We start from the raw sequence: 93,993 nt of genomic DNA, 5'->3' as shown, positions 1-93,993 counted from the left end.
GTAATGCCCCGGCTTGCCAGGGCATAGAGCGCGCATTGCGCAAGCGCAATGAGGATTCCCGCGTAAACGCGGGAATGAATTCCGTAAACGGAATTATAGAGCGAGCCTCTTCGCGCAAGCGTGAAGAGGCGGTATTCCCGCAAGCGGGAATCCGGGCGTCCGCTGCATTCCCGCCCTACCGGCCCCGCCGGGCAACAAGGAGTGAGGGTGCATCAGGTCGTAGCTGTGTAGTGCCTGGGATCCTGGCCCACCACCCCCGGCCGGGGCTGAACCACGCCCAGACTGTGCGCTCCCCTCCCGGGCAATCCCACAACACGCCCCGCCATCCCCCCTGACAGCCTTTCACACACCATGGCACGAGATCCAGAAACCACCAGAGAATACCGGCAACAGGTGGTTCAGCATGCATCGTTGACGGAACGCGGCACGCCCTCAGAGTTCGCGCATCATGCGTCTACATCACTTGATGCTCTGTGTAGAGTCTGGAATTATGCCCCACTACCCTGTGTCCCGCTCCTTTTCAGGACGGGGCGCAGCCCGGCTTACGCGGCAATCGGTGCTTCGAGCGCCTTCCGGGGCTATAAGAGCGAGGTCGGTTCCGCCGTTGTGCGCAGTCTCAATCAGGACCCGAGCCGCCACTGTCAGAGTTCTGTGTCCTGAAAATCAAATTCGAGCTGATCATTCGATATTGGGCCATAACGACCACTCAATGTTGCAGGCCGGAAAGGGTGCAGCGGATTGCAACGTGCAGTCGGCGTGCAGTCGGTTGCAGCAACGGTGGTCATGGCCGTCCGGCGGTGTGCACCGGGCAGAGGCTCTGGTTGACTGCCCGTCAGTCGGGTAGGGAGGGGCGGCACATGGACTGGTTCCGGCGCGGGAAACGGTACGAACGGGCCCAAGCTGCCGCAGCGGCCGCCCGGGCGGCGGAGTGGGGCGGCGGCCCGGAGGGGGAGGCGCTGGCCGACCTCCACATTTTCCGGGACGAGGTCCTGGCGCTCACCGCCCTCCCCCCGGACGTCGAAATCCTGCTGTCGGACCTGGCCGTCGGCTGGGAGGACGTCACGCCGGAGCGCCCCGCCCTGACCGTCCTGCCGATGATGGAAAGCCGGGGACTCGTCGCCCTGCCCCGGGGCGGCGACGGACTGCGGCGGATCACGTTCCCCGGGCGGCTGCACGCCCTCATCTCCTCCCACCGCACCCCGGAGGAGATCCGCGCCGGGCACCGCCGCGTCCTTGCCCGGGCTGTCACCCTGCCGCCGGAGGGCGGCCACTGGTGGCAGCTGCCGGTCGCCGAGACCTACCTCTGGCACCACCTGCCCTGGCACATCGCCGCCCACGACCGCGCCGCCGCCGGACGACTGGTCCAAAACCCCCGCTGGCTGGCCGCGAAGGTCAGGGTCTGCGGCGTGGCCGCACTCCGCGCGGACCTGGCGATGTTCGACACCCCCGAGATCGACGCGGCCCGCCGGGCCGTGGACCGCGTCGCCCACCGCCTGGAGCGCCGCGCCTGCCCGGACCCGGTTCTCCGGGCCGGGCTGCTGCTCGACGCCCTGGCCGGCGAGGCCGTCCTGCGGGCGGGGGCCGACCACCTCCGGCAGGAGTTGCGGGAGGAGGCCCCGGGTCGCGTCGCCACCGACCTGACGTCAGCCCTGGTGGGCGTGCTGCCGTCCCCGTCGTACGTCAAGGACGTCGCCCTGGCGGCGGACGGCAGCTGGCTGGTGACGGCCTCGGGCCACAAGGCCAGCCGGATCCACGACGTCGCCGACCGGAGCGTGCGGCACGTCCTGGGCCCGACCGAGGGGATCCACGAGGTGTGCGCGATCACGCCGGACGGCAGCCGGGTCATCACCGGGGACTACGACGCCGCCCGCTGGTGGGACGCCGCCACCGGCCAGCACCTGCGGTCGGTCGACGGCTGGACCACCCAACTCGCCCTCGACCCAGGCGGTGCCTGGGTCGCCACCGACACCTCGCCCCGCCCCGCGGTCATCGACAGCACGACTTACGCGATCAGACGGCTCGGAAAGAAGTCGGACCCCCGCACCTCCATCAGCGCCATGGCCTGCTCCCCGGACGGCCGGACCGTCGCCGTCAGCGACCTGAACGGGCGGATCCGGCTGTGGGACCCCGTCTCCGGCAAACTGCGGGCCGAACTCCCCACGTCACCGGGGGCCGTCTACCGCCTGGCCTTCGCCCCCGACGGCAGCTGGCTGGCCACCGCCACCCCGGACGGGGTCCGGATCCTGGGTCTGCCCGGCGGCCGGGAGCGCCTGCACATCCCGGGCTCGCACCGGTTCGCCGTCGGCGACGGCGGCCGCTGGCTCGCCGTCCCGGGGGACACCGTCCGCATCCACCGGACCGACACCGGCGAACTGCTCGGCGAGTTCACCCCGGACCGCCGCGGCAGGGACCACCACGTGCGGACCTCGCCCGACGGCCGTTACCTGGCCACCTGGCACCTGGGCAGCGCCTCCATCCTCGTCTGGGACGCCCGACGGCTCGTCCGCTGACACACCCCAATAGTGGTTAGTACAGATAGCGGTCCTGTGCAGGTAGTAGATCCCTCCCCCCTGAGAGCGGAGCTCGCTCCGGGGCAACCATGAACCGCAGCGAGACGCCGGCGGCGAGACGATCGCGGAGCCACTCCAAGGGATCAGCGGCGCCTTCGGTCCTTGGAGGCGCTGTACGGCGCTGTGAGCGCCTCTGGCCGCCTTGACCGCCGCTCAGAGGGAGCCCGGAGGGCGTCAAGACGCCGCAGGCGGCCGTACGGGGCCGGGAAGGATCATGTGCGCCGGATACCGGCGGTCCGTCGTCACAGGCGAGGGCAGATGATCGGTTCCCGCTGCGAGCTCTGCTCTCAGGGGGAAGGAAGAACGACCCGCAGGTAGGTACTACAAGTACCTACCTACATTGGGGTGCAACGGCCGTCCTCGGGCCGGGCCCGGCGGGAGCCAGTGGCGCAGCACCAGCCGCGGCCCGGAGGCGGCAGCCGGCTGATGGGTGCAAGACCGGAGCGGACGTGCGGCGTGGCCGCGGTTACAGGCGCTGGGCGAGGGTCTCGCAGTAGGCCAGGGGAACGGTCGCTTGGTACAGCTTGCCCTCGGCTGCGTTCCGGGAGGCCATCGCGAGCATCATCGCGAGGCTGTGCAGCGTCTCGTCTCCGTCGGCGGTGTCTTCGCCCAGGCGGGCGCGCAGGACGCGGTCGGCCTGGTCCAGGACGTCAGGCCAGACTCCGGCGTACGTCTTCGGGTCCACCCCGGTCAGGGGCGTCAGCCACAGGTCGGCGTGCGACTGGAGCAGCTGCTCGGCCGACCGGTAGTCCAGGACGGATCCGCAGGACAGGCTCAGCCCGGTGTCGGCGGCGGTGCCTGGCCACCCGGGCAGGGCCTCGGAGTGTGCGGTGCACAGGAGCGCGAGCCAGTCCGGCGCCTCCCCCGGCGCGGCGGGGCCCTGGCGGAGCACGGTCGCCGTGGCGGGGCAGTCCAGCACCTGGCGGAGCCCGGTGACCTATCGGCCGGCGGTGAGCTGGTTGATGTCGGACGGCACCTTGGGCTCCTTCGGCGGCTAGACCTCGATGTACGCCACGACCACGACGGTGCGCAGGGCGGTGACGAAGTACAGGACCCGGACGGCTTCGACTTCGTCGGCGTACTGGCGCACTTGGGGGCCGGCGGTGTCGCCGGGGATCGGCTCGCCAACGTCCGGGTCGACGGAGATGACGACCAGGGCGCGGTCCAGGGCGTGAATCTCCGCCTCGCTGGTGATGTTCTCCAGCTGCTTGGCGGCGGAGTCGGAGAAGGCGATACGGGCGCGGCGAGGCCCGTGTGCCGACGGCATCAGGCGACGGCCGGGCGCTGCTTGGCGAGCCGGGCGAGGTGGGCCTCGCGCAGGTCCTCCCACGGCGTGCAGTCCTCCACCGAGGGCAGCCCGTTGGCCGCGATGTCCTCCAGGACCGCGGCGAACTGGTCGGCGTTCTCACGGGTCCTGGCCGCGTACGCGCGCACGGCGTCGGCAGCCGCGGGCTCCAGCTGCTGCCGGGCGTGGTCGGCGGGGGCCGGCTGTTCGCTCATCGAGGGCTCCAGAGGGCGGAACTGGCGTCGACTTCAACGGTATCGGCCGCCGCGGCCCGTGGGGACCACTCCGGACGAACCCGTCCGTACGAGGGTGCGGGACCCAGGGACCCAGGCGGACCCAGCAGCGGTTGCGTTCGTATCCATTAGGGAAAACACCGGTGTGGGGACCCAAGGCCCCAGGTTGTGGGGCGGTTGCAGGATCCACCTGGGTCCGTGTCCTGCCTCATCAAAGTTCGACCAGCACCGAAGTTTGACCGGCTATTAAGAGGTCACTCGACCGCGACTTGCAGTGGCGTAGAGGCCAGTACAGTGACAGCCGTCCGTCCGCTCAGGTTTCGGCAAGTTTGTCATCTGTTGTTGCCGGCTGCGCCTCCGTGGCGAGCACCGGGAACCTGGGCCAGGTGATGTGATTGAGCAGCCAGGCCGGGAGAGACCAGATGCCGTGGCGTTCGTGGAGGTCATTGCCGTACACGGCCACGGGGTAGGCATCGGGCCCCTGAAAGCCGTCCCGGCTGCCGCCCCACCAGGTATCCGCGTTGTACTCGCACTCCATGCCGATCGTGCCGACAAGCTCCTCCTCGTCGTCGTCGCCGTGCCAAAGGTTGATCTCCGCGGTCCAGTCCTCGCCGTCGCGGCTCACGTCGATGTCGACGTAAGCGCTCGTTCCCGGGATGTCGAACCGCTGTCGCTCCTCGAGAGCTCCCTCCTCCAAGGCGATGCCGGGAACCGTGTTCAGGGCGTCGACGAGATCAATTTCCGCTTCGTGGCTCTCGTCGAAGGCCCGCTCAAGGAGCATGGCGGTGGCGTCGGTGTCGGCCGACATGGAGGTGATGACCCCGTCAGCGAACTGGAAGGTGAGGTTGGCGCGCACCAGGACGTTGCTGATCGGAACGACTGCTACCTCGGGGTCGCCGCCGTGAAGCAGTCCCTGGATGGTTGCCTCGCCGGTCGCCAGGAAGAAGACCATCGCGTCGGCGGTCTCCCGATTCGCCGTGCCGGGGTCGGTGGGGCTGCGCCTCCGGTCGGATGGCACCTGCTCTGCACTCTGGCCCGCTTCTACGCGGACGACCCCGATGCCGGCCAGCGCGACGATGCCGGTTACGGAGGCACCGTAGCTGCTGAGGCTGCTGAGGCCGGTGTCGTCCTCTTCCAGCTTGCGGGTGAAGGCCGCCTCCAGCCCCACGATGCGGCCGATGTCGAGGGCATCCTCGTCCTGCTGATCGGCGGGAAGACGGGCGGCCAGGTAGCGGATGATTGCGGAGCGCGCGTGCCCATCGTCCACGCTGAGGTCGAAAAGCGTCGGACGCAGCTCGGCCAAGGTCCGCAGATTCGGTACGGGCTTCTTCCACGCCTCAAACGCTGCGCGGACGTCACCGTCGCTGGTGACGATAAGGATCTCTTCTGGGGCAGCGAGTTCGAGGACGTCGCGGAGCCAAGCGCTATCGCTCGCGCCTGTCTTAGTGGCCTTGGCGGGGTCTTCCGCCCCCTTGTGCTTCGCTGGGGGGCGGAGGAGAACCTGGTCCTTCAACCCCTCGATCGCACTGCGGCCGGTGAGCTTGATGACCTTCACGTTAGGGATTTTGGCGAGGTTTTCCAACACCGCCGCGATCACGTCGTCGCGAGTGACGTACCCGGCTGGCGCTGGTACATCGAGGCCCGCGCTCTGCAGCCGCTTTCTTTCGCTGCTGGCTGCCCCCTTCAGGACCTGCCAGTCGCGAGCGAGGTGCTCCGCCCACTCCCAGGCGACGGGTTCTGGCACCCAAGTCTCGATTTCCATCCCGGCGAGGCGCTGAGCCCAGCGGCTGAGTTGGTCGAGGTCGGGCCGCGCGTGGCCGTAGGCGTTCGCGTCGAGCACCACGGCCTTGAGCCTCTCGAGACTTCGAGGGGTGAGGCGGACCTGCGCTTCGTCCGCCGGGCGCGGTCGGGGGGTGCGTGCCATGCCGACATCCTTCCAGGGCAACCTGGCTGTGCAGTCCAATCAGTCAAGATCACCTAACACTGTCTCTCCCGCAGCCTCCGCAATCGCGACGCCGAGCTGGCTGTGTCACGCTCACATTCCGTCAGCGTGACATCGCCCGAGCCCGGTCTCAAAGCGGCGGACACTGCCCCCAGCGCCGCAGCTCCCGCGACAGCTCCTGGTGCCACGCCGTATATGGCGTTCGGGGCCGCGGCGGCGAGCACTCGCACCTGAGGTCGGCGGCAGCGGATCAGTCGGTTCCGGGCGCCTTGCGGATTCAGCCCGCTCCTCCTGGCCCCGTGGCGCGGCCCCTACGACGCTGCGGCCCTTACGGTGTTCGCTGGACCAGGCCGGCAGCGAACCACTGCACGAGGGTGGCAGCCAGGTTCACCGCCATCTCGGCCTCGCGCTGGCTCTCGAACCGGGTCGGGTTCTGCGAGCCGTGCCGGGCGGTCTGACCCTTCCATAGCCGCTGCATCATGACGGACACGAGCTCAACGTCGTTCTCTCCACTGGGTGCAGGGATCGCCGTGGAGAACCGCTGCGGCGAATTCCTGATCACTCCCAGCATCGACCCGAGTGTCGCCTTGTCGTTGTTCGGTTCGATGACAGACTGGGAAGCCGACTCCACCGCCTTGAACGCTTCGCTGTACGCCTTCGTCGGATCCGGGTCGCGCCCGTACGCGCACTTCCAGGCGGTTGCCAGGTGGTCGGCCGCCGATCCGCTCTGAGGGGCGCGAGCTGCTGCCAGAGTACTGACGACAGCCCGCTGTGCCGTGGCGTCGACCCGAAGCTCCAGCCCGGTGCGAGCGTCGTCGACGCGGTACGCGGATCCCGCGAGCGTCAGCATGTCCTCTAGCTCCGCGATGGCCAGTTCGCGGGCGCTGTTCCCATGAGTGCCCAGGTATTGCCGCCGACCGCTCCACGTGCCCGGGTTGGGATAGTACGTCTGCGAAGTCGACGGCATGCTCAAGTGCAGCATCGCGTTCACGACATCGAGCAGCTGCTCCTTGGTGGTACCTGCGGCAAGGAACTTCGCCGGCGAATACTCCCGGGGGCCGGTGTCGACGCGCAACTTCAGGTGCAGGGCGATCCTCTGTGCGTTGGCTTCATCGTCTTGGAGAAGGCCCATTACCCATTGGCGCAGAGGAACTTCCATGTAGTTCGGGACGCCCTCAGCAGGCGGCGCGTCTACCGGTCCTCGTAGATCCGCCGCCTGCGGATCACGCCGCTTGCGGCTGCGCATGAACATGAACAAACGGTAGCGCCGCCCACTGAGCGTTTTCAGTGTGGCCACTGATCGGGTGACGGGGGCGGTGCGAGGTCGGGGTGCGCAACGGACAGGGCTCCCGTGCCGTTGAGGGAGGTGTTCGACGTCTCAACTCAGCAGCACAGGAGCCCTGTTGGTTCCCTATCCTGCCGCACTCGACCTGCCCCACGCCTTGGTCGAGTGGGTCACGATGCTCATCGTCACCCGTGAGGGTGACCGGCGGTGCAAACTCCCGCCGCACCGCCGTGCGCTGGTCGCACTCGTGTACCTGCGCCGCCATGACACCCTCGCCCGTATCGCCAGAGCCTTCGGGATATCCGTCGGCACCGCACACGCCTATGTCACCGCGGTCACTGGTCTGCTCGCCGAGCAGGCCCCCGGCCTGCTGAAGACGCTGCGCGTGCACGACCCGGACTTCGTCCTCCTGGACGGCACGCTCGCCGAGTGCGACCGCGTCGGCGACGGCAGGGCCGACTACTCCTCGAAACACAAGCGGCACGGGGTGAACGTGCAGGTCGTCACTGACCCGGCCGGTGAGATTCTGTGGCTGTCGCCGGCACTGCCGGGCCGGACCCACGATCTGACGGCCGCCCGCACCCACAAGATCCTCCGGATCTGTGCGCGCCAGGGCGTCCCGATCCTCGCCGACATGGCCTACACCGGTGCAGGCGACTGGGTCACCACCGCCAAGCGCCGCCCGCCAGGCGGTGAACTCACCCTCACCGAGCGGACCGAGAACCGGGCCCTGTCCGTGGCCCGGGCACCTGTCGAACGAGGCATGGCACGGCTGAAGTCCTGGCAGATCTTCCGCAGATCCCGCATCAGCCCCAACCGCATGAGCGTCATCACCAAGGCCGTCCTCACCCTGGAGAAGCAACGCTGAAAACGCTCACTGACACGCGCCGAAGATTTCCCCGCCTGCCGATCTTGAGCGCCGGGTGAGGCTAAAACGAGCAGGTTCCCGTGACCAACAGGCCCGGTGGTCGGGTAGCCGGATTACAGCTGCAGGGCCTCGAAGAGGCGCGCCGCGTCCTGCGGAGGCAGGGCGACGGTCAGGTGCCGGATGCGTCCTGATCCGTCGACCCGCTTGGCGCGGTGTAACCGAGGTGGGCGCGGGTGTCGATGACGATGCCGCCGGTCGTCGTCGCCTTCTCGCCGGCCTTGGCGCGAAGCTGCGCTGCCACCGGGTCTTCACCCGACGCTCCAGGCGCGCGGCGAGGTCCGGACGCGGCTTCTCTCCTGTGCCGCAGACGTAGCTGATCGCGGAGGGCGGGTCCTCCCCGCCGTCGCGAGGGTGCTCCGTCGACGCGGGCGCGGGAAAGGGCGGTCGGAGAGTGCCACATCGACTTTGCAAGATAAGGCCGGCCATAGCGAGGACCGCGCCAGACCGATGCGTGAGGCGCAGGTGTAGTTCAGCAAGACGACCAAGTGCTGGTTGACAGTCAGGTCAGTGATGCCCTGCACCGCTACGCACCCCTGCTTCATTCTGGTGCCGGACCTGCCAGGATGAGCCGATGAGGACCACCCGCCGCCCTCTGGGCACCGGTCCTCAGCAGCTCCCCGCCGTGCCCGTCACCGCCACCGTGCGGCCGGGAACTGCCGCAGAGCGAGCCGCTGCCCAGCAACCGCCCGCCGCCGCCGAAACCGCGGAGCCGGCCACGCAGCGGCGTCTGCTCGGTCCCGGCCCGGACCGGCCGGCCTGACCTCACGACAGCAGCCCGAAGTCGATGTAGTCGATGTCGGTGAACTCGACGTTGAGTCCGCCGGCGCGGCGGCCGCCGTCCTTGAAGTAGATCTCCTGCAGTCCTTCCGCCGTGATCGACGACAGTTCGCTCTCGGTCGCGCCCTGTTCGCGGGCGGAGAAGAGCCTGCCCGCGTACTCGCCGGGCAGGGACTGGGTCAGGCGGCGCATGCGTCCGTCGTCGGTGGTGCCGGGGGCGGCGGTGAATCCGAAGCGTGCGCGCGTCTCGACGACGATCCCCCGCGCGGCCGCCGCTTTGCGTGCGCGGGAGCGGACCACCGGCTGCCAGCGGGCGCGCACGGCGTCGGCCAGCCGCTCGGCCAGCTCGGCACGCGGGTGCTTGAACTGGTCCTTCACATAGCGTTCCACGGTGCGCTGGGAGACACCGAGCAGGTCGGCCACCGGGCGGGTGCCGTCCAGCTGCCTGACGAGGTACCGCATCTGCGCGCCCGCGGTCTTGGGGATGGGCCGGGTGAACGCCTGCTGCACGGCCCGGTCCAGGCCGTCACCGATGAGACCCATCGGAGCCCCTTCCTTGATCGTCTGTATGGCACCGTGAGGGCCGGTCTCCGCGCTACTCGCGCCGGTCGGAAACCTGGGGGCGCTCGTCCGGGCGCGTTCCTGGACTTGCGAGCTGGAACAGGGCGATCCAGGCTACGCGCGTCTGTGGGGCGAGCGGTACGGGCGCGCTGTTCGCCTGTCAGGAGTCCATGGGGTTCAGTGGGCTGACGCCGGTTCCCGCGTACAGGTCCGGGTCGAGGGAGAGCAGGGTGGCGTCGTCGCCGTTCTGGCGGGCCACGATGATCGCGGAGGCGGGGTGCAGGATCCGCCAGTCGGCCTGCCTCCACGTTCCGGCCACCAGGGCGTGCGCATGGGTGAAGTCGGCGATGGTGGTGAACCGCCGGCCCAGGACATCCGCACCGGAGCCGGGCCTGTGCCGGTCGGCGACCGTGGCCGACAACGCCGGGATCACGATCTCGGCATAGCCGTAACTCGCCTCGACATAAAGGCCGTTGAGGAACTGGTCGCCCTCGGCGAGGGCTTGGACGCAGGTGTGGTCGAACAGGACACGGATCACGCGGCGTGGTGCTCCTGCCCGAGGTGCTGCAGGAACGCGCGGGCGCGGGCGCGGGCGTCGTCGGAGACCGTCACGCCGGTCGCCCGACGGATCTCCTCCAGCGCCTGTTGCACACGCTGCTGCTTCTCCTCCTCTGTCAGCTCACGCGCCACGAGCTGCGCCAGCAGGTCGTTCATCGTGGTGCCCCGCTCCCCCGCCAGCGTCCTCAACCGGTCGCGCACTTCACGGGTGGTCTTGATGCTGGTGTCCTGGTCTCCCATCCCCTCATTCTACCAGCGGTAGAATGAGGGCGCGGATCATCCTCAAGGCGGACGGGGACCCGTCCTGGGCCGGCCCCGGCGCGGTGGCCGTGCTCGCCGATCGAATCGAAACGAGGCACCTGCGGTCTGCGACGTTCGCCGCCGGCCCTCCGGGGCTCAGGAACGGGGCGCGAGCATCTCCAGGGCGCCGGTTTCGGTGTCGTAGCTGCGCAGGGTGGTGAGCCGGGCCGACAGCGGCGGTGGCGGCAGCAGCTCGGGGACCCTGCGGTCGGCGAAGGCACCGGCTCGCCGGGTCCGGCCGAGGGTGACGTGCGGGCTCCAGCGTCCCGGTTCGTGGAAGGGGCTGAGGGTCTCGGGCGGACTGTCCGATACGACCGCCTCCCACACCCGGCGGTGCAGTCCGGCCAGCGCGGAGTCGAGGTCCAGCGCCCAGGCCAGCACCGAGGTGGGCCGCTCGAAGCGGACCACGCCGGTGAAACGCACCGGCAGCGGCAGCGCGGCGGCCACCTCCGCGAGCTCCCAGCGGATCGGGGCGGTCAGCTCCCCGCAGGCGGCCAGGGTGAGGTGCGGGCTGTTGGTCGGTGAACGGTGTCGCGCCTGACTGGGCAGCCCCGCATCCGCCAGCCGCCGCCAGGCCTCCCGGACGACCAGGTCCGCCGCCTCGTCCAGCAAGAGTTCGACCGTACGCACCGCCGCAGCCTAGCGGCGAGATCGTCGGTCCGCCCCTGCCCAGATGCGCAACGCCGCAATCGGACGTTCCAAGCGCCACCGGGACGGCACCGAGCTTCTCGTCGTCCACATCGAGGACAAGCGAGATCCGCGGCCCCACGTAAGTAGCCGCGCGTCATCGCTGCTGGTCGCCTGGGGCGTATCGGCTCCAGGTCCCGCCGGCTTCGTTGACCAGACGGGTGGCGGTCTTGTCGTGATAGTCGAGGGCCTTCGCGATGACGGGGGCCGGGGCTTGGAGGACGAGCCGGCGGACGGCGGAGGTCCTGCCGCGCTGCGGAGGGACGCCGATCTCACGCAGGTGGACTTGCAGGCTGACGGGGTGACGGCGGCCGGGGCCTGCCCTACGGCGCCGACCGCCGTACGGCCAGAGCTCGGGCCCGCTTCGCCGAGTTCTTCGGACGCGACGTCGACGTCCTGCCCGTCTCCACCCGGTCCGCGGCCAACGCCCTGAGCCTGGCCGCCTTCCGGTGCCCCGGGTCGGCGGACGCCCCAGCGTCGCTACCGAGGAAGTCATCAAAGCCGCCCGCGACCTGCTGCCCAACCCGGCCGCTCCCCGGCCGGGCAGCGCCACGGGCAGGCCGGGGTCAGCCGCCGCCCGAGCCGGCCGAGGCCGAACCGCCGGAGGTCCAACTGGAGTTGCGCTGCGGCCGATCGCGCGTGCTGCGCTCGGTGCGCAGCTCCACGACGACCCCAGCTGGGCCGAGCAGGGTCTCCAGCGCGTCGGTGAGCCGCTGCGGGTCGCCGCCGAACGGGAGCGTGAGCCGCTCCCGGACGCCCTGGAGGGCGAGTTCCAGCGTGAGCGTGGAGGCGGCCGGCTTGTAGTCCCCCTGGTACGGCTCCACCACCTTGTGCGTCAGCCGTACCTCGCGCAGGGTCTTGACGGGCAGCCAGTCGTCCGGCCCGGCGGCCCGGACCAGCCGCAGGGACGCGGGCACCCCGGCCGGCGCGAACTCCACCCGCAGGATGTCCCGGGCCCGGGAGAAGGCCAGCGCCGGCCAGCCGATCAGGTACTCCATCCCGGCGATCACCCCCACCACCACGAACACGGTCGACGCCCGCGCCCCGGCCAGCGCCATCCAGAAGGCGACGAGCAGCGTCGGCACGCCCAGGACGAGCGGAGTGAACAGCGCCGGCCCCGCCGAGGTCAGCACGTTCCACGCCGGCCCGGCCGGGGCGGCGCGCAGGACCAGATCCGTCGAGTCGGGGCCTTGTCTCAGCAAGGGATCGGTGGCCATGCCTCCAGCGTAGGACCGGTCCACAAGAGCGCCTCGACCATATCCGGACCGTGGGGCACGACTTCTGACGGCCCGTAACCCGCAGTCGGCGGGCGCGGCGGGCTCCCAAGGCTCGAACCACGCGTCGGGCCACTGCTCGGCGGCCGCCATCAGTGGATGGAGGGCAGAGCCGTTCGGGCTCTCACGGATGATGTCGACGCGGCCGCCGTGGCGTGCGGTCTCCTCGACCAGGTGCAGCAGCCCCACCGCACCGACCACTCCGAGCAATGCGGCGCCACCGGGAACGGCTCGGCCCATACCTGGTTGGCAACCGGGGAACCGGCGACGCGTGGGGCACGGCACGGCACCACTGTGGGCGTGCCTCGGAGTGCGAGGTCGCGGGCTACAGGGGCAGCGTTATGCCGAGTTCCTGCATGGCTCTGGAGGGGGGACCGCCTTCGGAGCGTTCGGTCTTGTACCCCTTGACGCAGGGTCCCAGAGTGCGGGGATCGACCGCTTCGGCGGGCGCGCTCTTGGCGTACAGGCCGTCGGGCTGGCTGTCCCGGTCGTGGGGCAGGAGCCAGAAGACGCGACGGCGGAAGGTGCCGGAGGCCCGGGAGGCTTTGGCGTCGGGGCCGAGGAGGGCGTAGCCGACCATACGGCCGTCGCGGTGGTAGGCGGGCTTGCCTTTGCGTGTGGGCAGCCGGTCCAGGCTCTGGCGGACGTAGTCGAGGTGTTGGATGTCTTCCAGCCACACGATGTCGGCTTCGCGGCTGATCTCGTCCTCGGAAATCAGGGAGCTCATGTGCGTTCCCTCTCCTGGTCGGTGAGCAGTCCGATGCCGGGGTAGTGCTTGCGCTGGTTGGACAGGATCATTTCCTTGGGTGAGGCCAGCCCGACGAGTTCCCGGGTGCGGGTGGCGAACGCCCGTGAGGACATGGCCGGTGCGCCTTCATTCTGGCACCAGGCCCGGTAGGCGGCGTAGAGGGCGGTCTGCTCGGCGCGCAGATCGGGGCCGAGGGTGCAGCACTCGTCGTAGAAGCGGCCGGTGTGGTCCTCGGTTTCGGCGTACGCGCTGGTGGCGATACGGACGCGTTCGGGGCCGGTGAGGTCGCGGTCGCCGGCGAGGTAGCGGCGGGCTCCGTCGACGAGCCATGTGAGGATGCCGGGGCCTTCCTCGGTGACGAGGATGTCGGCCAGGTTGTCGATCTTGCGGTGGTCGGGCACGACCCGCTCGAAGGGGATCAGTCGCATACGGCGCCAGAACGCGAAGCCGCCGGTTCCGACCTCGGGGCGGTGGTTGCCCAGCAGCCACAGTTTGTGGGTCGGGTTGAACCCGAAGAAGTCCTGCCGCATGCGGCGGGCTTTGATGCGGTCGCCGCCGGTGAGCAGCTTGACGCGGCCTTCGTCGAATTTGTCGCCTGGCTTGACCTCGGAGCAGACGATGACGCGCCGGCCGTGCAGTTCCGCCAGGTCCGTGGGATGGCCTTCGTAGGGGCGGGCCATCAGGAAGCCGGGCGGGGCGGCGTCCGCGTAGTCGCCCAGGAGTTTCATGAGGACGTCCAGGAGGACGGACTTGCCGTTCTTGCCGGAGCCGAAGAGGAAGGGCAGGACCTGGCCGCCGACGTCGCCGGTGACGGAGTAGCCCAGGAGCAGTTGCAGGTAGCCGATCATCTGGCGGTCTTCGGTGTCGGCGCCGAAAGTGTCGGTCAGGAAGCGTTCCCAGCGGGGGGTGGGCACGGACCGGGGGCCGACGGTGGTGGAGCGGGAGTGGAAGTCCTTGTTGGGGTCGGGTGTCTTGAGCAGGCCGGTGCGTAGGTCGACGATGCCGTCGGGGGTGCACAGGGCGTAGGGGTCGGCGTCCAGCAGGGCGGCGTTGAGGACCATGCCGGGCGCGGACTTGGCCTGGGTGAGCATGGCGTTCATGCCGGTGGTGGACAGCGCACGGCGCCGGTGTGATTGCAGCGCCTGGGTGGTGAACAGGCCGCGAGGGTCGTGGGTGGCGATGGCTTCGGCGAGGTCACCGGCCGCCCACAGCACGGTGTCGTCCTCGTCGATCTGCCAGCGGGTGGTGTCCCACCGGTACCAGCCCATGCCGGGGACGTGCCGGTAGTCGTTGGCGTACAGCTTGACGAAGAGCTTGGCGTTGCCTCGGTCGGTCAGCGTGTCGGGCAGGAGGCCGTCAGCGGTGGCTTCTCCGACGGCAACCCGGGCGGCGTCCGCCTGGGCGGGCAGGGCGACAGTGGCGGTCGTGGTGGAGCGGGCCTGGTCGCGGATCTGGGCGGCGACGGCTTCGGGGTCGAAGTCGAAGAGTGCCTCGGTCTCGTTACCGGGTTTGGTCATCGCGGGCCCCGTCGCGTGTGGAGGGGGTGTTGACGGCCTGCGGCCATGCCGCTGCGAATGATCTGAGCAGCACGGCGCTCCTGACCCGGGCGGACGGCCGCGGCGGCCTGGGTGAGCGCGAGTTCGGCTTCTTCCTCGGTGAGACGACCGGCCGCGACGAGACCACCGAGGGTGTAGGCGGCACGGTTGAGGATGTCGGAGAATCCTGCGCCTTCGGCCAGTTGGCCGCAGGCCTCGATGGTCGCCAGGACGGAAGCCAGCATGCGCTGGGTGCGGTCCCGGCCCCCGCCCGCGGCGAGCACGGCCTGTTGGGCGCGCGGCGGCACCGGCCGGGGGGCGGGGATGCTCGCGGCGGGCAGATGGCCCGTGCGCTCGAGTTCCTGAGCGAGCCAGGTGGGCAGGGCCGCCGGCTCTCGGACGCTGCCGACCGGCGTGTAGGTGCCGTCGCGGGTGGTCGTGCCCGGAGCGATGATGTAGCCGCCGTGGGCACGGACGTCCACCTGCCAGGCCAGCGCGGCACCTTGGCTGGAGCCGGACGAGCAGCGCCAGCGCCGGTTGTCCGCGGCCCGGTACCAGACGTGCAGGCCCCCTGAGGGTGTACGGACGCGCAGCGTGGTGTCGTCTTCCGCGGGGCTGCGACGGCCGCGCAGGGCGGCCAGGACGGCGAGGGTGTGGAACCCGTTGGCCAGGCCGGTGAGGTCGACGTGGTCGCCGATCGCGATACCGGGCAGGATCCGGTCCCGGGTGGGGGGCTGGGTGCGGTGGGCGTCGATGTCGATGACGACCAGGCCGGCCGGGCCGCAGGCGATACCGACGCCGAACTCCGGGTGGTCTCCCCACCACTGGGTGATGCGGCGCTGGTCGAGGGTGGCGGCGTGGAAGCCGTGGCACCACCGTCCCGCGGGCAGGCACGGGCATTCGCTGGGCGCGTGGGAGTTCGTGCGGCAGTGCGTGCAGTTGGCGGCCGGGACCTTACGGCCTGCGGCGAGGGGGTGCACCGGCCAGCCGCGGCGCGCGCACCAGCTGGCGCTCGCTAGGGAGACAGCGACTGAAGGCTCGGGGGCGGGTTTCCGTGAGTTGTTGCCGGAAAGGCGCAGCTCAGCAGGCATTCGCACCCCCTATCAGCGACTGAAGCGACTCAACGACGGACACAGCCTAGCGAACGTGGCTCGTCAGGTCATGGAGCACATGCGAAGGAACCCTGATGCCGTGTCGACGATGCGGGCCTGAAGGGACCGGCAGCGACTCAACCGAAAACGCAGCGACTGAACGCGCTTCGGTCGCTCTGGACGGGCCCGAAGAAAACCCCAGGTCACATGCCATCCGACTACCAAAACAGCGACTGAAGCGACTGAAGGCTCCTATATATCACGCACACGCGCACACACTAAGTCCTTCATATACCCCTACCTTGAGTCGCTTCGGTCGCTGTCTGTGTCTCGTCAACCTCCTGACCTGCAGGTTCATACGACTCAAGCGCAGCGACTGAAGAGTCGCTGAGTAGCTGCGCTTGAGTCGCTGCCTCCGAGAGCCCTTCAGCGACCCAGCGACTGAAGCGACCGAAGCGACCGAAGCGACCGACCGACGGACCACCACCTCGTGACAGTCGTCTGTGACGGGACTCCGACGATGAGTCGCTTCGGTCGCTGACGGCCCGGGGACGGACACGCCCGAATCGCTCTGTGCCGTTTGTGAGAAGTCGCGGTCTGAGAGCCGTGCCCGAACCGCCACCCGTTCCTCCTCCCCCGCGGGCCCGGTAACCCCGCTGAACGCTTCTGTAGTCGCCTTTCGGGGCCCGGCGGTGAAGACCCTCGTCGGATGGACCGGCAGGCCCTCAGAGGGCCACACAGGCGATCAACGAGTCGGAGGCGGGGACGGCTGACCGGGCCTGCCGGTTCACTCGCTGCTCGACCGGTCTCAGCGCATCCCGGGCAGGCGACCCAACTCGGCGACCTTCATCAGCCGGGCGAGAAGGACGTACCCCAGAGTCGTGGCGAGCGTTCCGACAGCCAGTGCGACGGCTGTGGGCCAGGTTCCACTTCCCAGGCCCCCGCACGCACGCGCTGCGGCCCAGCCCAGCGCCCCAGCCGGGCCCGCGGCGCAGAACAGCTTCACGTAAGTGCGGCGCAGGCCGTCGTCGTCGTCGATACGGCCCCCGAGCCGCTTGCGCAGCAGACAGGCGGTGAGGGCGAGACCGGCCATGTAGGAGAGGGTGTAGGCGCCGGCCATGCCCACCACCGCCCAACGGGCGGGCAACAGCACATGGCACGCGGTGGCCAGAGCCATGTTCACCCCCGCGATCCAAGCCGCCATGAAAAAGGGAGTGCGGGTGTCCTCGAAGGCGTAGAAGCCCCGCAGGAGCAGGTACTGGGCGGAGAACGGGATGAGCCCGAGCCCGAACGCCTGCAACATGTACCCCAGCGGGCGAACCGACGCGGCGTCCGCCGTTCCGTGGGCGAACAGCAGCGAGGAGAACTGAGGTCCGAGGGCGAGGAAGAGGAAGGCGGCGGGCACGATGACCATCCCGCTGATCCGCAGCGCCCGGGACAGATCCGCGCGCAGATCCTGGATGCGCCCCTCGGCGACGGCCCGGCTCATGCGCGGCAGCAGCGCCGTCACCAGCGACACCGTCACGATCGACTGCGGCAGCATCCAGATCGTCTGCGCGTAGGTGTAGGCCGAGTAGCCCGCGCCGGCATGCGGCAGCTCCTGGTCGACGGCGTTGGCGTAGTTCGTGATCACCGTCAGGGCGACCTGGTTGGCCAGGACGAACAGCAGCGTCCACTTCGCCGCGTGGACGCTCTTCCCCAAGCCGGTGCCCCGCCAATCGAACCGCGGCCGGAACCGGAAGCCTGCCGCCCGCGCGAACGGGATCAGCGCCAGGGCCTGCACGGCGATGCCCGCCGTCGTCCCGATCCCCAGCAACCGCACCTGATCGGCGCCGATGTCCTCCACCCGGTCGGGCAGCGTCATCAGCCCCAGATAGGCGGCGAACATGCCGACCAGCACGACGTTGTTGAGCACCGGCGTCCACATCATCGCGCCGAACTTCTCGCGCGCGTTCAACACCTGGCCGTAGATGCTGAACAGCCCGTAGAAGAAGATCTGCGGGAGCAGGAACCGTGCGAACGTCACCGTCAGCTCGAACGCTTCGTGGCCGTCCGGGGTGTCCCGCATGTACAGGCCGACGATCTGCGGAGCCGCCCACACCGCCAGCGCCGTCCCCAGGCCCAGTACGCACACCACCAGCGTGACCAGACGCTGTTCATAGGCCCGCCCGCCATCGGGCTGCGTCGTCCTCGCCCTGACCAACTGCGGCACCAGCACGGCGTTGAGCGCGCCACCGATCAACAGCGTGTACAGGCTTGTCGGCACGGTGTTCGCCGTGTTGTAGGTACTGGCCAGCAGGCCCGTGCCCAGCGCCGCGGCCTGCAACACCTGACGGATCAGCCCCGTCGCCCGCGACACCACCGTGCCTACGGCCATCAGCAAGGACGAGCGAGCCAGCCCGCCCCTGTCCTTCGTCTGCCGGGCGGTGTGCCGCCCCCTCGTCTGCTGCTCCTGCGGCATGGTCTGCGCCGCGGAGCTCTCCCCCTCCACCATGCCGTCAACCTATGCCCCAAGCTTTCCCATTCCCCCATTCGGTTGTCTCGCAGCGGAGTTCAGCGAAGGTTCTCCGGCCGTGACCGTCGACGCCGTCTCCGCTCTCGGCATGCACCGCAGCGATGTCACGCGGGACGGCGGCGGCCCACAGCTCGCCCGCCGGCTTCACGCCCTGAACACCGCGGAACAGCCGACCTGGGCCCGGCCCCTGTTCGGCGGGGAAGGCCAATGGCGTCGCATCGCACGCGAGGTGACCGCCGACCGGGGCTGGTTCCGGACCTGAGACCTCCCCTGCCGTCGCGAGCCCGGTTCGTCCATATGGAGGAAGCGATGGTCGTTACGGGCCACCAAAAAGGCCTGTGCGGGCCCCTGACGGCCTTTCGTGTGCTTCAACGACCAATCACCCCGGCCCTCCTGAGACAGCCCCCTCAGGGCCCCGTTCTGGAGGTCGCATTTGGTCGCTTTGGCGGTTAAGTGGCATGCGACTGTCAAGCGTGCCCCCCGGCGCCGTACCCACTCCCCCGGGCAGGGTCCGGCGCGGCATCCTCGTCCCTCCTGGCACGGTCGGTCTCGAGGCGGGAAAACATCGGTGAGAAGCGAGAGCGGCGGTGCCAGCAGGCCGCGCTGGGCCGACTCCGGCAAGCCCGCTAATCCCGCCGCGCGTTCCGATGCCGGGCGCCCGCCTGTTCCAAAACGGCCTCGTAGGCGTGCAGGGCGGTGATGACCGTGGCGCGATCCGAAGGTTCCCAGGCGGAGGCGCTGCCGGAAAGCCATTCGCCGATCGGTGCGGCGTAGGCGGGGGCGATGGCGGCGATCCGGCGGCGGCGGTCGGCTGGATCGGCGGTGCGTTGCAGGACGCCCGGCCGTGACAGCTCGCTGACCATGAGGCTGACGGTCGTCGGGCCACCTCCAGTCGAGCGGCCAGCTCGTTGATGCTGGCCCGCGATCTTGGCGCGGTGGCGGCATCGTTTCTCGAGGGAAGAGCGCCTCGTAGTCCCCGGGCTCCTGTGGAAGGCGACGAACTTGGGGGTGGAGGCGGAGAAGCGCCGCTCAACCCATTGGGTCAGAAAACCCTTGCAACCCTTGGGGGCGTAGCCGAGAGATCGGGCCGTGTGATCCGCCGCAGTGATTACGGCGTAATCACTGCGGCTGTCGCGGTGGTCGAAGGTGGGGCGTCACGACGGCGTTCAGTCGCGGCATGCGGAGGTCGGTCTCCAAGGTCTCCCCCGGGGGCCGATCCTGTTGCTTGTGCGGCGGCCGAGGGGTGGCACGGAGCGAGGGTTGTCCGGACTGTCCTGTGCGGCAGTCAGATGCCGTGGAGCTGGGGGTGATTACGGCGTAATCACGCGGGGGTGTGCAGCAGCTTGGTCTAACTAACGTGTCGATGGTGCTATCGATCATGGACGTTAGTATGGTGTCCTACATGAGTTCGCCAGCCACCTCCAGTGACCGCGAGAAGGTCGTTTCCAAACTGCCGGGATGGCTCCGGCAGAACCTCAAAATCAGAAGTGCCCAGCACGGCATCGAGATCCAGACCGCCGTGGAACAGGGCATCAGCGACTGGTGCGGCCTCGCCTCCGCCACCGCGTCCGTCGACACCGCCGGGGCCGATTCCTTCTCCACTTTCCTGCCTCCCGGACAGTGGGAAGGCTTCCGTCAGGTCGCCGCCGACCGAGGCGTCTCCCTCATTCAGGGACTCGCGCAGTCCGTCCAGCTCTGGCTCGACACCAACCCGGCGCCCGACATCGAACGCCCCACGGTCACCCGACGTGTCATCGTCTGCAACCAGAAGGGCGGCGTCGGCAAAACGGCGATCACCGCCGGTCTCGGGGAGGCCCTCGCCGAGGACTCCAACGTGCTGCACTCCGTTCGAGTCGCCAAGGCCCTCGCCAAGGCCCTGCGGGCGAGCGACGCGCACCCCGACGCCGAGCCGGCGGGCGACCCGCTCGACATCGAGAACCTGCCCGGACTCGGACTGCGTGTCCTGCTCGTCGACTTCGACCCGCAGTGCCACCTCAGCAACCAGCTCGGCGCCGCTCCCCTGCCGATGAACGGCGACAGCCTCACCAACCACATGGCAGGCGACGCCAAGGGCGACCTCCGCGACCTCATCGTCTCCATCGACGACGACACTTTCGGCGGCCGTCTGCACCTCCTGCCCGCCTGCAACGACGCCTTCCTCCTGGACGTGCGGCTGTCCGCCGTGCGTGCACGCGAAGCCGCGCTGGAGCGCGCGCTTGCCCCGCTCGAAGCCGACTACGACGTGATCCTCGTCGACTGTCCGCCCAGCCTCGGACTCAGCATGGACGCCGCCGTCTACTACGGTCGCCGCCGCGACGGCGAGAAGCCGGGCCAGTCAGGGGCCCTCATCGTGGTGCAGGCCGAAGACAGCTCCGCCGACGCCTACGAGCTGCTCACCACACAGATCGACGACCTCCGCGGCGACCTGCAGGTCGACATCGACTACCTCGGCATCGTCGTCAACCTCTACGACTCCCGCCGCGGCTACATCGCCACGTCCTCACTTCAGGGGTGGGTCGACATAAAGGATCCACGGGTCGTCGGCCTCATCGGCGACCTCAAGGAGCAGAAGGAAGCAGTCCGTATGAAGCAGCCCCTGCTGTCGTACGCCCCCAAATCGCAGCAGGCGATCGGCATGCGCGCACTGGCCAGGGAGATCGCATGAGCAAGGCCGACCAGTTGGGCGCCGGCCGCTTCGGAGGGGCGGTACGCCCGGTCAGCGCGCGCCGGCAGGCCGTCGCCGCCGCCACCGGCGTTCCCACCGAGGGCATCGCCCCGCCCACCCAGCTCTCGCCGCACCGCATCAGCCTCAACCCCGACAACCCGCGATCCAAGCTCGGTGACCTCACCGATCTGGCCGGCAGCCTTGTGACGCACGGCCAGAAGCAGGCCATCACGGTCATGAACCGCGACGCCTACGTCAAGGTCAACCCGGAGCGCGAGGCCGATCTCGAAGCGGATGTCACCCACGTCGTCATCGACGGCAGCAGTCGCCTCGCCGCCGCCCGCGAAGCCGGACTCGCGACGGTCAAGGTCATGGTCAGTGACGACGAGGGCACCACCTCCGAAGAACTTCTCGAGTCCGCCCTCGTCGCCAACATCCACCGCCAGGACCTCGAGGAGCTGGACGAAGCCCGCGCCCTGCAACGGCTCCTGGTCATTCACGGCAGCCAGAGGGCCCTTGCCAAGCGTCTGCACCGTTCCCAGGGCTGGGTGTCCCAGCGTCTCGCGCTGCTGAACCTGACCCCCGCACTGCAGGCCCGCATCGGCGAGGAACCCATCGACCTGCTGCGCGCCGTCGGCAACAAGCCTGCCGACCAGCAGGAGACAGCGCTGAAGGAGCTGAAGGCGGAGCGTGCTCGCAAGGAGGACGAGAGCCGCGCACGCAGGCTTACGGACGAGCGACCCGCAGCGAAGATTGTGGACGCCGGTGACAGTGGCCGCATGGGTGATTACGGCGTAATCACCCACGCCCCGGACGGTGCCCCCCCTGCCGGGGAGACGCCCGGGGATCCTGCCGGTGATTACGCCGTAATCACCCACGGGACGGAATCCCCTGTGACGGGCGAAGACTCGGGGACGCCTACGGCAGCGGAGGCGATTCCGGAGCCCCGGGCAGACTCCCCCGCCTCGGCAGTGACGGCCGGGGCCGTCCGGGAGGAGCGGGCGAACCGCAAGGTGCCCTACGACGAGCCCGGTTCCCTTGCCATGCTCCTGGACATGAAGATCCCCGGAGACGACGTCTTCTTCGACCTGCTTCGATTCCTGACGGTGAAGGGTCTGAAGCGCGATCCGGGTCGCCTGCACGAGCTGGTGCGGTCCTTCGCCGAACAGGCTGAGGCCCCGACCGACTGACGACCGACTGGTTGACCGACTGACTGCTGTGAACGGTCTCGTTTCCCGCCGCGTCGGCGCGAAGCGAGACCGTTTCGCGTGCCGGCCCCGGGTCCTGGACGGCGCAGGCGGGGGAGTGGACCTCGCCCCGCGGAATCCGACGGTGAAGTCAGCACTGCAGAAGTGGTGTGCGGGGACGCCGAATTCCTACGGTTCTGTCGACTGACGAGCGTTGTCACATCGGCCGATGCCCCAGGAGGAACGCACGTGGATCACGCGCCCGGAACGCATGGAATGCCAGGGATGCCTGGAATGGGAACCGCCGTGTCCACGGTGGACACTCTCGGTGCCGTCCTCTTCATCGGCTGGGCGGTGGCGATGTGGCTCGCGGTCGCGGTCCTCGCCTACGCGAACGGAAGATGGGTGCAGCCCTGGCTGTACAAGGCGGCGGTGGGGCTCATCGGCCTGGGCGTCGTCGGGCAGGTGGGTCATTTCCAGGAGCATGTCGCACAGGCCGGTTACTGGATCGCGCACCCCTACTCCCCGGCCTGGATGACTCCTTGGGCCAACAGCCTCTCCCGGGGTATGGGGCAGATCGACATGACCAAGCCCTCGCTCGGCATGGAGATCCTGCACCTGACCGGAAACTTCATCTTCCTCGCCGGTCTGGTCGGCATCGCCCAGATCACCAGGCGGGTCGGTGGCGAGCTGAAGAGCCGCAAGTGGGCCAGGATGGGCGTGTGGATGCAGGGCTTCCACGGCGTGGAGCACATCGTCCTGACCGTGTCCGTCGCGCTGGGGGCCAGCCGGGCCATCGGCTTGTCCACCTGGTTCGGGGCGATCGAACCCGGGCCCGCGCTGGTGACCTACCGGATCTGGTGGCACTTCGTCTTCAACCTCGTCGGGACGATCATTCTGATGCTCTCCGTCTTCCACCTGTGGCGGGAGCGGCGTGAGGTGAGGGCCGCCTACGGCCGGCACGAGGACGCCCCGGTCGCCGTCGCGTCCCACGCCGAGAAGGCGCCGGACGCCGTTCGGGAGCCCGCGCTCGTCGGGGAGGAGTAGGCGGGTGCGCCGCCCTCGTCCGGGGGCGGCGCCACCTCCTCCACCCGACATCGCCAGCACAGGCCATGGGGAGCCATCCGGGCACAGGCTCCGGCTCGTCCCCGGCAGGGGCTGATCACCACCCGCTCCGGCGCAGACGGTGCCTCCTGCGGGGAGCCGCTGTGGCCGGGGTCGGCGTGGGGGAGGGCGTCGCCGGTGGCCCGGGGGAGCCGCCGACGAGCCGGGGGAGACTGCCGTTCGGGTTCGCCGCCTGCCGCCACCGGCGTCGGGAGGCTCCGGGCCGCGGCGGTCGCGCGCCGGTCGGCGATCGCCTCCTGGCAGGTCCGGCAGGGCGCGCCCGTCGACCACAGCATCCCCCTTTCGCAGTCCGGGTCGGCACAGCCCCAGCGGGGGAGGGCCACCCCGACCAGCCAGCGGCCCACGTCGCGGATGTCGGTGAGGAACACCGCGGCCAGTCGCCGGGTGAGCCGGCCGCGCAGGCGGTCGATCGCCGTGCCCCTGTCGAGTTGCCGCGAGACCTCCCGGCCGATGAGGCGGAGCACGTAGGGCTTCAGCCCGTCCAGCAGGAAGCGCACGGGCTCCAGCACGGTGTGGACCCGCTTGCTGAAGGTCAGCGGGGGCCCCGTGTAGGGGGGTTTCGCAGAGCGGTCGGTCGCCTGCGGGACCGGTTCGGGAGTCTCCCCTCCGCCGTTCGAGCCGGACGTCGGGCAGGGTGTCGAAGCGCCGCCTTCGGCCTCGACCAAGGGTTTCTCGCCTACGGCGGGTGGGGAAGGACGCAGTTCGTTCTCGGGTCGGTCAGTACAGAGGTCTTCCTCATACACGAGCGATTCCTCATGAACACGGGTACCTGATCGGTCATCAAGACCGGTGGTGGGGACGAGTTCCCGTGGTGCCGGAACCGGCGGTGTGCGGCCGTCGTGAACCAGGAACAGATGACGTCCGCGCTCCCCGGCCCGGCGGTGAACCGTGATCCAACCGGACGCGGCCAGCTGATCGATGACGCGCCCGGCCGCCTCCGCGGCGATGGGCAGGCCCGCGCGTCGTCCCGAGTGGTGGCGCAGGAGATCCGCGAGCAGCCCCACCGTCAAGGGGTGCCGTTGCGCCACGGCGTAGGAGATCACCGCGTAGGCGCGCAGCAGGCGTGGCCGCAGGCATTCGCTGGTGATCACGGGGACCCAGATGAAGCGCTCCGTCGAGGTCATCGGCCTGACGCGCCGCTGAGCCGTCGTACCGCGGCCGCCGGGGAGCGATCTGCGCCGGCTGTCGGGCAGTTCCACGATGCCGTCGGGCCCGGGGGAGCGGAGTTGGGCCAGGCCGCGCTGCACGGTCGACTGGGACAGGCCCAGGTACGACGCGAGGGTGGCGATGCCCGCCGTACACCCCTCAGGGCGCTGGGCCAGGGCTTTGACCTTGATGTAGACGCTGAGGGCCGCGTCGGAATAGTGGGCGGAATCCACCAGCCGCATGGGCACCTTCACCCGCTGGCGCACCCAGTCCGGCCCGGTCCGCGCGGGCGCCGGGAGCGTCGTCGTCCCCATGGGGCCGGAGTCCGGGGGTAATTGGCGAAGAAGGGTCTTGCTTGATACCGCGGACTGCAGGGGCTGGCGGATTTCGAGGCTTTGCTTCATGATGTGGGCAAGTCCTAGATGGTCGGGCTATCTCTTGTGCTGACGCGAGTCGAAACAGGTATGAGAGCGCTTCCTCCGTCGTGGGACTCCTCCCGTTCGGGAGGCCTCCTGGTGAGGACCGCCTTTCGCCCCGGCTTCGTCGGGGCGTGGCAGGGGCAGTGCTTTCCTGCTGGGCCGGGCTTGGCCCAGATGAGGTATTGAAGCCGCGTACGCGGCTTCGTGGTTCGGGCAGAACCGGATCGACGCCCGTGCGGGGTGGCACCCGAAACGGGTCGATGCCCGTCGAGTTGGCAGCTCGACGGGCGGTATGACAGCGGGCCGCGAACCCAGTGGTGGCACACTGGGTCCGGCTGCGGCACGTTTCTCACCCGCGCAGGAGATTCACCACATCGAGCGATGTCTCCCGTGCTTCTAGAGCGGGGTGGCGTCCGCCATCTCGGTGGTGGCGGTGAACACGAAGTCGTCGCCCTGGAGCGCGTTGACGCGCACCGTGCGACTGCCGTCCCGGGCCGACGCGGTCTCGGCGACCGGCTTGGCCTCGATCCAGCATGGTTCGTCGAACTCGACGTAGCGGTTGAAGGCGACGTCCATCGATGCCGGCATCATCCCGATCGAGGACGGTTGCATGGCCTGGCCCGCCTGTCGCACCGACTCCAGCAGCAGCATCCCGGGCACGTGATCGACGGCGTGGTCGAACAGCACCGGATGCCCGGTGTCCACGCGCAGCTGCCAGCGTCGCGGCTGCGGCGTCGGCGCGAGGACGATGTCCTGCAACCGGTGGCGGTTGACCTCGGTCCGCGCGACGGGCCGGGGCGGCTTGGGCGCGTCCGCGAACACGGCGGCTACGCCCGCACGCCCCGCGCGCAGGCGCCGGTACACGGCGGGGGAGTGGCAGCCGAAGCGCGTGCTGACCACGGCGAGGAGCGCACCGTCACGGACCACCTCGATGTGCATGGACATCGAGGCGGGCAACGACCGGGAGAAGCGTATGTCCGAACAGGTGACGTGCAGTTCGATCTCGGCAGGTCTGAACTCCACCCCCATCGCCTCGAAGTTGACCGCGTACTGGAAGCGCGACCAGCTCAACTGGTGGCCGAACGGCACGTCGTAGGCGACGTGGATGAGCAGAGGAAACGTTTGACGCACGGTCTCGCAGAGCAGCAGTGGGTCGTACAGACCGTTCTCGCAGCTGTAGAAGCTGTGGCTGCGGGGCCACTGGGCGTTCACCTTGAACGCATCGGGGCCGACCTTCGCCCAGCTCGTGAGGAACACCTCCGCGAGAGCGGCTCGGTGCACGTACTCCTTGGCTACGGTCGTGGTCAGGTTCGGTCTGTCGGCAAGAGCACTTTCTGTGGTGACGAGCATGCCGGTCCCCCCGGGGCGTGCGTGGTGGAAGCCCCCTGCCTACCGGCCGAAGGCGTTGGTCTGTAAAATAAGGGTGTTCGTTTTTTTTGTCGAGAGCGATCGAGGCGAGTAATGGGTGAGCCGAAGCAGGAACGGGCGGTGAAGACGCGGGAAGCGATCCTGCATGCGGCCGCACAGATCTTCGACGAGTGCGGATACAGCGGAGCCAGCATCAGCAAGATCATGGCTCGGGCGAACGTGACGCAAGGCGGGATGTACTTCCACTTCAAGTCCAAGAAGGGCCTGGCCCAGGCCGTGCTGGCGCACCAGCAGGACTTCGTGCACTTCTCCACGGAATCGGCCGGACTGCAGAAGCTGATCGACCTCTCGTTCGGCCTCGCGTACGAGCTGCAGAGCAACGTGCTGTTCCGGGCCAGCGTCCGGCTCGCCGTCGAGCAGGGCGAGTTCGGCCTGCGCGACGACACGGCCTACCAGGAGTGGGTCAACGAGTTCTACGGGCTGCTGTGCGAGGCGCGCGGACGGGGCGAGCTCCTGCCCGAGGTCGACGAACGCGAGTTCGCCAACGTTCTCGTGGGCGCCTACAGCGGTACGCAGATCTTCTCCAACGTCTCGAGCGGACGCGCCGACCTGCCCGAACGCCTCGTGTCGATGTGGCGCTACTTCCTGCCCGGTGTCGCCACCCCGCAGGCCAGGGCACGGTTCAGGCTGCCGACGAACGTGCAGCGGCTCGCCGCGTGAGACCGGTGCGGGTGGTGCTGACGGGCGCCACCGGTTTCATCGGCTCGGCGGTGTTGCGCGAACTTCTGCGCCGGGGCGACGGGTCCGACGCCCCGGACGTCGTTCGTGCGACCGTGCGGGTACTGGGCCGTCGTCCGCCGGACACGGCCGACGGCGGGGCCTTCGAGTGGGTGCGCGCCGACCTGGCGCGTCCCGAGACGCTGTCCGGTGTCTGCGAAGGCGCCGACGTGCTGCTGCACATGGCCGCCGCGATCGGATCCGACGCCGCCGAGTGCGCCGCGGTCAACCGGTTCGGCACGGCCGCGCTGATGGAGGAGGCCACCCGGGCCGCGGTGGGCCGCATCGTGCACCTGTCGACAGCCGCCGTCTACGGCCCCGGCCCCCACCGGGGGATCGGCGTCGACGAGGTGTCCCCGGCGCCCGTCTCGGTGGTGAGCCGGACCCGGCTGGCGGGCGAGGCGCACGCCCTGGCCGCGGGGGCGACGGTACTGCGCCCCGGGTTGGTGCTCGGCGCGGGGGACCGCTGGGTCGTCCCGCTGCTCGGCGACTGCCTGCGCGCCGTGCCCGCCGTATGGGACGGCGGACGGGGGAGGGTGTCGGCGGTGGCCGTGGAGGACCTCGCACGGCTCGTCACCCGCCTCGGTCTCGCTCCCGGCCGGGCCGGCGGCCGCCGGATCTGGCACGCCAGTCACCCCGAACCGGTGCGCGTCGGCGATCTGCTGACCACGCTCGCCCACCACGGGGTGCTGCCGCCGGTGTCCGCGAACGTGCCCTGGCAGGAGTGCCTGGCCATGCTCCGCGCGGCCGAGACCTCCGTACGCGAGCGCCAGTTCGCCCTCGTCGCCACGGATCACTGGTACGACAGCCGTGACGTCTGGGAAGCCGCGGGGTGCGCCGCGGGCCCCACACCACTGGCGCGGCTGGCGGGAGCCGCCGCCTGGTACCGGTCGGCTCTCGCTGCCCGGCCGGCCGCCTGACACCGTGTCATGCGGTGGTCTCGGGTTCCGGGGACGGAGCCGGCCTCGCCGCCTCCGCCGTGCTCCCCAGCACGATCAGCGGGTCCTCGGCCGGGTGCGCGGCCTCCGGCGCCGGGGCGGCGGACACCCCCGCGAGGGCCAGGTTCCACACGCGCTTGAGACGCTCGATCGTGCTGCCGAACTCGGTCTCGGTCCCGATCTTGCTGCGGATGTACGCCTCCGCCCCGCTGGTCAGATGCTCGACCAGGGTCACCATGTCCGCGGGCGGCGCACTCTCCTTCAACTGCCCGGCGGCGTACGCCTGTTCCAGCAGGTCCCGCACGGCGGGCAGCCACGCCTCCGACCAGGATGCCGTGCCCGGACGTTCCCGGCCCAGGCGGACGGCGGAGCGCACCGAGGGCTCCTCCTCCATCAGCCGGGCCAGTTCCAGGGTGAGATCGACGACCTGACACAGCGCCGGCTGCGAGGTGGTGGCCCGGGCTTCGAGGGCGGCCAGCGTGACGGAGCGCCCTTCGAGCTGTACGGCGTCGGCCAGCTCCTGCTTGGTCGGGAAGTGGAACGTCACCGCTCCGATGGAGATGCCGGCCAGTTGGCTGATCTGTGACAGCGAGGTGCCGTCGTAACCGGCCCGGTCGAACTGGACGGCAGCCGCCTTGATGACGGCCGCCCGGGTCCGCAGGGCTCTTTCCTGTTTCACCATGTCGTCTCCCCGAGAGGGTTCGCCGTCGTCGAGGACCCGGTGGGCGCACCCGCGGCGATGGCGTGTTCCGGCCGCGAGGGCGGCCCTTGCGGTGCGCGGGCGGGCTCCCGGCCGCCGCCGGAGCGCAGGTGGGAGCGGCTCCGGACGGGCGGCCCCAGACCCGGGCCGCGAGGGGCCGGGCCGGCCGACTTGGCGAAGTACATACGGCAACTCCCCTGAGTCGCGAAAAAAAAGAGGGTGTTCGCTATTATTTTAGCGCGGACAGCAGCCGCAGGTCGATCAGGGAGGGGAACTTGCCATGGCTGGACGAGCGTTGGCGCACACGGGCACCTCGATACCGGTCTTCACCGAGCGGATCTTCGAGGGCCTGCCGCGAGCCGATCAGCGGCGATGGGCCCACGCCTACGTACAGGCTCTGCTGACCACCCCCGGCAAGAAGTCGGTCCGGCGGCTCGCCGAGACGATCTCCAGCTCGCCCGCCACCTCCCAGTCCCTGCACCAGTTCGTCAACGCCAGCCCCTGGGACTGGAACCCGGTCCGCACGGAGCTGGGCAGATGGGCGGAGCAGCAGGCGGCCCCGATGGCATGGGTGGTCGACCAGGCGGTGCTGCGCAAGCGAGGGGAACACTCCTGCGGCGTGCACCGCCGCTTTCTGCCCGCCACCGGCCGGTCGGTCACCTGCCAGGTGGGCATCGGCGCGTTCCTGGCCTCGACGGGACCGACCGTGCCGGTCGACTGGCGTCTGCTGCTGCCGGGTTCGTGGACCAGGGACCCCGAGCGCCGCCGGCGCGCCAGGATCCCCGCGGACGCGGCCCTGCGCACGGCGGAACAGCACGCCCTCGACCTGATCGACTCCCTCGCCCAGGGCGCCGGGACGGCGTCCCTTCCGGTCGTCTGCTGCCTGGACCCGGCCACCGGCTTCGGCGTACGGACGCTGCTGCACGGACTCGCCCTGCGCGGCCGCGATTTCGTCGCTCCCGTGCCCGGCAACCTCCAGGTGATGGTCGGCCGCCACCTGCGGCTGCAGCGCTCGCAGAGCGGCGACGGCCACGGCCTGGTCCTCACGGCGGGCGCCCTCCTCGGGGCGGGCGGGGGCATGTCGGCCCACACCGAGATGGTGGCCCCCCGGGACGGCGGCGGCCGGCACACGACGGTCGTCTCCAGCTTCGTACGCCTTCCCGGGCAGGGTCTGTCCGGGCCGCACGCCCAACGCACCTACCGGCTGCTGGCCTTCCGGCCCGAGGGCGAACGGCGTCCGGCGCAGTTCTGGCTGACGAGCCTCGTCCACGCCCGTACGGAGTCCGTGCTCGCACTCGCCCGGATGCTGCCCCGCGCGGGGGAGGCCGTACGGGACATGAAGGACGGCTTCGGCCTGCTCGACTTCGAGGGCCGCTCCTACCCGGGCTGGCACCACCACATGACGCTCGCCTCGGCCGCCTACGCCTACAGCCGCTTCCATCTGCCGGCCGGTGCCCCGGCCGAGCGCCCGCTGCTGGCGGCCGCGTGAACACCGCCGAACACCGCGCTGTTCACGGGCAGCCACCGCGAACGCCTCGAACCCGTCGGAAAGTTCACCGGAGCCCAGTGTGATCACATGCTGAGATATACGTACGAGGGGCAGGACTGCAACCTCGCCCGGACGCTCGAGGTCATCGGCGAACGCTGGACGCTGCTGATCATCCGCAGCGCGCTGCTCGGCACCAGCCGCTTCGAAGGCTTCCTGGAGAGCCTGGACATCGCCAGGAACGTGCTGGCCGCCCGGCTGACCCGGCTGGTCGACCAGGGTGTCCTGGAGCGGGTTCCCTACCAGGACAAACCGGTCCGCCACGAGTACCGGCTCACCCCGGCCGGCAGGGACCTCACCTGTGCCGTCCTCGCCCTGATGCAGTGGGGCGACCGCAACCTGCCGCAGGAACTGGGCCCGCCCCGGCGCGCGGACCACATCGGCTGCGAGAGCCCCGTGCACGCGGAACTGCGCTGCGCGCAGTGCGGACGGGCCGTGCACGACGAGGAGGTCCAGGTGCGCCCGGTGCGCTGAACGCGCGGAGCGCACGGCCGAAGATGCCCCGCGTCGTCCGGCTCGCCCACGATGACTCGTCGGCCGCCGGTGGAGCGGCTCGTACGAGGAGGCACACATGCCCGTACTGGGAGCCCTGCGCAGGCAGCTGATGGCCCCGTCCCTGGAGGAAGTCAGTTTCTCCGGCCGAGGCTTCGCCGTGGAGGCCACCGGGAGCACCCGGAAGCTGGAAGCCGTACCGCAGGCGGTCGTCACCGGTTTCGAGTGGGGCATCGAGGACCGGGACCTCGCCACCACCGAACGGCGCCTCGCCCTGATCGACCCCGAGCAGCGCGGCTTCGCCTACGAGGGCGCCACCATGGCCTGCGCCATCCGAGACGCGATGGGACCGCGCCGCGACCGCACCCGGGGCCTGCTCACCGGCGGCGGCAAGCGGCACATCTTCCTGAACTACATCGGCATCGGCTTCGCCATGGCCAAACTGCCGCGCCCGCTGTGGAAGAAGCTCGTGCCCGACCTGTCCGGCGGCGAGTACTACCCGGAAATGAGCTGGCTCTGCGTCGACGGCTACGGCTTCGACCGCGCCTACTTCGACACCGACACCTGGGTGAACAAGCAGCGCCTGGACACCCCCTACGCCTGGGACGGCGACGCCTCCTACTGGCAGCGCGCCTTCGACCAGGGCGTCGGACGCGCCCTGTGGTTCATCCACGGCGGCCACGCGGAGCATGTCCGCGCGGCCGTGCACGCCTTCGCCGGGGAGCGGCAGCCCGATCTGTGGAGCGGTGTCGGCCTCGCGGCGACCTTCGCCGGCGGGAGCACCCCGGCCGATCTGGTCACGCTGCGCCAGGAGGCGCGCGACCACCGGGGGCACCTGGCGCAGGGGTCCGTCTTCGCGGCCAAGGCCCGCCACCACGCGGGACACGTGCCGGAGCACACCGCCGCCGCCGTCCAGGCCTTCGCCGGGCTGTCGGCCGAGGCGGCCGCCCGGCTCGCCGACGACTGCGCTCCGCTCGCGCCGGGGACGGCCACCGGACCCGCGTACGAGGTCTGGCGGCGAAATGTACGTGACCAAATCGCTTCGGACTCCTTTGTAGAGCACGTATGAAGTAGACGGGTCACCCGTCCCCCTGGCTCAATTTGATCCGCTGGCTCATTCATGGATCTGAGAGGGGCGGGTTACCGTCGTGGCCACAAGTTTTGGCGTTTTGCGGCGCCGGTTGTTCACACCTCCTATTTCGGAAACGACCATGGAGGTGCGAGGATTTCACGTAAAGAACGCGGAAGCGAAAGCGCGGCTCGAAAGAATCGGTGAGATCTTTCTCCAGGGCTACGCCTACGCGATGGAGGCGTCCTCGGCGGCCGAGAGCGAGGAGATGCTCGAGACGGTCCCGCGGGACATGCGGGGCTTCGCCTACGAGGGCGCCGGGATGGGCGCCGCGGTCCACGACTCGCTCCCGGGCCACAACGGCCGGCTGGCCGGCCTCCTGGCCGGCCGGGGACGGCACCACGACTACATGATCTACGTCGGCATCGGCTGGGCGATGGCACGGCTGCCCAAGCCGCTGTGGCCCGACATCCGCACCACCGACCCCCTGCTGCGCTGGCTCGCCCTGGACGGATACGGCTTTCACCAGGCGTACTTCAAGACCGACGCCTACGCCCGCACGCCCGAGGTGCAGCATCCCTTCCGCTGGCGCGGCGGTCACAACCACTACACGCCGAACGCCATCGACCAGGGCATCGGCCGCGCGCTGTGGTTCGTCGGCGGCACCGACCCCGACGTCGTCACCGACCTGATCCGGGCCTATCCCGAGCGCCGCCACGCCGACCTGTACGCGGGCGCCGGCCTCGCCTGCACCTACGCGGGCGGGGTGGACGAGGGCGAGCTGCAGCGCTTCGTGGACGGCGCCGGTGAGCATCGCTGGGCGCTTGCCCAGGGCTCCGCGTTCGCCGTCGAAGCACGCGTCAAGGCGGACACCGTCATCGAGCACACCCACCTCGCGGCCCGCGTCGTGTGCGGCACGACAGCGGAGCAGGCCTCGCGGGTCTGCCGGGAGCGCAGGCCGTCCGACGGCGGCCGGGGAGCCTCTCCCACCTACGAGACCTGGCGGCGTGACGTCGCCGCGGACCTCGCGTCCTTCTCCTCCCTCTCGCTCGCCCGGAAAGGTGCCGACCAGTGACGGTCACGAAGAACTGGGTACGCAGAAACTCTCCGGGAATTGTCGCCCTCGCGCTCATGGTGGGGACTTTCTACGCCGTGCAGCTTCCCCAGTCGTCGGCCGCCGAGGTCGATAAACTGGCGAAGAACTTCGCATTCGAGCCGCTCTCCATAGCGATGCCCGCCGGATTCGAGAAGCAAGAGGTCCGGAAGGTCAACAAGGCGTACAAGCACATCGAGGCGTGGATTTCCTCGGTCGGTGCCGGGATCGCCCTCAACGACCTCGACCAGGACGGACTGCCGAACGACCTGTGCGTCACCGACCCGCGCATCGACCAGGCGGTCGTCACTCCCGCGCCGACCCGAGGGAAGGCCTACGAGCCCTTCGCGCTCGACCCCGCCCCGCTCGGCACCAGCACGACGATGGCCCCGATGGGCTGTGTGCCCGGCGACTACGACGAGAACGGGTCCATGGACCTCCTCGTCTACTACTGGGGCCGCACCCCCGTCATCTACCTCAACGAAGGCGTGAAGGGCAGGCCGCTGACCGCGGACTCCTTCCGGCCCACCGAACTGTTGCCCGGAAAGCCCGGCGAGAAGTACACCGGACCGCTGTGGAACTCCAACACCGCCGCCGTCGCCGACTTCGACGGAGACGGCCACGAGGACATCTACGTCGGCAACTACTTCCCCGACAGCCCCGTCCTGGACCCCTCCAAGGACGGCGGCGTCACCATGAACGACTCCCTCTCGCACGCCCAGAACGGCGGCGGCGGCCACTTCTTCCGCTGGACGAAGGACGGTTACGAGAAGACCGACGACGCCATCCCGCAAGGCATCGACAAGGGCTGGTCACTGGCCATCTCGGCCGCCGACCTCGACGGCGACCGGCTGCCGGAGGTCTACCTCGCCCACGACTTCGGCACCTCGGCCCTGCTGCACAACGTCTCCACCCCGGGCCGCATCAAGTTCAGCGAGGTCAAGGCCGAGCACACCGGAACCGTCCCCAAGTCCAAGGAACTGGGCCGCAGTTCGTTCAAGGGCATGGGCGTCGACTTCGGGGACCTGAACCATGACGGCCTGTTCGACATGTTCGTCAGCAACATCACGACGTCGTTCGGCATCCAGGAGTCCAACTTCGCCTTCGTCAACCAGGCCGGCAGCAAGGCCGAACTGCAGGGCGACTTCCTGGACGGCGTGGCCCCCTACAAGGACGAGTCCTCCTCCCTCGGGCTCGCCTGGTCGGGCTGGGGCTGGGACGTGAAGATGGGCGACTTCGACAACGACGGGAACCTGGAGATCACCCAGGCCCTCGGCTTCGTCAAGGGCAAGAAGAACCGCTGGCCGCAACTGCAGGAACTCGCCACCGCCAACGACGCCCTGGTCCGCAATCCCGCGTGGTGGCCCAACGTCAAGCACGGCGACGACCTGGCGGGCAGCCAGCGGATGCGCTTCTTCGCCAAGGACGAGGAGACCGGCAGGTACGCCAACCTCTCCCAGGCACTCGGCATCGGTGAGCCCGTCCCGACCCGCGGCATCGCCACCGCGGACGTCGACGGCGACGGCCGCCTCGACATGGCGGTCGCCCGGCAGTGGGGCGAGCCCGTCTTCTACCGCAACACCAGCAAGAACGCCGGTTCCTCCGTGGACCTGACACTGACCCACCCCGACGGCGCACCCGTCGTCGGCGCCGAGGTCTGCGTCGAACTGCCCGACGGCACGATGCGCGTCGCCCGCGTCGACGGCGGCGGTGGGCACTCCGGCAAGCGCAGCACCGACGTGCACATCGGCCTGGGCAAGGGCGTTCAGGGTCCGCTGTCCGCACTGCTGACCTGGCGCGACCGCAACGGCGATGTCCACGAGCAGAAGCTGCGGATCGAGCCCGGCCGGCACGCCTTCGAGCTCGGCACCCAGGCCAAGGAGAAGTGATCATGCCCTCGTCCCAGACCGCCGCCCCACGCCACACCCTGAAGGTCGTCACCGCGCTGCGCAGATTCGCGATCTCGATCTCGGTGCTCAACGTCTTCGGCTACGCGGTCCTCGGCTTCGAACAGCCCTGGACCTGGCCGTTCATCGCCCTGGCCACCGCGTACTCGCTGGAGATCGCCCTGGAGGCGATCAGCGCGCACACCGACGGCCGTACCCCCCGCTTCCGGGGCAACGGCTTCAAGGGCCTGATGGAGTTCCTGCTGCCGGCCCACATCACCGGGCTCGCGGTGAACATGCTCTCCTACGTCAACGACGTCGTCTCGGTCATGATCTTCGGCGTCGTCGTCGCCGTCGGCGCCAAGTGGGTGTTCAGGGCCCCGGTCAAGGGGCGCATGCGGCACGTCATGAACCCCTCGAACTTCGGCATCGCCGTCATCCTGCTGCTCTTCCCCTGGGCCTCCATCGCCCCGCCGTACCAGTTCACCGAGTACCTCGACGGCGGCTTCGACTGGCTCGTCCCGGCCATCATCCTGAGCCTCGGCACGATGCTCAACGCCAAGCTCACCGAGCGCATGTGGCTCATCCTCGCCTGGGTCGGCGGCTATGCCCTCCAGGCCGTCGTGCGCGGCCTGCTGTTCGGCACGTCCATCCCGGCGGCCCTGGCGATGATGACCGGCGTGGCGTTCGTGCTCTTCACGAACTACATGATCACCGACCCCGGCACGACCCCGTCCTCGAAGTGGGGTCAGATCGCCTTCGGCGGCGGTGTCGCCACCGTGTACGGCGTCCTGACCGCCATGAGCATCGCCTACGGCCTCTTCTTCGCCACCGCACTCGTCTGCGCGATCCGTGGCGCCTTCCTGTGGACCGCGGACATCGTGGCCCGCAGGCGCGCCGAGGAGGCGCTGGCCCTGGCCGCCGTCGAGCACGCGATGAACCAGGACACGCCGGCCTGCGACTGCCCGGCCGGCGCCTGCGCCTGCGCGGCCGCGGCCGAGACCCGAAAGGTCCCGGTGACCGCATGACCAGAATCGCCGTCGTCGGGATGGCGTGCCGCTATCCCGACGCCACCTCACCGACCGAGCTGTGGGACAACGCCGTCGCCGGGCGACGCGCCTTCCGGCGGCTGCCCGACGTGCGGTTGAACCTGGACGACTACTGGGACGCCGACCCGGCCACCCCCGACACCTTCTACGCCCGCAACGCCGCCGTCATCGAGGGCTACGCGTTCGACCGGATCGCCCACCGGATCGCGGGCAGCACCTACCGTTCGACCGACCTGACGCACTGGCTCGCCCTCGACACCGCCGGGCGGGCCCTGGCCGACGCCGGCTTCCCCGGCGGCGAGGGCCTGCCGCGTGAACGCACCGGCGTGGTGGTCGGCAACACCCTCACCGGCGAGTTCTCCCGCGCCAACGTCATGCGGCTGCGCTGGCCGTACGTACGGCGGGTGATGGCCGCGGCCCTCGCCGGCCAGGACGGCTGGGACGACTCCCGTGTCGCCGGATTCCTCGACGACGTCGAGGACGCCTACAAGGAACCGTTCCCGGCCATCGACGAGGACTCGCTCGCCGGCGGACTCGCCAACACCATCGCGGGCCGCATCTGCAACCACTTCGACCTCAACGGCGGCGGGTACACCGTCGACGGCGCCTGCTCCTCGTCGCTGCTGTCGGTCACCACCGTCGCCACCGCGCTGCTCTCCGAGGACATCGACGTCGGCGTCGCCGGCGGCGTGGACCTCTCGATCGACCCCTTCGAGATCATCGGCTTCGCCAAGACGGGTGCGCTCGCCAAGCGGGAGATGAAGCTCTACGACCGCGACTCCAACGGCTTCTGGCCGGGCGAGGGCTGCGGAATGACCGTCCTGATGCGCGAGGAGGACGCACTCGCCGGCGGCCACCGCATCTACGCCACCATCGCGGGCTGGGGCGTCTCGTCGGACGGACAGGGCGGCATCACCCGCCCCGAGGTCAGCGGCTACCGGCTGGCCCTGCGCCGCGCCTACGAGAGAGCCGGCTTCGGCATCGAGACGGTCCGGCTGTTCGAAGGACACGGAACCGGAACCGCCGTCGGCGACGCCACCGAGCTCACCGCACTCACCGAGGAACGCGCCGCCGCCGACCCCGACGTCCCCGTCGCCGCCATCACCTCCGTCAAGGGCATGATCGGCCACACCAAGGCCGCCGCCGGGGTCGCGGGTCTGATCAAGGCCGTCATGGCCATCGACACCGAGACGCTCCCGCCCTCCATCGGCACCGTCGACGCGCACGAACTGCTCACCGGCGAGCGGGCCAACCTCAGGGCACTGCGCAAGGCGGAGCCCTGGCCCGAGGACGCGCCGCGCCGCGCGGGCATCACCGCCATGGGCTTCGGCGGCATCAACACCCACGTCGTCCTCGACGAACCCGCCCGCCGGCGCCGCCCGGCCGCCGATCGCCGGCCCGCCGAGCACGCGGCCTCCCCGCAGGACTGCGAACTGCTGCTCCTGGACGCCGACTCGCCCCGCGCCCTGCGCGCCCGGATCACCGAGGTCGCCGACTTCGTGGCCCGCGTCTCCTACGGGCAGGTCGCGGACCTGGCCGCCACCCTCCAGCACGAACTGCGCGGCAGAAAGCACCGCGCGGCGGTGGTCGCCTCCTCCCCGGAGGACGCCGAACGGCGCCTGCGCCACCTGGCCGGGCTGCTGGAGACCGACGAGGGCACGCGGCACACCGCCGCGGACTCGCGCAGCTTCCTCGGCACGGTCGCCGGACCGGGCCGCATCGGTTTCCTCTTCCCGGGGCAGGGCTCCGGGAAGGGCACGGGCGGCGGCGCGCTGCGCCGCCGTTTCGCGCAGGCCGCCGACGTGTTCGACCGGGCCGACCTGCCCACCGACGGCGACATGGTCGCCACCGACGTGGCCCAGCCGCGCATCGCCACCGGATCGGCCGCCGGCCTTCGCGTCCTGGACGCCCTGCGCCTGGAGGCGGTCGTCGCGGTCGGCCACAGCCTCGGTGAACTCTCCGCCCTGCACTGGGCGGGCGCCCTCGACGAGCGGACGCTCCTGGACGCGGCACGCGTACGGGGCCGGGCCATGGCCGAGCACAGCGCCTCGGGAGCGATGGCCTCCCTGTACACCTCCGCCGAGCGGACCCGCGAACTCATCGCCGGCCTCGACGTGGTGATCGCCGGGTACAACGGCCCCGAACAGACCGTGATCGCCGGCCCGCCCGAGGCGATCAGCGCGGTGGAGCGCATGGTCGGGGCGTCCGGCGTGGGCTGCACCCGGCTCGCGGTCTCGCACGCCTTCCACTCGCCGCTCGTCGCCCCGGCGGCGGAATCGTTCGGCGGCTGGCTCGCCGACGCGCCCCTCGGGCCCGTGAACGGCAGGGTCGTCTCCACCGTCACCGGCACCGAACTCGCCCCGGACACCGACCTGTGCGCGCTCCTGAGCCGGCAGATCACCGCCCCCGTCCGTTTCACCCAGGCGGTGCGCGAAGCGGCCCGGCACGTCGACCTGTTCGTCGAGGTCGGCCCGGGACGAGTGCTCAGCGGCCTCGCGCAGACGGCCACCGGTGTCCCCGCCGTCGCCCTCGACACCGACGACGAGTCGATGCGCGGCGTTCTCCAGGTGGCCGGCGCCGCCTTCGTCACCGGTGCGCCCGTCGCGCTCGAGCACCTGTTCAGAGGCCGGCTGATCCGGCCTCTGCGGCTCGGGCAGGAGTTCTCCTTCTTCGCCAGCCCCTGCGAGCAGGCGCCCCGGGAGGTGGCGCCCGCGCGCCGCGCGCCGCGCACCGCGGCCGTCCCGGCGGACCCGTCCCTCTCCCCGCCCCCGTCCGCGCAGACCGCGGCCGTCGCGGTGTCCGCCGTCTCCGTCTCCGCCGGCGTCCCGGGCGAGCCGCCCGCCGTCGCCGAGGACACGACCGCGGCGCAGGAGGCCGAGCGGGAACCGGCCCTGGACATGCTGCGGGCCCTGGTCGCGGACCGGGCCGAACTCCCGGTCGAGCTCGTGGACCCGGACAGCCGGCTCCTGGACGACCTGCACCTCAGCTCCATCACCGTCGGCCAGATCGTCAACCAGGCGGCCGCCCGGCTCGGCGTCGCCCCGACGCAGCTGTCCACCAACTTCGCCACCGCGAGTCTCGCCCAACTCGCCGAGGCCCTCGACACCCTGGTCGGCACCGGCGCCGCGGCGGCCCAGGGCGCGGCGGTCCCCGTGGTGGCGGGCGCCGCCCCGTGGGCCCGGGCGTTCGCCGTGGATCTGGAAGACGTGGCGGCACCCCGCCCGGGCGCCGCCGAGGACGACGGTGACTGGGAACTGTTCGGCTCCGGCGACGGAACGTTCCGCCAGGACCTCAGGGCGGCGCTGCGCGGCGCCGGCGCCGGTCGCGGCGTCCTCGCCGTCCTGTCCCGCGGCTGCTCCCTTCGCGAAGTGGACGACGTCCTCGCCGCGGCCAAGAGCGCCCTGGCCGGAGACCAGGAGCGGCGGTTCGTCCTGGTGCAGGAGGACCGCGGCGCGGCCGGCCTCGCCAAGACCCTGCACCAGGAGGCCCCGCACCTGCGCACCACGATCGTCCACACCGCGCTGACCGACGACGCCGTGGGCCGGGTCGTGGCCGAGGTCCGGGCGACCGACCGGTTCAGCGAGGTCCACTACGACGAGAGCGGGGTGCGGCGGGTGCCCACGCTGCGTGCTCTGCCGGTCGAACAGCAGAGCACCGATTTCCCGCTGGACGCCACGGACGTCCTGCTGGTCACCGGCGGCGGCAAGGGGATCTCCGCCGAGTGCGCCCTGGCCGTCGCCCTGAAGACCGGGGCGAAACTGGCCGTGCTCGGCCGCTCCGACCCCGCCGCCGACAGCGAACTCGCCGAGAACCTCGAGCGGATGGCCGGCAGCGGGGTGAGCGTGCACTACGCGCGCGCCGACGTCACCGCCGCCGGACAGACCGCGGCGGCCGTCGCCGAGCTGGAGCGGAACCTGGGCACGATCACGGCCGTCCTGCACGGCGCCGGCCGCAACGAGCCGGCCGCGCTGTCCGAGCTGGAGGCCGAGGACTTCCGCCGCACGTTCGCCCCCAAGGTCGACGGCCTGCGCACCGTCCTCGACGCGGTGTCCACCGACACACTGAAGCTGCTGGTCACCTTCGGAAGCATCATCGGCCGGGCGGGCCTGCGCGGCGAGGCCCACTACGCCACGGCCAACGAATGGCTGGCGGCCCTCACCGAGGACGTCGCCCGCGCCCACCCGCGGCTGCGCGCCCGGTGCATGGAGTGGTCGGTGTGGTCGGGCGTGGGCATGGGGGAGAAGCTCTCCGTCGTCGAGTCGCTCTCCCGCGAGGGCATCACGCCCATCTCGCCGGACCAGGGCGTCGCGATCCTGCTGCGCCTGATCTCCGACCCGGACGCGCCCGTCGTCACGGTCGTCAGCGGCCGCACCGAGGGCATCGAGACCGTCCGCCGCGACCTGCCGCCGCTGCCGCTGCTGCGGTTCACCGGCAACCCGCTGGTGCGCTACCACGGCGTCGAGCTGGTCACCGAGGCCGAACTGAACGCGGGCACCGACCCCTACCTCGCCGACCACCTGCTCGACGGCAATCTGCTCCTGCCCGCCGTCATGGGGATGGAGGCGATGACACAGGTGGCGACCGCGGCGACCGGCTGGAGCGGCACCCCGGTCATCGAGGGAGCGCAGTTCCTGCGTCCCATCGTGGTGCCGCCGGACGGCAGCCTGCGGATCCGTGTCGCCGCCACCGTCACCGGCCGCGACACCGTCCACGTCGCCGTGCACGCCGAGGACACCGGCTTCGTGGCCGAGCACTTCCGCGCCCGGCTCGTCTTCGACGGCAGCCGGGCTCCGGACGGGCCGCCCGACCAGGTCCCCGAGGGCACCTCGGTGGTCCCGCTCGACCCGGCCGCCGACCTCTACGGCGACCTGTTGTTCCAGGGCGCGCGCTTCCAGCGGCTGCGCCGCTTCCACCGCGCCGCCGCCCGCCACGTCGACGCCGACGTCGACGTGCAGCGCGAGCCCGCGGGCTGGTTCGCGGGCTACCTGCCGGGGCAGCTGCTGCTGGCCGACCCGGGGATGCGCGACGCCCTCATGCACGGCAACCAGGTCTGCGTGCCCGACGCCACGCTGCTGCCCTCCGGCGTCGAGCGGATCCACCCGCTCGGCTCCGGCGGCCACGTCCCCGAGCGGCTGCGGTACACCGCCGTGGAACGCAGCCGGGACGGCGACACGTATGTCTACGACATCGCCGTGCGCGACGAGAACGGCACCGTCGTCGAGCGCTGGGACGGGCTGACACTGCACGCCGTACGCAAGACCGACGGGTCCGGCCCCTGGGTCGCCCCCCTGCTCGGTCCCTATCTGGAGCGCACGCTCGAGGACGTCCTGGACGCCCGTATCGCGGTAGCCGTCGAACCGCACGGCGCGAAGCCCGCCGGATCGGTGACGCAACGCCGGGGCTTCACCGCGGACGCGGCGGCCCGTGCCCTGGGCACGCCCGTGACGGTCGGTCACCGACCCGACGGGCGCCCGGAGCTGGAGACGGACCGGCACCTGTCGATGTCCGCGGCGCACGGTCTCGGGGTGACGCTCAGCGCGGTGTCCCGTGCGCAGGTCGCCTGCGACATCGAGGCGGTCAGCATGCGCTCGGACGCCGAATGGCGGGGGCTCCTCGGCGACCACGCCCCTGTGGCCCGCCTGGTCGCCAAGGAGACGGGCGAGGCGCCCGACACCGCGGCCACCCGGGTCTGGAGCGCCGTCGAGTGCCTGCAGAAGGCCGGGATCATGGCGGGGGCGCCGCTGACCGTGCTGCCCCGGCGCAAGGAGGCGTGGGTGGAGTTCACCGCCGGCGGCATCCGCATCGCCACCTTCGTCACCGCGCTTCGCGACGCCCTGGAGCCCGCGGTCTTCGCCTTCCTCGTGCACGAAACCGACCGAACCGAAGGGCGGCCCTAGACCATGACGCGGGATTACTTCGAGTACCGGCACACCGTGGGTTTCGAGGAGACCAACCTCGTCGGCAATGTCTATTACGTCAACTACCTCCGATGGCAGGGGCGTTGCCGGGAACTCTTCCTGTATCACAAGGCGCCCGAGGTGCTGGCGGAGGTACAGGACGATCTCAAGCTGTTCACGCTGAAGGTGGACTGCGAGTTCTTCGCCGAGATCACCGCATTCGACGAGTTGTCCATTCGCATGCGGCTGTCCGAACTGGGCCAGACGCAGCTCGAGTTCACCTTCGACTACGTCAAGATCACGGGCGGCTCCGAGGTCCTGGTGGCCCGCGGCCGCCAGCGGATCGCCTGCATGCGCGGGCCGAACACCCACACGGTGCCCTCGCTCATACCCGAGGCCCTGGCCCGCGCGCTGGAGCCGTACCGGGCACGGGTCACGTCCCTGACGGGACAGAGCGCATGAGCGCCCTGGCCGCCGCGCCGCCGTGGGCCGCCTCGGCGGACGACACCACGCGGCTGCGGCGGGCCTTCGGGTCGTTCGCCACCGGGGTCACGGTGGTCACGGCCGGCGGCGCCTCCCCCCGGGGGATGACCGCCAACTCGTTCACCTCGGTCTCCCTCGATCCGGCGCTCGTGCTGTTCTGCGTCGGCAGGGAGGCCGCCATGTACCGCAGCCTCGCCGAGTCCGGCTCGTTCGCGGTGTCGGTGCTGGCCGCGGGGCAGGAGGACGTGGCCCGGTACTTCGCCGACCGCTCTCGTCCCGCGGGCGTCCGGCAGTTCGACGCCGTGGACTGGCTGCCGGGCCACAGCACCGACGCGCCCCTGATCGCGGGCGCGGCGGCTCACTTCGAATGCGCGAAGTGGCGCACGTACGACGGCGGCGACCACGTGGTCTTCCTGGGCCGGGTGCTCGCCCTGGACGAGGCACCCGAACGCGAGCCCCTGGTCTTCCACCAGGGCCGCTTCCGGCAGTTCGCCGACCGTACCCCCGAGGTGTGACATGGACGGGAGACGTGACATGAACGCTCATCCACCGGGCCCGCCGGTGTGGGCCCTGCCCGGCCTGCTGCGCAAACTGGCCGTCGACCGGCTCGGCATGATGCGGGACGCGGCTCGACTGTCGGACGCGGTCCGGGTCGCCATGGGACCCAAGAAGATGTACATCTTCAACCGGCCCGACTACGCCAAGCACGTCCTGGCCGACAACGCCGCCAACTACCACAAGGGCATCGGGCTGGTGGAGTCCCGCAAGGTGCTCGGAGACGGTCTGCTCACCAGCGAGGGCGCGCTGTGGCGCGCCCAGCGCGCCAACGTCCAGCCCGCCTTCAAGCCCCGGCGGGTCGCCGCCCAGGCGGGTGTCGTCGCCCAGGAGGCGGCCGCACTGGCCGCCCTGCTGCGCACCCGGGTGGGGCAGGGGCCCGTCGACGTGCTCACCGAGGTCACCGGACTGACCCTCGGGGTTCTGGGCCGCACACTGATGGACACCTCGCTGGAGGGCCACGGCGGTATCGCACACGCCTTCGAGGCCGTCCAGGACCAGGCGATGTTCGACATGGTCACGCAGGGGCTGGTGCCGAGCTGGGTGCCGTTGGGCACCCAGCGGCGGTTCCGCCGGGCCCGCGCGGACCTGACCCGGATCGTCGACGAACTGGTGGCCGACCGCGGCTCCCGGCTCGACGAGGCGAACCCCGGCGACGACGCGTTCGCGCGCATGATCCTCGCCGCGCGCCGGCACGAGGACCCCGCCCTCGGCCGCCGGCGTCTGCGGGAGGAACTCGTCACCCTGCTGCTGGCCGGACACGAGACGACGGCGAGCACACTGAGCTGGACCCTGCTGCTGCTCGCCCGCCACCCCCACGTCCGGGACCTGCTGCGCGACGAGGCCCGTGCCGTCCTGGCCGACGGCCGTCTCCCCGACGCCGAGGACCTGCACAAACTGACCTACACCACCCAGGTCGTCCAAGAGGCCATGCGCCTGTACCCGCCGGTGTGGATTCTGCCCCGCATCGCGCAACAGGCCGACGAGGTGGGCGGGTTCACCGTTCCCGCCAAGGCCGACGTCCTGGTCTGCCCCTACACGATGCACCGCCACCCCGACCTGTGGGAGGACCCCGAGAGGTTCGACCCGGGCCGTTTCGACGCGTCGCGGGCCGCCAACCGTCCCCGCTACGCCTACATCCCCTTCGGCGCAGGCCCCCGCTTCTGCGTCGGCAGCGGCCTCGGGATGATGGAGGCCGTCTTCGTCACCGCGCTCGTCACCCGGGACCTGGACCTGGACGTCGTGCCGGGCCATCGGGGCGTGCCGGAACCGATGATGTCCCTGCGCATGCGGGGCGGGCTGCCGATGACGGTTCGCCCGGCCTGAGCACGCAGTCGGAACGTGTGGAGGGGGCGGGCCCGCGGGCCCGCCCCCTCCACACGTCCCGGCCGCCGCCGGTCAGCCGACGGCGTGCTCCAGCGCGTTGGTGCGCAGGTCGAGCAGGGCCATCAGAACCGGCGGGTCCAGGGCGTCGACCGGACGCAGCACGATCTCGGCGGGCAGCAGCAGGGTGTCCGCGTGCGCGGTGACCGGCCCGTAGCGGCCGACGGAGACGGTGTCCTCGTCCCCCGTGCCCGACGGAAGGTGCTCGCTGCCGTAGGGAACCGAGTGGACGAGGACGTACCAGGTGCCCGCCGGGATGTCGTGCAGTTCGAACATGCCGGGACCGTCCAGGACGGCGCAGCACACGGGCTGCCCCTGGGGGACCGGCGTGGGGAAGAGACCGACGAAGCAGTGGCCGGGGGAGCGGTCGTAGGGCAGAGCGACCTGTCCGCGCAGGGTGCTGTTCGGGAATTCGGCGTCGACGGCCGCACCCGCCTCGATGGCCGGGGTGAATCCGCCCAACTCGCGGAACACGCTCGGGGAAACGCCCACGCACGCCTTGAATCGAGAACTGAACGTTCCTACGCTGCTGTATCCGACCTGGCTGCTGATATCGGCGACGCTGAATGTGGTATTGATCAGAAGGCGCTTCGCCTCCTGAAGTCGCAGTGCGGAAAGAAAGCGCCCGGGAGAGGTTCCCGTCACGTCCCGGAAAACACGCGTGAAATGGAACTTGCTGAACATCGCGGTACGTGCCATGTCGTCGATGGTGAGATCCTGGCCGAGATTGGCCTGCATATCGGCGATCACTCTGCTGACTGCGCGCTCGATGGTGGTGGAGGTCACCGTTTCTCCCTTTGGTCGAGAATGGCGATGCCGTTCCGGTCAGTTCCGAGACGCCGGCGCGGGCTGCACGGCGCCGGTGGGCCCCATGTCGGTCAGCCGACGGCTGGTCAGGTCTTCGGCGAACCGACGCCAGGTGTCCGAGCACTGCAGGGCCAGGTCGGCCACGGTGGCCGTGCAGTGCGGGGGGACGGCGCCCGCCTGGTGCCGCCATGCCTCGTCCACCACGAAGTGGGTGTGCAGCCAGCGCAGGAAGAGGCGGCCGGACTCGGACTGGCGCAGCGACGGGTCGCCGGCGAGGTTGCGCAAGGTCTCCAGAGGGGTGCGGCTGCGTCCGCCGGTGGCCGGCCGGCCGCCCGCGGCCCGCGTGGGTGCGGGCGGCGGGGACTCCCGGTCGGCGGGGGCGAGGGGGGCGCCGGCCGCCGCCGGCCTGCGTCCCGTCCCGTTGCCGCCGCGCCGGCCCACGGGCACCGGCGCCTCGCCGCGTTGCAGGCGTCTGCGCACGTCATGGGCGGTGCCCAGGGACAGGCCGGTCTGCTCGGCGACCGCCCGCAGCGGCAGGTCCGGTCGGCTGGCCATGAGTTCCGCGGCCTGAAGGCGCTCGCGGGTCCGGTCCAGGGGGTGGTCCTTGCCGTCGCTGCCCATGCGAGTGTTCGACTGCCGAGCCTCCACGGTTGAACTGCGCCGCACGGCCGCGACCGTCTTGGGGTCCAGTCCGGTGCAGGTGGCGATGGCGCGGTCGGAGAGGTCGGCGTGGGAGCGCAGAATGCGTTCGGAGGCGGCCTTGCGGTCCGCGACGGACAGCGGCAGGCCATGGGCGATGTTCGCGGACACCGAGCGCAGGAAGGTGTCCCGCTCGGGGCCGTCGAAGTAGTGCACCTCGACGGCGTCCTGCCCCTTCAGGACGGCGGCGGCCACCCGGTGCGAACCGTCGACGATCCGCATGGACGGCCGGTGGACCAGTATCGGCGGCAGCGAGTCCAGTGCGTCCGCGAGGCGCTGCACATGAGCCGTGTCGACCCCGTTCAACCGGGGTGAGTCGGCCGGGCGGAGCGCCTCGATGCGTACCCGCTGGGTGTAGTTCGTCGGCAGCGCCAGACCTCTGTCCGTGCTTTCCAACGTGACACCCCCTGGACCGGTACGAGTTGTTCCCGGTGTGCCTCCTCCGTCCTGCCCGCGGTCGAGACCGGTCGTCGGCGGAAGAGGAATACGACGGAAAGAACATTAAGCGATCGACCGGTTTTTTTGTCGGGTGGGCGAGGGCGATGCCCCGACTCCGCCTAGTCCTTTCATGCAACTCACTGTTCGGCGAACGCCCCGGCCGCCAGTTGTTTGAAAGGACTCGCCAGATCTACGTTTCTTCCACACCCCAGGTGATTCCCACCAAAGAGACCGGGAGGACGCGTTGCAGGCATTGGCAGAAATTTCCGAGCGCCGGGTCGAAATCGGCGCCGAGGCGACTCTCACCCTCGAGGCCTATGCGGACACCATCGTTCCCGGCGACAAGCGCGACCCCGGAGACCGGGCGATCGCCGGGGTCGGCACCGGAGGCGGAGCCGTCGCCGCCGGAGCCCTGGACCTCCTGCGCTGGGACGCCACCGGCATCTCCGACGGCCTGGAGGAGCTGGCCGGCCTCGTCGACGAGCACGCCAGGACGTATGCCGCCGGCGCCGGGCTGCTCCTGGACGACACGGTGCCGCCCTTCGTGGCCCTCGACTACGAGGACCGGGTGCGGCTGATCCAGACGCTGACCACCCCGGGACATCCGGAGAAGGACTTCTGGGTCCTGCTCTCCCTCTTCTGCAACATGGCTTTCGACTCGGCCGCCCACCTGCACACCGCGCAGGCCATCGCCGACGGCCACCCCGGCCTGGCGGCGATGGGCATCACCGCGCCCGACGCCGACGGACTGTGGCGCTTCGCGGACTTCGGCTACGGCCGCCGGCTGGCCGACCTCCACCCCGACACCACTGCGACCGGGAGCCCGGCATGAGCAACGCGATCGAGAAGACCGACGTCCTGGTCATCGGCAGCGGCTTCGGCGGAGCCATCGCCGCCTACCATCTCGCCGCCGGCGGGGCGAAGGTCACCGTCCTGGAGCGCGGCCCGTGGCTGCGCAGCACCGACTTCGAGCACGACTACAAGCTGGGCTCCTCCTACACGCGGGTCTTCGACTTCACCGTCGGCGACGGCATGAGCGTGCTGGGCGGCAACTGCGTCGGCGGCGGCAGCGTCGTCTACTTCGCGGCCATGCCCCGCGCCCCCCGCTTCGTCTTCGACCGCCACGGCAGCATCGGCCGGCGGATGTGGCCGGCCTCCGTCAGCCGCGAGACCCTCGACCCCTGGTACGACCGCATCGAGGAATCCCTCTCGGTGAGCCGGCAGGAATGGAGCGACGTCAGCTACGCCGGAGGGCTGTGGGCGGCGGCCTGTCACCACGCCGGCCGCACCGCCAACCCGCTCGCCGTCGCCATCGACAACTCCAAGTGCACCAACTGCAACTTCATGATGGCCGGCTGCAGGTTCGAGGCGAAGCAGTCGCTCACCGTCAACTACCTGCCGGGCGCCATCGCCCACGGAGCGCAGATCCGTCCGCTGCACGAGGTGCAGTACCTGACCCGGACCGCGGAAGGGGACTACCGGGTCCACTACAACATCGTCCACGAGGAGGACTACCGGCAGCAGAGCGGCTCCGGCGTGATCGAAGCCAAGATCGTCGTGATGGCGGCGGGCGCCGCCGCCACCCCCGTCATCCTCCAGCGCAGCGAGGCCCACCTCGGGTCGATGCCGCACGCGGTCGGCCGCTACTTCTCCGGCAACGGCGAACGGCTCAACACCGCCATCCTCGACGAGGACAAGGTCGCCGAACTCCTGGGCCTGTCCCGGGGCGACGGACTGCCGGCCTACGGCGCCAACGCGATCGGCAGAGGGCCGACCGTGGCCAGCTGGGACAAGCTGGACGGGTCCCTGCCCGAGTACTCCCGCTACTCGCTGGAGCAGCTCTACTTCCCGCCGGGCCTGGGAACCATCCTCGCCCAGGCGCCGGACGCCACCGGACCGACCTGGTTCGGCAGGGAGAAGAAGGAGATCCTCAAGAACTGGAAGTCCTGGCTGACCATCTTCTCCATGACCGAGGACGACAACGAGGGCGTCTTCGGACCGCCGCCGGCGACCGGCAACGCGCACCGCATCTCCCAGCAGATGCTCGGCCGCGGCACCCTCTCCTACCAGCCGACGAAGAACACCTGGCACGGATGGAACCAGTCCGACGCCGAGGTCAAGGAGATCCTGGAGAAGGACGGCCTCGCCAAGGTGATGCCGTGGACCAACGACCTGGTCGGCGCCTACACCGTGCACCCCCTCGCGTCCTGCCGCATGGGCGACGACCCCGGCACCTCCGCCCTCGACGACACCAGCGAACTGCGCGGCCACTCCGGCGTCTTCGTCACCGACGCGTCCGCGGTCCCCGGGGCGCTCACCGTCAACCCCGCGATGACCATCGCGGCGCTCGCCGAGCGCGCGGTCCCCCACATCGTGGCGGCCGCCCGGAGCAGGGGGGTCCAGGTCACCTACGGAGCCCCGGCCCCGACCGGCTACAAGAGCGGCCGCGACGCCGTCCTGCCGCTGCTGCGCCGCAACCCCCGGCTGCCCGCCGGCGTGTGACCCGCGGTCGCTCGTGACGACCGGTCAGTTGCTTCACAGGACTTTCCCTTCCCCAGTGGGTTGTCTCACGCAACCCGCTCGTGACACCCCAGGAGGCCGCGGTGCGACCGCTCGTGAGAACCATGCTGAGGGGCTCCCTCAAGCAGATCCGGCACGTCGCCCCCGTCGCGCCCCGCGAGGCCAGGGGTCTGGCGGCCGAGGTCTACGGCCAGGCCCGCCGGGAGTTCGGGGTCCTCGCGCCGCCGCTGGCGCTGCACTCCCCGGCGCCCGAGGTGCTCGCCGCCGCCTGGCTCCTGCTGCGCGAGACCCTCCTCGTCGAGGGCCGGGCCGGCCGGGCGGCCAAGGAGGCCGTCGCCACCGGCGTGTCGCAGGCCAACGAGTGCCCCTACTGCGTGGAGGTCCACCAGGCCAAGTTGCAGACCCTGGCCGGCCCGGACGACGACGGCCTCGCAGCACTCACCGACTGGGCCCGCACCCTCACCGCCGCGGACCGTCCGCGCACACCGGCGCCCTTCCCCGCCGGGCACACGCCGGAACTGCTCGGCACCGCCGTCGTCTTCCACTACCTCAACCGGATGGTCCGGCTGTTCCTGCCCGACTCGCCCGTCCCCGCAGCGGCCCCCAGGGCCGGACGCGGACCGGCGCTGCGGATGGTCGCCCGGGCCATGCGCCCGGACACCGGCGCAGCGGTCACCGCGGGAGCCGCTCTCGGTCTGCTGCCCGCCGCGCCGCTGCCCGCCGCCCTCGCCTGGGCCGAGCCCGAGCCGGCGGTCGCGGGGGCCCTGGCCCGCGCCGTCGCCTGCGTCGACGCGGCCGCGGAACGCTGGGTTCCCGAACCCGTGCGGGACGTACTGCACGCCGAACTCGCCGTCGCCGACGGCGTCCCGCCCGGCCCGAGCCGGGCCTGGCTCGGCCCTCTCACCGCCCCGCTCGCCCCCGGGCAGAGCTCCGCGGCCCGGCTGTCCCTGCTCATCGCGCTGGCCCCGCACCAGATCACCGACGCGGACGTGACCGCGTTCCGAGCGGACCAGCCGGGCGACCGCGAGCTCGTCGAACTCGCCGCCTGGGCGTCCCTCACCGCCGCCGTCCGTGCCGGAAGCCGCTTCACCCTCCCCGACCCCCGCCCCACCGCCGCTCCCACCACCGGCTGACGACCTCGCCCCCTGCCGACCACCGGACCGACCTGCCCACCACGACTTCCCGACCCGACCGATCTGCCCACCGACTCCCGACCCGACCGACCTGCCCCGACCGACCCGCCCACCGACTCCCGACCCGACCGACCCGCCCACCGACTCCCGACCCGACCGACCTGCCCACCGACTACCCGACCCGACCGACCATCCGACCCGACGACCCGCCCACCCGACGCACGTCCCGCCCACGACCCGACCCCGGCACACCGCCCACCCGCCCCGCACCCCGACCGCGAAGAAGCCCCCGCCCAGGAAGCCCGGCCGTGTGGCCGGCCTCCGCAGGCGGCCCCGCCGAGCAGAGCGACCGCACGACCACCGACCCGCCCGCGCACCAACCCCCGAAGGAGACCACCGACATGAGCACTCTCAACGACGTTCTGAAGGACCTGGCGACCGACATCGAGGAGACCGCCCGGCTGGTGGAGGGACTCGACGACGCCGCGTGGAACGCGCCGACCCCCGCGCCCGGCTGGAGCATCGCCGACCAGATCGCCCACCTGACCTTCATCTTCCACCTGGCCGGCACCGCCGCCTCCGACCCGGCGGGCTTCGCGCAGATCGCCGCCGGCGCCGCCGACGACTTCGAGGGTGCCGTCGACGCCGCCCGGCGCCAGTTCAACCAGTTCCCGCCCGCCCAACTGCTGGCCCGCTTCAGGGCGCTGGGCCGCCGCTCCGTCGAGGCGCTCGCCGCCGTCCCCGAGGGCGACGTCGTGCCGTGGCTGGTCAACCCCCTGCCGCCGGCCGTGCTCGCCTCCGCCGGGATCATGGAGGTCTTCGGCCACGGACAGGACATCGCCGACGCGCTCGGCGTGCGCCGCGAGCCGACCGGGCGTCTGCGCCACCTCGTCCTCTTCGCCTTCCTCACCCGGGACTTCGGATACCTCTCCCGCGGTCTGACGCCTCCGGCCGACCCCTTCCGCATCGAGGTGACCTCACCGACGGGCGAACTGTGGGCCTTCGGACCCGAGGACGCCACCGACCGCATCACCGGCCGGGCCGAGGACTTCTGCCTCCTGGTCACCCGCCGCCGGCACCGCGCCGACCTGGCCCTGACCGCCGTCGGCGAGGAAGCGGAGCGCTGGCTCGACCTGGCGCAGGCGTACCGCGGCCCGGCCGGTGAGGGCCGCAGGCCGGGCCAGTTCTCCGACCGGTCGGGTGAGCACTGAGTGGCGGTGCGGCCACCGCCGGCCGCACCGCCGCCGTGCCGCCCCGTGTCCGCTCCCCACCAGCCGTCCCGCCCCCAGCCGTCTTGCCGGCAGCCGTCACGCCACCAGCCGTCCAGGAGTTGTCATGCGACCCGCCTTCCTGCGCACCGCAGTCGTGATCGGATGCGGCGTCTCGGGCACCTCGATCGCCCTGGCCCTCACCGGCGCCGGGGTCGAGGTGACCCTCGCCGACCAGGACCCGCGTGCGGCCGCCGAGGCGCACCGGCTCGGCGCGGGCGAGGTGTGGACGCCCACCCGTGCGCCCGCCGACATCGTGGTCGTGGCCACCCCGCCGTCCGCCGTCGTCGACGTGCTGCACACCGCCCAGGCACGGGGCCTGGGCAACGTCTACACCGACGTCGCCGGCACCAAGGACATCGTCGCCGCCGAGGCCGAGCTGCGCGGCTGCGACCTCAAGGGCTACGTCCCCGGTCATCCGCTGCCGGCCCGCGGCGTCACGGGCCGCTCCGCCTCCCGGTTCGTCGGCCGGCCCTGGATCCTGTGCCCGTACGAGACCACTCCCCGATGGGCGCTGGCGACGGTCGCCGAACTGGTCACCCTGTGCGGGGCGGTCCGCCGCGACATGACCCCGCACGCACACGACCGGGCCATGGCCGCCGTGGGGCACCTGCCGTACGTCGTGGCGGCCGTCCTCGCCGGCGGGCTCCTCGACCTGGATCCCGAACTGCTGCCGCTCGCGGGGGAGGAGCTGGCCGCCGCCGTCCGGACCGTCGGCGCCGGCCCCCTCGTCGGCGGCGACCTGCTGGCGCACAACGCGGGTCCGGTCGCCGACCAGCTCGACAAGGCGGCCGCGGCGCTGGCGGCCGTCGCCCGGACGCTGCACCGCGGCGAGGACACCGTGCCCGTCGAACTCGGCCTGCTGCTCGAGCTGGGCGAGCGGGGCCGTGCCGCGCTGCGGGCGGCGGACGAGTACCGCACGGCCGAGGATGCCCGCCCCGGTGACCGGATGTGACGGTCGCCCTCGACCCGTCGCCGAACGAAAGCTGGTCGATCCGTGCCTCATCCCGCCTTCCTGCGCTCCTGCTACGAAGCCCTGACCGCCTTCGGCTGGCTGCTCATCGGCGTGGCCGCCCCGCCCGACGACCGGCCGCCGCTGATCGGGCCCGCCCCTCTGCACCCCGAACGGCTGTGCCCCGAGCGCCCCCTGACGGCCCTGGAGCGCGCCCTGGACCGGCAGCTGGCGGGCTGACCGCCAGGCCGACCGCCACCACGGGGCTGTGCCCGCATCCGTCGGCCCCGGCTCCGGCCGGCACCCTGTCCCGGCGCCCGGTTTCCCCTCCGCGGGAGGCCGGGCGCCGCCGTTCGACCTGGCTAAGTCGGATGAACGCGCAGGTCACGAACTCGGTGGCCGGGCGCAGCAATTGGGGAGATGACCCTGGCGGGGCACCGGCGAACGATGGGGAAGCGGTCGTGAGCCGTCCTACGAGAACGGAGTTCCGCATGACACACGGCGTGCCGAACAAGCGGTTGCTGATGGTGATGCCCTACAGCCAGTTCGTCCGCAAGGCCGCCCAAGCGGGCTTCGAGGTGTGGGCCGTCTGGGATCCGTCCCTGCGGGAGAAGTCCTATCTCGACTCCGTGGCCGAGCACGCCCGGGAGCTGCTGACGGTCGACTTCGGCGACGAGCGGGCCCTGCGCGCGCTGATCGCCTCCACCGTGCGCACCCACGACATCGGCACCGTGCTGCACCTGGGCGCGGAGAGCAGCATGGGCCCGGTCGTCGCCGAGGCGGAGCGGCTCGGACTGTCGCCCAATCCCGCGGCGGCGGTGCACCGGCTCAACGACAAGGCCGCCCTGCGCGCCCTGCTGGCCGAGCACGGGATCTCACCCGTGCGCAGCGAGCTCGCGCCCACCGTGGAGGCGGTCGCGGCCGCCGTCGGACGCCTGCCGCTGCCCGTCGTGGTCAAACCCACCCGCCTGTCCGGGAGCCGCGGCATCGCCCTGATCCGGGACGCCGACGACCTCGGCGAGTGGACGGAGCGGGTCGCCGCGGCGGGGCACGCCGGCCCGTATCTCGTGGAGGAGTACCTGCGGGGCCCGGAGTTCAGCGTCGAGACGCTGTCGGCGAAGGGGACGCACCATGTCGTCGGCGTGACCGCCAAGCGCACCACCGGCGCCCCGCTGTTCGTCGAGACCTCCCACATCCACCCGGCGCCGCTGGCGCCCGCCGACGACGAGGCCGTCCGCACCCTGGTCACCCGGCTGCTCGACGCCGCCGGTCTGGTCTTCGGTCCCGCACACACCGAGGTGATCCTCACCGGGCGCGGCCCGCGCATCGTGGAGTCGCAGACCCGGCTGGGCGGGGACCGCATTCCTCAGCTCATCGAGACCGCCACCGGTTACGACATCGAAGCGGAGATCTTCCGGGCCCTCGCGGGCGCCGACGTCGAGCCCGCCGCCGCCCTGCACACCGCGGCCGTCGGCTTCTTCCTGCTGCCGCCCGGCCGGCTGGAGTCGGTGCGCGGCCTCGACACCGTCCGGACCCTGCCCTACGTCCACACCCTGCACTTCCCGTTCGCTCCCGGGGACGAGCTGCCGCCCACGACCGACTCCGCCACCCGCCACGGCTATGTCGTCGTCGACGCCCAGTCCCCCGCCGAGGCCGACGAGCGCCTCGCCCGCGTGCGCTCCCTGCTCGTCGCCGACGTGCGCGAAGCCACCCTCTCGAAGGGAAACCCACGTTGAGCCCCGCCCCCACCGTGCTGCTGATCGGCGGCGTCGACGCCCACCTCGAACGCTTCGACGCGCTCGGCGTGCGAATCGTCCTGATCCAGCACCCCGACAAGATCACCCCCTACCAGACCCGCACCGCCCACGCGCTGGTCGTTGCGGACTACACCGACTGGGAGACCGTGCTGCCCTTCGCCGAGGCGGCCCGCGCGGTCTACGGCGTCGACGCGGTGGTCTCCCTGACCGAACCGGGCCTGATCCCGGCCGGCCGGCTGTCCGACGCGTTCGGGCTCGGCGACGGCAGGCGCTACGAGGTCAGCCGCCGGATGCGCGACAAGTACCTGATGCGCCGTCACCTGTCGGAGCTCGGGCTGCCCGTCCCCGAGCACGGTCTCGTCGAGGACCGGGAGTCCCTGGACGCCTTCGGCGCGAAGGCCGGCTACCCCTTCATCGTCAAGCCCGTCTCCACGACGGCCGGGTTCGGCCTGCTGCGTGTCGGGGGCCCGCAGGACACCGACGCCGTCTGGGCGCGGATCCGGCAGCTGCAGGGCGGGCGCACCGACCGCGGCTCCACCATGTTCACCGTGGAGGGCTTCCTGATGGAGGCCTACATCGACGGCCCCGAGTTCAGCGTCGAGTCCCTCAGCTTCGCCGGACGCCACGTCGTCGTCGCCGTCACCGAGAAACTCACCGACGACGCCCACTTCGCCGAGCTCGGCCACGCCGTGCCCGCCCGCCTGTCCGGGACCGACCGGACGCGTCTGTGCACCGCGGTCGAGGACTTCCTCACCGCGATGGGCGTCGTCGACGGACCGAGCCACACCGAGATCCGGCTCTCCTCCCGCGGCCCGATGATCATCGAGTCGCACAACCGGCTCGGCGGCGGCCACATCCCGGAACTGGTCCGCGCCGCCTACGGCATCGACCTGATCGCCTACGGGGCCGCCTGGCCGCTGGGACTGACCGAGCCGCTGGCCGCTCCGCCCGAGCCCACGGCCGCCGCCGTCACCCGTTTCGTGCTGCGCAGCCCCGGCACCGTCACCGCCGTCCACGGGGTCGAGGAGGTCGCGGCCCGGCCCGAGGTGCTGCTCGCCCAGGTCTCGGTCCGGCCCGGCGACACCGTCCGTCCGCTCCGCGACAACTGGGACCGCCTCGGCAGCGTCGCGGTGACGGCCGCCGACACCGACAGCGCGGTCCGGCTGTGCGAGCACCTGGTCCGCGAGGAGATCCGCATCGACGTGGCGCCCGCCGCCCCGGAAGAGCTCCGGGCGGCCTGAGCCGCCGCCGTGCCGACGACATACCAGGAGGAGTCGACCATCATGTCCGAACGACGAGGATTGCTGACCACCCTGCGCGAGGACCTCGGCGTCGTCGTCGAGCGGGACCCGTCCGTCGGCGGCCGCTGGGAGGCGCTGGGCCACACCGGGCTGTCCGCCGTGTGGGCCCACCGCATCGCGCACCGGCTCCACCGGGGCCGTACGCGCTGGGCCGCGCGGACCCTCGCCCGCGCCGCGCGCCGTCGCACCGGAGTCGAGATCCATCCCGGCGCGGTGCTGGGCCGCCGGGTCTTCATCGACCACGGCGCGTCCGTGGTGATCGGGCAGACGGCCGTGGTCGGCGACGACGTCACCATCTACCAGCAGGTCACGCTGGGGGCCGTCGGCTGGTGGGCCGACATCGCGCGCCGGCCCGGCGCCCGGCGCCACCCCGTGATCGGCGACCGGGTCGTCCTGGGCGCCAACGCCACCGTGCTCGGCCCCGTCACGGTCGCCGAGGACTGTCTCGTCGGGGCCATGGCCACGGTCACCGAGGACATCCCGCCCGGCACCCGCGTCTACGCCGCCCGCTCGATCGTCCGCCTCGCCCCCGGCGCGCCCCCGGCCGACCCCGGGCCGCCCGCCCTCGACGCCGTCCGCCTGCTCGCCACGGCGGGCTCGTGGTGACCGCCACCGGGACGCACGGCCCCGCCGCCCGCGCGGCCGGCCGGCGTGCCGCCGCAGCGCCCGTCCCGTTCGCCCCCTGGAGACTGCCGTGACCACCGCCGTCCGCCCCGCACACACCATCGCCGCCGGGCTCGAAGAGCTCATCGGCCACACCCCGCTGGTCCGTCTCGCCGTCGCGGGGGCCGTCCCCGGCGCCGAGGTGCTCGCCAAGCTGGAATCCGCCAATCCCTTCGCCAGCAGCAAGGACCGGGCCGCCCTGGCGATGCTGCGCGGCGCCGAGCAGCGCGGCGACCTCAGGCCCGGCGGGACCGTCGTGGAGTCCACCTCGGGCAACACCGGCATCGCCCTGGCCGCCCTCGCCGCGATGCGGGGCTACCGCTGCATCGTCGTCCTGCCCGACAGCGCCACCACCGAACGGCTCGGCCTGCTGGCCGCGCTGGGCGCCGAGGTCGTCCAGACGCCCAGCGCGGAGCGGTTCGCGGGAGCCATCGCCAAGGCGGAGGAGATCCAGGCCGCGACCCCCGGGTCCTGGTATGTCCGCCAGCACGAGAACCCCGACAACGTCCGCGCCCACTACGAGGGCACCGGGCCGGAGATCTGGGCCGACACCGGCGGCCGCGTCGACGTCCTCGTCGTGGGCGTCGGGACCGGCGGCACCCTCACCGGCGCCGGCCGCCATCTGCGCGAACGCAACCCCGACCTGGAGATCGTCGCCGTCGAACCGGAGAACTCCCCGGTCCTGTCCCGAGGTCTGGCGGGGACCCACCGCATCCCCGGCCTCAACGGCGGCTTCGTGTCGCCCACCACCGACGTCGGCCTCATCGACCGGGTCGTCACCTGCTCGGACGAGGCCGCCCTGGAGAGCGCCCTCGCCCTGGTGCGCGAGCAGGGCCTGTTCGCGGGGATCTCGTCCGGCGCCGCCGTGTACGCGGCGAACCTGCTGGCGCGGGAGTCCGCGTACGTCGGCAAGTCCATCGTCACGATCCTGCCCGACACCGGGGAGCGGTACGTGAGCGTCTTCACCGAGAGGAACCCCTCATGACCACGCTCGTCCTGCACCGGGGCTCCCTGCGCGCCAACCCCTACGAGCGCTGGCTCGCCGACCGCGAGGAGAAGATCGTCCTGCTGGGCTCCGCCGACCAGCTCGCCCTGTTCGACGAGGAACTGCCCGCGGCCGCGCCCTACCTGCACTGCGAGGTGCTGCCCGACTACGACACCAGCCCCCGCGTCGCCGAGCGGGCCGCCGAGCTCATCGAGGAGTTCGGCGTCACCGACATCGTGGCCTGCCAGGAGTTCGACATCGAGCGCGCGGCCGCACTGCGCGAGCGCTACGGCCTGCCCGGCCAGCGACTGGACACCGCGCTGGTCTACCGCGACAAGTGGGAGATGAAGCGGGCCGCCGTGCGGGCCGGCGTCGCCGTCGCCGACCACGCCCTGCTGCGCACCGCCGCCGACCTCCTCTCCTTCGCCGACTCCCACGGACTGCCCGTGGTGGTCAAACCGCGTCGCGGCGCCCTGTCCGTGGGCGTGGCCGTGCTGCGCACGCGCCAGGAGCTGGCCGAGTGGCTCGACGCGACCGACCTGACAGGGCCCGGCGCCGAGGGCGAGTGGCTGGCGGAGACGTTCGTCGAGGGCTCCATGTGCCATGTCGACGGAACCGTCCTGGACGGGCGGATCGCCACCCTGTGGCCGTCGCAGTACCTGTACGCGCTGGCCGACTTCCGCGACCGCGCGGGCCGGGTCGACATCGCCCTAGACGTCGCCGACCCGCTGGCCCGCAGGCTCACCGAGTTCGCCGAGAGGATCCTGGCCGCGTTCGGCGGACCCGAGCACTTCGCCTTCCACATCGAGGTGTTCCACACCACCGGTGACGAACTCGTGCTGTGCGAGGCCGCGTCGAGGGCGGGCGGGGCGGGAGTGCGGGACGTCCAGCGGGCCCTGTTCGGCTTCGACCCGATGGAGTACCCGGTGCGCCGCCAGCTCGGTCTGCCGGTCGTCCTCGAGGGCCGGGGCGACCCCGGACGGATGGCGGGGCAACTGCTCTTCACCAAACGGCCGGGCGTCCTGCGCGCCCTGCCGGACCCGGCGACGCTGCCGCCCGGCGTGCTGAAGTACACGACGTACGCCGAGGTGGGGGAGCGGGTGGCGGAGGCCTCGCACTCCGGGGACTTCCTCGCGGCCTTCGTGATCGGCGGAGCGGACCGCGCCGAGTGCGAGGCGCGCATCCGGGCGGCCGAGGCCTGGTTCACCGCCGGGCTCGACATCGGCTGAGCCGACCGACCTGACCAAGTACGCGCCAGTCGGGCGCGGTCGCGGGGCGCGGCAATCCAGGAGATGCCACGCCCCGCACCGCTGTGTGACCGTTCCGGCAGAACCGGGGGCACGGTGAGGCCCGCCGCCGGGAGGGCCGACCGGATTGGACAATGCCTTGGTCACATCGATTCAGCAGCGCTTCGCCGCGCAGGCGGCATCGACGCCGGACGCGGTGGCCGTGTCGGCACCCCGGGACGGCACCGTCCTGACCTACCGGCAGCTGGACGAGCGCGCCAACAGGCTCGCGCACCGGCTGTCCGCCCTCGGGGTGCGCCCCGGTGAACCGGTCGCCGTCCTGATGGAGCGCTCGCCCGACCTCCTCGTGGCGCTCCTGGCCACGGCGAAGGCCGGCGCGGTCCAGCTGCCCCTGCACAGCGCCTACCCGCTCGCCCGGATGCAGCGGATCACCGACCGGGCCGGCGCCCGCGTCCTGCTGACCGACGCGGCGTCGCGCGAGCGCGGGCTGCCGCGGGCCGACGTCGTCGTCGAGCCCGCCACCGACGCGGCGCAGGCCGCCTCGCCCGCCACCGACCCGGGCGTGCAGGGCGGCCCGGACGCGGTCGCCTACGTCATCCACACGTCGGGCTCCACGGGAGAGCCCAAGGGCGTGGAGGTCACCCACCGCGGCGTGCTCGCCTTCGCCGCCGACCCCTCCTGGCGCGCGGCGCACCAGCGGGTGCTGTCACTTGCCCCCTACGCCTTCGGAGTCTGCGCCTACGAGATCTGGGTGCCGCTGCTCAACGGCGGCCGTGTCGTCCTCGCCCCGCCCGGGGAGCCCGATGTCGCCACCGTGCGCCGGCTCATCGCGGAGGAGGGCATCACCGCCCTGCACGTGACGGCCGGTCTCTTCCGCGTCTTCGCCCAAGAGGCCCCCGAGATGTTCGCCCCGGTCAGGGAGGTCCTCACCGGCGGCGACGTCATCGCCCCGACGGCCGTGCGGCGCGTCCTGGACGCCTGCCCGGAGGTCGTCGTACGGGCCATGTACGGCGCCACCGAACTCACCGCCTTCGCCGCGCACGCCACGATGACCGCCGCCCGCCCGCCGGCCGGCCGGATCCCGGTGGGCCTGCCCATGAACGGCGTCGAGTTCCGTCTGCTGGGCCCCGACCTGGCGCCCGTGCCCGACGGCGGGACCGGCGAGCTCTACGTGGCGGGCGAGCGGCTGGCGCGCGGCTACCACCACGACCGGTCCCAGACCGAGGAACGCTTCCTCGCCGACCCCTGCGGGCCGCCCGGCACGCGCGTGTACCGCACCGGCGACCTCATGCGGCGCGACGCCGACGGGCTGCTGGAGTTCGTCGGACGCCTCGGCGACCAGACCAAGATCCGCGGCTACCTGGTGGATCCCGCGGAGGCCGAGAACGTCCTGACCCGTCAGGACGGTGTCGTGCACGCCGCCGTCGTCGTCCGCGACGACGACGCGGGGGAGGAGAGGCGGCTCGTCGCCTACGTCGTGCCCGGCGCCTCGGAGGTCTCCGCGGCGGGCCTGCGCTCCGCGCTCGCCGCCGAGCTGCCCGCATACCTGGTGCCCGCCGCCTTCGTCACGCTCGACGCCCTGCCGCTGACCGCCAACGGCAAGCTGGACCGGGCCGCGCTCCCCGCGCCCGAGCGGCCCGTTCCCGGCACGCCGGCCGAGGAGCTCACACCCGCCCGGCAGCTGCTGTGCGCCCTGTTCGCACGCGCCCTCGGTCTCGACTCGGTCGGCCCGCGGGACAGCTTCTTCGAGCTCGGCGGCGAGTCCCTGCAGGCCGTGCGGCTCGCCAGCCGTCTGGCGGCGGAGTTCGGCGTCGAGGTGTCCGTCGCCGACGTCCTCGGCCACCCCACCGTCGTCGAACTCGAGGTCCTCCTCCAGGACCTGACGCCCACCCGCCCCTAGGCCCGTCCCGGGCACAAGCGGTCGCCCCCGACCGGGAAAAGGAATGGTCACCTTGAGCATCACTGCCGCAGAGCCGGAGACGGACGGACCCGCCCGGCGCATCCCGCTGTCGTACAACCAGCAGTTCCTGCGCGCCTTCGACAAGGGGGAGACCGACGGCGCCTTCGGCCACCGGCACACCCTGGTGTGCGGCTGGCGTGTCACGGGCGCCGTCGACACCGGCGCCCTGCAGCGCGCCCTCGACGACGTGGTCGCACGCCACGAGGTGCTGCGCACCGCCCTGGTCGGCGACGACGAGGGCGGCCACCAGGTCGTGCACCCGCCCTCGCCGGTCGCGCTGGAGATCACCGACCTGGCCGCGACGCCGGACTCGCGCGAGGTGCGGGCCGAGGAGTTCCTCAACGACATCGACGTCACCCCGTTCCCCGTGCGGGAACTGCCGCACCTGCGGGCCTGCCTGGGCCGCTTCGACACCGACGACGCCGTCCTGGTCCTCGCCACCCACCACACGTCCACCGACGCCTGGTCCCTGCAGATCCTGATGCGCGACCTGATGGCCGCCTACCGGGCCCACGCGGCGGGCGGCACGGCCGATCTGGGAGAGGTGCGCCAGTACCGCGAGTTCGCCCGCTACCAGCAGGAGAGCGCGGACAGCAGCCGCACCGACCAGGCCCGCGCCTACTGGCGCGAGCGCCTCGCCGGGGCCGAGATCACCGCGATCACCTCCGACCGGCCGCGCCAGGACGACCGGCCCAGCGCCTACGGCGTGCACCGCTTCGTCTTCGACGCCGAACTGTCCCGCGCCGTCGTGGAGTTCGCCAGGGCCGAGCGCTGCACCCCCTTCATGGTGCTGGCCGCCGCCTACAGCGTGCTGCTGCGCCTGCGCACCGGCGCCCGCGACGTCGTCTTCCCGACGTTCTCCTCGGGGCGCTACGAGGAGCGGTTCACGGACTCGGTCGGCCCGTTCTTCAACTTCGTGCCGATCCGTATCGACACCCGCGCCTGCACCACGCTGCGCCACGTGCTGGACCAGGCACGCGCCGCGTGCATGGGGGCCTACCGCAACGAGATCCCCTTCGCCCGGATCGCCGAGGACGTCCCGGCGCTGCTCGCGCCCTTCGCCGACGCGTCACTGGCCGTCGTCGCCTTCGAGGTCCTGCAGTCGCCGTTCCCGCTCGGCGACGCGGACGGCACGGGCCCGCGGGTCGACGAGATCCGCCGCCGCACCCTGTCGCAGCAGGTCAGCTCGGCCATCCCGGACGGCGGGCTGTGGGCCATGGACTTCCTTCCCGGGGGAGGGCTCGCGGGCAGCCTGAAGTTCGACCACAACCGCTTCGACGAGAGCACCGCCGTCGACCTGGTGGAGCAGTTCCGCCACCTGCTCACGACCCTGCGCAGCGCCCCGCAGACGCCGCTGGCGCAGGTGTGACCCCGACGGCCGGCAGGCGACCACTTCGACGCAAGAGGACCGATTCACCATGACCTTCACCTTGCCGGGGACGTCCACGCACCCCGCGGCCGTCCCGGAGCCGGACCTCACCCCGGACGAGATCGTCGCCCGCGCGCAGGAAATCGCGGCGTCCCTGATCGCCCGGCAGGCCGAGACGGAGCGGCGCGGCCACTACGCCGAGGACACCCACGAGGCCTTCGCCCGCGCCGGCTTCTACCGCATCCTGGTCCCGCGCCGCTACGGCGGCCACGAGTTCGGCCCGGCGACGTTCCTGCGGGTCGCCACCGCCCTGGCGCGCGGCTGCCCGTCGACGGGCTGGATGTACCTGTTCGGCGCCGCCCACGCCCTGGTCGCCGCCACCCTGTTCGACGAGCGCACCCAGGCGGAGCTGTTCTCCGGCGGCGACTTCATCTGCCCGGCCACGGTCGCCCCGGCCGGCAGCGCGCGGCGCACCGAGGACGGCGGGTGGCTGCTGGACGGCACCTGGAACTACTGCTCCGGCTCCCCGTACGCCACCCACTTCATCGGCCACACCCTGGTCTTCGACGACCCCGAAGGGCCGCCCGCGCCGATGCTGTTCATCGCCGAACGCGCCCAGTTCGAGCGCCTGGACGACTGGGGGGACCAGCTGGGCCTGCGGGGCAGCGGCTCGCACAGCATCCGCATCGAGGGCGCCCGCATCCCCGCGCACCGCACTCTCCCCGGTCACCTCAGCCAGATCCCGGTCACCGACCTGCTGCCGGGGCGCAGTCTGCACGGCCCCGAGTACGGCGGCGGCCCCCTCAGCTTCATGCTGCTCGAACTCGGCGCGCTCGCCCTGGGCATGGCGCAGGGCGCCCTGGACGCGTACGAGGAACTGATGCGTACCCGCACCACCACGTTCTTCCCCATCGTCGCGCGGACCGAGGATCCGGACTTCCAGTTCCGCTTCGGAGAGGCCACCGGCATGATCGCCACCGCCGACGCGGCGATGACCGAGGCCGTGCGCCAGTGGGAGCAGCTCTGCCGTCAGGACGCCGCGGCCTTCACCCGGGAGGAGGAGCTGCGACTGGCCACCATCAGCCGGGAGGTGGTCCGCCTGTGCTGGCGGGCCGTCGAGAGCCACCTCTTCCCGACGGCGGGCTCCAGCTCCGTGCGGGCGGGAGAACGCGTCGAGCGGGTCTGGCGTGATCTGTCGATGCTGCACAGCCACGCGGGCAACGGCATCTTCCTCGCCACCCACGCCAACCGGGAACTGGCCCGCGCCCACTTCGGCGTCGGACAGTGACCGCCCCCGCCCCGACCTCACCCGACCCCACCTCAGACAGGGACACTTCCATGGAGCAAGGCTGCCCCTTCGCCCTCGACACCACAGGGCGGGACATCCACGGCGAGGCGACCGTCCTGCGGGCCGAGGGTCCCGCCACCCGGGTCGAACTGCCCGGCGGTGTCCTGGCCTGGTCGCTCAACGGGCACGACGTCATCAAGAAGGTGCTCGGCGACCCGCGGGTGACCAAGAGCGCCCGCAGCCACTGGACCGCCTTCCGCAACGGCGAGATACCGCCCGACTGGGAGCTGATCAGCTGGGTGGCCATGGACAACATGGTCACCGCCTACGGCAAGAACCACGTCCGGCTGCGCAAACTCACCGGCAAGGCGTTCAGCCCCCGGCGCACCGAGGCGTTCCGGCCGCGGGTGGAAGAACTCACCGACCAGCTGCTGGACTCCCTGGCGCAGGCCGGGCCGGGAGAGGTGGTGGACCTGCGCGAGCGGTTCGCCTACCCGTTGCCCGCGCGCCTGGTCGCCGACCTGATCGGCATGCCCGAGGAGGCGCGCGCCAAGACCGCCAAGGTCATCGACGCCATGGTGGACACGACCATCACCCCCGAGCAGGCCCAGGCCGTGCTCGCCGGCTGGCGCGGTGCGATGGCGGACCTCATCGCCGACAAGCGCCGCGAGCCTGGCGAGGACATCACCAGCGACCTCGTGGCCGCCCGCGACGAGGACGGCTCGCGGCTGTCCGAGGAGGAGCTGACCGACACGATCTTCGCGATCCTCGGCGCCGGCTCCGAGACCACCATCAACTTCTTCGACAACGCCATCACCGCGCTGCTGTCGGACCCCGGGCAGCTGGAGCTGGTCCGCTCCGGACGGGCCACCTGGGACGACGTGATCGACGAGACGCTGCGCGTGGAATCGCCGCTGGCCCATCTCCCGCTGCGCTACGCGGCCGAGGACATCGAGCTCGAGGGCGTCACCATCTCCCAGGGCGACCCGATCCTGGTCAACTACAGCGCGGTGGGCCGCGACCCGCGGCTGCACCCGGACAGTCCCGACACCTTCGACGTCACGCGCGCGGACAAGGAACACCTCTCGTTCGGGTTCGGCCCCCACTACTGCCTCGGCGTGGGCGTGGCCCGCCTGGTGGCCCGCACCGGGCTGTCCCGGCTGTTCGAGCGCTTCCCGGATCTGTCGCTGGCCGTGCCGCGGCAGGAGCTGGAGCCGCTGCCGACGTTCATCATGAACGGCCACCGCAGCCTGCCGGTCCGCCTGACGGTGCCGGCGCTGGCCACCGCCTCCTGAACCGCGTCCGGCCGTCGGGGGCGTCCTCACACGCACACGCGTGTGAGGACGCCCCCGTTCTGCGCCGGCGTCCTCCTCGCCTCCTGCCGACGTCCCGGCCGGTCCGCGGGAAACGGACGAGCCCGCCGCACGGGACATCCCGTGCGGCGGGCTCGTGACGTGACGCCGGTTCAGGCGGCGGCGGTCGCCTGCGCGCGCAGGAAGCCCTGCTCGACGCGTTCCAGCATCTCGGGGCTCATCAGCGCCGCCGGCGAGTCCACGAGTCCGGCCACCCGCATGAACGTGGCCGTCACCTCTCCGTCCACCACGGCCGCGGTGTGCAGCTTGGCCATGTACATTCCGGACTGCTCCCACTCGGGGGTCCGTACGCCCTCCACCTCCGCGTAGCCCAGGTCCGCGCCCGCGGAGAACTGCCACGGCATCTCGATGACCTGCGCGATGTCCCGCAGGAACGCGAGCGGGTCCACCTCGCCCCGGGCCAGGTGGTCGCGCAGGACCAGGGACTCCAGCGCGGAGACCGTCATGCCCTGCCCGTAGACCGGGTTGAAGCTGCAGGCGGCGTCGCCGAGCACCAGATAGCCGCCCGGGAAGCGGGACAGCTCCTCGAACCGGCGCCGCACGCTGGCCGGATAGCGCAGGACCGAGCCCTCGCCGACCGGTTCGGCGTCGTGGATGACGTCGTGGATGTCCGTCACCGGCAGGGTGCGGGTCCACTCCAGGAAGCCGTCGAGGTCGGCGGGCGCGCTGTCGCCCAGCACACCGGTGAGGGAGACCACCACCAGTCCGTCCTCGATCCGGGACAGGAACGCCCCGCGCCGGTGGCTCGGCGAGGTGACCGGGTTGATCGACAGGTCACCGCCCAGCACCGACGGGTCGCGCAGCCGGAAGACCCGGGTCGTGTAGCTCAGGTCGATCCGGATGTGCTCCTCCCTCGGCCGCTCGTAGCCCAGCTCCTCCAGCCACACGGGGGTGCGCGAGGCGCGGCCGGTGGCGTCGACGACGAGGTCCGCGGTGATCGTGCGCTGCGGCGTGCTCCCGTCGTGGCCCTGCACCCGCACGCCGGTCACCCGCGCGCCGTCCTCGTCGGCGACCAGGCCGACGATGTCGTGACGCTCGAGGAAGGTGACGTTCGTGTGTGCGGCCACCCGTGCGCGCACCCGGCTCTCCAGCAGCGGCCGGGTGGCCGAGACGCAGACCAGGCCGGTGGTGCCCGGGCTGAGCCGCCGGCCGTTGAAGAACCAGCGCAGTTCGCCCAGGTCGCCGGTCGGGATGCCCGCGGCGACGGCGTCGTCGGTGAATCCCGGGAAGAGCTCGTCGAGGATCTGCTGGCCGCGGGCGAGCAGCCCGTGGACGTGGCGGCCCTGCGGCACCCCCCGCCGGGCCGTGGCACTGACGCCGATGTCGTCCCGTTCGACGACCACGACCTCGCCGTAGGAGTCGGCGAGCACCCGCGCGGCCAGGAGCCCCGCCATGCTGCCGCCGAGGACCACCGCGCGGGCACCGGATGGACCAGCCATCGGTCTCACCCCTTTCCGTTGTCCGTAGAGTTCTGTGCCGCGCTCACGCGGCGTGGCGCGGGCTGTTCTGGTAGGCGGCGAGATGCCAGTGGCCACCCCGCTTGACGACGACCCACGACGCGTGGACGGCCCGCTCGGGCGCCGGCTCGGTCTCGCCCGGCGCCAGGATGCCGCCGCGCGTGATCAGCACTCCGGCCCCCTCGTTGGCGAAGCGGATGTCGATCGGGGTGCCGGTGACGCGGGTGCCCTGGTAGGGGCCGGCGAAGGCGGCGGCGGCGAAGGCGCGGATCGCGTCGCGGCCCTTCTCGAACACGCCGGGCAGGATGAGGGTCCCGTCCGGTGTGAACACCTCGGCGAAGGCGTCGGCGTCGTAGGCGGCCCAGGCCTCGACCAGGCGCTGGGGCACGGCGGCGACGGCGGCCCGGTCCTCGTCGGGGACGACGACGCCGGAGGCGGTGGTCTCGGGGGAGTCGGTCTGGATGGTCATGGCTTCTCCGGGGTGAGGCGGTGGGAGGGCGGGGGGGGGGGAGGGCTTAGAGGTAGAGGGTGTTGGGCTGCTGGCCGCACAGGACGCGGCCGTACAGCTCGGCGTTGGTGTTCGGGTTCATCAGGGCGTGCAGGCTGACGGCCTGGATGTCACGGGTGATCCGCTGGATCGGCACGTCCCGGTAGATGGAGGAACCGCCCGAGGCGGACGCGAAGATGTCGACGGCCTCCTTGGCCAGCCGGACCACGGCGCCCATGTCGGCGCGGGCGCGGGCCCGCTCCTCCAGCGTCCACTGCTCGTTCGCGGCACCCTTGGAATCGACCAGGTCGGCCAGGCGGTGCGCGTGGAACTCCGCCTGGTCGGTCTTGAGCACCGCGTCGGAGACCTGAAGGTGGGTCAGCGCCGCCTCGGCCTGCGTGGTGTACCAGGTGTAGGTGAGGGTGCGGCCCGGCAGACGCTCGAAGAACGCGTCGCGCGCGGCACGGGCCAGCCCCACCGCGGTGCCCACGGACGAGGCGGCGGCGACCGGCAGCAGCGGGGCCCGGTAGGCGGGCGATTCTGCGTTGATCCGCGAGGCGTACCGGCCGCCCAGGACGGCGGGCAGCGGCAGCACGCGCTCCTGCGGGACGAAGACGTCCCGGGCGACGGTCGACACGCTCCCGGTGCCCCGCAGACCGGAGGTGTCCCAGTCGTCGACGATCTGCAGCTGGTCCATCGGGACGAGCGCCATGAGAGGCAGGTGCTGGCCGTGCGGCTGCTCCTGCGCGGCGATGATCTCCTGCCACTGCGCGTGGTGGGCGCCGCTGACGAAGCTCCACCTGCCGTTGACGACGATGCCGCCGTCGACCTGCACGGCCTGCGCGGACGGGCTGAGCGTGCCGCAGACGCGCACGTCCTCGGTGGCGAAGACCTCGTCCTGGACGTGGTCGGGGAACAGGCAGGCCATGAACGTGGGGATCCAGTACACCGAAGCCGTCCAGGCGGCGGCTCCGTCACCGCGGCCCAGCTCGGCGGCCACGTCCACCAGGGTGCGGGTGTCGGCCTCGTAGCCCCCGTACCGCTTGGGCACCCGCAGCTTGAAGAGACCGGCCTGCGCCAGCGCCTCGATCGTCTCGTCCTGAAGCCGCCCGTCCTCCTCGGCCTTCGAGGCGTTCTCACGCAGCAGCGGTGCCAGTTCGGCCGCGCGCTTGACCAGCTGTGCGCGCGTGGGGATGTCGGCGGTGAGCATCGTTGGGTCCTCCCGGGACACGTCGTCGAGCCAGGTCGTGCTGGAGCGAGCTCACACCGCGGCGGGCCGCGCGGGCACCTTCCGGATTGCGCATCCGCGCCCTGGCCGCGACTTCGGCACCTCGCCGCCGGTTCGGGCCGCAGCGCCGCACGCGGGAAGAAGCCCCGGCGTCCGGCGGCTGCCACGATGAGGCGCATGACCGATCAGCACGATGCACCCGCGGACCAGGCGGGCGGAGCGGGGACGCGGCCGCTGACGGGCGACGAGTACATCGAGAGCCTGCGCGACGACCGCGAGGTCTTCCTCTACGGCGACCGGGTCAAGGACGTCACCACGCACCCGGCGTTCGCCAACCCGGTCCGGATGACGGCCCGCCTCTACGACGCCCTGCACGATCCCGCCCACCGAGACGCCCTGACCACGCGCACCGACAGCGGGGGCACGGGCTACACCCACCGCTTCTTCACCACCCCGCGCAGCGCCGAGGACCTGGTCGCCGACCAGCGGGCCATCGCGACCTGGTCCCGGATGAGCTACGGCTGGATGGGCCGCAGCCCGGACTACAAGGCGGCGTTCCTGGGCACCCTGGGCGCCAACGCCGACTTCTACGCGCCGTTCTCCGACAACGCCCGCCGCTGGTACCGCGAGTCGCAGGAGAAGGTCCTGTACTGGAACCACGCGATCGTGCACCCGCCCGTGGACCGCAGCCTGCCCCCCGACCGCGTCTCCGACGTGTTCGTGCACGTGGAGAAGGAAACCGACGCCGGTCTGGTGGTCAGCGGGGCCAAGGTGGTCGCCACCGGCTCGGCGCTCACCCACGCGAACTTCATCGCCCACTACGGACTGCCGGTGAAGAAGAAGGAGTTCGCCCTGATCGCCACGGTGCCCACCGGCGCGAAGGGCGTGAAACTCATCTGCCGGCCCTCCTACACCGCGATGTCCGCGGTGATGGGCAGCCCCTTCGACTACCCCCTGTCCTCCCGGCTCGACGAGAACGACACCATCCTCGTGCTGGACAAGGTCCTCATCCCCTGGGAGAACGTGTTCGTCTACGGCGACACGGCCAAGATCCAGATGTTCTCGGGCCAGTCCGGTTTCATGGAGCGCTTCACCTTCCACGGCTGCACCCGCCTGGCGGTGAAGCTGGAGTTCATCGCGGGCCTGCTCGCCAAGGCCCTGGAGATCACCGGCACCCAGGACTTCCGCGGCGTCCAGACCCGGCTGGGCGAGGTGCTGGCCTGGCGCAACCTCTTCTGGGGCCTGTCGGACGCGGCCGCCCGCAACCCGGTCAAGTGGCGCGGCGGCGCCGTGCTGCCGAACCCGCAGTACGGCATGGCCTACCGCTGGTTCATGCAGATCGGCTACCCGCGCATCAAGGAGATCGTCCAGCAGGACGTGGCGAGCGGGCTGATCTACCTCAACTCCGGCGCCGAGGACTTCAAGAACCCGGCCATCCGCCCCTACCTCGACACCTACCTGCGCGGCTCCGGCGGCGTCGACTCCGTCGAACGGGTCAAGGTGCTCAAGCTGCTGTGGGATGCGGTGGGCACCGAGTTCGGCGGCCGGCACGAGCTGTACGAGCGCAACTACGCCGGCAACCACGAGGCGACCCGGACCGAGCTGCTGTTCGCGCAGACCGCCTCCGGCCAGCTCGACGACTACAAGGCGTTCGTCGACCAGTGCCTGTCCGAGTACGACCTGGACGGCTGGACCGTCCCGGACCTCAAGTCCTTCGACGACCTGCGCGAGCAGGGCACCCGACTGCTCGGCGGCTGACATCCCCCGCGGCCCCGAGCCGGCGGCCGTGGGTCTCGCGACCCACGGCCGCCATTGCCGTCATCGGCCCAACAGGTCCGCCAGGTAGGGCGCGAGAACCCCGCGGCTCACCTTGCAGTCGAGCAGCAGGGTGCCCCGGGCGCCCCCGGCCGTCCACTCCCGTACGGCGTCCACGTCACCCGGGCCGCGCACGGTGACGGCCCGCGCTCCGAGTGCCCGGGCCACCGCGGCGAAGTCGGTGTCGGCGAAGCGAAGCGTGGACGCGTCGGCGCCCTGAGGCACGTACATGTGCTCCTCGAACCCGTAGGACGCGTCGTCGTAGACCACCACCAGCGCCGAACGGCCCGACCGCACCAGCGTGTCCAGCTCCGGCAGCCCCATCAGCGCCCCGCCGTCGCCGACCGCGGCCACGGTCGTGCGGTCGGGCCGGCCCACGGCCGCGCCGACAGCACCCGCCAGGCCGAGCCCGATGCTCTGGAACGCCGCCCCGGTGAACACCAGTCCCGCCGGGTCCGGCACCGGCCAGTACATGGCCGGCCAGCCGATGAAGTGGCCCCCGTCCAGGACGACCGTGCGCTCGGCGGGCAGCAGCGGGGCCAGCGCCCGGGTCAGGGTGCGGGGGTCGACGCGGCCGCCGCCGGAGACGTCCTGGTGGGGGAGGGCCGCCCAGCCGCCGCGCGCGCGGCCGAGCGAACCGTCGTCGGCGGCCCGCCGCCGCCACGGCGAGCGGGCGAGGCCGCGCGCGTCGACGGCGTCCAGCACCTGCGCGGCCACCGACGCGGCGTCCCCGCGCACGGACACGTCCGCCCGGGGCGCGCGGGCGCCCGCGAGGTCGATCTGCGCGACGCGGGCGTCCGGATCCAGGATGCGCCCGCCGTGCAGGGTGAAGTCCCCCAGACTCGTGCCGAACGCGAGGACCACGTCCGCCTCGCCCATCAGGGCGGCCCCGGCCGGGGAGGCGAAACCCCCGCACAGGCCGAGCGTGTAGGCGCTCGACGCGAAGATCCCGTGCGCCATCACGGTCGTGGCCAGCAGAGCCCCGAGCCGGTCCCCGAGCTCCGTGAGGATCTTGCCCGCGCCCGAACGCCAGGCGCCCAGGCCCGCCAGGATCAGCGGGCGGCGGGCGCCGGCCAGCAGGGCGACCAGGGCGTCGACGTCGGCGCGGCCGGCGCCCCGCGGTTCCGGCGGCGGTCCCGGCACGGCCACGGGCGGGGACGCGGCGGGCAGCGGGCGGCCCGTCAGGTCGCCGGGCAGGAAGAGCGCCACCGGGCACTGGGCGGTGCGCGCGGTGTGCACGGCCCGCACGGTGTGCGCGACGGCCGTCTCCGGGTCCGTCAGCCGCACCGCGGGCACCCCCAGCGAGGCGGCCAGGGCGCTCTGGTCGATGTCGTGCGGGCGTGCTCCGGCCACGGGAGCGTCACCGCACAGCAGGACGACGGAGCTGCGGTTCTTGGCGGCCTCGGCCAGCGCCGTCGCCGTGTTGGCCAGACCCGGCCCGTGCGTGGTGGTGCACACGGCCGTCCGCCCGGTGGCCCGGAAGTACGCGTCGGCCATGGCCATCGCGCCGCCCTCGTGCCGGGCCGCCGTGTAGTGCACCCCGGCCGCCGTCAGGGCCGCCGTGGCGAGGATGTTGCCGCCGCCGACCAGGCCGAACGCGTGCCCGATGCCGCAGTCGGCCAGGGTGCCGGCGACGGCCGCCGCGAATGTCGTCATGGCGAAGCCCTCCCTCGCGCGCGTCAGGCCAGCTCGAAGACGACCTCGCCGACGGTCGCGTCGATGCGGTTGGTGCGCACCAGCTCCCAGCCGCCGTCGGCGAAGACGGACTCCCAGTCGGCGACGGTGGGCAGGAAGGTGCCCATCAGGTCGTGGCCGAGCTCGAAGCCGAGGGTGAAGACGGGCAGTTCGGAGTCGGGCAGGTCGGTGCGGGTGGCGTCGCCGATGAGCAGCCGGCGGGCGGACGGGAAGGCCTCGCGCAGCCGGCGCAGGGTGCCGATCGCGTTCTCGCGCCGGCCGTCCCGCCAGAAGTCGTGCCCCATCATGAAGCACGTCAGCAGCTCCACGTCGGCGTACTCGGGCCGGGGCGCCAGGCTCAGGACGTCACCGTGCAGGAACGCGGTGCGGTCGGCCAGCCCAGCCGCGGCGGCCTCCTCGCGCGCCACCTCGATCGCGGGCCGGGCGATGTCGATGCCCGTCCCGGTCGTGCCGGGGCAGCGGTCGAGGATCTGCAGCAGCCGGGCGCCGCTGCCGCAGCCGAGGTCGGCGACGCGGGTGAAGGGGAAGTCGACGCGTCCCATCGCGGCCCAGAAGGCGGGCGCGTAGGTGACCTGGTCGATCTCGCGGCAGGCGTACGCGATGGCGGCGGAGTCCCGCCGGTAGAAGGAGCCGGTGCGGTTCTCGTTGCGCAGCACCGCCGGGATCTGCTGGAACAGCTCCGCGCTGCCCCGGCCCAGCCAGTGGAAGAACGACTTGTTGCGGTACATCTCGTCGAAGCCGTCCAGGGCCGTGACGACGGCGCCCTCGCGCCGTACCAGGCCGACCGCCGACAGCGCGCGGAACAGGCCCGTGGTCGACAGGGCGTCCAGGTCGTGGCGGGCGGCGAAGTCGGCGGTGTCGAGGGTGCGGGCGCGGTGCAGTTCGTCGAGCGCCCCGATCTCCCAGGCCGCTGCGATGGCCCAGGCGGCCACGGCCGAGTTGAAGAGCGAGGCAATGCCGCGCGTGTTGCTCTGTGCGATGTCCACCGTCACTGCTCAGCACCTCATCCGGGAGAGGATCCGGGCGCCTTGCCCGCGGCGACCATGCTCGGCGGCCCGGCCGGGCGGTGGCATCTCCGAGGCTGCTGTGCTGCCGAGGGCGTACGTCCGCGGCGCCGGCCCGTCTCAGCCGAGTCGCACCGAAGCCTGTTCCCCGGCGGTGCGAAGGCGCTCCGCCCGGATCCGCAGCAGCGACCGGTACAGCAGGACGGCGGCCAGGCCCGCCGTCCCGTACAGCAGGCTCATGCCCACGGCCGGGACGAAGGCGCCGAACGTTACGCACAGGGAGGCCACGAGCAGCCCCACCCGGGCGTTGAGGGCGTAGGCGGCCATGTACTTGGTGCGGGCCGCCGGGTCGACGAGGTCGGCGAGCAGGGCCTGGCGCACCGGGACGGCGCCGATCTCGCCGAGGGTGAGCAGCACGGCCGCGGCGATGAGCACGAGGCCCGAGTTGCTGACCGCCCAGACCATGTATCCGATGGTGAACACGGTGATGCCGGCGAACAGCCGCGTCCGGTCGGTCAGCCGCGCCAGGAGGTTCTTGGCGAACAGCACCAGCGCCACGACCAGGGCGGCGTTGACCGCCCGCAGGATGCCGAGGATCGCCACGCCGTCCACGGTCGGCGCCCACGAGCCGAACCGGGCGAGGACCTGGGTGGGGAACTCGTCGGACAGGCGGACGGCGATGTAGTAGCCGATCTGCATCTCGACGGAGGAGATGAGCGCGGCGGCGGCCAGCACCCGCAGGAAGACCGTGTCGCGGGCGACGGCCAGGTAGCCGCGCAGCATCGCGCCGACGCCCGCGGCGACGTCCTTGCCGGTGCGGGGCGCGGTCTCGCTGAGCCAGCGCGCGATCACTGTCGTGGTCAGCGCGCTCAGCACGGCCGCGCCCGTCAGCAGCCGGGCGAAGTGGCCCTCGTAGAAGAAGCCGCCGATGAGCGCCCCGACGGTGAAGGCGAGGTTCACCGACCAGTAGTTGATCGTGTAGACCAGCGGCCGGCTCTCCGGCGTGGAGACGTCGACCATCATCGCCTCGGCGGCGGGCGTGGCCAGCTGCGCGCAGCAGGTGGTGAGCAGGAACAGGCCGAACGTCGCCGCCCCCGAGGACCACCAGGGCGAGTTGGCCAGCGCCAGCAGGCCGAAGCCGACGGTGGCGCCCAGCTCGCCTGCCACCAGCACCGGCCGGCGTCCGTACACGTCGGCGAGGTGGCCGCCGAGGAAGTTCGCGGCGATGCCCGCCCCGGCGACGGCCAGTGTCATGGCACCGGCCGCGGCCGCCCCGTACAGCTCCGCGAGTCGGATCACCAGCAGCGGCATCAGCATGACGGCCAGCAGCCGCTGGACGAATCCGACGCCGATGCGCAGCCGGATGTTGGGGTGCAGCTCGCCGAAGCTCATCGGGTGCCCTTCTGCGTGTACTCCGCCCGCTCAGGGGGCGGCGGCGGAGGCACAAGGTGATTCCGGGAGTCCCGAGCCCACCACGCCGGCCGCCGCCCCGGCAAGGAACACGGCGCCCGCGCCGACGACTTGAACAGGTCGCGCCCCGCCGCTCCCGGTGCGGCGGGGGCGCGAGTTGGCCAAGTCGTCACGCCCGCCGGTGGTTTGTTCCCAGCCACCGGGGGCCCATGGTTTGCTCGGTGCCGTCCTGCCCGGCCGACCACTTCTCCGTGTTGCCGGTATCGCTCCCGTGGCCGGTCCACGCCCCTCCTTCGCACGAGGCGGCGGACCGTGCGGTTCCTTCCGGGAGGCGAGGACTTCTGACGAGTTCGGAAGGATTGCTGGTGCCCACTTTCGACATACGCAGGATCGGTGGCCGTATCGGCGCGGAGATAACGGGCGTCGATCTCTCCACGGAGCTGTCGGACCCGGTCTTCGGCCAGATCCACGAGGCGTTCCTGGAACACAAGGTGCTCTTCTTCCGTGACCAGAGCCTGACCGACGCGCAGCAGTTGTCCTTCGCCGGCCGGTTCGGGCCGCTGACGCAGAAGCATCCGATGATGCGGACCGTCGACGCCGCCGCCCAGGTGATCCCGGTCGACGGCGAGGAGCAGCGCGCGGACCACTGGCACACCGACATCAGCTTCACCACCACCCCGTCGCTGGGCACCACGCTGCGCAGCGTGGTGCTCCCGCCGTACGGAGGCGACACCCTGGTGGCCAACGCGGCCGCCGGGTACCGGGACCTTCCCGCCGAGCTGCGCCAGATCGCCGACCGGCTCTGGGCCGTGCACACCAACCACGCCGAGCAGCCGCGGCTGGGCACCGAGCGCGGCGAGGAGGTCCGCAAGGCGTTCCTGGCCCGCCGCTTCGAGACCGCCCACCCCGTGGTCCGGGTCCATCCCGAATCCGGCGAGCCCGCCCTGTTCCTCGGCGGCTTCGCCCAGTGGCTGGTGGGCCTGCAACCGCGTGAGTCGCGCCCCCTCATCGACATCCTGCAGTCCTACGTACGGCGCCCGGAGAACACCGCACGCTGGACCTGGCGGCCCGGTGACGTCCTCATCTTCGACAACCGTTGCACCCAGCACTACGCCGTCAACGACTACGACAGGCACCGGCGCGTGCTGCACCGGGTCTCCATCACCGGCGACGTGCCCGTCGGCCTGGACGGCAAGCGCAGCTACGCCATCGAGGAGGGCGAGTGAGCCGCCGCCCCGACCCCGTGTCCTTCGCCCAGCGCCTGCGTGAGCGCGAGCCGCTCGTCGGCTACTGGATCGCACTGAACGACCCGGCCGCCACCGAGCGCCTCGCCGGGCTGGGCTACGACTACCTCGGCGTCGACGGCCAGCACGGCGTCATGCACCAGCCGGGCTGGCAGGCGGCCATGCTCGCCGTCGACGCGCGCGGCGGCTCCGCCGGGATCATCCGGGTGCCTTCGCCCGACCCGGTCGCCATCGGTGTCGCCCTCGACACCGGCGCCCGCGGCGTGGTCGTACCGATGATCGAGACGCCCGAGCAGGCGCTGGCCGTCGTACGGGCCTGCCGCCACCACCCGGCCGGGACCCGCAGCCTGGCCGGCCCGGTGCGCGCGGAACTGCGGCTGGGCTCCGTGCCGGCCGAGATCGACGACCAGATCGCCTGCATCGTGATGATCGAGACCGCGGCGGCGCTGGAGAACCTGGACGCCATCTGCGCCACCGCAGGCCTCGACGCCGTCTACGTCGGCCCCGCGGACCTGTCGGCGGCCCTGGGCGCGCGCTGGTTCGGCGACCCCAGGGCCGCGGACGCGCTGGAGGCCGCCCTCGTCCGCGTCACCGACGCGGCCCGCGCGGCCGGCATCGCCTGCGGCATCCACGTCCTGGACGGCGACAGCGCGGCCGAACGGCTCACCGAGGGCTTCACCTTCGCCACCGTCTCCAGCGACATCACCCATCTGCAGGAGGCCGCCGCCCGCCACCTGGCGGCGGCCACCGCGCACCTCGCCGCCTGAACAGGGCATCACCGCCGACGACTTGGGGACACCGTGACCACAGAGACAAGCCCGGGGCTCGACCGGGCGGCCTGCCCCGCCCGGTCGCTGGAGGACCTGGTCGGGAACACCCCGCTGCTCCGGGTCGACCTGCCGGGCCTCGCCGACGACGTGACCCTCCTGGCCAAGCTGGAGATGCTCAACCCGCTCTGCAGCGTCAAGGACCGCGCCGCGCTGGCCATGATGCGCGCCGCCGAACGGTCAGGACAGCTGCCCGCCACCGGCGGCACCGTCATCGAGTGCTCCTCCGGCAGCACCGGCATCTCCCTGGCCGCCCTGAGCGTCCGGCGCGGACACCGCTGCATCATCGTCATGCCCGACAACGCCACCCGGGAACGCCGCCTGCTCCTGCGCGAACTGGGCGCCGAGGTCGTCCTCGTACCGCACGGGGAGGGACTGCTGGCCGCCTGGGCGCACGCCGAGGAGCTCCAGCGCACCCTGCCCGGCTCCTGGCTGCCGCACCAGGACCGCAACCAGGCGAACGCCCGCGCCCACTACGACACCACCGGCCCGGAGATCTGGGCGGCCACCGAAGGCCGCGTCGACGTCCTGGTGTGCGCGGTGGGCACCGGCGGCACCCTCAGCGGCATCGCCCGCTACCTGAAGGAACGGACCTCCGTGCACGTCGTCGCCGTCGAACCGGCCCGCTCCGCGGTCCTGTCGGGCGGCGAGCCGGGCCCCCACGGCATCCCCGGCATCGGCGCCGGTTACGTCTCCGACCTCACCGACCTCACTCTCGTCGACGAGGTCGTCGCCGTGTCCGACGAGGCGGCGGCCGCCACCGCGCGCGAGGTGGTGCGCGCCACCGGTCTGCCCGTCGGGGTGTCCTCCGGGGCCGCCGCGTGGGCCTCGAGGACCGTCGGCGCGGACCCCCGCCGGGCGGGCGCCACGATCGTCACCGTCTTCCCCGACAGCGGTGAGCGCTATCTGTCGACGACGCCTCGCTGACGCGTCGCCTCCTCACGGAAAGACAGGCGGACATGTGCCGGATCCACGGCTACTTCAACGCGGCGGCCACACCACACGAGATGTGCACCGTCGCCGCCCTCCAACGCCACGGCGGCCCGGACGCGACCGGCATGTCCCGGGCACCCGGCTGGGGCCTGGGCTACGACCGGCTCGCCATCGTCGACCTGGCCGGCGGACAACAGCCGTACGGGCTCGGCGGACCCGTCGAGGCCGTCTTCAACGGGGAGATCTACAACCACGACGAGCTGCGTCGCCGACTGGGCGAGCGCGGCCACGTCTTCCCCGACCGCTGCGACGGCAATGTCATCCCGGCCCTCTACCTGGAGTACGGCGAGGACTTCACCGAACACCTCGACGGCATGTACGCCATCGCCCTGGTGGACCGGCGCGGGGAGGTGCCCCGGCTGCTGCTGGCCACCGACGGGATCGGGATGAAACCGCTCTACTACCGGTGGGACGCGGCCGCCCGCTCCCTGCACTTCGCTTCCGAGATCCCGGCCCTGCTCGGCTTCGGCACGATCCGCACCAGGATGCGGGACACGGCGCTGGACGCCTATCTGGCCACCCGCACCCCCTTCGGCGGGCAGACGATGTTCGAGGACATCGAGGTGCTGGCCGCGGGCACCACCCTCGTGTGCGACCTCGGCGGCACGCCCCGCCGACGCGACCGCGCCCCGGCCACCGCCGAACCGCCCGAGCAGGACGAAGCCGCCGCCGCCGACGTGCGCGAGCGGCTTCGCGAGGAGGTCGGCCGGCTGCTGGTCGCCGACGTCCCCGTCGCCCTGATCACTTCCGGCGGGCTGGACTCCAGCCTGGTCACCGCCCTGGCCGCCGAGCGGGGACCGGTGCACTCCTTCAACATCGCCTATCGCGGCGACTGGCCCTTCGACGAGAAGCACTTCGCCCGCGCGGTCGCCGACCGGGCCGGCGCCCACCACCACCAGGTCGAGATCGACCCGGCCGACTTCCCCGCCCTGCTGGAGGCGACCGTCCGGCACCTGGGCCAGCCCAACGCCGACCCCATCGCCCTGAGCACCTACGCCCTGTTCACGGCCGTGCGCCAGGAGGGCTTCACGGTCGCGCTGACCGGCGACGCGGCCGACGAGGTGTTCGGCGGCTACGCCCGGATGCGCGCCGCGGCCGAGACGGCCGCGGCCGGCGGCGACTGGTCCACCGCCTACCTCGACGCGCTGTCCGCCGCCCCGGCCGCGGTACGCGCCGGGCTGTACACCGACGCCTACCGCGACCGCCTGCGGCACACCGACCCGCTGCCACGGGCGGCCCGCCAGGATCTGCTGCACGGACCCGGCAGCGTCCTGGAGCGCGTCACCCGCTTCGAGCTCGGACACCGTCTGCCCGCCTACCACCTGCGCCGTGTCGACCACCTGAGCATGGCGGCGTCGGTCGAGGTACGGCTGCCGTTCTGCCAGCAATCCGTCGTGGCCCTGGGCCGAGCCCTGCCCGACCCGCTGCGCATCCGCGGCGCCCAGGTCAAACGGACCCTGTACGCGGCCGCCCGGGGGCTGCTGCCCGACAGCGTGCTCAACCGCCCCAAGCAGCCCTTCACCCTGCCCGTCACGGCGATGCTCGCTCCCGGCACACCGCTGTGGGCGTTCGCGCGCGACCTGCTCGCGCCCGCCCGGCTGGCCGCCGACGGGCGGCTCGAACCTCGCGCCGTCGACGCCCTGTTCGACGCGCAGGCCCACCGCCCGGACGACACCGCGGCGCTGACCCTGTGGGCGCTGCTCGTGCACGAGGTGTGGCGGGAGCGGTTCCAGGGCGCCGGGCACTTCTCCACCCGGCACGCGGTGGCGGTGGCGGCGTGATCGGCCATCTCGCCTACGCCGCCGGCAGCCCCTGCCCGACGTTCGTCCTGGACGCCGCCCGGCTGCCGCGTGAGGACGCGGCCCTGCTGAGCCACCTGACCGAGGCCCGTCGCTACCTGATCTCCGCCGGGGGCGCCCACGTCCTGAAGATCGCCCTGGTCGAGCCGTCCGCGCACCCGATGTTCGACCTCGACTACCGGTTCGTCCAGGCGCTGCCCGGCGCCCCCGACCGTTTCGACGTGCGCGGCTCCTGCGGCCACTCCGTACTCGCGGCCGTGGTCGCCGCCGCTCGCGGCGGCATGGTGCCGCGGCTGGCGCCCGGCGCCCGGGTGCGGGTCCGCGTACGCAACAACGGCGACACCGTGGTGTGCGAGGTCGACCGGGTCGAGCGCGACGAGGTGGGCTTCACCGTCACCTTCGTCCAGCCACGCCCCGTGCCCCTGGCCGACCTGCTGCCCACGGGAAGCGCCCTCACCGAGCTGGAGGCGGACGGCCGACGCGTCGAGGCGTCGCTCGTGACGAGCGCCAACACCTACGTCTTCGTCGACGCGCGGTCGCTGGAGGTGCCCGACCAGGCCGCCCTGTTCGCCGCCGACGGCGAGCTGCTGCGGCGCCTGGAGGCACTGCGCGCCGCCGCGGCCGCACAGCTCGGCTGGCCGCCCGGCGGCGCCTTCCCCAAGATCGCGGCGGTGCTGCCGGGCGAGGACGGGGGCATCGCGGCCCGCGCTCTGACCGTGCCCGGCTGGCATCCCACCATCGCGTTGACCGGAGCCGTCTGCCTGGGCACGGCCGCGCGCGTGCCGGGAACCGTGCCCTGGCGGATCACACGCGAGGCGGGCACCGCCGGCGAGGGACTGCTGGACATCGCCACGCCGGGCGGCCCCGCGTCGGTCACCGCGGTCGTCTCCCTGCCCGGGGCCGGCGTCGGTACCGGCGCCGACGACGGCGCGGGGGCCCTGCTGTGGTCCTCCGTCGCCCACAAGCGCGTCACCTTCCAGGGCTCCTTCGCCCTGGCGCCCCTGAGTCACCTTCAATCCGAGGAGGCCGCCCTATGCATGGCGCTGTCGGGAGCCGTATGAGACCGCAGCTCGCGCCCGCGTTCCGCGCGCTGCTGCGGGAGGGGGCCGAACAGTCCGACGCGGCCGGCGAGGCGGACCGCGAAGCCCTGTCCGCCCTGCGGGCCAGCGGCCTGCTCGCCACGGCCGTCCCCGCCGCACACGGCGGCGCGGGCGGGGACGCCACCGCGGTGAACGCCGTGGTCGAACAGATCGCCGCCGTCAATCCGTCGGTGGCGATCATCGCGTTCCAGCATTTCGCCGTCAGCGCGCGGATCGCCGAACGCGGTACCCCGCACCAGCAGACCCGCTGGCTGCCCCCGCTGGCCGACGGGACCTGGCTGGCCGCCTCGGCGTGGAGCGAGAACGGGGCGGGCGCCGACAAACAGAACCTGTCCACCACCGCGGAGCGCCGCGCGGACGGCGCCTGGCTGCTGAACGGCTCCAAGGCGTTCACCACCGGCGCCGGCGTCGCCGACCTCTACCTGGTCCTGACCCGCACGGCCCGGCCCGCCGCCGCGACCGCCGGCGGCTACGGGGCGGCCGGGCAGACCTTCTTCCTCGTCGGCGCCGACAACCCGGGCGTGCGCCCCGAACTCGGCCTGGAACTGGCCGGCATGCGCGGTTCCGCGACCGGGCTGCTCACCCTCGACGGGGCGATCGTCCCGGACACCGACCGGCTCGGACCGCGGGACGAGGCCGCCCTGATCATCGCCGGGGTGCGCGAGAGCGGCGCCAGCCTCGGCGCGGTGGCCGTCGGCACCGCGCAGGCGGCCTTCGACCTGGCCGTCGCACACGCCCGCGCCCGAGGACTCATGGACCGGCCGGCCGTACGGCACCGTCTGGTGGGCCTGGCGACACGGCTGGAGGCGGCCCGCGCCGTGGTGGAACGGGCCGGGGCCCGCACCTCCGCCGACCCGGGCCTGACCACCCTGCACAGCAAGCTGCACGCCACCGAGGCGGCCGAGGAGATCTGTCTCGACGTGGCCCGCATACTCGGCTCGGCGGGATACCGCGACGGTGCCCGCATCGGCCGTCTGCTCGCGGACGCGCGCGGTATCTCCCTCATGGGCCCCACCAACGACCTGTGCCGGGATCTGGTGGCGGCGTCGTGGACCGGCTGACCCCCGGCCCCGAACTCGTCGTCAGCGGCCGCAGACTGGTCACCCCCCAGGGCGTGCGTCCCGGCCACCTGTTCGTCTCCGGCGGGCGGATCACGGCCGTCGCGGACGCCGACTCGGCGCCCGCCTCGGCGGCCCGTCTCGACGCGGGCGAGTACTACGTGCTGCCCGGATTCATCGACTCCCACGTCCACTTCCGCACCCCCGGGCTGACCCACAAGGAGGACTGGGAGCACGGCAGCAGGGCGGCCGTGCGCGGCGGTGTGACGACCGTGATGGACATGCCGAACACGCTGCCGCCCACACTCGCGCCCGAGGCGGTGCACGCCAAGGCGTCCCTCGTCGACGGCCACACCCTGGTGGACTACCGCTTCCACCTGGGGCTCGACCCGGCCCGCCCCGAACTGCTGGCCGACCTCGACGCGCAGGTCGCCACCAGCGTGAAGATCTTCATGGCCGGCCACCACACCGCGCCGACCGTGGTGCGCGACCCGGACCAGTTGGAGAAGGCGTTCGCGGCGGCCGCCGCGGGAGGCGTCCAGCTGGTCCTGCACGCCGAGGACGACGAGCTGTTCGCCCTGCTGGACGCCTGGTGGGGCGAGCCCGGGAGCTACCTCGAGTACGAGGCGCGCCGACCGCGCACCGGCGGGATCGTCGCCGTCGCCAAGGTGCTCGAACTGGTACGCCGCCACGGCACCCGCGCCCACATCCTCCACCTGTCCAGCGCCGAGGAGGCCGACCTGGTGTGCGCGGCCCGGGCCGCCGGACTGCCGGTCACCTTCGAGGTCACCGGACACCACCTGTCGTTCACCGACCAGGACACCCGGCGCCTGGGCGCCCGCACCCGTCTGTCGCCCTCCATCCGCGGCGCGCGCGACCAGGACCGGCTGTGGCAGGCGCTGCACCTCGGCCAGGCGGCCACCCTCGGCAGCGACCACGCCCCGCACACCGTCGCCGAGAAGACCCGCGCCGTCGCCCAGTCACCGCCCGGACTGCCGGGCGTGCAGGAACTGGCGGTCGCCGTGTGGACGGGCATGCGCAGGCGGTGGCCGCAGGAGGACCCCGACGTGGCCGCCGCGCGCCTGGCCCGCCATCTGTGCGCCCGGCCCGCCGAGCTGTTCCGGCTGCCCGGCAAGGGACGGCTGGAGCCGGGAGCCGACGCCGACCTCGTGTTCTTCGCGCCCGACGTGCCCTGGATGCTGTCCGCGCCCGACGTGGAGAGCAAGTGCGGCTGGTCGGCGTACGAGGGATGGACCTTCACCGGCCGGGTCGAGCGCACGCTGCGCGCGGGCCGCACCGTGTGGGACGCGGCGACGGGCTCCTTCGGCAGGTACGACGGCCGACTGCTGGACGCGGCGCCCGCCGGCCCCGCACCGGCCGCCCGCGACGTATCGGCCCGAGCGGCCGGATCGGAGGCCCCGAACCCATGACCCAGCCCCAGACCGTGTTCATCGCCGGCGGCGGCATCGGCGGCCTGGCCGCGGCCGCCGGCCTCGCCGCGCACGGCTTCGACGTCACCGTGATCGAGCGCGCCACCCGGATCCGGGCGGGCGGCTCGGGACTCATGCTCCAGCCCAACGGCCTCAGCGCCGCCGACGCCCTCGGCGAGAGCCTCGGCAGACGTGTCCGGGCCACCGGACGCACGGCCGCCCCCGGCGAGGTACGCGTCCTGATGGACGCGCGGGGGACCGTGCTCGCCGAGGAGCCCGTGGGGGCCACCGCCCCGGGCGCGGCCGCCGCGCAGATGCCCGTGCTGCGCTCGGCCCTGCACCGGGCGCTGTTCGACGAGGCCGTCACCGCGGGCGCCGTCGTGCGGATGGCCACCGTCGTCGACGACTACACCGGCCACGACGACCACGTCACCGTACGGTTCTCCGACGGCAACACCGCCAACTGCCAGGCCCTGATCGCCGCCGACGGCATCAACTCCGCGGTGCGCCGCCGGATGCTCGGCGACGGACCCCCCACCTACCGGGGCTACACCTCGGTACGGGGACGCACCCGCGGCTCGGCTCTCGGACAACGCGGCCATGTCGTCAACGGCCGCGGCATCCAGCTGTTCGTCGCCCCGGTCGGCGACGACACCCTCTACTGGACCGCGAAGATCACCTCCGCCGAGGGAGAGTGGCCCGCCAGGGGACCCCGGGGCGCTCTGCTCGCCCTGCTGGCCGCGATGGAGGGCTGGTATCCCCCCGTCGTCGACCTGGTGCGCGCCGCCGACCCCGGCGACATCGTCGTCACCGACATCCACGACCGTGATCCCGCCCCGCGCTGGACCGATCACCGGGTCGCGCTGCTCGGCGACGCCGCGCACCCCATGGTGCCCGCCCTCGGACAGGGCGCCAACATGGCGCTCGAGGACGCCGCCGTGCTCACCGACTGCCTGAGAGCCTGCGCGCACGTGCCCACCGCGCTCGCCGCCTACGCCCGCGCGCGCATGGACCGCACCGCCGCGGTCGTGCTGTCCTCGCGCCGCCAGGGCGTTGTCGACCAGGGCGCCGACCGGGCCGGGGAGACGAGGCGCAACGCCCGGATGAGAGCGGACGGGCGCAAGGACCCCGACGCTCTCGACATCGCCGCGTGGCGGCCCGCGCCGCTGCGGGCCGCCCCGGCGCGTCCCGAGACCCCACGGAAAGGGCCCGAAGCCGTGAGCGCCCCCCACATCGTTCTGCTCAGCGGCTCCCTGCGGGCCGGCTCGACCTCGGACCGGGTCGCCCAGTGGTGCGCCCAGCGCGTCACCGCGACCGGCGCCACCGCCCGCGTCTTCACCGGCGCCGAACTCGACTTCCCCGCCTACCGGCCGGGCCTGGCGGCCGGCCATCCGGGCGTCGCCGAGTACCTCGCCGAACTGCGCCGCGCCGACGGCGTGGTGCTGGTCTCGCCGACATACCACGCCACCGTCTCCGGGCTGCTCAAGAACGCCCTCGACGCGGTCAACGACATCGACGGTCCGCTGCCCCACCTCGACGGACGGGCCATCGGCACGGTCGCCGTCGGCGCGGGCGCCCAGGGCGCCGCCGCCACGCTCACCACCCTGCGCACCATCGCCCACGCACTGCGCGGCTGGCCCGCCCCGCTGGGAGTGACGCTCACCCGAGCGCCCGCGTCACCGGGGCCGGGCCGGGCGCCGGCGGCGCCCGACGAGGAGCGCCTGGACGAGATGGTCCGTCAGGTGCTGTGGCTGGCCGGCGTCCGCGCGGCGTCCCCGCTCCCCGGGGCCGTCCCCGCCGCCGCCTGACCGCCGCCCGACCCGCCCGGGGCCGGCACACCGCCCGGGCCCCGCTTTTCGGCCACCCGCCCCCGCGACCCGCACGCATCCGCGAGGCGTACCTCCTCAGAAAGGGACCCGTATGACCGCCACCAGCTACCGTCCCGCCCCGAGCACACCCGGGCCCGTCTGGCGGGACGCCAACGTGCGCAGCGGCCCCTCGCTGGACAGTCCGGTCGTCGAGCTCGTACTGCCCGACGCCGCCACCAGCCACACGGCCGAGGGCTGGGCCCTGGGCGACGAGGTCGTCGAGGGCGAGAACCCCGTCGGCGAGATCGTCAGCTCCGTGTGGTTCAAGCTCGCGGACGGCCGCTGGTGCAGCGCCGTCAACTTCGACCCCACCCGCCTCGCGCCCGTCCTCGGCGACGCGGCCCCGCTGGTGCGGCCGCACCGCCCCGCGCACTGAACCTCCACCGTGCGGTCGACACCGCATTTCAGAAGATGGCCAACCGTATCGAGCCACCTCCATGCTGAACGAGCCATCAACAAAGGAGCTCTGACGAAGTGAAAGCCAACGGGGCCGTGGCACAGGCCCGGCAACCAAAGCGACTCGGGCGGCTCGACGGCGTCCGCGCGCTGTGCGCCCTCGGGGTCGCGGCGGTCCACACCTCCTTCGCCGCCGGCGTCATGGGCGCCTACACCGCCAAGCCCGGCAACGAGGTGCTGGCCACGTTCCTCACCGGCTTGCGGCCGCTGGCCCTGGGCCCCTTCTTCGTCCTGTCCGGGATGCTGCTGTACCGCCCGTTCGCCCGGTGGACCCTCGCCGGCGGGGCCCGGCCCCGGATCGGCACCTTCCTGGCCAAGCGCCTGGCCCGGCTGTGGCCGGCGTACGTCCTGCTCGCCCTGGTCTGCGTCTTCCTCCTCAACTACGACGCCGTGGACGGCCCCTGGTACGTGCTGCGGCCGATCCTGATGCTCCAGGTCTACGACTACACCTGGATAGCCGGCATGGACCCGGCATGGACCGTCCCGGCCGAGATGCAGTACTACCTCGCACTGCCGGTCCTGGCCGTGCTGATGCACTGGCTGGCACGCGGGGTGTCCGACCCGGTCGCGAAGGCCCGCCGGATGATGATCCCGTTGGCCGTCGTCACGGTCGCGTCCGCGGCGTGGACGTACTGGATCCACCGTCCGCAGATGGGCATGTACCCGCAGGAGTACTGGTGGCCGTTCGCCGTGGGCGGTGCCTTCGTCCTCGGCATGGCGATGGCCGTCGTCCACGTCCTCGCGGAGATGAAGCCGAACGACCGGCCCGCGCTGTACCGCGTCGCCGCCCGCCGGCCCCTGCTGCTGTGGGGCGCCGCCCTGGCGATCTACGCCGTCAACTGCACCCAGCCCTTCGGCCGTCCCGGCTACGGCGACTACGAGGGCGTGGGCCTGGCCGTCACGCAGTACTTCCTGCTGCTCGCCTTCTCCTACGTGCTCGTGATGCCGCTGTCGATCCCCGAGGCGAAGTCGAGGGTCATCGACGCGATCGTGGCCAACCCCGTCTCGCGCTACCTGGGCCGCATCTCGTACGGCATCTACCTGTGGCACTTCGCGATCATGTACTTCTGGTTCGAGACGGGCAGCGTCTTCGGCACCCAGCCGGCCCTGATGCAGCAGTTGCGCGGCACCATCTCCTTCCCGGAACTGATGTCCGCGGTGCTCATCGGCAGCATCCTCGCGGCGACGGCGAGCCACTACCTGCTGGAGCGCCCGGTCGTCGCCGCGGTCGGCCGCTGGGCCCGCCGCAAGGAGGCGGCCTCCGCCGCCCCGACGGCCACCCCCGCGACCCGCGAGGACCAAGTCCTCACCCGCTGAGGCGAAGAGGGACGCGAGCGGTTCACGACAGACGCCCGGCCGGGGTCACCCGGCCGGGCGTCCTGCGTGTGCGGACGGCGGGTCCGGCCCGTCCCACGGGGGACACGCGAGCCCTGCCCCGCAGGCCGTCCGCGGGGGACGGCGCATCTTCCACCGTGCCGTGTGCGCGCGGACTTGAACAAAGCAACCTCGAAGATGCGACGCCCACACGGCTCCCGAGACGCTGGGTACGGCACCACCGCGTGCCTCCTCCGCCCAGGCCGCTCACTGTCAGGAGAGCAATGAACACTGTCCAGTCCGCCGACGGTACCGCCATCGCCTACGACCGCTCCGGCGAGGGCGAGCCCCTCGTCCTGGTCGGCGGGTCGTTCAGCGAACGTGCGCACCCGACCATGACGCAGCTGGCCGCCGAACTGGCCCCCCACTTCACCGTCTACAACTACGACCGTCGCGGGCGCGGAGACAGCGCCGACGCGCCGGAGTACGCGGTCGAGCGGGAGATCGAGGACCTCGCCGCGCTGATCGCCGAGGCAGGCGGCTCGGCGAACGTGTTCGGCCTGTCCGCGGGCGGCGTCCTGGCGCTCAAGGCCGCCGCCTCCGGCCTGGACATCACCCGGCTCGCCGTCTACGACCTCCCCTTCGTCGTGGACGAGACCGGGCCGAAGCCGCCGGCCGGCTTCACCGAGAAGCTCGCCGAACTCGCCGCGACCGACCGCCGGGGCGACGCCGTGGAGTTCTTCATGACCGAAGGCATGGGCGCCCCGGCCGAAGCCGTCGCGGGAATGCGCTTCGCCCCGTTCTGGGCAGGCCTGGAGGCGCTCGCCCACACGCTCCCCTACGACACCACGATCATGGGCGACTTCTCGCTGCCCGGCGAGGAACTCGCCTCCGTCAAGGTGCCCGCCCTCGTCGTCCACGGCGGCGACGCCGACCCGTGGCTGCACGCCGGCGCCCGCGCCGCCGCCGACGCGCTGCCGGACTCGCGCCACCACACCCTGGCCGGCCAGGGCATCGCCGTCGACCCGGCGGTCCTGGCTCCCCAGCTGAGGAAGTTCTACGAGAACTGAGCCCGCCGCTGCCGGCAGCGCCCGTGGAGCCGCGGCCCCACGGGCGCTGCCGTGCTCTGACCGTTCGCGCGAGGCGAGGCCGCCCGCGCGAACGCCGTACGTCCCCATCCAGAAGGAGAACCCCCCATGCGAACATGGCTCGAGCGCACGACCGTCGTGCCCGGCGGCCGCCGCGGCAAATGGCTGGTGCTCGCCGTGTGGCTGCTCGCCGCGATGGCTCTCGGATCGCTGGCCGGCAAGCTCGGCGACGTGCAGGACACCACCGCCAACGCCTTCCTGCCCCGCGGCGCCGAGTCCGCCCAGGTCAACACGGAACTGGAGAGGTTCCGCACCCACGACCTGACGCCGGCCGTCGTCGTCTACACCGGTGACGCCCCCCTCACCGACGCCGCCCGCGCGGCCGTCGAGAGCGACCGCTCGGCCTTCGCGAAGATCGCCGAGTCGGGTCAGGTGCCGCCCGCGGTGGCCTCCGAGGACGGCCGGGCCCTGATGGTCGTCGTGCCGCTGTCCGGCGAGGACCAGGCCCTGCTGGCCGACAAGGTCGAGGAACTGCGCACCGTGGCGGCCGCGCACGCCCCGCCCGGCCTCGACGCCCGGGTCGGCGGCATGGGAGGTGCCACCGCCGACGCCTTCACCGTCTTCGACACCCTCGACGGCACCCTGATGGGAGCCACCTGCCTCATCGTGATCGTCCTGCTGCTGCTCACCTACCGAAGCCCCGTGCTGTGGGTGTTCCCGGTCCTCGCGGTCGCCTTCGCGGCCGTCCTCACCCAGGCCTTCACCTACCTGTTCGCCAAGCACGCCGGACTGCAGGTCGATCCGCAGAGCTCCGGCGTCCTCATGGTGCTGGTCTTCGGTATCGGCACCGACTACGCCCTGCTGCTCATCGCCCGCTACCGCGAGGAACTGCACCGGCACGAGGACCGGCACGAGGCCATGAAGGTCGCCCTGCGCCGCAGCCTGCCCGCCGTGCTGGCCTCCGCGGCCACCATCGCCGTCGGCCTGCTCTGCCTGGGGTTCGCCGACATCAACTCCTCCCGTTCGATGGGGCTGGTCGGCGCCATCGGCGTCGTCTTCGGCTTCCTCGCCATGGCGACCGCGCTGCCCGCCCTGCTCGTCGTCGCCGGTCGCTGGGTGTTCTGGCCGCTCGTGCCGCGGACGGGGACCGCGCCGCGCACCGGCGGTGTGTGGCAGCGCCTCAGCGAGGCGGTGGCCCGCAGGCCGCGCCGCGCCTGGCTGGTCTCCCTGCTGGTCACCGGCGGTCTCGCGGTGAGCGCCCTCGGCCTCAGCATGGGCCTGAGCCAGTCCGAGTGGTTCCAGAACAAGCCGGAGTCGGTCCTCGCCCAGGAGAGCCTCTCGGCGCATTTCCCCTCCGGAGCGGGCGACCCGGCGATCGTCATCGCCCGTACCTCCGAGGCGGCGGACGTCGCCGAGGCGGCCCGCGACACCGCCGGGGTCCTCGACGTCACCACCGTCGCGGCCACCTCCGACGGCGAACTGACCCAGTTGGCCGCGGTGCTGGACGGGACGCCCGACAGCCGGGCCGCGAAGGACGCCGTGCGGGCCCTGCGCGCGAACACCGACGCCCTGGTCGGCGGTACCGCCGCGCAGAGCCTGGACAAGGAGACCGCCAGCGCCCGTGACCTGAGGACCGTCGTCCCCGCCGTCCTGGTGGTCATCCTGCTCGTGCTGGTGTGGCTGCTGCGTTCACTGACGGCCCCGCTGGTGCTGCTGGGCACCGTCGTCGTCTCGTACTTCTCCGCACTCGGCGCCTCCGGCCTCCTGTTCGAGCACGTTCTGGGCTACTCCGGGACCGACTGGTCGGTGCCCCTGCTCGGCTTCGTGTTCCTCGTGGCCCTCGGCGTCGACTACAACATCTTCCTCATGCACCGGGTGCGCGAGGAGGCACGGCGGCGCGAGTTCCGGCAGGCCGTGATCGCGGGCCTCAGCGGCACCGGCGGCGTCATCACCTCCGCCGGCCTCGTCCTCGCGGCGACCTTCGCGGTCTTCGCCGTGCTGCCGCTGGTCGCCATGGCCCAGATGGGGGTGATCGTCGGCGTCGGCGTGCTCATCGACACGTTCCTGGTGCGCACCGTCCTGGTCCCCGCCCTCGCTCTCGACCTGGGCGAACGCCGCTTCTGGTGGCCCGCCCGCCCCGCGGCGCCCGCCCCGGCCCCCGCCGCGGGGGACACCGCGACGGCCGCGTCCGACCGCGAGCCCGCCGCACTGTGACCCGGCGTCCGGGCCGCACCCGGCGGCCCGGACCCGCCTGCGCGGCAGGAGCGCAATCCAGGAGATGGCCCGCGCCCGGTACTCCGCGAGGATGACACCACGGACCCGGGCTGTGCCCGCCGACGAAGGAGGGCACCCGTGTGGGGCGACGAGGACGGCAGCGCCGCCAAGCTGTGGCGGATGGCGAACCTGGGCACGCCCATGGCCGTGCGTGTGGCCGCGACCTTGCGGCTCGCCGACCACATCGCGGCCGGCACGGACACGGCGGCGGCCCTGGCCGAGGTGGTCGGCGCCCACCCCGGCGCCCTGGAACGGCTGCTGCGCTACCTGAGCGTGCGCGGGGTCCTCGACCGTGACGCGGACGGCCGCTACACCCTGACCGAACTGGGCCGGCCCCTGTGCGAGTCCCATCCGGCCGGTCTGCGCGCCTGGTTCGACATCCACACCGGCGGCCGCGGCGAACTCTCCTTCGTGGAACTGCTGCACAGCGTCACCACCGGGGAGGCCGCCTTCCCCGTCCGGTACGGCCGCTCCTACTGGGACGACCTGGCCGCCGACCCCGGGCGATCGGCCGTCTTCAACGCCCTGCTGGGCGCCGACGTCGCCGCGCGCGCCCCCGACGTCGTCGCGGGCTTCGACTGGGCCCGAGTCCGTCACGTCGTCGACGTCGGGGGCGGCGACGGCTCCCTGCTGGCCGCCCTGCTGACCGCCCACCCCGGCCTGCGCGGCACGGTCGTCGACCTGGAGGAGGCCGTGCGCAGCGCCGAGCGGCACTTCGCCGCCTCGGGCCTGGACGACCGCGCCGACGCTGTCACCGGGAGCTTCTTCGACCCCCTGCCCGCCGGCGCCGGCGGCTACGTGCTCTCGCTGATCCTGCACGACTGGGACGACGACGCGGCCACCGCGATACTGCGCCGCTGCGCCGAGGCCGCGGGCAGTACCGGCTCCGTCTTCGTCATCGAGTCGGTCGGCCCCCTCGGCGACGCCCCGCACACCGGCATGGACCTGCGGATGCTGTGCGTCTACGGCGCCGGGGAGCGCGGCGTGGCCGAATTCGCCGCCCTCGCCGCGGGCGCCGGCCTGCGCCTGGCCGCCGTCCACCCCGCCGGCCCCTCGTCGATCATCGAGCTGACCGCCGCCTGAACCGCGCACCGAGGATCTGGCCGAGTACCCCGCCGCAGGAGAGGACGCCGGAAATGGCCGAGGCCGCCCTGTCCCTGACGGAGGCGTTCGGCGCCCTGGGCACCGCGCAGGGACGCCAGGACCCCTACCCGCTGTACGAGGCGATCCGCGCCCACGGCGACCTCGCCTGGCGAGGTCCCGGGCGGCTGGTCGTCACCGGCTACGACGCGTGCGCCCGCGCCCTGCGGGACACCCGCCTGCACGTCCAGGACCGCACCGCCTTCGACGCGGCCCACCCCGCCTGGCGCTCCCACTCCTCGCTGCGCGCCTTCACCAGCTCGATGCTCTACAGCAACGGCTCCGACCACGCCCGCCTGAGATCCCTGGTCGGCTTCGCCTTCACCCCTCCCCGGGTGCGCGAACTCGCCGCGGTGGTCGAGGACATGGCCGACCGGCTCCTGGACCGCATGGCCGTGCTCGGCGCGGACGGCGACCCCGTCGACGTCGTCGCGGAGTTCGCCTCCCGGCTGCCGGTGGCGGTCATCGGGGCGCTGCTCGGCTTCCCGGAGGAGGACCAGGTCTGGTTCCGGGACATCGCCTCCGCCATCGCCGTGTCCACCGACGGGTTCTCCGATCCGGCCGGCCTGCACCGGGCCGACGCCGCGATGGACGCGCTCGCCGGCTACTTCGCGGAACTCCTCGAGCGGCGCCGCCGCGCACCCGCCGAGGACCTCCTCACCGTCCTCGCCTCGGTGCACCGCGACGAGCCGGAGCGGCTGAGCCACGAGGAGCTGACGGGCAATCTCATGGTGCTGCTCACCGCCGGTTTCGAGACCACGAGCTTCCTCATCGGCCACGGCGTGATGATCGCCCTGGACCACGCCCCGTACGCGCGGCGACTGCGCGAGGAGGCGGACTTCGCCGACCCGTACGTCGAGGAGATCCTGCGCTACGAGCCGCCCGTCCACGTCACCAGCCGCTGGGCCGCCCACGACACCGAGCTGCTCGGCACCGCCGTCCCGCGCGGCACCCGGCTCACCCTCGTCCTGGCCGCCGCCAACCGGGATCCGCGCCGCTTCACCGCCCCGGACCGGTTCACCCCCGGGCGCGGCGCCCCGCAGCCCCTCAGTTTCGGCGCGGGGCCCCACTACTGCCTCGGCGCGCCCCTCGCCCGCCTCGAGGCCGCCGTCGCCCTGCCCCGGCTGCTGCGCCGCTTCCCGCGCCTGTCCGCTGCCGAGCGGCCCGTCTACCGCGACCGCTGGGTCGTGCGGGGACTGGACACCTACCCCCTCGCGCTCGGCGTCTGAACGCCCGGGGCCGCCCGGCGCCGGCCCGCCCGGCCCCAGGCCCTCGCCGCGCCCCTCGCCCGTTGCGCCGCGCCTCTCGCACCTGCGCCGCGCCCCTTCGCGGGCGCCGGTGGCGCACAGCATTTAGAGAGATGCGCCCTCGCACCCGCAGACGTGACGATTTCCGTAAGTCGGCAGGCCCCCCACGACGACTTGGCGATGTCGAGCGCCCGCACCCACCGTGCGGCCGCCCACCCGACGACCACAGCGGACCCGCCGAATCTTCGAAGGAGTCATCTCATGACAGCACCACTCAAGATCCTGGCGATCAACGGATCGGAACGCGACGGCAACACCGCCGACGTCCTGCGGTACGCCGCCGGGGTCGCGGCGCGGCGCGGGGTCGAGTTCGAGACGGTCGATCTGCGCGACATCCGCATGGACCGCTGCGGCCCGTGCGGCGACTGCAACTACCGCACGATCCCCTGCGCGGTGGACGACGACGTCGCCGAGGTGGTGGCCAGGATGGCCGAGGCGGACGGCATCGTCTTCGCCGCCCCGGTCCACGGGTTCGGCACCTCGAGCCTGATGCAGACCTTCATCGAGCGGGCCGGCGTGGGCCATCTGCGCTTCGACCGGCCCCTGACCAACAAGGTGGCCGGTGTCATCTCCGTCGCCCGCCGGTACAGCGCCGGCGAGGTGTGGGCCCAGCTGACCGTCAACGCCCTGCTCAACCGGATGATCGTGGTGGGCAGCGGCTTCCCGGCCACCGTGCACGCCCTGCACCGCGGCGAGGCCCTGAAGGACGAGGAGGGCCTGACCAACGTCTCCCGGCTCGTGGAGCGCATGACGGACATGATGGAGCTGCTCGCCGAGCACCGCAGGCTCACCGGCGACGACGGCCCGCTCAGCTCCCGTCAGGTCAACGAGCGCGTCGGACTCGCCCTGAACGCCGCCGAGTTCGAGGACGTACCCACGCCCGTTCTCGCACCCCAGGGCCGGCCGTGACCGCCCCCGACGCCTTCCTCGCCGCCCACCGAAAGGTCGGCGACGCCTTCCACGACGGCACCCTCACCGAGCGGGCCCTGGCGGACTGGCGCGCCGAACGGCTGACCGGCGTGCTGCGCCACGTCACCGAGCGCTCGCCGTTCTACCGCCGTCATCTCGCCGGCGTGGACATCGACGCGGTCACCCCCGAGACGCTGGACACCCTGCCCTTCACCACCAAGGACGACCTGCGGCGCGAGATGTACGACGTGCTGTCCGGCCCGCTCGCCGACGCGCGGATCTACTACGAGACCAACGGCACGACCGGGGCGGCCACCCCCTGTCCGCGAGGCGCCCGGGACATCGCCACCTCCAACACGGCCGTCGAGCAGTCCTGGCGGCACCTGCTGCGCACCCGCTTCGGAGACCGCAAACCGGTCGTCGGTCTGATGGGACCGTCCGAGCTGTACGCGTTCGGCGACGTGTTCACCGACGTGGCCGCGACCCTCGGGCTCTGCCACGTCAAGATCTGGCCCGAATCGCCCCGCGTCGGCTTCAAGAAGGCGCTGCGCCTGATCGAGGAGCTGGGCGTCGAGGTCGTGGTGTGCGCGCCCGCCCTGTGCCTGAGCCTGGCCAAGGCGGCCCTGCACCACGGCTACGACCCGGCCGTGCTGCCGGTGAAGCTGTTCCTCGTCCTCGGCGAGATCTGCACCCCGCAGTTCGCGGCGAACGTCTCCACCGTCTGGCCGCAGGCCGTCGTACGGCCCGCCCTGTACGGCTCGCAGGAGGCGCTGTGCGTCGCGGCCGGCGCCGACAGCGGCACGCTGCACCTGTCCGTACCGAACTACCTGGCCGAGCTGGTGGACCCCGGCACCGGCGCGTCCCTCGGCCCCTACGGCACGGGTGAACTGGTGCTGACCATGCTGGTCGAGGGCATCAAGCCGCTGATCCGCTACCGCACCGGGGACCTGGTCCGGCTCACGCCCGCGCCACCCGGTTCCGCCCTGCCCGGACCGGTCGTCGAGGTCCTCGGGCGCGCCGGCGACCGCATCCGGCTCGGCGACGGCCTGCTGTGGCCGGCCGAACTGGAGGCCGCCGTGCTGACGGACGTCCGCGGCTGCCTGGGCTACCAGGTCGTCGTCGACCGCGCCCCGGACGGCGGCGACCGGGTCACCGTCCGCATGGACCTCCTGCCCGGCACGGCGCGGCCGGACCGGGTCGCCGCGGCCGTCACCGCCCGGCTGCGCGAGCGCACCGGCGCGCAGGTCCGCGTCGTGGTCGACACCGACATCGATCCGGTGACGCACACGGGGTCGTTCGTCAGCTGGAAGGCGGCTCGGGTGCTCGATCGCCGGTCCGGGCCGGACGGCGCGGCGCGCACCGCCCTAGAGGTTGCGCACCGCTACGCGATCACCACGTGAATGCGAAGGACCGTGCCATGACCGACCGTCCCCCGGCGCCCGCCGCGATCCGCGTGACCACGCGCGTGCGCGACCTGCCCCAGCCGGCGATGCTCCCCGCCTACCGCGCCCTCGCCGAGCGTTTCGGGCCCGACGAGGTCTACCTCCTGGAATCCGCGGCCGGCCCCCTGCGCGACCGCCGCTACCAGTTCGCCGGCTTCGGCACGCTGCTGTCGTTGTCCGTCACCGACGGAGCGGTGCGTGTGACGGGACGGCCCGGCCTCGTCGCGCTGTTGCTCGAGCGGGCCCGGCCGCTGCTGGTGCCCGCCGACGCGGACGGGGGGAGCGCGGACCGGACGGGCGAGGGGCACGCCACCCTGCGGCTGCGCTCCTTCAAGGACCTGTGGGCGCTGCTGCGCGCCGCGCAGCGGATGTTCGACGCCGAGGGCTCGCCCACCCGCTTCCGCTTCGGCTTCCTCGCCTACTTCGGCTACGACACCGTCCGCTACGTCGAGGACCTCCCCCACCTCATCGAGGAGCGCCCGGACCTGCCCGACGTCCATCTCGTGCTGCACCAGGGATGCGTGGTCGCCGACCGCGAGGACGGCCGCGCCGAGCTGCTGCTGCACGAGTCCGCGCACTGGGAGCCGCTCGACCACCAGGCCGTGGTACGCCTCCTGGCGGAGGCCGGGCACACCCACCCCGAGCCCGCCGCGGACACCTTCCCCGAGGCCGTCGTCACCGACGACAGCTGCCCCGACCGCTTCGCCGCCGACGTCGAGCGGTGCCTGAAGCACATCGCCGTCGGCGACATCTACCAGGTGCAGATAGGGCACGAGCTGACCATCCGCTCCCCGGCCCCGCCGGTGGACGTCTACCAGCGG

The 93,993-nt window shown here is 72.2% G+C and carries 77 protein-coding genes and 2 pseudogenes (1 of these 79 cut by a window edge); 51 read left to right on the top strand and 28 right to left on the bottom strand.

Going from position 1 to position 93,993, the window contains the following annotated elements; translation table 11 throughout:
- Positions 1–857: 857 nt before the first annotated feature.
- The gene (locus tag OG440_RS41235; RefSeq protein ID WP_331739452.1) at positions 858–2,510 is read left to right on the top strand and encodes a hypothetical protein; all 1,653 of its coding nucleotides are present in this window, start codon (positions 858–860) and stop codon (positions 2,508–2,510) included.
- A 526-nt stretch (positions 2,511–3,036) separates the two neighbouring features.
- Here OG440_RS41235 and OG440_RS41230 read toward each other — a convergent pair.
- From OG440_RS41230 to OG440_RS41210, 5 genes are all read right to left on the bottom strand, one after another.
- Complete coding sequence (locus OG440_RS41230) at positions 3,037–3,489, bottom strand: hypothetical protein (RefSeq protein ID WP_331739451.1); 453 nt, start codon at positions 3,487–3,489, stop codon at positions 3,037–3,039.
- Positions 3,490–3,564: 75 nt separating this feature from the next.
- On the bottom strand, positions 3,565–3,837 hold the full coding sequence (locus OG440_RS41225) for a hypothetical protein (RefSeq protein WP_331739450.1): 273 nt from the start codon (positions 3,835–3,837) through the stop codon (positions 3,565–3,567).
- Complete coding sequence (locus OG440_RS41220) at positions 3,837–4,070, bottom strand: hypothetical protein (RefSeq protein ID WP_331739448.1); 234 nt, start codon at positions 4,068–4,070, stop codon at positions 3,837–3,839. The genes OG440_RS41225 and OG440_RS41220 overlap by 1 nt, the downstream gene beginning before the upstream one ends.
- Before the next feature lie 331 nt (positions 4,071–4,401).
- A complete protein-coding gene (locus OG440_RS41215; RefSeq protein WP_331739445.1) occupies positions 4,402–6,012 on the bottom strand; it encodes a hypothetical protein in 1,611 nt (536 codons plus the stop codon).
- A 346-nt stretch (positions 6,013–6,358) separates the two neighbouring features.
- Positions 6,359–7,282, bottom strand: coding sequence for a hypothetical protein (locus OG440_RS41210; RefSeq protein WP_406011665.1), 924 nt, complete (start codon positions 7,280–7,282; stop codon positions 6,359–6,361).
- A gap of 151 nt (positions 7,283–7,433) precedes the next feature.
- Here OG440_RS41210 and OG440_RS41205 point away from each other — a divergent pair, with 151 nt between their 5' ends.
- Positions 7,434–8,183 (top strand): transposase family protein, encoded by a 750-nt coding sequence (locus tag OG440_RS41205; RefSeq protein WP_331739441.1) that lies wholly within the window; start codon positions 7,434–7,436, stop codon positions 8,181–8,183.
- 119 nt (positions 8,184–8,302) lie between these two features.
- Here the strand turns inward: OG440_RS41205 and tpg (OG440_RS41200) are convergent.
- The 11 genes and pseudogenes from tpg (OG440_RS41200) to murJ all read right to left on the bottom strand — a co-directional run.
- Positions 8,303–8,555 (bottom strand): annotated as a pseudogene (gene tpg, locus OG440_RS41200) (telomere-protecting terminal protein Tpg); the annotation flags it as partial.
- 450 nt (positions 8,556–9,005) lie between these two features.
- Positions 9,006–9,563, bottom strand: coding sequence for a telomere-protecting terminal protein Tpg (gene tpg / locus OG440_RS41195; protein WP_331739438.1), 558 nt, complete (start codon positions 9,561–9,563; stop codon positions 9,006–9,008).
- 178 nt (positions 9,564–9,741) lie between these two features.
- Positions 9,742–10,119, bottom strand: coding sequence for a PIN domain-containing protein (locus tag OG440_RS41190; RefSeq protein ID WP_331739437.1), 378 nt, complete (start codon positions 10,117–10,119; stop codon positions 9,742–9,744).
- Positions 10,116–10,379 carry a hypothetical protein gene (locus OG440_RS41185; RefSeq protein WP_331739435.1) on the bottom strand — a complete coding sequence of 88 codons (264 nt, stop codon included), beginning with the start codon at positions 10,377–10,379 and terminating at the stop codon, positions 10,116–10,118. Before OG440_RS41185 ends, OG440_RS41190 begins: the two co-directional genes overlap by 4 nt.
- Positions 10,380–10,535: 156 nt before the next feature.
- The gene (locus tag OG440_RS41180) at positions 10,536–11,069 is read right to left on the bottom strand and encodes a 2'-5' RNA ligase family protein (protein ID WP_331739432.1); all 534 of its coding nucleotides are present in this window, start codon (positions 11,067–11,069) and stop codon (positions 10,536–10,538) included.
- A 623-nt stretch (positions 11,070–11,692) separates the two neighbouring features.
- Positions 11,693–12,343: a hypothetical protein gene (locus OG440_RS41175; RefSeq protein WP_406011667.1), complete on the bottom strand. Its 651-nt coding sequence runs from the start codon at positions 12,341–12,343 to the stop codon at positions 11,693–11,695.
- Between the two features lie 90 nt (positions 12,344–12,433).
- A pseudogene (locus tag OG440_RS41170) lies at positions 12,434–12,600 on the bottom strand (DUF664 domain-containing protein); the annotation flags it as partial.
- Positions 12,601–12,725: 125 nt separating this feature from the next.
- Positions 12,726–13,127: a DUF6009 family protein gene (locus OG440_RS41165; protein ID WP_331739430.1), complete on the bottom strand. Its 402-nt coding sequence runs from the start codon at positions 13,125–13,127 to the stop codon at positions 12,726–12,728.
- Positions 13,124–14,665: a phage/plasmid primase, P4 family gene (locus OG440_RS41160; RefSeq protein WP_331739429.1), complete on the bottom strand. Its 1,542-nt coding sequence runs from the start codon at positions 14,663–14,665 to the stop codon at positions 13,124–13,126. The genes OG440_RS41165 and OG440_RS41160 overlap by 4 nt, the downstream gene beginning before the upstream one ends.
- Complete coding sequence (locus OG440_RS41155; protein ID WP_331739428.1) at positions 14,662–15,774, bottom strand: bifunctional DNA primase/polymerase; 1,113 nt, start codon at positions 15,772–15,774, stop codon at positions 14,662–14,664. Before OG440_RS41155 ends, OG440_RS41160 begins: the two co-directional genes overlap by 4 nt.
- Before the next feature lie 808 nt (positions 15,775–16,582).
- Positions 16,583–18,268 (bottom strand): murein biosynthesis integral membrane protein MurJ, encoded by a 1,686-nt coding sequence (murJ, locus tag OG440_RS41150; protein WP_406011664.1) that lies wholly within the window; start codon positions 18,266–18,268, stop codon positions 16,583–16,585.
- A gap of 79 nt (positions 18,269–18,347) precedes the next feature.
- On the opposite strand from murJ, the gene OG440_RS41145 reads away from it, so the two are divergent.
- On the top strand, positions 18,348–18,551 hold the full coding sequence (locus OG440_RS41145) for a hypothetical protein (protein WP_406011663.1): 204 nt from the start codon (positions 18,348–18,350) through the stop codon (positions 18,549–18,551).
- A 364-nt stretch (positions 18,552–18,915) separates the two neighbouring features.
- Here the strand turns inward: OG440_RS41145 and OG440_RS41140 are convergent, their stop codons facing one another.
- Complete coding sequence (locus OG440_RS41140; RefSeq protein WP_331739424.1) at positions 18,916–19,152, bottom strand: hypothetical protein; 237 nt, start codon at positions 19,150–19,152, stop codon at positions 18,916–18,918.
- Between the two features lie 539 nt (positions 19,153–19,691).
- Here OG440_RS41140 and OG440_RS41135 point away from each other — a divergent pair.
- The 3 genes from OG440_RS41135 to OG440_RS41125 all read left to right on the top strand — a co-directional run bounded on the left by OG440_RS41135 (position 19,692) and on the right by OG440_RS41125 (position 23,188).
- The gene (locus tag OG440_RS41135; protein WP_331739422.1) at positions 19,692–20,954 is read left to right on the top strand and encodes a ParA family protein; all 1,263 of its coding nucleotides are present in this window, start codon (positions 19,692–19,694) and stop codon (positions 20,952–20,954) included.
- Entirely contained in the window at positions 20,951–22,144 is a 1,194-nt protein-coding gene (locus OG440_RS41130) for a ParB/RepB/Spo0J family partition protein (protein ID WP_331739419.1), read from the top strand. The genes OG440_RS41135 and OG440_RS41130 overlap by 4 nt, the downstream gene beginning before the upstream one ends.
- A 291-nt stretch (positions 22,145–22,435) precedes the next feature.
- On the top strand, positions 22,436–23,188 hold the full coding sequence (locus OG440_RS41125) for a DUF6008 family protein (RefSeq protein WP_406011662.1): 753 nt from the start codon (positions 22,436–22,438) through the stop codon (positions 23,186–23,188).
- Here the strand turns inward: OG440_RS41125 and OG440_RS41120 are convergent.
- The gene (locus OG440_RS41120; RefSeq protein ID WP_406011661.1) at positions 23,092–24,726 is read right to left on the bottom strand and encodes a hypothetical protein; all 1,635 of its coding nucleotides are present in this window, start codon (positions 24,724–24,726) and stop codon (positions 23,092–23,094) included. The two genes, OG440_RS41125 and OG440_RS41120, sit on opposite strands and share 97 nt — an antisense overlap.
- A 501-nt stretch (positions 24,727–25,227) precedes the next feature.
- Positions 25,228–26,181 (bottom strand): ScbA/BarX family gamma-butyrolactone biosynthesis protein, encoded by a 954-nt coding sequence (locus OG440_RS41115; protein WP_331739414.1) that lies wholly within the window; start codon positions 26,179–26,181, stop codon positions 25,228–25,230.
- Between the two features lie 111 nt (positions 26,182–26,292).
- Between OG440_RS41115 and OG440_RS41110 the strand changes: the two genes are divergently transcribed.
- Together OG440_RS41110 and OG440_RS41105 are read left to right on the top strand one after the other, a co-directional pair.
- Entirely contained in the window at positions 26,293–26,919 is a 627-nt protein-coding gene (locus OG440_RS41110) for a ScbR family autoregulator-binding transcription factor (protein ID WP_331739412.1), read from the top strand.
- A complete protein-coding gene (locus OG440_RS41105) occupies positions 26,916–27,896 on the top strand; it encodes an NAD-dependent epimerase/dehydratase family protein (protein WP_406011660.1) in 981 nt (326 codons plus the stop codon). The genes OG440_RS41110 and OG440_RS41105 overlap by 4 nt, the downstream gene beginning before the upstream one ends.
- A 7-nt stretch (positions 27,897–27,903) precedes the next feature.
- Here the strand turns inward: OG440_RS41105 and OG440_RS41100 are convergent, their stop codons facing one another.
- On the bottom strand, positions 27,904–28,596 hold the full coding sequence (locus tag OG440_RS41100; RefSeq protein ID WP_331739407.1) for a TetR/AcrR family transcriptional regulator: 693 nt from the start codon (positions 28,594–28,596) through the stop codon (positions 27,904–27,906).
- Between the two features lie 298 nt (positions 28,597–28,894).
- Between OG440_RS41100 and OG440_RS41095 the strand changes: the two genes are divergently transcribed.
- From OG440_RS41095 to OG440_RS41050, 10 genes are all read left to right on the top strand, one after another.
- Positions 28,895–30,103, top strand: coding sequence for an IS701 family transposase (locus OG440_RS41095; protein WP_406011659.1), 1,209 nt, complete (start codon positions 28,895–28,897; stop codon positions 30,101–30,103).
- 87 nt (positions 30,104–30,190) lie between these two features.
- Entirely contained in the window at positions 30,191–30,634 is a 444-nt protein-coding gene (locus OG440_RS41090) for a helix-turn-helix domain-containing protein (protein WP_331739401.1), read from the top strand.
- A 97-nt stretch (positions 30,635–30,731) separates the two neighbouring features.
- Positions 30,732–31,721: a DUF1702 family protein gene (locus OG440_RS41085; protein ID WP_331739399.1), complete on the top strand. Its 990-nt coding sequence runs from the start codon at positions 30,732–30,734 to the stop codon at positions 31,719–31,721.
- A gap of 79 nt (positions 31,722–31,800) precedes the next feature.
- The gene (locus OG440_RS41080; RefSeq protein WP_331739396.1) at positions 31,801–32,796 is read left to right on the top strand and encodes a DUF1702 family protein; all 996 of its coding nucleotides are present in this window, start codon (positions 31,801–31,803) and stop codon (positions 32,794–32,796) included.
- Between the two features lie 56 nt (positions 32,797–32,852).
- A complete protein-coding gene (locus tag OG440_RS41075; RefSeq protein WP_331739394.1) occupies positions 32,853–34,703 on the top strand; it encodes a CRTAC1 family protein in 1,851 nt (616 codons plus the stop codon).
- A gap of 2 nt (positions 34,704–34,705) precedes the next feature.
- On the top strand, positions 34,706–35,728 hold the full coding sequence (locus tag OG440_RS41070; RefSeq protein WP_331739392.1) for an enediyne biosynthesis protein: 1,023 nt from the start codon (positions 34,706–34,708) through the stop codon (positions 35,726–35,728).
- A complete protein-coding gene (locus OG440_RS41065) occupies positions 35,725–41,646 on the top strand; it encodes a type I polyketide synthase (protein WP_331739389.1) in 5,922 nt (1,973 codons plus the stop codon). Before OG440_RS41070 ends, OG440_RS41065 begins: the two co-directional genes overlap by 4 nt.
- 3 nt (positions 41,647–41,649) lie before the next feature.
- Positions 41,650–42,108, top strand: a complete 459-nt coding sequence (locus OG440_RS41060) for an acyl-CoA thioesterase (protein WP_331739386.1) — start codon at positions 41,650–41,652, stop codon at positions 42,106–42,108.
- On the top strand, positions 42,105–42,644 hold the full coding sequence (locus OG440_RS41055) for a flavin reductase family protein (RefSeq protein ID WP_331739384.1): 540 nt from the start codon (positions 42,105–42,107) through the stop codon (positions 42,642–42,644). Before OG440_RS41060 ends, OG440_RS41055 begins: the two co-directional genes overlap by 4 nt.
- A gap of 19 nt (positions 42,645–42,663) precedes the next feature.
- The gene (locus OG440_RS41050) at positions 42,664–44,010 is read left to right on the top strand and encodes a cytochrome P450 (RefSeq protein WP_331739381.1); all 1,347 of its coding nucleotides are present in this window, start codon (positions 42,664–42,666) and stop codon (positions 44,008–44,010) included.
- A 72-nt stretch (positions 44,011–44,082) separates the two neighbouring features.
- Here the strand turns inward: OG440_RS41050 and OG440_RS41045 are convergent, their stop codons facing one another.
- Both OG440_RS41045 and OG440_RS41040 read right to left on the bottom strand, forming a co-directional pair.
- Positions 44,083–44,853 (bottom strand): AraC family transcriptional regulator, encoded by a 771-nt coding sequence (locus tag OG440_RS41045; RefSeq protein WP_331739378.1) that lies wholly within the window; start codon positions 44,851–44,853, stop codon positions 44,083–44,085.
- A gap of 39 nt (positions 44,854–44,892) precedes the next feature.
- Positions 44,893–45,969, bottom strand: a complete 1,077-nt coding sequence (locus tag OG440_RS41040; protein ID WP_331739374.1) for a ParB/RepB/Spo0J family partition protein — start codon at positions 45,967–45,969, stop codon at positions 44,893–44,895.
- A 295-nt stretch (positions 45,970–46,264) separates the two neighbouring features.
- Here OG440_RS41040 and OG440_RS41035 point away from each other — a divergent pair, with 295 nt between their 5' ends.
- The 15 genes from OG440_RS41035 to OG440_RS40965 all read left to right on the top strand — a co-directional run bounded on the left by OG440_RS41035 (position 46,265) and on the right by OG440_RS40965 (position 63,749).
- The gene (locus OG440_RS41035) at positions 46,265–46,843 is read left to right on the top strand and encodes a DUF5987 family protein (protein ID WP_331739470.1); all 579 of its coding nucleotides are present in this window, start codon (positions 46,265–46,267) and stop codon (positions 46,841–46,843) included.
- Positions 46,840–48,513, top strand: coding sequence for a GMC family oxidoreductase (locus OG440_RS41030; protein ID WP_331739372.1), 1,674 nt, complete (start codon positions 46,840–46,842; stop codon positions 48,511–48,513). Before OG440_RS41035 ends, OG440_RS41030 begins: the two co-directional genes overlap by 4 nt.
- Before the next feature lie 101 nt (positions 48,514–48,614).
- Positions 48,615–49,664, top strand: a complete 1,050-nt coding sequence (locus OG440_RS41025; protein ID WP_406011658.1) for a carboxymuconolactone decarboxylase family protein — start codon at positions 48,615–48,617, stop codon at positions 49,662–49,664.
- Positions 49,665–50,065: 401 nt separating this feature from the next.
- On the top strand, positions 50,066–50,875 hold the full coding sequence (locus tag OG440_RS41020; RefSeq protein WP_331739468.1) for a TIGR03084 family metal-binding protein: 810 nt from the start codon (positions 50,066–50,068) through the stop codon (positions 50,873–50,875).
- 124 nt (positions 50,876–50,999) lie between these two features.
- On the top strand, positions 51,000–51,887 hold the full coding sequence (locus OG440_RS41015; RefSeq protein WP_331739367.1) for a prephenate dehydrogenase/arogenate dehydrogenase family protein: 888 nt from the start codon (positions 51,000–51,002) through the stop codon (positions 51,885–51,887).
- Between the two features lie 42 nt (positions 51,888–51,929).
- A complete protein-coding gene (locus tag OG440_RS41010; RefSeq protein ID WP_331739363.1) occupies positions 51,930–52,124 on the top strand; it encodes a DUF6059 family protein in 195 nt (64 codons plus the stop codon).
- A gap of 251 nt (positions 52,125–52,375) precedes the next feature.
- A complete protein-coding gene (locus OG440_RS41005; protein ID WP_331739360.1) occupies positions 52,376–53,620 on the top strand; it encodes an ATP-grasp domain-containing protein in 1,245 nt (414 codons plus the stop codon).
- On the top strand, positions 53,617–54,882 hold the full coding sequence (locus tag OG440_RS41000) for an ATP-grasp domain-containing protein (protein ID WP_406011657.1): 1,266 nt from the start codon (positions 53,617–53,619) through the stop codon (positions 54,880–54,882). Before OG440_RS41005 ends, OG440_RS41000 begins: the two co-directional genes overlap by 4 nt.
- Before the next feature lie 42 nt (positions 54,883–54,924).
- Positions 54,925–55,548, top strand: a complete 624-nt coding sequence (locus tag OG440_RS40995; RefSeq protein WP_331739357.1) for a serine acetyltransferase — start codon at positions 54,925–54,927, stop codon at positions 55,546–55,548.
- Between the two features lie 88 nt (positions 55,549–55,636).
- Entirely contained in the window at positions 55,637–56,590 is a 954-nt protein-coding gene (locus OG440_RS40990; protein WP_331739355.1) for a cysteine synthase family protein, read from the top strand.
- A complete protein-coding gene (locus OG440_RS40985; RefSeq protein WP_331739352.1) occupies positions 56,587–57,819 on the top strand; it encodes an ATP-grasp domain-containing protein in 1,233 nt (410 codons plus the stop codon). The genes OG440_RS40990 and OG440_RS40985 overlap by 4 nt, the downstream gene beginning before the upstream one ends.
- 157 nt (positions 57,820–57,976) lie before the next feature.
- Positions 57,977–59,737 carry a non-ribosomal peptide synthetase gene (locus tag OG440_RS40980; RefSeq protein WP_406011656.1) on the top strand — a complete coding sequence of 587 codons (1,761 nt, stop codon included), beginning with the start codon at positions 57,977–57,979 and terminating at the stop codon, positions 59,735–59,737.
- Positions 59,738–59,789: 52 nt separating this feature from the next.
- Entirely contained in the window at positions 59,790–61,166 is a 1,377-nt protein-coding gene (locus OG440_RS40975; RefSeq protein ID WP_406011655.1) for a condensation domain-containing protein, read from the top strand.
- A gap of 49 nt (positions 61,167–61,215) precedes the next feature.
- Positions 61,216–62,454 (top strand): acyl-CoA dehydrogenase family protein, encoded by a 1,239-nt coding sequence (locus OG440_RS40970; protein WP_331739344.1) that lies wholly within the window; start codon positions 61,216–61,218, stop codon positions 62,452–62,454.
- Between the two features lie 50 nt (positions 62,455–62,504).
- The gene (locus OG440_RS40965) at positions 62,505–63,749 is read left to right on the top strand and encodes a cytochrome P450 (protein WP_331739341.1); all 1,245 of its coding nucleotides are present in this window, start codon (positions 62,505–62,507) and stop codon (positions 63,747–63,749) included.
- Between the two features lie 170 nt (positions 63,750–63,919).
- On the opposite strand, the gene OG440_RS40960 is transcribed toward OG440_RS40965, so the two are convergent.
- The 3 genes from OG440_RS40960 to OG440_RS40950 are packed head-to-tail and all read right to left on the bottom strand — an operon-like array spanning position 63,920 to position 66,981.
- Positions 63,920–65,266, bottom strand: a complete 1,347-nt coding sequence (locus tag OG440_RS40960; RefSeq protein ID WP_331739339.1) for an FAD-dependent oxidoreductase — start codon at positions 65,264–65,266, stop codon at positions 63,920–63,922.
- A gap of 43 nt (positions 65,267–65,309) precedes the next feature.
- Positions 65,310–65,753 (bottom strand): SgcJ/EcaC family oxidoreductase, encoded by a 444-nt coding sequence (locus OG440_RS40955; protein ID WP_331739336.1) that lies wholly within the window; start codon positions 65,751–65,753, stop codon positions 65,310–65,312.
- Positions 65,754–65,799: 46 nt separating this feature from the next.
- Positions 65,800–66,981, bottom strand: coding sequence for an acyl-CoA dehydrogenase family protein (locus OG440_RS40950; RefSeq protein WP_331739333.1), 1,182 nt, complete (start codon positions 66,979–66,981; stop codon positions 65,800–65,802).
- 195 nt (positions 66,982–67,176) lie between these two features.
- On the opposite strand from OG440_RS40950, the gene OG440_RS40945 reads away from it, so the two are divergent.
- Positions 67,177–68,757 carry a 4-hydroxyphenylacetate 3-hydroxylase N-terminal domain-containing protein gene (locus OG440_RS40945; protein ID WP_331739330.1) on the top strand — a complete coding sequence of 527 codons (1,581 nt, stop codon included), beginning with the start codon at positions 67,177–67,179 and terminating at the stop codon, positions 68,755–68,757.
- A gap of 60 nt (positions 68,758–68,817) precedes the next feature.
- On the opposite strand, the gene OG440_RS40940 is transcribed toward OG440_RS40945, so the two are convergent.
- From OG440_RS40940 to OG440_RS40930, 3 genes are all read right to left on the bottom strand, one after another.
- Positions 68,818–70,470: a thiamine pyrophosphate-binding protein gene (locus OG440_RS40940; protein ID WP_331739326.1), complete on the bottom strand. Its 1,653-nt coding sequence runs from the start codon at positions 70,468–70,470 to the stop codon at positions 68,818–68,820.
- Positions 70,471–70,493: 23 nt separating this feature from the next.
- The gene (locus OG440_RS40935) at positions 70,494–71,501 is read right to left on the bottom strand and encodes a class I SAM-dependent methyltransferase (protein ID WP_331739324.1); all 1,008 of its coding nucleotides are present in this window, start codon (positions 71,499–71,501) and stop codon (positions 70,494–70,496) included.
- A 132-nt stretch (positions 71,502–71,633) separates the two neighbouring features.
- Complete coding sequence (locus OG440_RS40930) at positions 71,634–72,905, bottom strand: MFS transporter (RefSeq protein WP_331739322.1); 1,272 nt, start codon at positions 72,903–72,905, stop codon at positions 71,634–71,636.
- A gap of 383 nt (positions 72,906–73,288) precedes the next feature.
- On the opposite strand from OG440_RS40930, the gene OG440_RS40925 reads away from it, so the two are divergent.
- The 17 genes from OG440_RS40925 to OG440_RS40845 all read left to right on the top strand — a co-directional run.
- Positions 73,289–74,149, top strand: a complete 861-nt coding sequence (locus tag OG440_RS40925; RefSeq protein WP_331739466.1) for a TauD/TfdA family dioxygenase — start codon at positions 73,289–73,291, stop codon at positions 74,147–74,149.
- Positions 74,146–74,934, top strand: a complete 789-nt coding sequence (locus OG440_RS40920) for an HpcH/HpaI aldolase/citrate lyase family protein (RefSeq protein ID WP_406011654.1) — start codon at positions 74,146–74,148, stop codon at positions 74,932–74,934. The genes OG440_RS40925 and OG440_RS40920 overlap by 4 nt, the downstream gene beginning before the upstream one ends.
- 33 nt (positions 74,935–74,967) lie before the next feature.
- Entirely contained in the window at positions 74,968–75,921 is a 954-nt protein-coding gene (locus OG440_RS40915; RefSeq protein WP_331739318.1) for a cysteine synthase family protein, read from the top strand.
- 32 nt (positions 75,922–75,953) lie between these two features.
- Entirely contained in the window at positions 75,954–77,768 is a 1,815-nt protein-coding gene (gene asnB, locus OG440_RS40910) for an asparagine synthase (glutamine-hydrolyzing) (RefSeq protein ID WP_331739316.1), read from the top strand.
- A complete protein-coding gene (locus tag OG440_RS40905; protein ID WP_331739314.1) occupies positions 77,765–78,847 on the top strand; it encodes a PrpF domain-containing protein in 1,083 nt (360 codons plus the stop codon). The genes asnB and OG440_RS40905 overlap by 4 nt, the downstream gene beginning before the upstream one ends.
- A complete protein-coding gene (locus tag OG440_RS40900) occupies positions 78,844–79,947 on the top strand; it encodes an acyl-CoA dehydrogenase family protein (protein WP_331739312.1) in 1,104 nt (367 codons plus the stop codon). The genes OG440_RS40905 and OG440_RS40900 overlap by 4 nt, the downstream gene beginning before the upstream one ends.
- A complete protein-coding gene (locus OG440_RS40895; protein ID WP_331739309.1) occupies positions 79,935–81,374 on the top strand; it encodes a dihydroorotase family protein in 1,440 nt (479 codons plus the stop codon). Before OG440_RS40900 ends, OG440_RS40895 begins: the two co-directional genes overlap by 13 nt.
- The gene (locus OG440_RS40890) at positions 81,371–83,182 is read left to right on the top strand and encodes an NAD(P)H-dependent oxidoreductase (RefSeq protein WP_331739307.1); all 1,812 of its coding nucleotides are present in this window, start codon (positions 81,371–81,373) and stop codon (positions 83,180–83,182) included. Before OG440_RS40895 ends, OG440_RS40890 begins: the two co-directional genes overlap by 4 nt.
- Positions 83,183–83,294: 112 nt before the next feature.
- Positions 83,295–83,618, top strand: a complete 324-nt coding sequence (locus OG440_RS40885; protein ID WP_331739302.1) for a hypothetical protein — start codon at positions 83,295–83,297, stop codon at positions 83,616–83,618.
- 98 nt (positions 83,619–83,716) lie between these two features.
- Positions 83,717–85,015, top strand: coding sequence for an acyltransferase (locus OG440_RS40880; RefSeq protein WP_331739300.1), 1,299 nt, complete (start codon positions 83,717–83,719; stop codon positions 85,013–85,015).
- Between the two features lie 281 nt (positions 85,016–85,296).
- A complete protein-coding gene (locus tag OG440_RS40875) occupies positions 85,297–86,082 on the top strand; it encodes an alpha/beta hydrolase (protein ID WP_331739298.1) in 786 nt (261 codons plus the stop codon).
- Positions 86,083–86,208: 126 nt separating this feature from the next.
- Positions 86,209–88,314: an MMPL family transporter gene (locus OG440_RS40870; protein WP_331739295.1), complete on the top strand. Its 2,106-nt coding sequence runs from the start codon at positions 86,209–86,211 to the stop codon at positions 88,312–88,314.
- Positions 88,315–88,494: 180 nt separating this feature from the next.
- On the top strand, positions 88,495–89,457 hold the full coding sequence (locus tag OG440_RS40865; RefSeq protein ID WP_331739464.1) for a methyltransferase: 963 nt from the start codon (positions 88,495–88,497) through the stop codon (positions 89,455–89,457).
- 53 nt (positions 89,458–89,510) lie between these two features.
- Positions 89,511–90,743: a cytochrome P450 gene (locus tag OG440_RS40860; protein ID WP_331739293.1), complete on the top strand. Its 1,233-nt coding sequence runs from the start codon at positions 89,511–89,513 to the stop codon at positions 90,741–90,743.
- 279 nt (positions 90,744–91,022) lie between these two features.
- Positions 91,023–91,730 carry an NAD(P)H-dependent oxidoreductase gene (locus tag OG440_RS40855; RefSeq protein ID WP_331739291.1) on the top strand — a complete coding sequence of 236 codons (708 nt, stop codon included), beginning with the start codon at positions 91,023–91,025 and terminating at the stop codon, positions 91,728–91,730.
- A complete protein-coding gene (locus OG440_RS40850) occupies positions 91,727–93,130 on the top strand; it encodes an AMP-binding protein (RefSeq protein ID WP_331739288.1) in 1,404 nt (467 codons plus the stop codon). The genes OG440_RS40855 and OG440_RS40850 overlap by 4 nt, the downstream gene beginning before the upstream one ends.
- Positions 93,131–93,147: 17 nt before the next feature.
- Positions 93,148–93,993, top strand: partial view of an anthranilate synthase component I family protein gene (locus OG440_RS40845; protein WP_331739286.1) — the 5' portion only. Its footprint extends 669 nt past the window's final position; only the first 846 of its 1,515 coding nucleotides appear in the window; it begins with the start codon at positions 93,148–93,150; its stop codon lies off the right edge, out of view.

It is taken from the genome of Streptomyces sp. NBC_00637, from assembly GCF_045161545.1.
In the GTDB taxonomy this organism is placed as follows: domain Bacteria; phylum Actinomycetota; class Actinomycetes; order Streptomycetales; family Streptomycetaceae; genus Streptomyces.
Note: the sequence above shows the minus strand (reverse complement) of the source record. Positions and strands in the feature narration are given on the sequence as shown.

What these genes read in the sequence shown, in the direction of transcription:
- OG440_RS41235 (WP_331739452.1), top strand. Translation starts at nt 858, where the DNA reads ATGGACTGGTTCCGGCGCGGGAAACGGTACGAACGGGCCCAAGCTGCC.
- OG440_RS41225 (WP_331739450.1), bottom strand. Translation starts at nt 3,837, where the DNA reads ATGCCGTCGGCACACGGGCCTCGCCGCGCCCGTATCGCCTTCTCCGAC.
- OG440_RS41220 (WP_331739448.1), bottom strand. Translation starts at nt 4,070, where the DNA reads ATGAGCGAACAGCCGGCCCCCGCCGACCACGCCCGGCAGCAGCTGGAG.
- OG440_RS41215 (WP_331739445.1), bottom strand. Translation starts at nt 6,012, where the DNA reads ATGGCACGCACCCCCCGACCGCGCCCGGCGGACGAAGCGCAGGTCCGC.
- OG440_RS41210 (WP_406011665.1), bottom strand. Translation starts at nt 7,282, where the DNA reads ATGTTCATGCGCAGCCGCAAGCGGCGTGATCCGCAGGCGGCGGATCTA.
- tpg (WP_331739438.1), bottom strand. Translation starts at nt 9,563, where the DNA reads ATGGGTCTCATCGGTGACGGCCTGGACCGGGCCGTGCAGCAGGCGTTC.
- OG440_RS41185 (WP_331739435.1), bottom strand. Translation starts at nt 10,379, where the DNA reads ATGGGAGACCAGGACACCAGCATCAAGACCACCCGTGAAGTGCGCGAC.
- OG440_RS41175 (WP_406011667.1), bottom strand. Translation starts at nt 12,343, where the DNA reads ATGGCCACCGATCCCTTGCTGAGACAAGGCCCCGACTCGACGGATCTG.
- OG440_RS41165 (WP_331739430.1), bottom strand. Translation starts at nt 13,127, where the DNA reads ATGAGCTCCCTGATTTCCGAGGACGAGATCAGCCGCGAAGCCGACATC.
- OG440_RS41160 (WP_331739429.1), bottom strand. Translation starts at nt 14,665, where the DNA reads ATGACCAAACCCGGTAACGAGACCGAGGCACTCTTCGACTTCGACCCC.
- OG440_RS41155 (WP_331739428.1), bottom strand. Translation starts at nt 15,774, where the DNA reads ATGCCTGCTGAGCTGCGCCTTTCCGGCAACAACTCACGGAAACCCGCC.
- murJ (WP_406011664.1), bottom strand. Translation starts at nt 18,268, where the DNA reads ATGGTGGAGGGGGAGAGCTCCGCGGCGCAGACCATGCCGCAGGAGCAG.
- OG440_RS41140 (WP_331739424.1), bottom strand. Translation starts at nt 19,152, where the DNA reads ATGGTCAGCGAGCTGTCACGGCCGGGCGTCCTGCAACGCACCGCCGAT.
- OG440_RS41135 (WP_331739422.1), top strand. Translation starts at nt 19,692, where the DNA reads ATGAGTTCGCCAGCCACCTCCAGTGACCGCGAGAAGGTCGTTTCCAAA.
- OG440_RS41130 (WP_331739419.1), top strand. Translation starts at nt 20,951, where the DNA reads ATGAGCAAGGCCGACCAGTTGGGCGCCGGCCGCTTCGGAGGGGCGGTA.
- OG440_RS41125 (WP_406011662.1), top strand. Translation starts at nt 22,436, where the DNA reads ATGGGAACCGCCGTGTCCACGGTGGACACTCTCGGTGCCGTCCTCTTC.
- OG440_RS41120 (WP_406011661.1), bottom strand. Translation starts at nt 24,726, where the DNA reads ATGGGGACGACGACGCTCCCGGCGCCCGCGCGGACCGGGCCGGACTGG.
- OG440_RS41115 (WP_331739414.1), bottom strand. Translation starts at nt 26,181, where the DNA reads ATGCTCGTCACCACAGAAAGTGCTCTTGCCGACAGACCGAACCTGACC.
- OG440_RS41110 (WP_331739412.1), top strand. Translation starts at nt 26,293, where the DNA reads ATGGGTGAGCCGAAGCAGGAACGGGCGGTGAAGACGCGGGAAGCGATC.
- OG440_RS41100 (WP_331739407.1), bottom strand. Translation starts at nt 28,596, where the DNA reads ATGGTGAAACAGGAAAGAGCCCTGCGGACCCGGGCGGCCGTCATCAAG.
- OG440_RS41095 (WP_406011659.1), top strand. Translation starts at nt 28,895, where the DNA reads ATGGCTGGACGAGCGTTGGCGCACACGGGCACCTCGATACCGGTCTTC.
- OG440_RS41090 (WP_331739401.1), top strand. Translation starts at nt 30,191, where the DNA reads ATGCTGAGATATACGTACGAGGGGCAGGACTGCAACCTCGCCCGGACG.
- OG440_RS41085 (WP_331739399.1), top strand. Translation starts at nt 30,732, where the DNA reads ATGCCCGTACTGGGAGCCCTGCGCAGGCAGCTGATGGCCCCGTCCCTG.
- OG440_RS41075 (WP_331739394.1), top strand. Translation starts at nt 32,853, where the DNA reads ATGGTGGGGACTTTCTACGCCGTGCAGCTTCCCCAGTCGTCGGCCGCC.
- OG440_RS41070 (WP_331739392.1), top strand. Translation starts at nt 34,706, where the DNA reads ATGCCCTCGTCCCAGACCGCCGCCCCACGCCACACCCTGAAGGTCGTC.
- OG440_RS41065 (WP_331739389.1), top strand. Translation starts at nt 35,725, where the DNA reads ATGACCAGAATCGCCGTCGTCGGGATGGCGTGCCGCTATCCCGACGCC.
- OG440_RS41060 (WP_331739386.1), top strand. Translation starts at nt 41,650, where the DNA reads ATGACGCGGGATTACTTCGAGTACCGGCACACCGTGGGTTTCGAGGAG.
- OG440_RS41055 (WP_331739384.1), top strand. Translation starts at nt 42,105, where the DNA reads ATGAGCGCCCTGGCCGCCGCGCCGCCGTGGGCCGCCTCGGCGGACGAC.
- OG440_RS41050 (WP_331739381.1), top strand. Translation starts at nt 42,664, where the DNA reads ATGAACGCTCATCCACCGGGCCCGCCGGTGTGGGCCCTGCCCGGCCTG.
- OG440_RS41030 (WP_331739372.1), top strand. Translation starts at nt 46,840, where the DNA reads ATGAGCAACGCGATCGAGAAGACCGACGTCCTGGTCATCGGCAGCGGC.
- OG440_RS41020 (WP_331739468.1), top strand. Translation starts at nt 50,066, where the DNA reads ATGAGCACTCTCAACGACGTTCTGAAGGACCTGGCGACCGACATCGAG.
- OG440_RS41015 (WP_331739367.1), top strand. Translation starts at nt 51,000, where the DNA reads ATGCGACCCGCCTTCCTGCGCACCGCAGTCGTGATCGGATGCGGCGTC.
- OG440_RS41005 (WP_331739360.1), top strand. Translation starts at nt 52,376, where the DNA reads ATGACACACGGCGTGCCGAACAAGCGGTTGCTGATGGTGATGCCCTAC.
- OG440_RS40995 (WP_331739357.1), top strand. Translation starts at nt 54,925, where the DNA reads ATGTCCGAACGACGAGGATTGCTGACCACCCTGCGCGAGGACCTCGGC.
- OG440_RS40985 (WP_331739352.1), top strand. Translation starts at nt 56,587, where the DNA reads ATGACCACGCTCGTCCTGCACCGGGGCTCCCTGCGCGCCAACCCCTAC.
- OG440_RS40970 (WP_331739344.1), top strand. Translation starts at nt 61,216, where the DNA reads ATGACCTTCACCTTGCCGGGGACGTCCACGCACCCCGCGGCCGTCCCG.
- OG440_RS40965 (WP_331739341.1), top strand. Translation starts at nt 62,505, where the DNA reads ATGGAGCAAGGCTGCCCCTTCGCCCTCGACACCACAGGGCGGGACATC.
- OG440_RS40960 (WP_331739339.1), bottom strand. Translation starts at nt 65,266, where the DNA reads ATGGCTGGTCCATCCGGTGCCCGCGCGGTGGTCCTCGGCGGCAGCATG.
- OG440_RS40955 (WP_331739336.1), bottom strand. Translation starts at nt 65,753, where the DNA reads ATGACCATCCAGACCGACTCCCCCGAGACCACCGCCTCCGGCGTCGTC.
- OG440_RS40950 (WP_331739333.1), bottom strand. Translation starts at nt 66,981, where the DNA reads ATGCTCACCGCCGACATCCCCACGCGCGCACAGCTGGTCAAGCGCGCG.
- OG440_RS40945 (WP_331739330.1), top strand. Translation starts at nt 67,177, where the DNA reads ATGACCGATCAGCACGATGCACCCGCGGACCAGGCGGGCGGAGCGGGG.
- OG440_RS40940 (WP_331739326.1), bottom strand. Translation starts at nt 70,470, where the DNA reads ATGACGACATTCGCGGCGGCCGTCGCCGGCACCCTGGCCGACTGCGGC.
- OG440_RS40930 (WP_331739322.1), bottom strand. Translation starts at nt 72,905, where the DNA reads ATGAGCTTCGGCGAGCTGCACCCCAACATCCGGCTGCGCATCGGCGTC.
- asnB (WP_331739316.1), top strand. Translation starts at nt 75,954, where the DNA reads ATGTGCCGGATCCACGGCTACTTCAACGCGGCGGCCACACCACACGAG.
- OG440_RS40900 (WP_331739312.1), top strand. Translation starts at nt 78,844, where the DNA reads ATGAGACCGCAGCTCGCGCCCGCGTTCCGCGCGCTGCTGCGGGAGGGG.
- OG440_RS40890 (WP_331739307.1), top strand. Translation starts at nt 81,371, where the DNA reads ATGACCCAGCCCCAGACCGTGTTCATCGCCGGCGGCGGCATCGGCGGC.
- OG440_RS40885 (WP_331739302.1), top strand. Translation starts at nt 83,295, where the DNA reads ATGACCGCCACCAGCTACCGTCCCGCCCCGAGCACACCCGGGCCCGTC.
- OG440_RS40875 (WP_331739298.1), top strand. Translation starts at nt 85,297, where the DNA reads ATGAACACTGTCCAGTCCGCCGACGGTACCGCCATCGCCTACGACCGC.
- OG440_RS40870 (WP_331739295.1), top strand. Translation starts at nt 86,209, where the DNA reads ATGCGAACATGGCTCGAGCGCACGACCGTCGTGCCCGGCGGCCGCCGC.
- OG440_RS40865 (WP_331739464.1), top strand. Translation starts at nt 88,495, where the DNA reads ATGGCGAACCTGGGCACGCCCATGGCCGTGCGTGTGGCCGCGACCTTG.
- OG440_RS40860 (WP_331739293.1), top strand. Translation starts at nt 89,511, where the DNA reads ATGGCCGAGGCCGCCCTGTCCCTGACGGAGGCGTTCGGCGCCCTGGGC.
- OG440_RS40855 (WP_331739291.1), top strand. Translation starts at nt 91,023, where the DNA reads ATGACAGCACCACTCAAGATCCTGGCGATCAACGGATCGGAACGCGAC.